This is a genomic window from Enterococcus sp. 5H (assembly GCF_028128615.1).
Taxonomy (GTDB): Bacteria; Bacillota; Bacilli; order Lactobacillales; family Enterococcaceae; genus Enterococcus_L.
In genome coordinates, this window is record NZ_AMDP01000014.1 from 57,672 (window position 1) to 173,014 (window position 115,343).

The window sequence follows — 115,343 nt, forward strand, 5'->3', positions numbered from 1 at the left end:
GAGAAACCACCGTTTGAAAGCGATCCATGGAAGTTAAATCTTTTTCAATCGTACCTAAGCGTGTATTTAACTCCTCTATTTTCGATAAAGTTTGCTGCATCACTTCTAACATCTGTTCATCCGTACTCATTTTCAGGTCCCCTTTCAATTATTGTTCTTCTAGAGTGTCTATATCAAGTGTTTCGTAAGTCTCAGCTTTGGAGCGATAAAATAATGCATAAAGAACGGTACACACAATAGGAATCAAGCTAGCGACTAAATACAAGCCTTGGAACGAAAGCAATTCACGTAATTCACCTAAAATATAAGGTCCTACTCCTAATCCAAGATCCAAGCCAATAAAATAAGTTGATAAAGCAATCCCAATTCGATGAGTATTAGGAACAGCCTTTAAACAAATTGCTTGTCCATTAGACATAAACGTCCCATAACCTAAGCCGATCAGTCCGCCTGAAACTAGTAACATCCAACTGGCAGAGGTAATACTTAATAAAAGTAAGCCTGCTGTTAAAAATAAATAACTAGGATACATCACCGCATTTTCCCCACGTGCATCAAAAATCCGCCCAGATAAAGGTCGTGTTGCAGTAATCACTAAGGCATAGACAACAAAGAAAAATGAGCTTGCACCAACTAAATCAATCACTTTAGCATAAGAGGAAAGAAATGACAAAACACTTGAATAAGAAAGACCCATCAAAAATGCGATAAAAGAAATAAATAAAACTTTTTTTTCAATGAAACTATCAACAGACCAGCGAGATAGACTAGCACGATGTTCTGCACTTAATTGAATATTTTTTACGGGGAAGATAAAACAAGCAATTGTAGTCAATAAAATTAAAATAATTGAAAACAGAATAATCATATAAAAACTAGTTGTATTCAGTAAAATCATCCCGATAAATGGCCCAATCGCTGCGGCTAGGCTTGTACTTAATCCATAATAGTTGATTCCTTCTCCATGTTTGGATTTGGGAATATAAGCTGTCACAATCGCATTTGTTGCAGTAGATACCGTTCCATAGCCAAAACCATTTAACAAACGAACCAGATAAAGCACGCCGATACTTGGAATATGCAAATAGGCGATTGTTGTAACTAAATAAAATAAGGCGCCATAGCGTAAAACAACTTTTCGACCAATTAATTCCAACGTTTTTCCCATAAACAAACGGGCAAATAAAGTACCAATAATATAAATTCCAGAAGCAAGACCTGCTTGGCTTAAAGAGGCATGTAACGTATCCTGAGCGATAACAGCGATAATTACCATTAATAAATAATAAACCAGATAAACAATAAAATTGATTATTGTAATACTGATAAACCCCTTGTTAAATAATTTTTCTTCCGAGTGTTGCGACATGGTTAAAATTCCTTCTTTCGTTTAAATAATAAATTAAATGAAATTACAAAACATTTTCTGAAATTTCTCTGTACGTGTAACTATACAAAAAAATGGCGACGAAAAAATGTGGATATGCTATAGAAAAAGGCTATTAACAAAAAAAAACAACAAAAAGCATTAACATTTGTTGTTGTTTTTCGATGTGTTATCATTTTAAATAAGATTAACGAACTATCGTTGGGATAAAAATAAAAAGTGTGTGGAGTGAACACGAATGGATAGCCAAGTATTACAAGACTATTTAGATAATCATTCTTTTTCAGTTGTAGTGAAGAAGAAAAAGACTTATTTAACCTATGAAGGACTGCAAGATCGGTATGCTTATGTGTTAAAAAGCGGCATCATTAAAACAAGTGTCATTTCTCGTGATGGTCGGGAATTTAATTTACGTTACATCAATAGTTTGGAAATTGTTTCTTTGCTGCGGGATGAATATTCTCAATTTATTGATGCGCCTTTTAATATTCGAATAGAGTCTGAAAAAGCGGAGTTGTACCAAATTGATCGCGTTCAATTTTGGCAGGATATTAATAAAAGTAAAAGCTTACAGATGTATGTAAAAAACTATTACCGCGTTCGTTTGCTACATTCAATGAAAAAGATGCAGCAAATGTTGATGAATGGTAAATTCGGTGCGGTTTGTACACAAATCTATGAGCTGTACGATACTTTTGGTGTTTCGACTAACGAGGGACTATTGATTGATTTTGTTGTAACAAATGAAGAAATTGCTCATTTTTGTGGAATTACTTCGGCTAGTAGTGTTAATCGGATGATGCAGCAATTGAAAGATTTAGGAGGGATTAAGATTCAGGATCGAAAAATTCTGATTACAGATTTGGCAATTTTGAAAGATAATATTATTGTTTAAGGGTTTAGTGTTGGTTTTATAGATATGAGTGAAGTTCGATAAATGTTTATCGAATTTTTTGTTTATATATAGTTAGAAATGCATATCTTTATGATTGGTTTTGTCGTATAATAATAGCCAAATAACTATAAATTATTTGGAGGTTTACATAAATGATAAGCAAAAGACAGTTTATTAATGAAGTTGCTGATAGCATAAAAATCGGCAAAGGATCTTTATTTGTAGGGGCCGGTGTTGACATGGATGCTGGTTATCCATCTTGGAAAGAGCTGTTAAGTGATGCAGCAAAAAAACTAGATTTACAAGTAAATGAGGATACTAATCTCTTCCAACTTGCCCAATATTATGAGAACCTTTATACGCGTAATAAACTTTTAGAATTATTGGATGATAAATTAGAAGGAACTCAATTCAAAAGTCCCTTAGTCAATTCTATGCTATCTCTTCCAGTTAATTCTATATGGACTACAAACTTTGATAAAGTTATTGAGAAAAACATAGATAGGCAAAACAAGTTGTATAATTTAGTCTATACCGAAAAGCATTTACCCAAATTATCAAATAATAAAATGAATATTTTTAAAATTAACGGTGATATACATGACAGAGAAAGTATCATCATAACAACTGGAGATATAGAAAAACATATTTCTGAACGTGAGATGATGTTTTCATTGCTTAAGAAAGAACTTATTTCAAATACATTCCTTTTCGTAGGTTATAGCTTTTCAGATAGTTTAATTTTGAATTGTATGCACAATATAAAAATGTGCCTAGAAGATTTTACTCCTTGTCATTATAGTGTGATGAAGAGAGATAGAACAAATCCTATTCATCAAGATTATTTTATAAATGATTTAGATAAACGTTATAATATCAAAGTTTATTTAGTAGAAGAAAATAAGGATATTCCTGAACTTATTCAAGAAATCAAGCGAAAAGTTATCGAAAAAAATGTGTTAATTTCAGGAAGCCTAGAATACGCAACAGCAGATGAATTAAGCTATTGTTACGATTTGTGTTCAAATATTGGACGTTTATTAATAGATAAACATTTTAACGTTCACACAGGATTTGGGAGAAATATTGGTCATTATATCGCTGGAGAAACCCTTCAATATTTAAATGAAAAAGGAATAGGAGATGACCCATTACGATTAAAAATTAAACCTTTTGCTTTACAAAATAATGATAGTCAAAAAAATAGATTTAGAGAGCAGTTAATAGATGATGCAAATATCGTCATTTTCTTATATGGACAATGTATTCATCCTGAAACTGGTGCTATAGTTAATTCAGCTGGGACATTAAAAGAGTTTGAAATAGCCAATCACATGAATAAGTATATCATCCCTATAGGGAGCACAAACTATGCTTCTAGAGAAATATTTACCCAAATAAAAGCTAATATAAATAAATATCCATACTTGGAACAATATTTGACTATATTAGAAAATGAATCGGATATTAGTAAAATAATGGATGCGATTTGGGCAATTTTAAACACTATCACATAAATTCAAATTTAGTAACAAAAGTACTGTGTTTTCCATAATCTCTAACTCGTAAAAGTCTTTATGTAAGTTCAATTGATGGATAGTATACATCTGAGTAATAATTTTTTTGTATTGTAGAATTTCAAATTTCTTATCTATTTCATAAAAAAAATACTGTGATAATGAGTGTAATAATGTCATCCTAGCACATAAATTATTCTTGTCTAGCTTGGTATATTGCTCAATGATGTCTCTAAAAAAACAGGGTTCTGAATATGCTTTTAAAAAATTTTCAAAAGAAGAAAACTTTAGTGATTTTCTTCTGTCATTTAAAATTCTAGCAGTAATGACTTTGCTGAGCATTAGTGTTCCTTCATTGTTCTTAAGCTCATAGTAAATAAGATTATTCATCCAAGAATACTTGTCTGATAAGTTTTTCACTGGAAAATTTAGAAAAACTGGTATGACCACTAATTTATTTTTGTCGTATAAAACTGTAATTCGATCTAATTCATCTACAGCGCAAGGACTGTTAAAAAGGTTATCTGATACGATAACAACGGCATATTGGCATTGATCAAAAGGAAGTGTGAAATTTAAAAGTAGTTTATCATCTCCAGAGTGAAGTTGCTGATAATCGTACCAAACGTTGAGACCAAAATTTTGAAGATGAAAGCTAATAGATTGAGCTGTATAGTATCTGTCTTTACTTGAAAAGCACATAAATATCATAATTAAAACCTCCAAATAATTTATAGTTATTTGGAGGTTTTAACATCCATCTCATTCCGATAGTTAAAACTATTCAAAACATATTTCTTCCGCTCAATTGAAACTTCAGTATAAATTTGTGTCGTCACAATACTAGAATGACCAAGCAATTCCTGAACTTCTCGAATATTCGCTCCATTATTCAGCAATTCAGTCGCAAATGTATGGCGTAAATAATGCGGTGTCGCTTTTGTATCGATCTGTGCCAATTGAAGATACTTCGTAAAAATATTTTCAATCCCATAAATAGACAACCGTTCGCCGTACTTGTTTAAGAAAAAACTTTGATCTTTGGGCTGAAATTGTTCGCGAATCGCTAAGTAGGCTAATAACGCTTGACGAGCTTCTTCGCTAGAAAGGTAAATCATTCGTTCTTTGCGGTTTTTCCCATAAATCAACAAAGAATTTTCGACTAAATCATAATCCGATAGATTAATTAAACTAGCCTCGCTAATCCGAATTCCTGTAGAAATCAACAATTCCAGTAATGCAATATCACGGACGCCGTTTCTTTTTTGATAAACGCTGGTAGCTGGTTGAGTTAAACGTTGGTACATACAGTTAAGAAGTTGATGAATGTCTCTGACCTTTAAGGTTCTTGGCATTTTCTTTGGAATAATGTAATTTGCTCGATACTGTTCAAATTCACTGTCACGTTCAATTATTTTTTTAGTTACAAGAAATTTGTAAAACATTCGGTAAGTAATCATTTTTCGTTTTAAGCTTGTAGGTTTTAATCGTGTAGCTTGGTGTAAGTTTTCCATAAGGGCTAGAATACCTTGAGTTATCGTTACTTCATGTTGACTGCAATAATGATCTAAAGCGACTAAATCAGATTGATATGCTTTAATCGTTCGATTAGATAAATTATGGTAATTTTTTTTGTATGCTAAAAATTGTTGCATGTTTTTATTCATTTTTTTCTCCTTTTCCCAGTTGTTAAAAGTATAACTTGTTTTATAAATAAAATTATAAAAAAAAAGCGAATTGTATTGTAAAGGTTTTGATCTTATAATAAAACCAACAGCAATTGACAAAAAATAAGTTGTAGAAAATTAGTCAGTGAATTACTTTTTACAATGAAAAGGAGAAAATATGAAAATTGATCGTTTATTAAGTCTTATTAATTTGTTGTCGGTAAATGATCGAATGACAGCTAACGATTTAGCAGAACGACTAGAGGTTTCCAAACGAACGATTTATCGCGATATTGATACCTTGAATGTAGCTGGGATTCCAATTATTTCCTATTCAGGAATTAGTGGTGGATTTGGTATGGTAGAAGGGTACAAAGTCAGCAAGCATATATTTTCAACTGCAGATATCGCAAATCTTTTAACCGGACTTTCGGCTATTCAAAGTATTTCTGAATCAGCGGAAATAAGTCCATTAATCGCAAAAATTAGCCCCAAAGAGAACATTCAACAACCACAAAGTGAATTATTAATTGATCTATCCTCGTGGTTTAAAGGAAGCGGTAGGCAAAATAAACTAAATGATCTTCGTCAGGGAATCGCCAATCAGCAAGTTATTGCTATCTATTATCACTCGACTAAATATTTTACTGAGCGAAAAATAGAACCATACAAATTGATTTTTAAAGCATCAGATTGGTATCTTTATGGTTTTTGCCTAAAAAGACAAGCGTTTCGTTTATTCAAATTAAACCGTATCCAATCATATGAAGTGCTGGAGGAAACTTTTAAATTAAGGACTTTAGAACCTGCGACGCTACAAATGGCTTCTAGAAATGAGTATCAGGATGTTTCAACGGATTCAAAGATACAACAAGCTGTGTTAGTCTACGCGTTAAAAGATAAATTATGGTTAATCGATAAATTAGGAGCAGAATTTTTTGTCGAGCATAAAGAAGAAGCAATCACCGGAAAAATTGTTTTCCCATTGGTGAATATAGAGAAAACAGTTGATTTTATTTTACGCTTAAAAGCGAAAGTTCAGGTAGTCGAGCCGCCAGAATTGGTGGAAGCAGTTAAAGCAAAAATTGAAGAGATGTATTTGTTATATAAAAGCTGACAATCAGTTGTCACACCTCTGCGGTAAGATGAATAGACAACAGAGGAGGCAGAAAAATGAAAGATGTATTTATTGTTATTTTAGATCAGTATGCAGACTGGGAAGCTGCATCAATTGCTTCGTGGCTAAATCAACTTGAGGATTTTACGATAAAAACTGTTTCAATTAATACAAAACCAATTCACTCTATCGGCGGATTTACCACAATTCCCGATTATTCGATAGAAGATGCGTGTCAGAAAGAATTCGCGGCACTAATTTTAATCGGTGGGAATTCGTGGCGAACGGATGCTGCAGCAAAAGTTTCTGTGTTAGTTAAACAAGCACAGAAACAAAAGGCGGTAATCAGTGCTATTTGTGATGCCACTGTTTATCTTGGAACGTTGGGACTGTTGAATAATGCGAAGCATACAAGTAATCAATTACAAGACCTGCAAACGTACGCAGGTTCTCGCTATACTGGTGCAAATCATTACGTCGAAATTCAGGCAATACGAGATGAGTTACTAGTTACCGCAAATGGTACGGCTAATGTCGAATTTGCTCGTGAAATATCACTGGCACTGAAATCAATGCCGGAAGCAGAAATTACGCGATGGTACAATTTTTATAAGCTCGGGTACTATGATACATTAAAACAAGAGCTGAGAAACGGTGATGAACAGTAGTATTCAAAAGAGCGCTATTTATTCAATATGATAACTAGTCAAAGTTTGTTGTTGAACGAGGATCTCCAGACTTTGTGTAGCTTCTGCTAGTAAATCATTATAAGTTAAGTTAAAAGTCTGAAATAGCTGAGAACAAGCATAATATTGTCGGACAACTTGCTTTTTATTGATCGGCGCAGTTGGGTTGGTAAAATAGCTTTCCAGTACTTTCAGAGGTTCTTGCCAGGATTCCAAACGTTCGAGCAAATCACGTAGGTTAAGAATTTCTTGATAAGGAATGGCTTTGATACATTTTGCAGAATTTTTCATAATAGGTTTCTCCTTTTTTTATAGAGAAAAAGGAAAACGACAGAGAAAGCTTCTCTATCGTTGAAGTTTTGTCAGTTTGACCACTACTTTTTGATTCCTATGTAAAAATTTAAAAAGTGTCTAGAAATTCTTACAAAAATTAGGTACAATAAAGAAGCTGGTACTACGGTACTGGCAAAGGGCAACTTGGATAGGAAAGTGCTACTTTCTATTCAGGGCTTCATTGAACGGTTGGCGCCGATCAGTGAAGTGCCTTTTTTCTTTTTCTCAATATATTATAGGCAGGAAATAAAAAAGACAATCGCTAGTATATCTGCAATCGTCCACAAATAGGTAAATAAAAGATATTTTATTCCTAATTGGCAACGTTGTTTGACAGAGTCAGTTGTTTAAACAAAGACTTCAAAGATTTGGTTGGCGCCAAATCAGGAAGAGCCAATTTTTTTATTTGAATGTTAATTATTTCTGTCCCAATTATTTCAATCCATACACTTAGTTTAGCTCTGCCTAGAACTAGACGAAAAATTCACAAATGACTCTCCAAAAATTTCAGTTTCCTAACTTCTATAAAACGTTCTTCCCACTAAATGAAGATTTTTTCATCATAAATTGATTGACCAATACTCAAATAGTCGGTACTCTAATAAAAAAGGCGGGTGAAGCAATGGACAAGATTGTCATTTTATTAGTGGAAGATGAAGCGAGTTTAGCTAATTTTATTTCAGAAGAACTTCGATTTGAAGAGTATGAAGTGATCTATGCCGCAGATGGTGAGCAGGCATTAAAACTATTTGAAGAAAATCATGATGATATTACATTGATCTTGCTTGATTGGATGTTGCCAAAATATGATGGAATTACCGTTGCTAGAAGGATTCGTCGGAAAAGCCAAGTACCGATTATTATGATGACTGCTCGAGATCAGTTGACGGATAAAGTAACAGGGTTAGATGCTGGAACCGATGATTATATTACAAAACCTTTCGATATTGAGGAATTATTAGCTAGAATTAGAGTAGTTGTTCGCCGTGAAGAACAATTAAAACAACTTCAGCAGCAACCTTTAATTTATCAATATGAAGACTTGATACTAGATTTAACAAAACGAGTTGTGGAACGCTTTGGAGAAGTTATTCAATTAACACAAAAGGAATTTGACTTATTAAGTGAGCTGATTAAGCGAGCGGAAGAAGTTTTAACGCGTGACGAATTATTGAATGCGGTTTGGGGCTATGATTATTTTGGGCAAACGAACGTTGTAGATGTTTACATACGATCTTTGAGAAATAAAATGGATTATGAGCCAACCCAGCGGTTGATTCAAACTGTTCGAGGAGTAGGCTACGTTTTGAGGGCATCAGATGAAAAAAAATAAAAATAACTTTCAGCAAAGAAAAAATACGACCCAATTTCAACTGACCATTCGTTTTATCAGTTTACTTGTTGCAACAGTTTTAATTTTAAGTATTACTTTTATAACAATTACGATTTCTGAAATTTATGAATCGACAGAAGAACAGGCCGCAGTGTTAGAAAATTCGTTAAAGAATCGTGAAGCCAAGAGTGTTTCTGAATGGCAAAGAATCCTGTCTGGTTATGTTTCGCGAGACAATTCACCTTATTTTATTCATGTCGGATTGGCTTCGGGGGAAGTGGCATATTCTTCTGAGGATGCTAAGGAACTATATAATGAATTTTCTGAATTTAAACAGTTAGCGCTTTTCGACCAATTGCTATGGTCTCGTGAGTTTGAGCCTTACTTTTATACGAGTATTCAAAATGAAGAGGCGAAAATCACCATTTTAGTTGATATGGAAGATCAATTTGAAGTTGTTAGCCGAATTTTTTCTCTAACACTTTTTATCACTGGAGTAGTAATTGTTGCGGGCTCGCTTGTGACCTATCGTTTTTCTAAAAAATTAAGTGGCTCACTTGTGAGAATGAATGAGGAGATCAGTGATATGGAAGATTTTTCTAATGAACGTTTATTAACAGTGCCGGAAACACCTCAAGAAGTTCAGAATGTTTCTAAATCGTTTAACCAGCTACTGGAGAAACAACGACAATCACTAAAAAGAGAGCAGCAATTTGTCACTGATGCTTCTCATGAGTTACGAACGCCGCTTGCTGCGATTCGCGGTCATGTTAATTTGATTAAACGTCGTGGTGAAAAGCATCCGGAAGTTATTCCAACATCGCTGGCTTATATCGATAAAGAATCAAAACGGATGGAAATTTTAGCTGAACAACTTTTAACTTTAGGCAGATTGGAAAATCAATCAAGAGAAGAAACGGTTGATTTATCAGCTTTAGTTCGTCAAACGCTTAATGATTTAACCGTAATGATTAAGCAAAAAGTAACAGTTCAAATTGATGATGGGATTACTATTCAAGGGCATCAAGAACATTTTTACCAGATTATTCGGAATTTAATTGAAAATGCGGTGAAATATACACCTAATTCTGGTTCAATCGTAATTAAGCTATTAGCTCAAGAGAAAAGCTGTGCATTGATTGTTGAAGATTCCGGGATTGGTATTGCAGATAAAGAGAAAAAACATATTTTTGAACGATTTTACCGTGTGGATCAATCACGATCCAGTGAAGTTCCTGGTTCTGGGATTGGACTTTCTATTGTTAATGAGCTAGTAAATTTATATGGAGGGACAATTGAAGTGACCGATGTGTTGCCTATAGGTAGCCGTTTTACGATAAATTTTAGAACAAACTAAGAATTGAATATTTTTGAATAGGAAAAGATGAGTCCGAGAAAAAAGAGTTTAGCCTTTAGAAATTGATGTGACTGGAACGAAGTGGAGTAGTTGTTTTTTTCTTGCCGTTTATTCGGATTTAAAGAGGTGGAGCAGAAGCAAATCCTTCGGAAATAAGCTGAAATTCACAAAAATTTCAAGAGTAATTTCCGTGAATACTTTCTTATTTCTCGGAGTTAAACACTTCTGTCCCAACCTCTTTTTTCAATTAAGTTTATTTGCGTATTGTTAAAAAGATTCGTTTTTGTCTAGTTACTCAATTTCAGCAGTAGTAATTTTTTTCCGATAACCTGAAATTTTTTGATTTACAAAGGCGATTGTCTGAGTAAGATTGTTTTGTTGTTCGTGGAGTTTTTCAATATGATTTTCTAAAGCAACGATTCGTTCAGGCAATGAATCTACGCCTTGGACCTGTAATTCAGCAAATTTTTTGATGTTCTCAATCGTCATACCAGTTTGTTTCATTTTTAATAAAAGCTGTACCCAACAAAAATCTTCTTCAGTATATATTCGGTAGTTATTCGCATTTCTTTTGGGAAATAATAAAGCTTCTTGTTCGTAAAATCTAAGGGTATCTATGGATAGTCCGGTTTTTTGTGAAAATTCTTTGATATACATGTTAATTCTCCTTGCTATAGAGTATACTCGATAGTTTAATCTTAACATATTCAAGAGAGGAGAAGTTAAGATGAAAGAAAAAAATACTTTTTTATATTGTACAGCTGTAGTTCAAACGACAGGAAAAGTTACTTACGAAGCACTGGCAGATAAGCTAAACGAATTACAAGAATTGACTGTTTTAGAAGAAGGATGTGTACTTTTTAAAGTTGTGCCACTAAACAAAAAACAAGGACGTTTTGCCTTGTGGGAGATTTGGAAAGGTCAAGCAGCGTTTTACGAGCACCATAGTAAAGAGTATACCAAGAATTTTTTTGCTGAAGAGTTAGATACAGTTGAATTCTTTGAAAGTTCAGAGGAAGTTCAACTGTGAGTTGGATAAAAAAGCATTATTCAATAGTTCATTCGATAATCACTACTTTGCTAACCACGGGTCTGTTGACGGTGAGTTTGAATATTATAGCTAATGGTACAATACAATGGGAAGCTTGGTTTAAAACGTGGGTATTGGTATTTATAGCAATTATGCTCTTATCTTGCTTCCTTCCCAATGTTGTCCACTATGTTTTAAAAAAGATAATGAATTCATTGGAAAGAGATGACCCGAGCGACTAAAAATGAAGAAATCTTCATTTAGCTTTCACGTTGATTTATTTTTCTGTTGACCGTTAGTTGATATGATATGTGTGTAAAGCAAAACGGAAATAGAGAAAGGAATGGATACAATGAATAAAAAATTAATCGTAGGTTTAGGGATCGCTTGTTTTGGACTTATTTTAGCAGGCTGCACAGACAATAGTAATACATTGGACAACGGAGGAAATAGTCAATCAAGCTCAGCTGCTGACCAATCAACAGATAAAAGTTCTGATAAAAACGCAAGTTCTTCTAGTCAATCAGGAAATATTAAACTTACTTTAGAAGAAGCGATCAAAGCATATGAAGAAGCTTATCCGAATACTTCGATTACATCAATCGATTTAGATGATTCATTTGGCACCTATTACTTTGAAATAACAGGTGTTGATGATGATAAAGAGTATGAAGTTAGAATCAATGCTGAAACTGGCGAGTTAAAGAAAGAACGTGAAGAAGCTTTAGACCGTGACGAGCAAAATGGTGTGGAAAGAGAAAATAACGCACTAGATTTAACTGATTTGAAAACATTAGATGAGATTTCAAAAATTGCTGTAGATAGTGTTGGTCAAGGAGAAGCGATTGAATGGTCATTAGATCGTGAATTGTCAACTACGCACTGGGAAGTAAAAGTACGTTCAGGCAATTCAGAAACAACTGTTAAAATCAATGCCCAAACAGGTGATGTGCTAGAAAAAGAGTTAGATGACTAGTATATAAAATCATTATAAAAGAACCAAAATTGCACAATAATAATAGAAATACTATATAAGTCTGAAATTCCTGATTTTGTTATAAAATATCAGGAATTTCAGGTCTTTTTATTCGTGTTATTTAGATAAATTCTATACAATAAAAGAGAACTAAGTAAAGAATTGACGGAGGAAATAATTATGAATAATGTAATGGAGCAATTAAAAAAATATGCAGTATTACGTGGGATTGTTTATATTATTTTTGGGTTATTGATTTTATTTAATCCAAGAAGTGTTTTTCAATTAGCTGTTTATTTCATTTCAGCTTATATTGCTATTATGGGTATACTTAATCTTTATGATGGTATCAAGGTGAAAAAATCAACGGGAACTTATGGAATGAGTTTTCTTGGTGGGATTGTACTCATCGTGGTTGCAGCGATTGTTTTGGTTTTTGCTAAGGGAATTGTCAGTATTTTACCGATTTTCTTGGGATTAGCTATTATCATTGTTGGTGTATCACGAGGAATGCAGGCAGTTAATTTACGTAGCTATGTAAATGTGAATTGGGTTCCAATGATGATTTATAGCGTTATTTTAGTAATTGCTGGTTTAGTTTTAACCTTTAATCCATTTAGTAGTGTTTTAGTACTATTCCAATTGTTTGGTGGAATTCTTGTCTTTATGGGTATTGGTGAATTTGCTGCATTTTTCCAATTACGTAAAATTAAATAAAGTTTGATTAAATTAGAAAAGTAAAAAAAACTGTAGCTAAAATCAAGTTTAATGATTTTAGCTACAGTTTTTTATGCGCTTTGGAAAGGGGAAGATTAAGGATATGATAAATCATATAAAGTATAGTTGATCGTGATATCAGAACTACCAATAGTTCCTTCTGTTAATTCAGGTGTCTCTGTTCGAAGTTCATAATCACCCCAGTAAAGTCGATCGTTGTTTTCAACTGAGTAACATTCAAAGTAAACCCGCGAGTAAACCCGATAATAATCGCCGGCATTGTATTGTAAAACTTCATCAGTTAATGTTGTGTCATAGTGGATTTGATCGATTCTTTGTGTGAAACCATAGATATCATAATAGTATACGCGATAGTATGTTGGAGAAATATAGCCTCTTGTTTGGGTATTGATGGTTGGCAAAAGTTCAGAATTTGTATTTTGAATTTTCAAGGTTATATTCAAGGCATTTTTTCTGTAAATAAAGACGATTTCTGAACCTTCTTTAACGTAAGTACCTGATTGTGGTCCAATTGGTGTGATTAGTGTGTAGTCATCGAAAAACATAGGCGCAACTTCATAAGGTGATCCGACTGGTCCAGAGAAAACGGCATCTGGTGAAAGTGGGTTTCCTTCTTCGTCAACACTTTTCGCAGTCACAGTGCCCACTTCTGCTTCACGTGTTTTTACTTTGTAGATAAAGATGATTTCTGTTCCTGATTTAATAAAGAAACCAATTCTAGGATCAGAAGATGAGACGAGGTCATAGCCTTCAAGTAATTTCGGAATAATTTCATAAGGGTCGCCAATATCGTCGGTGAGTGTTTCGCTTGAAATTAGTGTTCCGTTGTCAGTCATATATTTAACAGTGACAAATCCTGTTTCTTCTCTATAGATAAAGGTGATTTCTGAACCAGCTTTGACATAAGTACCTGTTTGAGCGTCTGTTGGTGAGACAAGGATATAGCCTTCGATTTCTTTAGGTGTGATTGAATAAGCTTCGCCGACGATGCCAGTAAAAGTTTCTGTTGAGATAAGTGTTCCGTCTTCTTCTGTGTAATTCACAGTCAAAGTTCCTTTTTCTTCAGGTTTATTTTCTCTTTGAACTAAATATCCAACATAAGTATAACCACTAATGGTTTCTGGTTGATGAGTATAGGCAGTTCCTTGAGTGAGCGTTTCAGAAGTTGCTGGTTGGATTGTAGTTTTTTCAGCTGCGGAAACTGACTTGGCTGCACCAAGTGCTGTAGTTCCTAAAAGGATGAAAATCAGTAATGACTGTCTAATTTTTCTTTTCCAAGCAGCTAAACCGATAACTAAAATAATTAAAGAGAAACCAAATAGATTGTTGATAGTAGAGGTGGAATTTTCACCTGCTTTTGGTAAATCTTGGGTTTTTGATTGTGCAGCAACGGTGTTCGCTGTTGTTGTTTTAGAGGTTGTATTGTTCGCCAATTGGCTGGTAGTAGCAGTATTTTTCTGATAAATTAAGAGAATATCTTCCTGATCAGCGGTTGCCGTCTCATTGGGAGTTGATTGAACAATCTCATTTTTTTCAGTTTGTGTTAATGAAGTGAAATCAATATATTGATAAGTGACAGTACTGGTTTTCTCGGCAGCAAATGAACTGGTTGGTAAAAGGAACGTGAATAAACCTGCGGCTAGAACAAACAAAGCAAATTTCCTAACGAAACTACTTTTCATGATGGCACATCCTTTCTTTATATTCTGTAAAAATAATAAAATCATTAGAATTAAATATTATTTATTAAATGTATATTAACATCGGCTTGTGGGCTGGTAAAGTTGTTAGCTTAGGTTTTTATAGAGTTAGATATTTTTGAACAACTGATTGAGCGAATGTTAAACTTATTTTATTTTAATTTAATTATAAAAAAATGATAAAAATATGATTTAAGGAGCTGGTTTTAAATGAAGCACGAAATGATTTCACCCAACAAAGATTATCCGTTTAAAGTCTTTGCTTTTACATCAAGGAATCCGGATCGTTTAATTTCAACTCATTGGCATGAAAGTGCAGAGTTATTGTACTGTCTAAAGGGAAAATTAGAAGTTCGTTTTCCTCAAGTGACATACATATTGGAACCGGGAGATATGTTGTTTATAAATTCAAATATTGTCCATTCTTCTAGAAGTCCATTGCCAAATGAAGTTTTTGTGATGCAATTTCCGTTACGGTTTTTACACGAAATGACACAAAATCAGTATAATGAACGTTTTTTATTCAATTTAGCGCCAACTAAAGAAAAAAATGAAGTTTTACAACGAGTTTTAAATCGGATTTATCACACTTATCGTGAGGATGATTTGGCTGCAAATTTATTAGTTAAAAGTCGAACGTTGGAATTTTTATCGATTTTGATAAAAAGTTACAGTATTCCGATCGCTACAAAGCAGTCAATCAAGAGTTTAAAGCATTTAGAACGTCTTAAAAAGATCAATGAATTCGTTCAAGAAAACTATAGTCAATCACTAAAGTTAGAGCAGGTGGCGGAAGTTTTTAATTATGATCCAGCCTATTTTTCTCGTTTCTTTAAAAAGTATATGGGCATTCCGTTTTCTGAATACGTTAATACTGTTCGTTTGGAAAAAGCCTATTATCAATTAAGAGACACCGATATGACTGTATTGGACATTGCAATGGCGAATGGTTTTTTCTCGGTAAAGTCGTTTTACAACGTGTTTAAAAAGAATTACACGCTGTCACCACAACAATATCGTAAAAAATATTTCAAGTGAAAAAGTCATTATTTTTCCGATTTGAGGACGAATTAAGCGCAGAAAGGTTCGGAAATAGTTCGTATACTAAATGCAAGTAAAGCGCTTACTGAATTTGAGAGGAGCAGTTAAAAATGAAGAAAAAGTTAGTCGATTTTTTTGATAAAGTGAATCCGTTTTTTGATAAACTAGGCACGAATCCTTATCTCCAAGCTATTTCTGGAGCAATGATGTCTACTCTAGGACCTGTCTTTATAGGTTCAATTGCGGTTTTATTAGTTGTATTTATGAATATGTCAGAAACGCTGCAAGGTTTTACAAATGTGATTGAGTTATTAGGAAAAGTAAATACGTTTACGATTGGATCTTTGGCATTATATATTTCGGTTTTAATGGCAGTAAACTTAGTACGAAAATTAGACGAAAAAGAAGATTTTGTAGCAGCGGGTGTTATTTCTTTAATGTGTTTTTTATTAATTACACCACTGGATAAAACCGCGGATGAAGTTTCCGCGCTGCCAACAACTTGGTTAAGTGCTCAAGGTGTATTTTCTGCGATGATTGTTGGGTTAGTAGTTGGACGTTTATTTTTAGCAATTAAGCATAAAGGCTGGACGATTAAAATGCCGGAAAGTGTGCCGCCAATGGTAACGCGGATGTTTGAATCATTGATTCCTACAGTGTTGATTGGTATTTTATTCATCTTTGTTGATTTTGGATTTGGTCTTACATCATTTGGAAACATGCATCAGTTTGTCTATACTATCATTCAAGAACCCTTAAAAGGAATTGGCGGGTCCATTGGTGCAATGATTATTTTAAGTATTTTACAGCAAGTTCTTTGGTTTTTCGGGATTCATGGAACCAATGTAATTTTACCGATTGTTACACCGTTATGGATGGCGATGGATGTTGAAAATATGAATGCGGTAACAGCAGGGCAAACACCACCAAATATCGTAGGTTTAGCATTCTTTAATATTATTACCTTTGGTGGAATGGCGTTAGGTCTAGTTTTGTTAATGCTTCGTGCCAAAAGTAAACAGTATCGGGAAGTCGGGAAAATTTCGATTGTACCAGCGCTTTTTGGGATTACCGAACCAGTAATTTTTGGTTCGCCATTGGTTTTAAATTTTGATTTAGCTGTGCCATTTATTTTTAATAACAGTATTGGTTTGATTCTAGCTTATTTGCTTACCAAGATCGGTTTAGTATCAAAATTTGTCGGTGTCCAAGCGATCTTTGGGTTGCCAGTAGGATTTCATGCAGCAGTACAGGGAAGTATCTCTGTGATTATTTTACAGTTAGTCATTCAATTAGTTTTATCACCGATTCTTTGGTATCCGTGGTTTAAACGATTAGATAAGAAAACTTACTTGCAAGAACAAGCGGCATATAGCGAAGAGGTGTAGAGAATGGAAGAACAAGCATTAAAAGCATTACTTAAGTCTTTAACTTGGGAAGAAAAAATTGGACAGTTGGTTCAATTATCAGGAGATTTTTTTCACGCAAATGAATTAGCGGTAGGGCCTCAAAAAAAATTAGGGATTGACCAGCAGACGGTTGATTTAGTCGGTTCTGTTTTAAATGTGACAGGTGCAAGTCAGACACGAGAGATTCAAGATCGTTATCTGAAGAAAAGTCGGCATAAGATTCCACTACTGTTTATGGCGGATATTATTTATGGTTATCGCACGATTTATCCAATTCCGTTAGGCTTAGGTGCTACTTGGAATCCTGAGTTGGTTGAACAAGCATATGAAAAAACAGCAGAGGAATCAAAAGCTGCAGGTGCTCATGTGACTTTTGCGCCAATGGTTGATTTAGTTCGTGACGCGCGTTGGGGAAGAACCTTAGAATCTACAGGAGAAGATCCCGTTTTAAATGCAGCCTTTGCAAAAGCGATGGTGACAGGGCTGCAAAAAGATTTAATAAATGGTGGTGGAATTGCTTCGTGCGTGAAGCATTTTGCAGCATATGGAGCAGCTGAAGGCGGTCGTGAATATAATACTGTGGATCTTTCTGAACGTCGTTTGCGGCAAGACCATTTACCATCTTATAAAGCAGCAGTTGACGCGGGGTGTCAATTGGTGATGACTTCTTTTAATACGTATGATGGGATGCCGGTAACCGGTAATGAATTTTTATTGAAAGATATTTTGCGGAAAGAATGGGGATTTGATGGCGTAATTATTTCTGATTATGCGGCAATTCAAGAACTAATCGCTCATGGTGTAGCAACCAACGATCGTGAAGCAGCTAAATTAGCGATTGAAGCAACGACTGATATTGATATGAAAACCGCTTGTTATGCAAAAGAACTTGAGCCGCTGCTTAAAGCTGGTGAAATTAGTGAGGACTTGGTAAATCAGTCAGTTTATCGCGTATTAAAATTAAAAAATGATTTAGGTTTATTTGAAGATCCTTATCGTGGCGCCAGTCAAGAACAAGAAGATCTTGTTTTTGTAACAGAAGAAAACCGCGAACTAGCGAAGAAAGTTTCTTCTGAAGCAGTGGTTTTACTGCAAAATAAAAACAATGTGTTACCTTTAACGGCAAATTCAGAAAAAGTTTTATTAGTAGGTCCCTATGGTAATAATCAAGATTTAATTGGATTATGGGCTGTTCACGGTGACCGCAACGACGTAGTGACAATCAAAAAAGGCTTGGAAAACTATTTAGACTCGGATCATTTATTATTTACGCAAGGCTGCGATATGCTTGCTGATTATCAATTTTTAGGCGAGTTCGGAGCAACCAAAGATCAAATTGAACAATCTGGTCTATCTGCACAAGCAAAAGCAGCGGAGTTAAAAAAGGCTTTAACTTTAGCCAATGAAGCAGATACCATTATTTTTGCATTAGGTGAACATACAATGCAAAGTGGTGAGGCAGGTAGTCGTACAGATATCACGTTACCAAAAATTCAAAAAGATTTTTTAGCTGAACTTAGTGTATTAAATAAGAAAACAATCTTAGTCGTTATCAGTGGCAGACCACTTGTTTTGACCAAAGAAACGGAGCAAGTAGATGGGATTATTCAAGCATGGTTTCCAGGGACAGAAGGTGGGAATGCAATAGCTGATATTATTTTCGGAAAAACGAATCCTTCCGGACGATTAAGTATGAGCTTCCCTTATACAGTTGGGCAATTACCGCTTTATTATAGTGAGTTTAAAACGGGTCGTCCTTTAACTAGTACAACGCATAAAGGCCGATTTGTTTCTAAATATTTAGATAGCCCAAATGAGCCGCTATTTCCGTTTGGCTTTGGTTTATCATACAGTGAAGTGATTTATTCAGATTTGAAACTTAGTACCGAAAAAATGACCGACGAATTGACGGTTTCAGTCAAAATCAAAAATATTTCAGGCAAACCTTGTATGGAAACTGTTCAATTGTATACACAAGATGTGACAGGCTCTGTTGTAAGACCTGTAAAAGAATTAAAAGCTTTCCAAAAGGTAGCATTAGCTGCTGGAGAAGAAAAAACGGTTTGTTTTTCACTAACACGAGAAGCATTGAAATTCTATACCAAAGATATGACATTTACAGCGGAACTAGGAGACTTTATCGTTTTCGTTGGAGCAAACGTTCACGATACGTTGGAGCAGCACTTTGAATTGATCTAATGTAAATAGAATTACTAAAAAAAAACCATATCTGCTGAAAATTTCAGCAGGATGGTTTTTTAACATCAAAAAATTAAAGTTAAACTTGCAAAAAAAATAGTGAAATGGTACTCTTAATTTCTAATTGAGAATGATTTTCATTTTCATTTTTAAAAGCGATTACTTGTTGAGAAATCAACAACCAAGTATAGAGAATAGGAGAAAGGCAATGGAAAATCAGACAATAGCACAAACCATTAGAGAACGTCGTACCGTCCGAACACTTTCGGATCAGCCACTTTCTATAGATAAAATATATCAGCTGTTGGAAACCGCTAGTTATGCCCCTTTTCATTCGAAAAATGAACCATGGCAAGTTAGTATTGTCAGCAGCAAACAAGAACGCAATCTGTTCGTTGAGAAAATCATGGCTAGCTATGATCGTTTAGACATATGGGCAAACTATGACCCGCAATATTTAGCGAAGGCCAAAACAAGAACGCATGATTATTTTCTTGATGTTCCAGTGACTTTAATTGTTACCGCACCCATTTGTGAAGATGAAATAGAAAACTTAGAAGCCGTGAGTGCTGTTTCAGCGTTTATCCAAAATTTTCAATTGGCTGCATGGACTGAAAACATTGGTGTGACATGGCGTACAATTCCGGTTATTTCTGATAAGGTATTCAAAGAGGAAATAGGCGTTTCAGAACAGGAACAAATTATTGGGCTACTGGACATAACAGTAGTTGACCAATCTGTGAAACTTCCTAGGGCTAAGCGTGTACCAGTAGAAAAGTGGACAAACCAATTATCTGATAGACTATCAGAAATTGAGTAAAGAAAAGTTATTATTTTAAGTTTTAAGATTTTTTAGGAGGCGTATTTTTTTGCAGGCAATCAAAGCAAGTAATGTGAAATCTAAAACAAAAGCCAAGCATTACTATCCGATGATTCTTTTATTGTTAGTTCTTTTAATTTTAGTTTCAATTGTTTATTCGCTGATTAACGGGCAAGCGTCTGTTTCAGTTGAGGATATTTTTCAAATTTTATTAACGAAAATCTCTGGTGGTAGGCTTGGCTCATTAGATAAGGTTTCAAGTAATGCAGCTGTTAACATTATTTGGTTTGTGCGTACGCCTCGTGTGATTTTAGCTGTTTTTGTAGGCATGGGCTTAGCGACAACAGGAGCTGTGATGCAGGCCATTGTTCAAAACCCGCTGGCCGATCCTTATATTTTAGGGATATCGTCTGGCGCATCTCTTGGCGCAACTTTTGCAATTTTAGTTGGTTTTGGTTCAGCCTCTGTTTTTGCTCAATTTGGGATGGCCTTTGGTGCATTTGTTGGTGCGATGATTGCAGCATTTGCGGTATTAGTTTTATCAGGGATTGGCGGGCGGATGACTTCTGTGAAACTGGTTTTGTCTGGTTCGGTGATTAGTGCCTTGTTTAGTTCGGTATCTAGTTTTATTGTTTACTTAGCGAATAATGCTGAAGGAATGAAGACTGTTACTTTTTGGTCTATGGGAAGTTTAGCTTCAGCTAGTTGGAATAAGTTAGCTGTTTTATCTGTAACAGTTGTGATTATCACTGGGTTCTTTTTATTTCAGCATCGAATTTTGAACGTAATGTTATTAGGTGATGAAGCAGCTGTAACGTTAGGGGTACCCTTAAGTAAATATCGACAGTTTTATTTATTACTTGCGGCATTACTAACAGGTGTAATTGTGGCTTATTCCGGTATGATCGGCTTTGTGGGGTTGATTATTCCTCATATTGTCCGTGGCTTTATTGGCTCAGATCATAAACGTCTGCTTCCTGTTGTAGCGTTGTCAGGCTCATTATTCATGATTTGGGCAGATGTTTTATCTCGAACGCTTATTTCAAGTGTTGAGCTACCAATAGGAATTATTACAGCGGTGATTGGTGCACCAATGTTCATCTATATTATTGTTAAAAAAGGCTACAATTTCGGAGGCTAAACAATGGAACTCAGTGTAAAAGATTTAGAAATCATGATTGGACAAGAATCGATTGTGAAAAGTATCTCTTTTCAAACGCAAAAAAAGCAATTTGTCGGAATTATCGGGGCAAATGGCTGTGGAAAATCAACGATGCTTAAGGGGATCTATAAAGGAATCAAGCCACAAGCAGGTCGAGTCTTTTTAGACGATTTGGATCTTTTGGCAGTTTCTGAAAAAAAAGTAGCACAAAAATTAGGTGTAGTTAATCAGTTTAACGAGCTGAATTTTGATTTAAGTGTGTTTCAAATGGTGTTACTTGGGCGAACTCCTCATAAGAAATTGTTAGAATCAGACACCCAAGAAGACATCGCTATTGTGACCGATGCATTGGCTAAAACAAATTTACTTTGCTATGCCGATCGAAGCTTTTTATCGTTATCTGGTGGAGAAAAACAACGGGTAATTTTAGCACGAACCCTTGCTCAACAGCCGAGTTATATGATTTTGGATGAACCAACCAATCATTTGGATATTCGCTATCAATTAGAAATTTTGAATTGTGTTAAAAAATTGGGAATAGGTGTTCTAGCTGCTCTTCACGATTTGGAGCTAGCGGCTCATTATTGTGATTACATTTATGCAATGAAAGCAGGCAAAATTATTGCGGAAGGTAAACCAGAAGAGCTATTTACAGAAGAGCTGATTGAAGAAATTTACGGTGTGAGATGTGTCATTTATAAGAATCCAGTGACACAGCGTTTAGCATTTGCATATTCGATAGATTAATGAATAAAGTTTGGTATAAAAATTAACTGAAGAGGAAGCGAAACAATGAAAAAAGTACTTATTTTTAGTTTGTTAAGTTTAACTATTTTAACAGGATGCACTCCTAAAGCAGAAGAAAAGGTGGAGCAAGAACAAAGTACGGGTTATCCTGTAACAGTTTCTAATTTCACCAAAGCAGAAGGGGCTGAAAGTTGGCAAGAAAAAGACCAAACGTTTGATAAAGCACCGGAAAAAGTCTTAGCAAATACCCGACCTGCAGCAGAATTACTACTTCACTTAGGTTTAAAAGATAAAATCGCTGGTGTTGGTGCAGTATTTGGCGCTCCAGATAAATCAGTAGAAAAAGAATTTGATGAATTGAATCAATTGTCAACTGACTATATTGGTAAAGAAATGGCACTAAGTGTTGATCCGGATCTGGTTTATGGCCGCGGAGGTTTATTTGATAATCAGGATTGGGGTGTTGGAACAGTTGATTCATTGAACGATATGGGCATTAAAACATTTGTGCTAAATTCTTCTGTAACTGGCGGAACATTTGCTTCTGTTTACGATGATATCGATAATTTAGGCAAAGTATTTAATGTAAAAGACAAAGCAGATGCCTTTAAAAAAGAACTACAAGATCGTCAAGCAACAGTTGATGAAAAACTAGCTCAAATCAAAGAGGACCAAACATTTGCCTATATTCATACGACTGACCCGCAAGAATTATATGTTTATCCAGCTCATAATGAAACATTCTTTAACGATATTTTCAGCATGGTAAAATTAGATAATGTATTTAAAGACGAACAAGGTGAAGTTAGTATCGAAAAATTAATTGAAACAGATCCTGATGTTCTGATTGTTGCTGATTGGGAATCATATCAAAATGGTATTTCTGGTCAAACAATGGTCGATGCTATCTTGAATAATCAAAAGCTTTCAAGTATGAAAGCAGTGAAAAACAAGCAAGTATATGCTATGGATTACAATTACATGTTCGGTTACGGTTATCAAGCGTTAGATGGTGTGGAAAAATTAGCGGATGAAATGTATCCTGCAAAATAAAGAATAGCTAAAGATAGTAGCAAAAAAACAGAACCGCAGTCGTTTTTAGACAGAGGTTCTGTTTTTTGGTTATCATTTGGATAAAATTATGTAGGGGAAAATAGTTGCTTACTGTAATGACAATACTTGACCAATATACACTGTTGAATCGGTTAAATTATTTTTTGTCATCAAATCTTGAAGCGACAATTTATTTTTTTCAGCAATCACAGAAAGAGTATCCCCAGCTTGAACGGTGTACGTAGTTGCTGTAGGTTCTGCCGTTTGATGTTGAGCAACCTCTGATGACGAGTGTGTATCTTCTGTTTGATTGGAACTTTCTACAGTATTCGTACTTGAACTAGATTCTGTGGTTGTACTTGTGCTAACCGAACTTTCTTTTTCAGGTACATTCTTTTCAGCTTCACCGTAAGATTCCGCTTGAACACTTGTCCGTTGGTCTAGCTGTTTTACTTGCTGCTCGATACTATTTAACTTTTCATCTTGTTTAGATTCTGCTTGAACATTTAAAAACAATAATAAGCACAAGACAAGTGTATTTATTACCAATAATAAAATAACGGTTGCGATAGACGTTTTTGATGCTGAAGCTGGACGTTGTTGTTTACGTCTAGTATATTCTTCTTCCAAAATATTTCCACTCCTTTCATTATAAATTTACAAGAGTAATACTTTAAAATAAAGCATTTTAAGTATAGCACAATGTGAGCAGACACTCAAAGAGGAATTTGGTGAGCAATAATAGCGACTGTTATCAAACGGATATAGATGAAATATAAAAAAACAAATTAAACTTATTTAAGCAGATGTTTTTATTGGAAAAAAGGGCTTTTTTTATTTTTTATTTAAATAAAAAAGTATATTATTTAGTTTTTTTAATATTTTTTTCGTAGGAAAAATAACGTTCTGGATAAACAACAATTTTTTTGTAAAGAAAAATCAATGAAATAATTTGTCTATTTTGGACAATTTTAAGTATACGTAGGGGTAAGAAAAATAATAATTCACTAAGTTGTTCGAACAAGTGATGGTAAATAGTAGAAGAAATTGATTAGTTATGTTTATAATAGAGGGGGATAATAAAAATTTAATACTTCTGGCTGAAGTTTTAGCTAAAAGTGATTACGTTTACATCCACGAAAATGAGCGCATTTTTGATTGTCGGTTGGAGAGATCTAAGTAGATGATTTCAAGAAGCGTACAATAAATGGAGGCAATATTATGGAACATAAACAACTAGATCAGTTTCCAAATGATTTTTTATGGGGATCAGCTTCAGCAGCTTATCAGGTAGAAGGAGCTTGGGAAGCAGACGGCAAAGGCGTTTCCGTTTGGGATGAGTTCGTTCGAATTCCAGGAAAAACGTTTAAAGGGACTAATGGTGATGTGGCTGTAGATCATTATCATCGATATAAAGAAGACATTGCATTGATGAAAGAGCAAGGGCTGAAAGCATATCGCTTCTCTGTTGCATGGACACGAATTTTTCCAAATGGAAGAGGGGAAATCAACCAAGCGGGGTTGCAGTTTTATATTGATTTAGTCGATGAATTAATTGCTAACCAAATTGAACCGGTAGTAACGTTGTACCATTGGGATTTACCCCAAGCACTGCAAGATGAGTATCAAGGTTGGGAATCTAGAAAAATCATCGCTGACTTTACGAATTATGCAACTGTTTTATTTGAAGCTTTACGCGGAAAAGTAAATTACTGGGTGAGTCTAAATGAACAAAATATCTTTATTACTCATGGCTATTTAATGGCATCACATCCACCGGCAGTTAGTGATCCAAAAAGAATGTATCAAGCAAATCACCATGCTAATCTAGCGAATGCAGCAGTTATTAAAAAATTCCATGAGTTGGAAATGCCAGGGAAAATTGGACCAAGTTTTGCCTATGGACCTAACTATTCGTTGAATAGTGATCCGAAAAACATTTTAGCAGCTGAAGATTCCGAAGATTTAAATGCTCATTTTTGGATGGATGTTTATTTGTTTGGGAAGTATCCGATTGTTGCTTTGAAGATGTTGAAAGAACAAGGACTAGCACCAGAAATGGAAGCTGGAGATGAAGAACTTTTAATTGCTGGAAAACCAGACTTTTTAGGTATTAATTACTATCAAACGAATACGGTTGTCTTTAATCCAATTGATGGAGTTGGACTAGGCAAAATGAATACGACAGGTGAAAAAGGTTCTTCTGAAGAATCTGGTGTTCCAGGAGTATTTAAGCGTGTGGAGAATCCGTTTGTTGAACGAACAAATTGGGATTGGGAAATTGATCCGGAAGGACTTAGAATTGGATTACGCCGCATTACCAGCCGCTATCGAATTCCTGTTTTAATCACTGAGAATGGTTTAGGTGAATACGATAAATTAACGGAAGAAAAAGAAATTCATGATGATTATCGGATTAATTATTTAAACAGCCACATCCATGCTATTCGAGAAGCAATGACTGATGGAGTAGAAGTTTTAGGTTACTGTACTTGGTCATACACAGATTTACTTAGCTGGCTTAACGGTTATCAAAAACGCTATGGTTTTGTTTATGTCGATCAAGACGAAAATCAAAACGGCAGTTTAAAACGCTACAAAAAGGATAGTTTCTATTGGTATAAAAAAGTAATTCAAGAAAACGGCAACAATATTTAATCATTCAGCGTATTTAGTTAGTAGAAAAAAGCTGACATCAATAAGTTTATTCGTTCAGTCATTGATGAAAGTCAGTGAACTGAACGTTTTTTATTTTCCAATGGTTTATCATGGGCGCTTTTTTTGTTCCTTGTTATAATTAAATTGTATTGTACAGAGAATTTCCATTATTAAAAAGCTTGAAAGCATTGAAAATAAAGGAGGATGTCACAATGAAACAATTTGACGTAATGATTATTGGAAGTGGACCTGGCGGTATGGCCGCAGCCTATGAACTAGCTGGGACTTATGAAAAAGTTGCAATAGTGGAAGCTGATCTTTGGGGCGGAACGTGTCCAAACCGTGGCTGTGATCCTAAAAAAGTGTTATACGGGGCTGTAGAAGCAAAAGACGGAGTAGATCAATTAGTAAAAAAAGGCTTTGAAAAGCACCCTGAAATTAACTGGCGAGAATTAATGGCATTTAAAGAAACGTTTACCCAGCCAGTACCAGTCGAACAAAAAGCTGGTTTAGCAGATTCAGGTATTCAGACAATCACAGGGAAAGCGGTATTTAAAGATGAGCATACAATAGTGGTTGGAGCAGAGGAGTATTATTCAGATATTTTTATTTTAGCAACTGGACAACATTCGGCAATTTTAGATATCTCAGGAAAAGAGCATTTTAGTACAAGTACTGATTTTTTATCTATGAAAGAATTACCTAGAAAAATAGCTTTTGTCGGCGGAGGGTATATCTCACTTGAGCTAGCCAATATCGCTAATAGCTGTGGCAGCGAAGTGCATATACTTCATCATAATGAACGACCACTGAAAGAATTTGATAAATCGTTGACCCAAGATTTAATTGAAAATCTAAAAGCCAGAGGGATTCAATTTCATTTTAACGAGTCTGTTCAAGAAATCAACAAGCAGAAGGAACAGTTTCAGTTAACGCTGACTAGTCAAGATACTTTGTTAGTTGATCGAGTTTTTTGTGCAACAGGTCGGATTCCCAATGTAGAAGGAATGGGTCTTGAAAAAATTGGTGTTGAATATACTCATAAAGGAATTGTAGTAAATGATTATTTACAGACAACAGTTGAAAATATTTATGCTCTGGGTGATTGCTTAGCAAAAACAAATCCTAAGCTAACGCCAATAGCTAGTTTTGAAGGCAGTTATCTTGCTAAATTACTTACCAAAACAGGCCAAGAAGCGATTCATTATCCTGTATTGCCAACAATCGTTTTCAGTTCTCCTAAGTTAGCTCAAGTTGGTTTGACCGATGAAAAGTCGCTAGCTAATGACAACTATCAAGTCAAAGAGCTGGATTTGGCACAATGGTTTACGTATAAACGCTTAAATGAACCAGTAGTGAAGGCGAAAGTTATCATTGAAAAAGATACAGGTTTATTAGTCGGGGCAACAGTTTTGGGTAATGAAGCCGATCAATTAATTAACTTAGTTACATTAATGATTAATCAACAATTAAAAGCTGAAACGGTCAATGCTATGATTATGCTGTATCCAACTGTAGCTAGTGACTTGAGTTATCTTTATTAAGAAAATCTGCTGTGGGCGTTTTAATTTTGCGCCATTCACGGCTTTTTTTGTTGTGTCTGTTGACTTTCATGGTAGTCTAGTGAATAATAATATAATTACTTGATGGTTAATTGATAAATAGAATTTATCAATTGTATAAAAATAAAGCATTAGATATTATAGACGTTTCTTTTTAAACTATACATAGTGAATAACTGAGCAAAGTCAATTTTAAACAATTAGGAGAATCCCGATGGAAGCAACGAAAAAAAACTATATTCCTTTAATTAGCTCTCTGTACACAAATTTTATCTTTCAAGGTATGGCAGCAATTATTTTATCGCAAAATCTACAAGCCTTGATGAGTAATTGGCAAGCCTCTGTTCAACAAGTAACCTTGGTGATTAGCGGCATTGGTTTAGGACGAGTGATTATTTTATATTTTGCTGGCTATTTTTCAGATAATTATGGACGTAAGAAAACAGTCCAATTGGGAATTCTTAGCTATTTAATTTTTTTCATAGGAATTATTCTTAGTCAAAACTATTTACAGGGGCTCTTTTTCGCGCTATTTGCCGGATTTAGTAACGCTTTTTTGGATACAAGTACCTATCCGACTTTAATGGAAGCTTATCCAAATGAAAAAGATAATAGTTCTTTAAGTGTGCTGAATAAAGCCTTTATTTCCTTGGGACAGTTTATTTTACCACTGTTGACGCGATTTATGCTGAATCATCAATTGTATTTTGGTTTAGTGTTTATCGGTTGTGCATTGGGGTTGTTTTTGAATTTGTTGTATATTTCTAGGTTAGATTTTCCAGAAAAAAAAGAAGCGAAAGCTCAAAAATCAAACATAATTAATGAAGTAAACACACAGAAAAGTGCAAGACAACCCAAATTTAAAGTAGAAGGCATCGCTTTGTTGGTATTTAGTTTTACATGTGTGTCTACATTTAATATTTTTATTTTATGGATACCGTCTTTAGCAGAATCATTCAATTTGATGAGCCATTCAAATAGTTTGGTATTGGTCAGTGTGTATAGTGTAGGTTCTTTTGCCTCGGTCTTTTTAACGTCCTTGATTGTAAAACGTGGTGTTGCCCCAACGCTGTTACTAGTATGGTGTACAGGTGTTTCATTGCTGTTATTGATAGGGATGCTTGTGTTTCCCAGTGTGCCGATGTTTTTAGTGGGTTCAATTGGAATTGGCGTATTTGCGGCTGGTGGAATTTGGCAGTTGGGATTAGCGACTTTATTGGAACTGTTTTCTCAAGGGAAAGGTCGGATTACGAGTTACTATTCAATTTCTACTTCTGTTTCTGTGATGGTGATTCCTTATATTACGGGGCAACTGGAAAAAGTGAATATTTCATTGATTTTTTGGTTGAATATCGGATTAACAGCGATTGGACTTGGTGCGGCGGTAGTTATTCGTTATCGGTATAAAAAAATTACTAAGGGGAGTCAACAAACAATAGAAGAAGTATTAAGTCTTAAAGAAGTAGTTGATTAATGGTCATTAGGTTTTTAATTTCAGATTGAAGGCTATATACGAATCTAAACTACTTAGAATGAAAATAAGTTGAAAAAGTTGCACAATTTTTCATTTTTTGCTACTATTAGCAACATCATATTCATACTCTTAGGGGAGTAACTGACGGCTGATAGACAGCTGAGATAATATCAACAGTAAGTTAATTGAGAGATCAATTTTCTGGTATTATATTAAACGGTAAGACCTAAGATAATCATTTGGTTCACTAAAATGATTATCTTAGGTCTCTTTATTTGAAGATGAATAGAATTAAAAATGGGGGAATTGTATTGTCAGAAAAAACATATTATCAAGAATCAATCGAACAGCTTTTTCAATTATTTGATTCAAGTGAAAAAGGGTTGAGTGATGAGCAAGCAAAAAGAACACTAGAAGCAAATGGCTACAACGAATTAAAAGCAAAAGAGCAAACTCCGACTTGGAAACTGTTTTTAGAAACATTCAAAGATGTGATGGTTATTGTACTTTTGATTGTAGCGGTTATACAAATGATTTTGGGATCTACGATTGAGTCAATCGTTATTTTTGCTGTTTTGATTATCAATTCAATTGTGAGTGTGATCCAAACAAAAAAAGCAGAGGATTCTCTCGATGCATTGAAAAAGTTATCCTCACCATCTGCAAAAGTATTACGTAACAATCAAGCAACCATGATTCCGGCAAGAGAAGTAGTCGTTGGAGATATTGTTCTATTAGATGCGGGAGATTTTGTTCCGGCAGATGGTCGTTTATTGGAAGAAGGTAGCTTAAAAATAGATGAAGGAATGCTGACAGGTGAGTCTGTTCCAGCTGAAAAAAAAGTAACTGCATTACACCAAACGGCTCAAGTTGGTGATCGTATCAATATGGTTTTCAGTGGAACACTTGTCGTATATGGTCGCGGTAAATTTTTAGTTACTAATACAGGAACAACAACTGAAATTGGAAAAGTTGCTGATTTATTAAATAATGCCACTTCTAGTGGAACACCGTTACAACGCAACCTAGATCGTTTTTCAAAAAAATTAGGAATCGCAATTTTACTTCTGTCAGTGATGATTTTTGGCATTCAAACAGCTCGCATTTTCATTGAAGGATCAAGTGATATTTGGCCAAGTGTGATTAATGCATTTATGTTTGCCGTCGCTGTTGCCGTTGCTGCAATTCCAGAAGCATTGCAATCAATTGTAACGATCGTATTGTCCTTAGGAACTAGTCGGATGGCTAAAGAGCATGCGATTATCAGAAAACTTTCAGCAGTGGAAACTTTGGGTTCTACTAGTATTATTTGTACGGATAAAACAGGAACGTTGACTCAAAATAAAATGACAGTAGTGAAATCACATTTATTTAGTGAAGAAATTATGCCTGATAAAGAGTCCTTGACAGAGGATAAACGATTGTTGCTTAATGCAGCGATCCTTGCTAACGATGCTTCATTTAATGAAGCAGGTAAAAAAATAGGTGATCCTACAGAGATTGCTCTTATCGATTTTGCAGAGAAATTAGCGATTGATACAACTGATACTAGACAGGCGCATCCTCGATTGGCAGAATTGCCCTTCGATTCAGATCGCAAAATGATGTCTACAGTTCATGAAATTAACGGTCAAAAAATGTTATTAGTAAAAGGTGCACCGGATGTTATCATTTCGTTAAGCAAACGCTATTTGAAAAACAATCAGGAACATGCATTGGATGAGAATTCACTAGAAAAATTAAATGCAAAAATCGAAGAATTTTCCAAAGAAGCACTACGTGTTTTAGCTTTCGCATACAAACCAATCAATACAGATCAAGTTACATTAGATGACGAAACAGATTTTACATTTATTGGCTTGTTAGCAATGATTGATCCACCACGTGAAGAAGTCTTCGACGCAATTAAACAAGCGAAAAGTTCTGGAATTAAATCGATAATGATCACTGGAGACCACAAAACAACGGCTCGTGCAATTGCAGAAAACATTGGTTTGTATGAAAAAGGAGATCTGGCACTAACTGGAGCGGAATTAGATGATTTAAGTGAAGCAGAATTGAATGAACAATTGGAAAAGATTTCCGTTTATGCACGCGTATCACCAGAAAATAAAATTCGTATCGTTAGAGCTTGGCAAAATAAAGGGAATATTTCTGCTATGACAGGTGATGGTGTAAATGATGCGCCAGCACTTAAGCAAGCAGACATTGGTATCGCAATGGGAACAGGAACCGAAGTCGCTAAAGATGCTGCTGCTATGGTATTGACCGATGATAATTTTGCTTCGATTGTTCGGGCCATAGCAGTTGGGCGCCAAGTATTTGATAATATAAAAAAATCAGTCGCTTATCTTTTTGCGGGCAATTTAGGAGCAATCATCGCCATTATCTTTGCTCTGGTCATGGATTGGAATAATCCTTTCACAGCCCTGCAGTTGCTATTTATCAATTTAGTTAATGACTCAGTTCCCGCGATTGCTTTAGGAACTGAGAAAGCTGAAAAAAATATAATGGATCGTAAGCCAAGGGATCCAAACGAAGGGATTTTTTCTGGCGCCACACTAATCTCTGTTACTTATCGAGGAATTTTAATCGGTTTAGCTGTAATCATCGCACAGTTTATCGGGATGCAGCAATCAATTGAACTAGGTGTAGCAATGTCCTTTTCAACGCTTATTTTAGCTAGAACATTACAGATTTTCCCAGCAAGGTCAAACAGTCAAACCGCAATCAGTGCAGGAATATTTAGTAATAAAGCTGTTGTTTATGCAGTTTTATTCTGCAGCTTGTTGTATACATTCACACTGTTACCATTTGTACGGGATATTTTCTCTATACCAGCAATGTTTGGCATGAATGAGTTTTTAATTTCTTTTGGGCTAGCAATAGGTGCGATAATATTAATGGAACTTTCAAAATTAATCATTATTGCTGTTTTAAAGAAAAAATAATAATTTAGACAAAAGCGGTGGAACAGAAATGACAAACTTCTAAAAATAAGAAGGACGTGACTTCTATTCTGCCGTTTATTAAGATTTTTAGTCACATTTAGCGTTAGGATTGTTCTTATTAAGTTTACTTCATTTTTGAGTTCCTTAGTATAATTGCGCATTTTTAATAGTAATGCTAGTTTGAAAAACACATCATCCATCTTGACATATAACTATTTTCATTGTAGCATTTAACTACAAAAAAACTTGTTAGGTGAGGCTCCTAAAAGAACACAGGCTGCTGCCCTCAAACGTCGAGAGACGCCACAGGGTAGAACAGGCAACGTCGGCTTAAGGCGTGCTTAAAGCAGCTATCAAGGAAATCTTGTTCATTCCTTAGAATTACGTCTTTTAGTGCTAAAGCTCAGACGAGGAGTTCGTTAATATGAATCACAGTTTTTTCAGTGACTCTTTTTTATGACGGCTTCTTTTCGAAGACCGTTTTTTTTGTACATATAATTTTTTATTAGTTGTTCAAATAGACGCTTTTGTTTGACTAATAATTCTGTTACTTATCTTGATGAAGGAGTTGTCAAAAATGGAATCGCTAAATGAATACGGGTCACATAAAGTGAAAGCTCAAATTTTAAGTTATTTACAGGAAAAAGAATTAGGCGAATTGAAACAATTTTTAGTATCTATAGAAAAATTAGAATTTATACGTTCTTTTACGTCATTATCTCCGGATGAACAAGTGATTGTTTTTCGCTTACTGCCGAAAGAAAAGGCATTAGATATTTTTGAAACATTAGATACATCAGTTCAACAACATCTATTACGATCTTTTACAGATGAACGGGCAATTGAATTTGTAAATGAAATGGCGCCTGATGATCGGGTTCGTTTATTTGATGAACTGCCAGTTGTTGTAGCAAAAAAACTGCTGGGTTCTCTTTCTGTAGAAGAACGAGAATCAACAAACTTATTAATGGGCTATGAACAAGAGACAGCAGGACGGATTTTGACAACCGAATTTATTTCATTAAAAAAAGATATGACAGTTAAAGCAGCTTTGGAAAAAGTCCGTCAGCAAGCCGAAGAAAAAGAAACCATCTATCTTTTATATGTTACAACTGAGCAAAAAAAATTAATAGGTGTTCTTTCTTTAAAAGATCTGTTGATTGCTGATAGTGATCAGTATATTGAAGAAATTATGTCTAAACACATTATGTATGTAACGACAGATACCGATCAAGAAAAAACGGCACGTCTGCTACAGGAATTGGATCTTATTGCGATGCCAGTAGTGGATAAGGAACTAAGGTTAGTCGGTATTGTTACAGTAGATGATGCGATTGATGTCTTGGAACAAGAAACAACCGAAGATATGTTTAATGCAGCCGGTTTAGCAGATGTGTCATCGTTAGAGGCTGATCGAAGCAATGTATTGATCCACGGAAGCCTTTGGGAAATCTGGAAAGTTCGTTTACCTTTTTTGGTAATCACCTTAGTAGCAGGTATATTTGCTGGGGTTGTGATTGATGAGTTTGAACAAACATTAGAATCAGTTGCAGCAGTCGCTGTTTTTATCCCATTAATTATGGATATGGGAGGTAATGTGGGTACACAATCTTCAACTGTTTTTGTTCGAGGCATGTCTTTAGGGCACATCAATCTTGAACGCTTTATGAAGTATTTTCTTAAAGAGGTGGGGATCGGCTTTAGCTTAGGAGTTGTTGTCGGAATTGTTTCTGGAATTGTTGCAGCAGTTTGGCAAGGAATTCCTTTGTTAGGTGTTGCGGTGGGGATTTCCCTTGTTTTTGCGATGACGCTAGCTGCGGCATTAGGTTTCTTTATCCCGTTTATACTATTAAAAATGAATATAGATCAAGCCGCTGGTGCAGCACCAATTATTACGTCAATCAAAGATATTGCCGGTTTGTTAATCTATTTTGTTTCTGTGAATCTACTTTTAAGCCATCTATTATAAGTTAGAGTGGAGCAAAAATTTATGAACAGCTGACAATGAGGAATTAGTCACTTTTGGTTGAGAAAGATGAATAAATTTAGTGATGAACTATGTTGGGTATTTTTAATATTACTTTTGTAAAAGTAGCAAAGAAATGACTAAAATAGAACAGCAGCACAAATAAATTAACAGGGAGAGAGTTATGAAGAGAGTAAAAGTAGCAGTTAAGGTAGTCATCATTCATTTGATAATGTTTAGTTTTTATTTAGGATCGAAAGAAGCCTATGCAGAACAAGCAGGCACCCATTCGTCTGAAATTTGGAATGCAACAAGTACGGATATTTTTGGAAATCGTGCTTTGATCCCTCATTCTGAAAACGATCAATCTGCAAATTTACAGTATATTATTGAAGAGTCGGCTAAAAATGATAAGAGTGTCTTTATTCCAAATGGTGTGTATATTATTAATGCAGATGTAAAGTTGCAGAGTGGGATTAATATAGTTGGTGATACGGAAGCACCAACTATTTTAAAAAACACTACAGGGAACAACGTTGTATTAGAAGATGAAAACTATTCAGATAGTCATAACATAAAAATAGAACGACTTTTTTTTGATGGGGTTGGTATTTTTACGAGACTTTCTCACAATATTTCAATTAAGGATAATATTTTTTATAATCCTGTTTCATTATTTCCAGTTAATCTTCAAACCTCTAAAGGTGCAGTTTTGGAAAACAATATTTTTATGCGAGATAAAAACCATGCAACACCAGACACTGAAAATAGAGCTATTTTTATAGGAGGCTTTGCAACAGCTGGAAGATATGAGTATATGGAAGATGTTTCTATAGAAAACAATCTTTTTGGTGTTAAGCTGAATGAATTAGACGCTATCAAGAGTTTTTCTAATACATCCGTAATCAATACAATTAATCGACTTCAAGAAGCATTAGAAACTAATCAAATGAACTTAGAAGAAAATGAACAAAACTTTTTATCTACAGGTGTGAACTCTTATAATAATACAAAAAATGTTTTGATAAAAGATAACTTTTTTTATCAGATGTATGAGAATGAAGACCGTTACGGAGTAGTTGGTGATCATGCGATTTATTTGAGAGGATCACAGGATGTACAAGTTATTGGAAACCATGTGCGAGGTCTGCAAAATGGACCTTATGGAGGATTCAAGTTTAAATCGGGCAGAAATATTACTATTATGAACAACTATTTACGAAATACCGGTATTATCATGTATGAAACTCCAGAATTTGGCTTAGGTGATAGTTTTGCAGGAGGTACAGTAGCTGAACTTTCAGGTTGGCTGGTAGCGAACAACATTTTTGATTTTAAAGAATGGCAAGATAGATATGCAATCGGGATTGAATACAATAGGCATACTGGTGTTGATAATGTATATAATGGTGTTTTTATGGACAATCATTTTGTAAACTATCATAATATACCGCAAAATAGAAGAAGAGGGTTATTGATACAAAATGCACAGGGAGAAGGATTTAAAGGCGAAAGTACTTTTGTGTCCGGAAATACGCGAGATGATAGAGAAAATAACCAGTTAGATGTTGAGTATTGGGATGAAGAAGAGTATCAGGCGATGCCTAGTGATTGGCGAACATTAGTTGATAGTAACTTATATGAACAGTTTAAAGGTAGTGCCATACCAGTGAGGAATACTTTGCCTATAGGGAAAAGTATTTCTGTGAAATTAGGTGAAGTAATTGATCCTTACGAATTAGTCGACCAAATAAACGACCATGATGAAGCTAAACCAGAGATCACTATCCTTAATTCAGAAGTTTTTGAACAAATTGGCGAACATAAAGTATTCTTAAAATTAGTGTACGAAGATGCTACCGAAGTCAAGGTTACCGCGGTTGTTACAATACAGAACTAATTGTAATACCAGACTAAATAAATTTTTATTTTTCACCAATCTTGAACATACGATTATTCTGTGATTTAAGTTTAAATGTTAAAGGTATTAGAGGTTGTGGCAAAAGTCGCTCAGAAATAAGCTGAACACTTTTGTCTCGGCCTCCCTTTTTATTTTGCTAAATAGTACAAGTACTGTAATAGTTTTAAACATAAAGGAGTACGTCGTTACTGTGTATCTGAAAAAAAATACTATGCAATTCATTTTATTGATTGGCTGGTATGGGGTTGCTACTGACCTCATACCAGCCTGTTTTAATTCCTCGAACTAGAAAAATTACACTCATAACCCGCTTCTTATTTTATCAAGTCAAATAAATTTTCTATTGAAGTATTGTCTAAAGAATACCTGTGGAAAGTAAATATTTTTATTCATTCAGAAATCCTATAAGATATTCTAGTCACTATTTTGTTTCAAAAAGCGCGCACAAAAATTTCTCGAAAACTTGTTGTTTTTTTCACATACAATTTTATAAAGAATTCATTTTACATTATACTTTTTACTCTCTATATTGATAGAGTTGCGCTAATAATGTCTTTGTTTTATACGAAAGAAGGAAATTAGTTTCAATAATTAATTTAGGATTTCTGTAATTATTCTGTAGTGTTTAAAGCTGTCGAAATTTTGTATTTAGTATTGAGCCTAGGGTCAATGATTTTAATAAGCTCATTCCAATCATCAGGGGTTGGATGGTAGCTGAATAGTAAGTATTTCATCTCTTCAGGAAGTTCAAAAATATATTCACTAAAGTTTGTTACAACTAAATCAATTGAACATTTGGCAAATTCTTCTTCTAGTAGAGTGTTTGCACGAAAGAAATAGATAGAATGACCAGAAGGCATATATGTTCGAGTAATATCTTCAAGTAGTAAGGTCATTTCAGAAGAACCTTCAAATATAAAGGCTATATTATAACTCTTTTGATTTAATTTATACATTAGTCTGATTGTAAAAACAAGTAATGTTTGTTCGAATTCTGCTGAGTGGTCTATGAGTAAAATATCTGAGTACTTTTTTAGGAATTTTTTCAGCAGAGTCAATTCCTTTTTATAGTGGATATTATTGTAATAAATTAACGATGGTGGAAGAAATAAGCAAGTAACGGATGCTGCATTTTTCAAATAATTTAGCTGAAAAAAAGAGTGGATAAACTTTCTTGCTTGTTTATCGTCTAAAATTCCAAGTTCATTACAAAGAGAAACTGTTAGTTGAAGTGATGACGACATTATATCTTCTTCACAAGTTGGTGCTAGTTCTAAAGCACTATTATATGAATTTGAATTTGACATCATCAACATTAAATAAACTAAATCAGAGGAATTCAAGTGAAAACCAGTATGTTTTTCAAAGGAAAACTCCAGTTGTTTCAATGCATTAGACAAGTACGGCTTTATCATAACGTTGTCTATTTCTAGTGTATATCCATTGCTGATGCGTTGGAATGTAATAAACAATAGGTATGACATTTTATATTGAGGAAGATCCAACTGAAAATGATTAAATTCAACCTTAGATAAATCTGCCATAATAGTATTGATTAAAATTGGCGGAAAAATGTAATGAGGAATAGTGTCTTCTTCATAAAAAATAGCCAAAAAAAAGTTACGAATATCAATTTCTTTTCCTTCCAAGGATAACTGTGGATATGTCATTTTTAATTGATAATGCTCAAGAACGGGTGTTAGTTTTTTTAAATAACGAATCAAAGTACGGTCAGCTAAAAATAGTTGGTCAGCCCAATCAAAAATAGACATCAGGTTGCCATAGAATATCCCTGAGAGAATGGCTAGTAGCGGTTCGTGTTCCAATAATTTTTTCTTTAGGTCAGTATAAGCCACTTTATCATTAATTGTAAGTGTATAACCATTTGCAGATGCAGCGATGGTAATCGACTGATTGAAGTAAGGTTCTATTTCTTTTATATCGGCTAATATAGTTTTAGTTGATATATCAAGCGATTGGGCCAATTTTTTTTGTAAGCTTGAGCCTCTTTCTAGACTGTTTAAGATTTGGAACCATCTTTTAATTCGTTTATCAATCAGTAAGTTTAATTGTGTACTCTTCACGATGAAATCATTCCTTTTATATTTATTTTATACTTTAAAAAAAGAAAATACTTTTTTAACCTTTGAAAGAAAATCGTAGTGAGTATAGTTTGCTAACGTTATTTATAAAACGGTATAGTGAACTATAGATGGAATAGGAGAGCTGTAGAAGAGCATTTAATCACGAGGGTGTATTTTTGACTGAAGTTATCTTTAAAGGTAAGAAAAGAAAAATATGAATACTTAATAATTTTGTGAATGAAGATCGATTTTTTCGATCTTTTTTTTATTTTATATCAAAAAAATAATTAAGAGATAAGACAGCTTTTTCTTCTTATGGAGAAAAAGCTGTCATGAAGAAATGAATTTACTTTGTTAGAGTTGTATATGCAAATGCGAGACGATAAATTACATTGATAAATCGGAGGGAAATCATAAATGGGACGAATTGAAAAATATTGGAATGGTATCACAGTTTATAATATAGAGTTTGTAGCCAAAACAGAGGAAGGTACAAAACGTAAGCATAGAAAAACACTAGTATTTAATAATTTTGTGAGTAAAGAAGAAATTTTTAGTTTAGTTCCAATTTATTTAAATAATATTGATGAGGTTTTATATGTAGATGAAATGGGCGATGGTTTGTATTTAAAAGAATAATAAAGAAAATTATAGGATTGACTACCATGCTAAGTAAAGAGTAAGGAGAAAATAAACTATGTATAATTTAGCAACCGTTAATACAGAGGAATACTCTATACCAGATTCGCTTAACCTACGTGGTTTTAATTTTTCTGATGAAAAACATCTTTTTCATCAGTTAGACCATATTCACGGAGTAATTATTCGGCAAAAAAAAGGAAAAGATCCAAGTTCCAATTTTGAACTAATGTTATCAATCAAACGACATAGCTCATTACCGATCTGGATTATAGATGAGACTGAGAATAGGGTTAATCGGAAATTAACAATAGAATTAGGTGCAATTGGTGTTTTAGATCCTAAGTTCTCAGATGAAGAGATGTTTGTTCTAATTAAAAATACGATGGACTTGATTTATCCAAAAGCACTACAAAATAGTGTGAAAAAAACAACAACAAACAATTTACAGCTGAATGCACAAAATCAAAGTATCAAAGTACCGAATCAAACCGAAGTCAGTCTGACGAATTTAGAATATAAACTGTTGGCATTGCTGGATACCCGGGTGAATCAAGCATTTACATATGAAAATATTTATTCAAGTATCTGGAATTCTAAAAAAGAAACAGAACTTTCAGAAAAGAAATACCGTATTGCCAACATGATTTTTCATATCAGAAATAAATTGAAACAACATGATATAAACCCGAATGTTTTACGTACTGTTCGTTCAGTAGGGTACCTGCTAGATACGAATGTCAAAATAATACATAACGAAAGGGGGGGAGGGAACTGGGGTACTACCAATATGTGAAAGAAAGGAAATAATAATAAAAAATGAAAAAACTAAGAACCATAAGAAAAAAGAAGTTCCTTTATAGCAGTATTGCGATATTGACACTCATTTGCATGATCGGCTTGGGCCTATGGAGTCTTTCAGCTACACAGCTATTTGCTAAGACCCCTATTTCATTGAATGTAGTAGAAGAAGCAATTCGTGAAAACGAAACATTTCATCTGAAAATAGAGGATAATCGAACATTAGCGGATCTTGATGAGGAATCAGATACTAGAAAGAACGTTATCTTAAGTATTCCAGAAGGACTGAATTTTGTTAAAGCTATTCAGGATGACGCATTAAGTGATGAGAACCAAGCCTATTTTATGTGGGATGAAACAGGTCAGAACTTAACTATTTCAATGAATGTAGCTCAAACCTCATTAGAAGTATTGTTGAATGCGGAAAAAGGTGGGGATTATCTTGTTGAGCTAGTAGATGAAAAAAATAATCTAGATTCACAAGAAATTCAACTTTCTGTTTTGGAATCAAAAGAAGAGTCTGAAGAAGTTTCTGTACAAGATGTTGATTATTTACCATTAGACGATAGATTATCTCTGGGTGATTCAGAAATCACAACTCATAATAGCTTGATTAAAAATGTTTTTTCAGATGTTGAATTGAAAAATAATAGTAAGGTAGTAGTAGATGTTAATAATTTAGAAGACTATTTTACTTTTTCAGATTCGGCCAAGAACGAAGGCAGAGGTCTAGTGACGTTGACTCAAAACGAGACTTATTTAGCCGGTTCAATAAATTTGAAAGAAAAACTTTTAGCTGATTATCCAGTACTTTTAACGGGTCGTGTAAATTTAGGCGCGAGTAGCAGCGGAGCTGATGGTATGGGATTTGGTTTTCATACATCGACACTTACATCTGTAGGTCAAACAGGACAAGGTATGGGAATGGCTGGATTAAATGATGCTTTTGGTTTTAAGCTGGATACACACTATAATTCATCAGCAAACGGCAATACAGAAGCAGATCCATCAGCATTTAGAAGGTCAGATGCCTTTGGGAGTTTTGTTTATACTGATTCCACTCGTATATTAAGAAACTATATGGGAGGTGAAGCACCAGCTAGAGAGATACCGGCTGCTTCAAATAATCAATTTCGTGAGTTTTCATTGGTTTATAATCCAGGAGTTAGTAACAAAATTTTGAGCATAAACTACAATGGTCAAGTATGGCATACAGACATTACAAAGTGGCTGCCTAGCCATGTTGAAGAGTTATCATTCTTAATTTCAGCAGCTACTGGAAATAGAACCAATTTGCATCAAATTCAAATTGATCGAATGGAGTATGTAACAATTCCTGATGAATTTACTTTTATTGATGTTGATAAAGATAACTTTTTAGAGCATTTTGACTTACATGGAAGTGCAAACTACAATCAGTTAAATGGTGTTCTAAAGCTAACAGATAACCTTAGAGGTCAAGCTGGAAACGCCACACTTAAAGAGAAAATTAGTAATGATCATCCGATGGAATTCGTAGGAAAAGTCAACCTAGGATCGAACAGTAGTGGTGCTGATGGCTTTGCTATTGGTTTTCATCAAGCAGAAAATATGGATGTTGGTCAAAATGGACAAGGAATGGGACTCGCTGGTTTAGCATCAGCGTTTGGCTTTAAATTAGATACTCATTATAATTCGACCGCTAGTGGTAATGCAGATAGGGATCCTGGTGAATTTAGTAGAGCGAATGCTTTTGGAGCCTTCGTGTACACGGGATCAGATAGGATGCTGAAAAATCATATGGATTCAGATTCTCCAGGAAGGCAGATTACGGCGCCATCAAATAACATCTTTAGGGACTTTAAGGTTAGTTATAACCCTGGGGAACATACAAAAATTCTAACAGTAGAATATAATGGGGCTGTTTGGCATAGAGATGTAACTTCTTGGCAAGCAAATCGAGTGACTGCCTTCTCATATATCATGTCAGCAGCAACAGGAGATAGAACTAATTTACATGAAGTACAGATTGAAAGTTTTAGATATGTTGCAGGACTAGGGAAAACAGAAATTCAATATAAAGATGTTGACACAGATGAGGATATCATTGATCCACAAATCATTGAATCTGGAGTAGGTGAAACAGTATCATTAAATCCGATGAATACATCAAATGATTCACCATACAATCTTGGCTACGATTATGTAGAAGTTAGTAGTGAGAGTGAACACTTTAATCCAGAAAATAATACGATTGTTTTAACCGATGAGGTACAGACAGTAACGTACTATTTTAAACGTGTAGAGAGTTCTATCGATGTCGAATACATTGATGAAAAGGGAAATACTATTTTAGAGACTGAAAATATAAGTGGGTTAGTAAAAGATATTTATGAAATAACGCCACCTGAAATTGCAGATTTCGAGTTTTTAAGAGTTAATCCTTCTAATGGATTAAATGGTATTTTTGAAAGGGAGAAGAAAACAATATCGCTTGTTTATAGCTCTACTAAGGGAACTGTCGAAGTTAAATATGTTGATATTGATGGAAGTACACTTGCAGAATCTGATATTTTAACAGGATATATTGATACTGAGTATATCACTCACTCTAAAGAAATTGAAGGTTATACCTTAACAGAAGACCCTCATAATGCAAGAGGTATTTTTACAAAAGAAGATATTGTTGTCAGCTATGTTTATGAAAAAGAAGAAAGAGATGCTGTACTAATAGTCGAATTTGTGAATGAACTAGATCAAGTACTTCCTGGTTATACAATTACGATTGAAAATCATCTGATAGGGGATGAAGTTGATTTAACGAAAAATCAAGGAGTAGTAGAGCAATTGGCAGCATTAGAAAGTGCAGGTTATGAAATTGCTGAACGTCCTGTAAATGAAGCAGCTGTTTTGTTAGATCAAGCAGAAGTAACGGTTTGCTACAAAATTCAAGGCGTACTTAGTCTAGCATCAGCACCTAACTCCCTTGATTTCGGATCACTGACATACAATGCAACGACTCAAAGGGTGGAAGATCCAGATATTGATCAACCATTAATTGTTACGGATACACGAGCAGAATCAGCGAATGGCTGGACATTAACGGCCTCATTATCAACACCAATGATAAATGAGGATGGACAAGAGTTGATCAATGCCTTGCGTTATGTTTATAAAGGTCATGAAACTATTTTAGACAGCAATGCCCAAACCGTGTACTTGAACACAGACGGTTCAGCAGGAAGTTTTGATATAAGTAATAGTTGGGGCAACCAGACGGGAACAGATGGTGTGAAACTACAAATTGGGTCATCGGATATCGTGCATACAGGAAGTTATGTTGGTGTGATCACATGGAAAGTCATGGCTGGACAGCCGTAAAAGGAGAGGGAAAAATGAGAACGAACAAATTAATTATCATATTCTGCTCCTTGATTGTGCTGATGAGTGCCAGTTTATGGCCAGTCATTGTTTACGGAACGGAAGGCGCAGGTGGTCAGGTTAATACAGATGGGAAAATATCATTTTACGATGAGGAAGTCGAGTCTGATGAATCAACACCTATAGAAACGGATAAACCGGAATCATCTTTAGAAGATGATGATTCTGCGAAGAAACCGGCTGGAAATCTTCCGAGCACTGGTGAACGAATGGGAAATTTTGGATTTATCGGAATTGCTCTAGTTTTACTTGTTTTTCTTCTAGTTATGTTACGTAAATGGACAAACAAGGAGGAGAGGTAGATGAAACGACAAAATTTTAACGTTGTGACCAGTATTCTCACAGTAGTAACAGGAGTCACACTTTTTAGTCCAGTTGTCCAAGCGAATCCAGAGTCATTGGAGCAATCGGGAACTGTTACTGTTGAAGGTAGTGCCATCACAAATCCAATTGATCCTGAAAATCCTGGTGAGGTTGTTGATCCCGGTGAAGGTCCTTCAACAGAAGGGGCTCTGCGAATAGATTATGTATCAGTTCTTGATTTTGGGCGAGCGCAACTAACCGATACAAACCGCACCTTTCCAGCACTGGCCCAACAATTCTTAGGAGAAACTGGACCACGAGGAAGCTTTATCCAAATCACCGATCAACGGGCTGTCTCAACGGGCTGGACACTTCAAGTGAAACAGAACCATCAATTTAGAAACACGGTGATTCAAGAAACCAGTGAACAAGAACTAAGCGGTGCGGTCCTTTCCTTAGATAAAGGCTGGGCTAACAGCAGTGGCAACAGCGGTTCACCAACAGTAACCCGAGAAACGATTGCGCTAAATTCGATTGGCACCGCCTACGAATTAGCTACAGCGACGGCTGGAAATGGCCGCGGTGTTTGGACAATTGCCTTCGGTGCTTCTGAAACGAATAGCAACAACTTAGATAGTACCTTGTCACCAGCGATGGATGCAGTAGGGAATCCAGTGATGGATGAGTTTTCCGGCAAACAGGCGTATCATAACTCAGCGATCAGCTTAACGATTCCAACTGCCACAAAAATTCATCCAGTACAATATGCAACAGAACTAACTTGGATATTAGCCGAGTTACCTTAACTTTGTGATACTTCTGGATTCGTCCAGGTTATCAAATAAATAATATAGAACCATACACAGGAGGAAACACATTATGAAACTAACAACATTATCATCAGCAGCTATCGTCGCTGCACTAGCAATCGGTGCATTGGCGCCAACTGCAGCTTTTGCGGATGCAACATCATTGAACTCAACTGGAACAGTAACAGTTGAAGAAGGCGGAACTGATCCAGATGAAGAAGATTCAGGAACAATTGATCCTGAACCAGATGGCGATGGAGACGGTACTTTACCTGAGCCAAATCCAGATGGACCGGGTGAAGAGCCAAATCCAGATCGCGGCCCATTAATGATTGAAAAAGTAACAAACTTAGAATTTGGTACAATCAAAACATCTGCAAATGAAGTAACTGCTTTTGCAGCGCCGATGTTGTTTGGCGAAGGTGATGATGCAATGACACGTGGAGCGTATGTACAATGGCGTGATATCCGTGCCGGAGGTACATTTGGCTACACGGTAACAGCTGAAATGAGTCAACAATTTACAGGAAAAGATACAAACAAATTAGCTGGAGCAACGATTGATTTCAGTAATGGTTTTATGACTGCGCAGATTGACAATACCAATAAAGCGCCAAGTCTTACTGCGCCAGCATTCCAATTAACTGAAGATGGTGCGGCAACAACTGTAGTAACAGCTAATGCAGCAGCAGAAGAAGGTAAAGGTCGTTACATCATGGCTTTTGGTGATAGCAGAGAAGAAACAGATGCAAACTCAGTAAAACTAACAGTTCCTGCTTCAACTGCTTCAAATATGGCAGTAGATGAGTATGTAGCGAAAGTAACATGGAAAGTTGTAGCTGCTCAATAACTTTAGCTTTTCCTAAAGTAGAGGCTGAGACAGAAGTGCTAAACCTCGAGAAAGAAGAAGGAATTCACGAAAATTGTATTTCAAATTTTTGTGAATTTCAGCTTATTTCCAAAGAGATTGCTTCTGATCTCACCGTTTATTCGGGTGCAGTATGTGGAGCAAAACTGTTCTTTAGTTTTGTCCCGCACATTGCCTTTTAACTACAATCACATACATAGAAAACTAAAAAGACATGAGGTTATAGATGATGAAAAAAATACTAAAAACAATTGGAATTATTCCGTTAATGATCGTGTTACTTTTGCCAAGTTTCTTTCTGGCACCTCTAGCTCATGCGGAGGACGATATTGCTGGAGCGACTGGCTTTACGTACAGTTTAAATTTTCCGGATAATCAAATGGAAAACAATATCGGCTATTACAAGTTGAAAATGTCCCAAGGACAAGAACAAACGCTAAATATAACCGTGAGTAACCCCAGCACTGAAAAATTAACGATTGATGTCGGGTTAAACGGTGCAGTAACAAACCAAAACGGGGTCATTGAATATGGTGATTCAGACATTGAAAACGATGTATCCTTAAAATTTGATTTCGAAGATATTGTATCCGGACCAGAATCGATAGATTTAGAAGCAGGAGAAACTAAAAATCTTGAATTGAAAATCAAGATGCCGGAAACCAGTACCGAGGGTGTAATCGCTGGTGGCATTCAGTTAATGAAAGCCGATCAAGAAAACAATGTTTCAGAAGAAGGCGGTTCGCGAATCATTAACCAATATGCTTATGTGATTGGACTATTGCTTCAAGAATCCGAAGAAGAATTATCACCAGATTTAAACTTAAATAGCGTTTTCGCTGGACAAAACAATTATCGTAATACGATTTTCGTTGATTTCTCCAACGTCATCCCAGCATTTTTAAACGATATGACCGTAGAAACTCAAATCAATGCCAAAGGAAATGACGCTGTTTTATACGAACGAAAACAGACTGCCATGCGCATGGCGCCAAATTCATTCATCCAATTTCCGGTTAGTATGAACGGCGAGCGAATGGTATCAGGCACTTATGTAGCCAATATTTTAGTCACATCAGGCGATCAACGATGGGCATGGACAGAAGAATTTGAAATTACTCAAGACGATGCCGATAAATTCAATGAACGAGATGTCGGTTTAGTACAGGAAAAAGGCTTAAATTGGCAACTAATTGCACTGCTTGTAGGTACTGTGATCCTTCTAATCGGGATTGTTTTCGGTATTATGACGTATTTACGTAAAAAGAAACAACAAAAAGAACTAGAAGAGAAAAAGGCACGTAAAAAGAAAAAAGCAAGTCAAAACAACAGCAGTAACGAAAAAAAGCAAGCAATGGATGAATAGGGGCTGAAACACATGTCTATTTTAGAGAGTATCTTTGTAGCAAGCCTTGCAGCCGCTATTATAACTTTTTTAGGTATTTTTCTTTTTGGGTTTTTATATTTTATTCAACAAAAAGAATTAGGGAAATTACCCAAGAAAAAACTTAAGAATAAGAAGAAAAATAAAAAAATAGCAAAACAAAAAAAGGAACTTCAGCGAAAGAAAAAAAAGAGTCTTGTCTGGATTATGTGGCTGATAATTTTAACCGTATCATTTTCAGGTTCATCTACGTACATTTCCTATTATCAAGCGATGAATCTAACAACGGAAGATTCGGATTCAGTTGTACGTGGTTATTATCTCCTACGCGATTTTGAAGAGCAACTGATTTTAGCGCGCGATCAAGCTGATGATGAAGAAAAACTCCAACAAAACATCCGCTACTTGGCGACAGCAATGGCAAGTTACGGAACAAAAAAAGCGAGTACCTTAAATTCTCAAGAAGGTCAGCTAATCTTGAATCGCTATTATAATGCGACTAAACAACTTGGGATGAATGCCAGCACCCAAACCAAAAATTTCTATGGTAATCCAGATTTAGTCGAAGAATTTTTACGAGATATCATAAAAGCACAAGAACACGAACGAGCGGCATTTGACTATTACAAAGTGAACGAAGCCGCCTTTTCAGAAGCGAAATGAAGAAATAAATGTGAAAAAATGAGGGAAATAGGAGTTTGATGCATGTTGAAAGACCAGTTACTAACAAAAATTAAGAAAAAAAAAGCAAAAATCGGAGTTGTCGGCTTAGGCTATGTCGGGTTACCTTTAGCAATGGAATTCGTTAGTGCCGGTTTTGAAGTTATTGGAATTGATACAAATAAAAATACAGTAAAGGCGTTGAATGAAGGTCAATCACATGTATTAGATGTAAAAAATGAAATAGTTACTTCAGCGGTTAAATCCAACCGATTTAGCGCAACTACAAATTTTGAATCAATTGAAGAGTTGGATGTACTTAGTATTTGTGTGCCGACACCTTTAAATAAAAACCAGGAACCAGACATCAGCTATTTGGAATTTACAGCTGATAAAATTGAACGATATATGAAAAAAAGCTTATTGATTTTGCTGGAAAGTACGACATATCCAGGTTCTACACGTGAATTATTTCATCACAAATTGGAGTGGAAGAATAAACATATCAATCAGGATTACTTTTTATGTTTTTCACCTGAACGCATTGATCCAGGCAATGCAACCTTCCAAACTAAAAATATTCCAAAAGTAATTGGTGGGATAACAGAAGAAAGCTCTGAATTAGGCCAAGCGCTCTATGGTTCAATTTTAGATCAAATTGTGGTTGTGAGTTCTCCTGAAACAGCTGAAATGAGTAAATTACTTGAGAATACGTTTAGAAGCATCAATATTGCCTTTATCAATGAAATGGCCATGATGTGTGAACGAATGGATATTGATATTTGGGAATCAGTTGATGCTGCTGCGACAAAACCATTTGGATTTATGCCATTTTATCCCGGCTCAGGAGTTGGCGGACATTGTATTCCACTTGATCCGATGTATCTGTACTGGAAAGGCAAACAAAGTAAATTTTTTAACAAATTTATTGAACTTTCTCAGGAAATCAATATGAACATGCCGTTTAATGTCGTCGATAAAATTTACGAAGCCCTAAACATGCAAGAAAAATCAGTGAAAAATTCTAAAATTCTTTTAGTTGGTTTGTCTTATAAATCAGATATCAGTGATATTAGGGAGTCACCAACGCTAGATATTTATGAAACATTAAATGCTAAGCATGCAGATCTTGCGATTTTAGATCCTTTTGTCTCCTCATTTAAAGATAAACATGGAACAGAGATCCCCGTCATACAAGCAAATATATGTGATTTTGCTTCATATGATTGTGTTGTTATTCTAACAAAACATAGTACGATTGATTATCAAACCCTTTTAAAAGAAAGCCAAGCAATTGTTGATATGAGCCATACGTATAAAAAAACTGGAGATAAAATCTTCAGAATTGGCGGCGGCAAATTAGATCGTCAGGTATTTAAAAAAACGACAATCAAGGAGAAAGAACTTAGTGGAAAGTAAAAAGCAACGGAGAACTCATTTACTATTATCTTGTATCACTTTCGCTTTTTGTGCAATGCTAATTGGCTTGATTGGTTTTTGGCGAACTGGTCATATTTCAAAAGCCTTTAGTATGTATGGCTGGTTTATGATTACGTATTTGATTATCAAAACAGGACTTTCAATGTTTTATCAGGTCGATACCAGTAAACCGCCAAGGTTAGATGTAACGGTCGTAATTCCTGTTTACAATGAATCAAAAAAAGCAATTTTAACCCTTTTAACAGGCTTATCAAAACAAACTTACCCAATTAAAGAAGTTTTTGTTGTTGATGATGGTAGCCAAAAGTATGTCTTGGATCAAGTTATGGAAGAAGTAATCAAAACAATGCCTGAGTCGTTTGCCCGGAAAATTACGATTGCAAAATTACCTCACAATCAGGGAAAAAGATTTGCTCAAGCATATGCATTTGAACGAAGCACTGGGGATATTTTCTTCACTATGGATTCAGATGGCGAAATTTTTCCGACAACGTTGTATGAACTAATGAGACCCTTTAGAAATAAAAAAGTTCAAGCTGTTACGGGTCATATTAATGCAAGAAACAAAAGAAATTCATTGCTTTCGTATTTACTAGATATGCGTTATGATAATGCCTTTCGTGTAGAACGTGCCTCTCAATCAGTTACAGGAAATATTCTAGTGTGTTCTGGTCCGATTAGCTGCTATCGACGTGAAGTCGTTATGAAAAATTTAGATCGATATTTGAATCAAACAGTCTTTGGTGTACCAGCTCATGTTGGTGATGATCGTTGTTTAACCAACTATGCGAATGAACTTGGTAAAACAGTATATCAGGAAACGGCAAAATGTATTACAGATGTTCCGGAAAAAATCGGTGTATTTTTGAAACAGCAAACGCGTTGGAGTAAATCCTTTTTTAGAGAAAGTTTCATTTCAATGAAACTGATTCGAAAAAGACCTTTAGTCTTTATTTGGTCAATAACCGAAATTTTGCTGTGGATTGTCTTTTTAGGAGCAATTTCGTATAATATTTTTTGGCACTTTGGGGACCTTACTCTAAACGACTGGTTATTCTTTTTACTACTAGCTTGTTTATCTGCTTATGCGAGAAATGTTCATTATATTTTTAAAGATCCATTTTGTTATTTGCTTGCACCAGTATATGGAATCTTCCATTTTTTTACGATTCATATTGTTCGTATTTATGCACTTTTGACTTTGAAAGTGAATAAGTGGGGTACACGGGTAGAAAAATCAAAACAAGCATAAAATAAAAATATCATATTTATTTGGAATGGAAAAACTGTATGATAGAAAGATAATCTTAATAAACGCTACTAAGAAGCTATTATCTTGTTCTAAGGGATAATAGCTTTTAGATTGTGAATCACTGTTTATTCGTACATGTACAGATCTTAGACTAACTATAGTATGAGGATATTTATTGAAAAATCCGTAAATGGATGATATAAAAGAAACGCAACAAAAAATGAAGCATCTAGCTTTTAAGAAACTAAAGGAGAAAAAATGAGCAAACTGGAAATCCGTAAATTATTACAAGTACTCTTAGGTACAAGTTTTATCTCTTTGGCGGTTACATTACTTATAACTGCTCATAAAGGCGCTGATACAATTAGTATTTTTCTATTAGGCATCTTGAATATTTTTGATATTCCTTTCTGGGTTGCCAGTCTTCTATTTAATATCATTATTCTTTGTATTGTGGCTATTTTTAATCGGAAAGAACTAGGTATTGGAAGTTTTATTAATGGTCTTGGCTTAGGGTTGTTAATTGGGATATTTGAACCTGTTATGGACCAAGTATCAGTAAACATCTCGTGGTACCCGATTTTTTCAATTCTTGTTGCCCCAATTTTATTTGGAGTAGGTGCAGGTATTTATGTTTCATCTAATAAAGGGTCTGCCGCACTTGAAGCATTAACACAACTGATTTTTAAACATACTAATCTGAGTTTGAAAGTTATTCGTATGGGGTTAGATGCGACGATGGTTATTGTAGGAATGTCACTAGGAGCGCCAATTGGTATAGGGACGTTAATATGCGTCGTTACGATTGGGCCTATTTTTGAGAAAACAATGAAAGTTTTAAACCCAACAAACTGATATAGGGGTAAATACCCAATCTATTGTGTGAATGACTCATGATTAATGAATACGAAGCGTAGGCAAGAAGTGTAGGGCTTATCCTTTCTTCTTGTCTATTTTCTGTGTGCGTATTCAATTTTTTGTCTAAGATTATAAGTGTTTTCCCGAATGACATATAGTTAATTATTCCAGCAATAAAACAAAGTTATGCTAAAATGAAATTATCTAGACGAGAGAAAACAAAAAATAGAGTTTTAAGGAGAATGAGTATGAACCAGACTTTGCGTCAATTTGGGCTTGTTTTATTGGCGATAGTACTGACAATTGGGGTTCTTTTTGCATTTTATCCACGGTTTATTCTAATTGTTTTAACACTATTGGAACTGATTTCTATTTTATTAAGTATTTATATTTTATTAAAAAAAACGGCAGTAACAAGTGTGAAAATTGCATGGGTTTTAACGTTGTATTGTGTACCGTTTGTAGGGTTGTTTTTATATCTCTTTTTTGGTCGAAGTAAGTTAAAAAGCAATGCTGTTCAGCGAAAAGAGCAAGAAGAATTAGTTCAATATGTTCAAACACTGCACCAAGTAAAAGTCGACCCATTAAACAATTTACAGATGAAAAATGAACGTTTATCTGCAAAAGCTGTGACTGGAGGAAATCAGTTCGAGGTACTTACAGATGGGGAAGAGACATTTGAAATGATTTTCTCTGCATTAAATGATGCACATGACCATATTCACTTATTTTACTTTATCATCAAAGAAGATGAGGTAGCAGATCAGCTGCGCAAAATTCTAATTAGAAAAGCTTCGGAAGGTGTTCAGGTTCGTTTTGCTGTCGATGGCTTAGGTTCCTTGAAACTTTCGGATAGTTATCTTGACTCGTTGAAAGCAGCAGGCATTGAAGTTGCCGTTTTTAATCCAATTCGTTCGTTTTATCATATTTCTAGAGTAAATTGGCGCAATCATAGAAAAGTGATTGTAATCGATGGGAAAATTGGTTTTGCTGGCGGTTTGAATGTTGGAAATGAATACTTAGGCATTACTCCTAAATTTTCACATTGGCGGGATACGCATTTGAAAATTACAGGACCGTTGGTTAATCAACTGCAGGAAACATTTTTATATGATTGGCTTTACATGAAAAATACTTCAGGTAGTGCTAGTCAATTTATGTCTGAAACTTATTTTTCAGATGCAGCAGTCGGCAGTGATGAAGGGCAAGTAGTTTATGGCGGACCGTATGATTCAGAGCGGGTAGTTCGAGATGTTCTATTTAATATGATTGATTCAGCGAAAGAGAAAATTTCGATTGCCAGCCCTTATTTTGTACCTGACGATGAACTGCTCGCTTTGCTACGTCGGGCTGCGCGCAACGGGATTCAAGTAGAAATTATTATTCCAGGAAAAGGTGATCGTAAGCTTTCTTATTATGGGAATGATTATTATATCGAATCATTGCTTAGTGCAGGGATTCATGTATATAAATATGATGATACAGCATTTATTCACTGTAAAGTAATGATTGTTGATGACCAGATTGCTACGATTGGTTCAACAAATTTCGATATTCGCAGTTTTGATATTAATCATGAAATTTCGGTTATTTTATACAGCGGTCAAGCTATACAAACATTAGTTACTAATTTTAATACAGACCGTTCGAATGCAAAACAGATCACAGAACATGAATTGCTACAACGAACAACTTGGCAACGAATAAAAGCCAAATTGAGTGGACTTTTTGCACCGCTCTTATAAAAAACGGAAGTAAAATACTACTTTTTAACTATAACAAAAGCCATTTCCTTGACGAAAAATGAAGTACTGACTAGTATTTAAGAAAAGCGAGCAATAAGAAAGGAAGAAAAATTATGAGCATCTATGATTATCAAGTCAAAACAACAAAAAATGAAACTGTTTCATTAGAGGATTATCGTGGAAAAGTGCTTTTAATCGTTAATACAGCCACTGGATGCGGCTTTACTCCTCAGTATGAAGGTCTAGAAAATTTGTACAAAAAATACCAAGAACAAGGTTTGGAAATTTTAGATTTTCCTTGTAATCAATTTGGGCATCAAGCGCCAGGGACCAATGAAGAAATCAGTGATTTTTGTCAAATGACCTATCAAACAACTTTTCAAACATTCGGAAAAATCGATGTAAATGGTGAAAATGCTGATCCTTTATATGATTTTTTAAAAGGAGAAAAAGGTGGGCTTTTAGGTGGTGCGATCAAGTGGAACTTTACTAAGTTTTTAGTGGATCGAGATGGAAAAGTTGTTAAGCGCTTTGCTCCAACTGTGGAACCAGAAAAAATTGCTGGAGATATCAAAAAGTTACTTTAAAAGAGGCTAGTTTGCTAAGTGTGGAGTGAAGATACATTTTACTCTGCACTTTTAATTTATATTTTGGATGAGGAATTAGGTCTATTTGAAAAAATGATCTTTGATAAAATGTGTTATACTTTCCTAAAAGAAATAAAAACGTTTATGAAGGAGAGTTAAATGAAAAAGTTAGTTAGAGCAAGTATGTTTTATATGATTTTTGGTTTGTTGGCAGGTGTTTACTATCGTGAATTCACTAAGTTCCATGAATTTACTGATAAAACGCAGTTAAGTACGCTACATACACATGCACTTGTCTTAGGAATGATATTCTTAATTATTGTTTTACTGTTGGAAAAGAATTTTCAAATTATGAAACATAAGAATTATCAAAAGTTTTACATTCTTTATAATATCGGCTTGGGAATTACATTATTAATAATGCTGATTCACGGTACTATGACGGTGCTAGACTACTCCTATAGTGCCGCAATCTCAGGTGTTGCAGGCATTGGGCATATTATCATGACTATAGGTCTGGGCTTCTTTTTTAACGTGTTATTTGGTTCTATTAAAGAATAAATTTTTGTGTCATCTGTTTATCTGGTATAAATCAAAACTATGTTTTTGTTTTGATTTATACTTTTTTATTTATAATTTAGACTAGTCAATGAGCTCTTTTAGAAAGAAAATTTAAAAAAACTTAGTTGAAACAGGAAAAATAAATACGTTTTGTCATCCTTATCTTTGTTGATTTTATTGCTATTAGTAGAAAAAAAAGATAAAATACAAACCATATTGATGAAAAGGTGGTAAAGAAAATTGGACGCAAATATATTTAGTTTGGTCGGAGTACTGATCGTTATTGTTGGATTTGCTTTAAAATTAGATTCGATTCTAATTGTTGCGGCATCACTAATTGTAACGGCTTTAGTTAGCGGCATGGGTTTAACTGCGATGTTAGACATTCTTGGGACAAGTTTTGTATCAAATCGAGGTATGGCAATTTTTATTATTATTATGTTAGCTACAGGAACATTAGAGAGAAACGGTTTGAAAGAATCTGCTGCACGTATGATTAGAAAAACCAAAAAAGTTAATGCAAGTGTAATTTTAATGATTTATGGTGTTTTCAGAACCGTTTTTGCGGCATTCAATGTTAGCTTTGGCGGTGTTGCAGGATTCGTTAGTCCGATTGTTTATCCAATGATGGAAGGCTCTGTTGAATCTAAAAATTTACCGGATAATGAAGAGTATTTTGAAGAGTTAAAAGGAATGTCTTCTGCTATGGAAAATATCACATGGTTCTTCGGTCAAAACCTATTTATCGGTGGAGCTGGAGCGTTGTTAGTACAGTCAACATTGAAAAATTTGGGCTATGAAGTATCATTAGTGAACTTGATGCTGGTTGAAATTCCAGTGGCTCTTGTGGCATTAATTGTTGCATGTGTTTACTTCTATATTAAAGACAAGCGCTTGATGAAAAAATATTACGGCGAACAAAAAGGAGGAAACTAAAAAATGGACTTCTTTTTTAGCTCGGATGTTTTATTAGGTGAAAAGTTGTTAGAACTTATTTATATGATTATGGGTTTGATTGGGATTGGAACAGGGATCTACAACTTTATGGATCAGACGAACAAGCACCGTTATGGCTCAGGTTTTTTCTGGACGATTTTAGGTATTGTAATCGGATTTGGACGCTGGATTCCTAGTACTTTCACAGGTATTCTAATTTTAGCAATGACAGTTCCAGCGATTTTCCATAAAGTAACCAAAGGGAAAAGTCATGCTGCAAGCAAAGAATATATGGAAAAAATGGCAGATAAAATCGGTAATCGTATTTTTATTCCAGCTTTAAGTATTGGTTTTGTAGCGATTCTTGTCGCTTTGTTTACAAAATTAGGTGCTCTTGTTGGTGTGGGAATTGGGGTATTTCTAGCAATTATTTTATTAATGGTATTTTCAAAAGACAATAAACCTGCTGTTTTCTTTAAAGATACTGTTGATATGTTAGGTACGGTAGGTCCGTTATCTATGTTGCCGATGTTATTAGCTTCATTAGGTGCAGTCTTTACTCAAGCTGGCGTAGGTGAAGTTATTTCAAAAGGTGTTAGCAGTATTGTTCCAGCAGGTAACGTTACGGTTGGGATTATTATTTATGCAATCGGAATGGTTATCTTTACAATGATTATGGGAAATGCGTTTGCGGCGATTACTGTTATGACCGTGGGGATTGGTGCACCATTTGTACTGAACTATGGCGCTGATCCGGCTTTAATTGGTATGATTGCTCTTTCTTGTGGTTTCTGTGGTACCTTAATGACACCGATGGCAGCAAACTTCAATATTGTGCCGGTAGCGATTTTAGAGATGAAAGATAAATACGGCGTAATTAAAAATCAAATTTTCGTGGCGTTGTTTATGCTTGTTTTTCAAATTTTGTATATGATTATTTTTAACTAAGAAAGGATGAATAGAATATGAAAATAGTAGTAACTGGTTTTGATCCATTTGGCGGAGAAAAGATTAATCCTGCATATGAAGCGGTAAAATTGTTACCAGATACCATCAATGGTGCGACGATTGTTAAAGTTGAAGTACCGACTGTCTTTGGCGAAAGCGGGAAACGAGTAAAAGAAGCAATTGAACAGGAACAACCAGATGTGGTTTTATGTGTAGGTCAAGCAGGTGGACGTGGTGCTGTTTCGTTTGAACGTGTAGCAATCAATTTAGTCGAAGCTAGAATTCCGGATAATAAAGGCAATCAACCACTAGGCGAAAAAGTCAAAGAAGATGGCGATACAGCTTATTTTACGTCATTACCAATCAAAGCGATGTTAAAACATGTAAACGATCATGGATTACCTGCGTACATTTCTTATACAGCCGGAACGTTTGTCTGTAATGAAATTATGTATCAATTACTTTATATGATTGATAAAGAATTCCCAACAATTAAAGGCGGATTTATCCACGTACCCTTTGAACCTGGTCAAGTAATCGGGAAAGCAGTAGACACACCATCAATGCCGATTCCAACAATCGCTAAAACCTTAGAACTAGCAATCGAAGCGATCACATTGAATGATGAAGAAATTGAATTAAACGTTGGTACAACTCACTAAAGAAAGCAGATAAGCAAATGACTTTTTTTCTAAATCCTGAAATACCACTGAACGACAAATTGCTGGAAGGCCTATTTATGATTATGGGTTTCATGTGTTTTTATGTCGCTAGTAAACATTTAAAAAATTGGCAAAATCGTATTAGCCGTGAATCTTTTCTTTTTTGGGCCTTGTTAGGAACAGTACTGGCATTTGGACGTTTTATTCCAAGTGCAGTTGTTGGTGGTTTGATTTTAATTATGACAATCCCGGCAATTCGTAAACGAGTCGTTCCATTTAAGCAATTAACAAAACAAAAACCAGCAGAAGCCTTTAAAAATCAAGGAGCAAAGATCTTTATTCCTGCATTGGCGATTGGAATCGTCGCGATACTGTGTTCTTTTTTTACAACGATTAGTTCCTTAGTCGGTATTGGGCTGGGTGTTTTATTATCAATGCTGATTTTGCATCTATATTCGAGAAGAAATACTGCATTTGTTTTTTTAGAAGATGGTGCTACTATGCTAGAAAATGTTGGACCGTTATCCATTTTACCAATGTTACTTGCTTCGTTGGGAGTCATTTATACAGAAGCGGGTGTTGGTGACGTCGTGGCTAAAGGGATTCAATCTGTTGTTCCTAAAGGAAATATTTTTATTGGAATTGTATTATTAGCAGTGGGGATGGTTATTTTTACCATGATTATGGGTAACTCGTTTGCTTCGATTACGGTGATGTTAGTAGGAGTAGGATATCCATTTGTGTTAAGTTATGGAGTAGATCCAGTAATTGGAATGGTTGCTTTAACGTGTGGATCATGTGGTACTTTAATGACACCAATGGCAGCAAATTTCAATATTGTACCAGTAAATATCTTAGAAATGAAAGACAAATATGGTGTTATAAAAAATCAAATTGTGGTTTCGCTAATTTTATTAGTGTTCCAAATTGGCTATATGTATTTTTTAGTTCATTATGGTTCGATGTTCTTTTCTTAAGAAATTCGGTTACTAAGTGCTTGATATATAATAACTCAAAGAGTTATATATCAAGCACTTAGTTTTTTTGCGTAAAGCAGATTAATAGAAGAAAATGGAATTTTGTCTTAAAGTTAAGGTAGATTCAATTGGTGAAAAAGTTTGAAAGGAATGGTGTAAGATGGTTGAGTCGCTCTCATTGCTTGAAGGAAGTTGGATAATTAAAGGTACAGATTTTCCGATGTGGGCATCAAAAAAACGGAAAAATCCAATGATTACGTATAAAAAAATATCTAATAATCCCACTAAATTTTTAGATACAGTAAAGTATGAAACAAAAAGCAAATCCAAGCAAATTGATGGTATTGATACATATAGCACAACTAAATTTATTTGGCGGGGGAAAGGTATCTTGAAAGTATTGAAAAGTGAATGGTCTATCCTTGTGCTGACCGAGAGAATTTTAGTCATAAGATTTGAACGTTCGCTTGTAACTCCAGCAGGAATAGATATTTTAGTGCGAGATAACGTAGAAGTTGATGATCCAAAGCAATTTATTTTGGAGTCGCTAAAAGACGGTATATTAAAGAAGGAAGAGATAGAGTGTTTAATTTGGCTTTGAAGATCGAAAATACCTTTTAGAGAATTAACTTGAATAAACAATGAAGGTTATCTTCATTCAATCTTTTGTGATGAAACTTTTGATTTTGAAGATCTTTTCTGCTTATCCAATAATTGAAAAAATGTCCTTGAATAAGCTTTGGGTTTTTAGTCAGAAAGTTATTGAAGCGATTATACAGAGGGCACATTCAAAAATGCTTATTATTTAGTAAAGATTGAGACTGATTTTTAGTGCCTAGTTAGTCAAACTTAAGGCGGAATAGGCATGAGGTTGAAGTGAAGATTTATATTTAGCAGTCTGATTATCTTTGTGTTAAACTATCCTTATCAATTGATAAGGGGGAGAGGGAAATGGTTCAATTTTTCAAACTTTTTTTAATAAGTGCTGTTGTTTTCTTAATATTTGATCTCTTTTGGCTACTTGTTGTTTCAAAGAAGATGTATCAACAGTTTATTGGTCATCTAATGGGAGAGGTCCAAATTGCACCGGCTATCCTTTTTTACATCATTTATGTGATTGGTGTGACGATTTTTGTTTTGATTCCAGGTATTGATAAAAATAGTTTGAGTTATATAATTTTAGCAGGAGCATTTTTTGGATTTGTCTGCTACGCTACATATGATCTGACAAATTTGGCAACACTTAAAAATTGGCCAATTACGATGACAATTATTGACCTAATTTGGGGAGCATCTGTTACAGCAGTTACATCAATTATTGTTTATTTTATTAATTTAAAATTCTTTGGAGGCGCAGGATCATAATGGGAGATATAGATAGTCACCGTCTGTTAAAAAGTCTGTTTAATGGGGCATCAGAAGTCATTGGAAGAAAAGAAGAGTTGAATAGCATTAATGTCTTTCCTGTGGCTGATGGAGATACAGGCAGTAATCTTGCTTCATTAATGCAAGGGCTTCTTGACAACGTACCCCAAAAAGGAAACTCAATAAAAGAGTTGCTCGATGATGTTTCTTCAGCAGCATTGATAGGGGCAAGAGGCAATTCGGGAATTATTTTTGCGCAGTATTTAAGTGGTGTTGCTGAATGTTATCATCAGTCAGAAATATCCTCTAAAGCTTTGGTTCAAGCTTTCCAAGATTCAGTAAATAAAGCTTATGAAGCTGTTTTAGAGCCAAAAGAAGGAACCATTTTGTCAGTCATTAGTGCTTGGGCGCAAAAACTTGCCGCTTCATATGAGAAAGGTAATTCTCTTGAACAATCATTAATAGCTGCACAAAGTATTGCTGAAGAAGCGTTAATTCATACCCAGTTTCAAATGGTTATTTTAAAGAAAAATCGAGTAGTTGATTCTGGTGCTAAAGGTTTTTATTATTTTATCACAGGTTTCACAGATGCTTACTGTAATCAAGTCACAACTGTCGTTTCAACCTCAGAGATAAACAATCAAGTAATCAAATTTGAGAAACATGAAGTAACAACGGAACCTAGTTTTCGCTATTGCTCTGAATTTATTTTAAACCAACCTAGTATTTCACAAAATCAATTGAAAAATCTTCTAAAAAAAGAAGGAGATTCTATTGTTGTTGCTGGAAATCAAAAAAAACTAAAGATTCATGTCCATACGAATACCCCTGGTAAAATCTTAGCATTACTAGAAGCATATGGAAGCATAATGTACCAAAAAGTCGATGATATGCAATTGCAGTATCAGGTTACAAAAAAAAAACGTGCAAGAATTGCGATTGTTACTGACTCAATTGCAGATATTCCAGAAGCATTTATATTAAAACATCAAATTCATGTATTACCAATAAATATTTTAACAGACGAATCCAGTTATTTAGACAAGTTAACGATTAATCCAGAAATTATTAAAGAAAAACAAGCGAATGGAATAAAAATGAGTACGGCGCAACCAGATATCCGAACGATAGATTCATTACTATCATTTTTAGAAAATAAGTATAAACAAGTGTTGATTATTACAGTTTCTTCAAAATTAAGCGGGACATATCAACTAATTATGCAAAGGATTAAAGAGAAAAAATTATCTAAAGATTGGATACAAGTTGTTGATTCTAGAAATAATTCAGTTGCTCAAGGATTACTAGTAAAAAAAGCAGTTCAATTCATAGAAGATGGCCATGCATTTGAAAAAGTAGTAGAAGAAACAAATAAAACAATTGACCGTATTTTTATTTATGTGGCTGTTGCGGATTTATCTCCAATGATCCAATCTGGAAGAATTCCTTCTTTAATAGGCACGTTGGTGCAAAAATTAAGGATACTACCAACCGTTAGTTTGGATCATACTGGGCAGGGAAACTTAACTGGAATATCGTTTAGCCAACAACAAAATATAAAAAAAATAATGAAAAATATTTTTAAATTTGTGAAAGACGATAAACTTGACGAAATAGCCTTCGCTCATGTTTGTGCCAAAGAACAAGCAGAACATTTAGAAAAACGTATAAGAACTGAAATCGGTCAACCATCTAGTATTGTAGATAGCTCAGCTGCAATAGCAATTAGTGCAGGCGTAGGTAGCATTGCAATTGCCGGAATCAAAAAGGAGAGAAAGTTATGATTTATTGGACTATTGCAAGTACATTATTCGCTTATTTTATTGTTTGGTTTGTCATTTCTACTAGTAAAAATAATTATTCTTTAGTAGATATCGCTTGGGGGGGAGGTTTTGTTGTAGTTGCATGGGTTGGATTTTTGACTACCCTAAATATGACCGTGCAAGGTATTACTATTCTTACCTTAGTATCACTGTGGGGGATTCGCCTATTTTTACATCTAACACGACGTAACTGGAATAAGCCAGAAGATTATCGCTATGTGAATATGCGAAAGCGCTGGGGAACAAAATTTGTTAACTTAAAAGCTTTTTTTAATGTTTTCTTTTTACAAGGTATCTTACTATTTATTATTTCATTGCCAATCATGCATACTTTCTCTAAAGAAACAGTTAGTTTTAGCTGGTGGCAATGGTTTGGGATCATTTTGTGGATATTAGGTTTTATTTTTGAAGTTGGAGGAGACCGACAATTAGAAAAATTTAAAAAGAAGCCAGAAAATAAAGGGAAATTATTAACGACAGGTTTTTGGTCTGTGACAAGGCATCCAAATTATTTTGGTGAAGCAACGTGTTGGTGGGGAATATTTCTTATTGCTATTACGCAGTTATCAGAAATATGGTTGATTATTAGTCCGGTTCTAATTACATTATTGTTGTTATTTGTTTCAGGAGTTCCTTTGCTAGAAAATAAGTATAAAGACCGCTCTGATTTTCAAGAGTATGCAAAACGTACACCTAAGTTTTTTCCAAGCATAGGGAAAAAAGGTCTATAAGCTAATGCCATATTTAAAGCATGTTAATAATATAGTATGTAAGTCTGATTTTAATTGAGTGTCGACGGTATGGTAATTCATTCACTAAAATAAAAAACCAGTATTAGTTTAATGATATATGATGATAGGATAGAAGGGCTAAATCTCAAAAATAAGAAGGCTTTCACGATAAAGGGTACCTCCTTGGTACTTCCTAAATTTTGGATCCAAGTATGTGCTATTTTAAATTAGATCGTACCTCATATTGTTGCGTAACAATATGAGGTTTACTTATGGAGACTTCAATTTTTTAGTAAGCGTTTGCATATAATTCATATATATTATACAATGTTATAGAAACGTTTCGATAAAAAGTGAAAAGGAGATTTTTTGTGAAAAATATAGTCAAATTTATAACTTTTCTTTCTTTAATTACCATCTCACTATCGTTTACTGTGCCAACTTTTGCTCAAGAGGATGACAAAAATCAAACTTTAGAAGCACAAGCATCTCAAGATGATGTACTAAGCATGTTATTTAGCAATAGTTATGACGTTTTTAGAGATTTAAGAAATGATATCGGAGTTTACAGAGATAGTGTATTACTTGAACCAGGAGAGAATTATCATCCATCCTCTGTTGCAGCTACTGGTATCGGCTTAATGTCATTAACTATTGCAGATAAAAAGAATTGGGAATCAGATGCATTAGAAAAAGCGAAACAAACTGTAGCAACCATGACAGACCAAACAGCAGGGTTTCATGCTGATCGAACGTCAAATGGATTTTATCGGCATTTTATCAATATGGAAACAGGTGCACAAGAATGGAATTCGGAATACAGTACAGTTGATACAGCTATATTTTTAGTAGGTGCTTTGTTTGCTGAAAAGTATTTTAATGATCCGGAGTTAAGCGAATCTGTTGCTAAACTTTATCATTCAATTGATTTTGAAGCGACTATTGCGGATATTGACACTGGCGGTATTTACCTTACGATGAATGAAGATGGAACAGGCGTAGCAAATTCTATTACTTTACCTTATAACGAATATATTATCGTAGCGTGGTTAGCGTATAATCAAAATAGTAGTAATCCCGAAAGTAAAGCTGTTAAGTTGTGGCAAAACCATTATGAAACGCCAGAAAATCTTTTGAATAAGCAATTTGACGGTTTAAGTCTTTTAACAGATCATCCAGACCATTATTTATCATCTTTTACCCTACTTTTTCCGTATTACATGGTAAATATGTTCTCAAAATCAAGTGAGTATAATGTTTACATTGAAAATACTTATAAAGCTGACAAACTTTGGAGTGCAGGAACAAATAAAACAAATCCTTATGAATGGGGAAATGGCGCCGGAGCAGCACCAGCAGAATATGGCTATCATGCTGATTCAATTAACAACAATAAATTTATAGTGATTTCACCTCATATTATTTCAGGATTTTTACCTGTTAATCCGAGTGGAGCTCAAGATTTACTGGATATATATACGAATAAAAAAGGTATTTATCAGTTACAATCTGATACTTCTAAGGAAATTCTTTGGCGCTATAGTATTGAAGAACCAGATTGGAAAGCAAATTCAATCCAAGGTATTGATTATTCAACTTTTCTTTTTGGTCTTGCAACGTTAGATAATGATTTGGGTATGAGTTTTTTCCAAACTAACAATAACTTTTTTACGAATGTTACTTTTGATTTAAATGGCGGAACAGGTACAGTTCCTCCAGCACAACATTTAGCTGTTGGAGACGTTTTACAAGAGCCAACGTCTAAACCAACACGTTCTGGTTATACTTTTGTTGGATGGAGTCCAAAAGCAGATGGCTCAGAAGAAGTCTGGGATTTTACAGCAAGTTCAGTACCAGACGGTGACGTGACCTTTTATGCGCAATGGGCTGAAAACACATCAATTGTTACTTTCGACCTAAATGGGGGAACAAGCGAGATACCACTAGAACAATCTATAGCAGTTGGAAGCAAGATACAGGAGCCAACGCCTGAACCAACGCGTATGGGGGACACTTTTACTGGATGGAGTTCTAAGGTTGATGGTTCAACAGGGCTTTGGGATTTTGTAACTGATGTAATGCCGGATAGTGATTTGACTCTATATGCACAATGGCAGATCAACACCTATACTGTGACTTTTGATTTAAACGGGGGAACAAGTGAGGTGCCACCAGTACAAAATGTAGTGTTCGGAGCAAATGTGCAAGAGCCAACATCAAAACCAACTCGCACTGGCTATAATTTTAGTGGATGGTATGATGAAAATGATAACATCTGGGAATTTAACAAGATGACAATGCCAAATAATGATCTGAAATTGTATGCACATTGGGAAAAAAATAATGTAACAGAAGATCCAAGTAACTCAAAAGGCGGGAATACATCCCAAACGAAACCGACGAAGCTGCCATCAACTGGCGAAATATTTGATTTTTTAAGTATAATTGGGTTTTTGATGGTTAGTGGATTAGCTATTGTCTTTTATAAAAAATAATAAATGCTACTTGTAAACGGTATTAGGAAATTGTCCTGATATCGTTTTTTCTAATGTACTTTAAAAAGAAATTGTTAAGAAGGAAACTTCCACATATGTTAAACTAAATGACAACAAGTGTTTTACCGTAAAATAAAGGAGCGAAATACTATGACATTCCAAAACAGAACCCCAAAATTCATAGATCCCAAAGATGCAATTTCAATAACAAAAGAAAATGGCACAAAAGTTGGTTATTATCTATTTGATACATTTGAAATCCATACGAACGTAATTCCCGAAAAGTCTGTACAAGATTGGCACAGTCATCAAGAGATCGAGGAGATCATTGTTGTTAATAAAGGAAGCTTGTTATTAGAATGGATTGGAAATGAAATAAAACAAAGAAAAGTGAACTGTGGTGAAATTATTAGGATGAACAATAGCATTCATCGAATCTCCAATATAGAAAATTCCCTAGCAGAATGTACTATTTTTAGATTTGTAGCTCCTGAAAAAGACCAATCTGAAGTGATAAAGAATGATAAACGAATTTATACAGATGAAGAGATAGAAAACTTATTGCTATTCGAAACATAAAAATAAAATTGTAACAGAAGTCGTTTAAACTTGAGCAATTGGACTAAAACCCGCACAATGCGTTTTATTGCATTGTGCGGGTTTTAGAAAATTGTCGAAGCGAAACGCTTTTGTCTCAGCCTCCACATTTCCACTTAGAATATCAAGAGAGCAAGTAATAAGTGTTATAAAATTTTTTTAAAACTGATGATCGGTTTTTTCCCCAGAATAAAACTCGTTAGCCCAATGAACAGTGATGATATTTTCACCATTGCTTTGAAGGTTAGTTAATGAAACATCTTTAACACTTTCTCTAGCAAGTAGTCCTCTAGCAGGAATTGTAAATGAATCTGATTGTTCTCCATTTAGAGTGTAATAAACTGGCATTGCTACAGTGTTGGTATTAACAAACGTTACAACGGCTGAATTTGTTGTTGGACTAGTACTTTTCACTCTAAAACCAACATTATTGATAGAGGCAATACCAATATTTTGATTGATTGTTGTGATTCCTGAAACTTGTTCGAAGAAATAAGTACCAATGATTTTTTTATCAGCTAGAGCAGCAGGTTTTCCTTCGATTAATTCTTGTGAAACAGGACTATCTGTTGCAATACCTAAATAGATTTTTTGTCCATATGGTAATTTACTCAGTTCATAATCTCCAACAAGAGAAGGTGTCCGCACAGAGCCTAACACATTTCCAGCTTCGTCATAAGCAGTTAAATCAACTGCACGTAATGACTCTAACGTGTCTTTTCGCCCATTTAAATTTGTATCGTTAAAAACAGAACCAGTGATGCTGGCATATTGTTGGATTCCAAAGAAAAACTGATTTGTCTTTCTAATTTTTAATCCAGTCAGATCATAAGAATTACCAAATGTATCAACTTTTGCAAAACGCATTGCGGGAACATTATCAATTAAACTTCCTAGTGAGCGTAGTTGTGTAGTTGTTTTTGTAATCGTGGTTGAATTGTCTTCACCGATGATTTCAGCATAATTTATTTTATCAATTTCATCTGCAAGTTTAGGGAAGATAGATGCTAGTAGTTTGATATACGTATTATCTGAATTTGTATCGATATCTCCAGTAGCAATTAAATCAGGATTGTTCAAGATACTTGCTAGATCGCCGCCTTGGATAATCTCTAAAATGGCCGCAATTTTACTTGTATTTTCCGCAAGTCCAGACAAGGTTAAATCAAATGGTGAACGTAAAATGATATAAAGATCCGATGAAACATCAGGTAAATTAATTATTTTTCCGTCTTTAGTTGTTCTTAAATAGATAGCATCAGCGATATCAATATTTCCGCTTAATGAATTTAAAAGTAAACTCGTAATATCTAAATTCGAAAGTTCATCCGAATCTAAAACTTGTACAAGACGACGAAGATTGATGATAATCATAGTTTTATTGTTTAGAATAGACTCATCTGCATCCATCAGTCCATTCCAGTTCGTATCTTCAAAAGGTAAAATGTCTAATGAAGTCACTCTTTTTAACGGTAAATTCGCTGAGTATAAAAGTGTAGAACGATCATTTGCTTCAATCTGAACAATCCCGTTTAATTGCTCACCAGTTTCTGAAACAGCATTTCTATCAAATGCAATTGCTCGGTAATTTGAATCGAAATTGTATCTTACGTAATAGGTATTGCGTTTTAATTTTGTGAAAGCAAATGTTCCTAACGTACCAGTTGTAGTTGATTGAACTGCGTTTTGATTATTTACAGCATCAGTCAATGATTCATACAAGATCACTTGCTGACCGGAAACTGCTACTTCTAAATTTTTAAGCTCCATTACTCCATTCTCATTAAGATCTTGATAAACAGATCCTGAAATTGTATTAACGGGTAAATTTAATAAAGACGCCTCTGCTCTATGACTAAAACCAAATAGACCGACAAAACTTACTAACAAAACAAATAACTTCAATTTTTTTAAATCCATACTTTCTCCCTTTCATTTTTCCTCTGCTTGATATTCTAAAGTTAAAACTATTCGCACTTAAAATGACGAATCATTGTTTTCAGCAATTAAAAGTGCCTAGTTTATTTTAACAAACGATAAAAGTTATTTATTTCTTTTTTTTATCTGTAAAGATAAATTTTTGATAATAAATAAATTTGTGAAAAATCTAATTTATTGGTGTTGTTTTGTTTTTTGTGCCAGATAAAATTTGTTTACTCTGTTTTTTATTTTTAAATATTTGTTATTTATATTTACCTTAAAATGATTGGTGCATCCTAAAGTAGTAGTTGTAAAACTGTCCTTAAGATTGGTTATAGGGGAGTTTTTTTGTATAAAGATTGTATAAAGAAATGTTGCTAACTTTAACACTATCTTTATATAAAATTTGCTATTGTAAATGTATCAACCAAAGGAGAGAACATCGATGATTATTATTGCTGGTATTATCGCAGGGTTACTGCTTATCTACTTATTTTATGAATTATTTTGGGGGGATCAACGGTGAGTACTATCTTTATTCAACAAGTGATTTTTATAATTGTTTTAATTAGTTTAGCTATTCCACTAGGTATTTATATCTACAAGGTAATGACAGGGAAAAAGAATTTACTAACGAAAGTAATTCAGCCAGTCGAAACTAAAATATATCAATTTCTAGGAACACCAGCACAAAAGGAAATGACAGCAAAACAATATGCAACAAGTGTTCTGGTCTTTAGTTGCTTTTCGTTTTTTGTGTTGATGGCGATGCTTTTAAGCCAAGGTTTTTTACCATTAAATCCGGAAAAACTGCCAGGAACTAGTTTGTCTTTGGCTTTTAATACAGCCGCAAGTTTTGTGACAAATACAAACTGGCAAGCCTATGCAGGGGAAGATACGTTGTCGATTTTTACTCAGGCATTTGGACTGACTGTTCAAAATTTTGTTTCAGCAGGCGTCGGGATTGCAGTTCTTTTTGTATTACTTCGTGGGTTTACTAATCGAACAAGTAAACATCTTGGGAATTTTTGGCAAGATTTGACGAAGGTTATTTTATATATTCTGTTGCCGCTCTCTTTTATCGTATCTTTAATATTAATTTCGCAGGGAGTCGTTCAAACATTTGCAGGTTCAGTGGAAACAAGTAGTTTGGAGTTTGGCGAAAAAATCTTTTTACCATTGGGAACAGTTGCTAGTCAAGTGGCGATTAAACAATTAGGGACAAACGGCGGCGGCTATTTTGGGGTCAATTCTGCTCATCCTTTTGAAAATCCCAACTTAATTAGTAACTTTGTTGAGAATTTGTCAATCTTATTAATTCCAGTTGCTTTGATTGTGGCGTTTGGTTTATTCGTGAAAGAATGGAAGCAAGGAAGAACAATTATGATTGTTTCCTTTGGTTTTTTGATTGCGGCTTTAATTGGTGTAACATTAAGCGAATATTATGGACCGTCATTTAGCCACGTAATTGGGCAAATGAATATGGAAGGAAAAGAAACTCGTTTTGGCATTGGCTGGTCTAGTCTTTGGGCGGTCAGTACGACAGCTGCATCCAATGGGTCAGTTAATAGTATGTTAGATAGTTTCACTCCGTTAGGCGGTTTGATTCCGATGTTTCTGATGCAGTTAGGGGAAATTATTTTCGGTGGAGTCGGTAGTGGTTTGTACGGCATGCTGGTTTTTATTTTACTGGCAATCTTTATTGCAGGTTTGTTAGTGGGAAGAACTCCAGAGTATTTAGGGAAAAAAATCGAACCTTTCGATATGAAAATGGTATGCTTAGTCATTTTAACACCGCTATTTTTAACTTTAATTGGCACGATGCTGTTTATTCTCAATCCGCAGGCAACTAGCTGGTTAACGAATCAAGGACCGCATGCTTTTTCAGAGATTTTATATACATTTACATCTTTAGCTAATAATAATGGTAGTGCTTTTGCTGGACTTACAGCAGATACGACATTTTTAAATATTTTAGGTGGAATCATTATGATTCTCTCACGCTTTATACCTATGCTGGCAGTTATTTATCTAGCTTCAAATTTAGGGAAAAAGAAAATCGTCGCAACAGGTTCCGGTTCACTTTCAACAACGAACGCAACGTTTGTTACGATGTTAATTATCGTGATTTTAGTCGTTGGTGCACTAAGCTTTTTACCATCAATGGCACTTGGACCAATTGCTGAACACTTTTTGACAAAATAAGAAAAAGAAGGGGATTCCTTTGAAAAATACACAAGCGAAACGCAATGTTTACTTAGACGCGTTTAAATCATCGTTTCAAAAATTGGCACCTACAATTCAAATAAAAAATCCGGTTATGTTAGTTGTTTACACAGGTGCAATTTTAACAACAGTGCTTTATATACTTACTTTTTTTGGACATGTAGATGCTAACCCATTTTTTATTTTAGCGATTGCCATTATTTTATGGCTGACGATTTTGTTTGCTAACTTTGCTGAATCAATTGCGGAAGGTCGCGGGAAAGCTCAGGCTGAAAGTTTAAAACAAGCGAAAAAAGAAGTAACAGCGCATAAAGTCGTTTCAATTGAAGCAGCTCAAAATAAAGAATTTACACCAGTTCAATCATCTGAGTTGAAAAAAGGTGATTTAGTTTATGTAGCTGCGAATGAACAAATTCCGATGGATGGCGATGTCATTGATGGTGCGGCTTCAGTAGATGAAAGTGCGATTACAGGAGAATCTGCTCCGGTTATTCGTGAATCTGGCGGTGACCGTAGTGCGGTAACAGGAGGAACCACGGTTGTTTCAGATTATTTAGTCATTAAAGTAACAGCGGAAAACGGCGAATCATTTTTAGATAAAATGATTTCAATGGTAGAAGGTACCGAGCGTAAAAAAACACCGAATGAAATTGGCTTGCAAATTATTTTAATCATGTTAACGATTATTTTCTTAGTCGTTTCAGCAACACTATTACCGTTTACCAAGTTTTCCAGTGAATTAGTTGGAACAGGTTCCGCATTGTCATTAACAGTGATTATTGCTTTACTGGTTTGTTTAGCACCGACAACAATTGGTGCATTGGTTTCTTCTATTGGAATTGCTGGCATGAGTCGTTTGAATAAAGAAAACGTAATTGCGATGAGTGGTCGTGCGATTGAAGCGGCTGGTGACGTCGATATTTTATTATTGGATAAAACAGGAACCATTACTTTAGGAAATCGTCGAGCTAGTGAATTTATCCCTGTATCTGGAGTGAAAGAATATGAACTGGCAGATGCTGCTCAACTTTCTTCGTTAGCTGATGAAACAGCTGAAGGGCGCAGTATTGTGATTTTAGCAAAAGAAAAATTTGATATACGTGGTAGAGAGTTGAATCATACTGAAGTGACTTTTATTGAATTTACAGCTAAAACGCGAATGAGCGGCATTGATTACCAAGGTGCGGAAATCCGTAAAGGTGCAGCCGATACAATCAAAACACATGTCGAAAAAAATGGCAGCGTCTATCCAGAAGAGTGTGATACTATTGTCCAACGTGTGGCAAACGAAGGCGGAACCCCATTAGTTGTAGTAAAAGACAAACGAGTTCTCGGTGTGATTTATTTAAAAGATATTGTCAAAAATGGTGTAAAAGAAAAATTTGATGATCTTCGTAAAATGGGAATTAAAACCATTATGATTACTGGTGATAATCCGATGACGGCAGCCGCAATTGCTGCAGAAGCAGGAGTGGACGACTTTTTAGCTGAAGCAACCCCAGAAAATAAAATGAGCTTGATTCGTGATTATCAGGAAAAAGGACATTTGGTTGCTATGACAGGAGATGGCACTAATGATGCGCCGGCCTTGGCTCAAGCAGATGTTGCGGTTGCAATGAATACAGGGACACAAGCAGCTAAAGAAGCGGGAAATATGATCGATTTGGATTCGAGTCCAACGAAGTTAATAAGTATTGTAAAAATCGGTAAACAATTATTGATGACACGTGGCGCTTTAACCACCTTTAGTATTGCGAATGATATCGCTAAGTATTTTGCGATTATTCCAGTATTATTCTTTAGTATTTACCCTGCATTAGATGCGTTGAATGTTATGAAATTAACGAATCCCACGACGGCAATTCTTTCGGCGATTATCTATAATGCAGTGATTATTGTTGCGTTAATTCCATTAGCGTTAAAAGGTGTATCCTACAAAGAAAAACCAGCCAGCCAAATTTTACGACATAACTTATTAGTTTATGGGTTAGGCGGCGTTATTGCACCTTTTATCGCAATTAAATTGATCGATATGTTCTTGACACTTATTCTATTTTAGGAGCGAGGAACTGTGAAAAAAATTATGATTACCTCATTAAAAAGCATCGTACTTTTTACCTTGTTATGTGGTGTTGTCTATACCGTTACTGTAACCGCTGTGGGACAAATACTATTCTCTAAACAAGCCAACGGCAGTGTCGTTAAACAGGAAATAAATGGAAAAACAGAAGTGATTGGATCAAGTCTAATTGGACAAACATTTACTGGTGAAAATTATCTTCATGGACGTCCGACTAAAGTCAGTCAATTATCCCCAGTTTCCAAAATACAAGAAGAGTTGGTAAATGAACGAGTGAAACAAGCTGATGTAAAAGAATTGCCAATTGATTTAGTAACAGCTTCTGCCAGTGGACTTGATCCGGAAATATCTGTTGACGGAGCGATGAGTCAAGTGGAGCGGATTGCGGTAGCTAGAAACATGAAAAAAGCCGATGTCCGTGCTATAATCAAACAAAATATTGTCGGACTTAAAATGGGCTCAATTAGCTCACAACGTGTAAATGTTTTAGGTGTAAACCAACAGCTGGATGAGTCTGAATAAAGGATGGAATCAAAAGTGGAAGAGGAACGTTTAGATCCGGAACAACTTTTAGCCAAGTGGAAGAAGAACGAACAAAGCCTGAGGTCTGGTAGACTGAAGGTTTTCTTCGGTTATGCGGCTGGTGTGGGAAAAACATATGCCATGTTAAAAGAAGCCCACGAACAAAAAGCTGAGGGCAAAGATATCTTGATTGGCTATGTAGAACCTCATGCACGACCTGAAACGGCCGCTTTAGTAACAGGACTGCCAAATTTACCTACAAAAGCATATGAATATAAAGGTATCACAATCAATGAATTCGACGTTGATCTTGCGTTAGAAAAGAAACCAGAGATTATTTTAGTCGATGAATTGGCACATACAAATGCGATTGGTGCTAGAAATAAAAAAAGATATCAGGATATTGAGGAATTATTAAAAGCTGGAATCGATGTTTATACAACCGTCAATGTTCAACATATAGAAAGCCTAAATGACATCGTTGAGCAAATCACAGGTGTTCATATTTCTGAAACGGTACCAGATACATTTTTTGAAACAAGTTCCTTGAAAGTTGTCGATATTGAAACAGAAGAACTGCTGGAACGTTTAAGACAAGGAAAAATTTATCAATCAGATAACGCCAAAAAAGCCATGGCTAATTTCTTCAAAACAGATAACTTAACTTTATTGCGTGGAATGGCTATCCGTAAAGCTTCGGATCATATAAATACAACCAATCAGCAAGAAACGCAAAAAAACACTGGTATTCATTCGAAACTATTAACAATCATCGACGAAAAAAATCCGGAAATGACTAAAAAATGTCTACGCTGGACAGCTCGTTTAGCCCAAGCTCTCGGGACAGAATGGATCGCATTAGAAATTTTAGAAGACATGTCGGAACATACCGAATCAGATAACTCAAAATTAGCAGCGAAATTAGGTGGAGAAGTTGTCACTTTAGAAAGCGACAATCAAAGAGAAACTATCGTACAGTATGTGAAGATGCGCGGTGTTACAGACTTAGTAATGGGTAAAGCAATTAAGCGCTCACGTTTTATCCGTTTATATCGGCCTGATTTAGAAGATGAATTAGTGTCATTTATCCCAGATGTTGATATTCATTTGGTCCCTTATCAAGCGAAAAAATATTTGCTTAATAAGTATACTGTTAAGAAAAAAAATCTAAATAGTATTTTTACCTGGAAAGATTTTTACATGACAATCGGCTTATTGGCTATTGCGACAATTCTTTCCGAATTTGGGTCCTATTATCATATTGGCGATCAGAATTTAATTTTGATTTATATTCTTTTTGTGTTGCTGGTAGCTCGGGTGACTACGGGATATTTGTGGGCAGCACTTTCGTCAATTGTTAGTGTGCTGATGTTTAATTGGTTTTTTGTCGATCCGCTTTTCTCGCTGACGGTATATAAGCAAGGTTATCCTTTAACGTTAGTGTTTATGTTGCTGGTAGCTCTTTTAATCAGTAACTTAATGATGCAAATCAAAAAGCAAGCATTCTACGCAATGAAACGGGAGCACCAATTAGAAATTTTATATGAATTGAATAAAAAATACTTAGTTGCTCGTAACCAAAAAGAGATTCTTTTAACAACCGCCGAATATCTATCAAATATGCTGGATCGTCAAGTGGTCTTGTATGATGAAGAAGATGTTCGAAATCCGGTCGGAGCGCCAATCAAAGGGCCATTAAGAAGCTTAGAAGAACTAGCTGTCGCCAACTGGGTTTTTGTAAATCAAAAAGAAGCCGGTTTTGGAACGGATACTTTGATGGGAGCAAAAGCCTTGTATTTACCAGTTTTATCAAATGGAGTGACACTTGCGGTTATCGGTATTGAAAAAAATAAAGAAAACCCAATTACAGATGAGGTTATTACCTTTTTAGAATTGGTTGCGACACAACTTTCTTTAGCAATTGAGCAAAGTAATTTGACTTCTGAACGGCAACAAATTCTTTTTGAAAATGAAAAAGAACGTATGCGGGGGAACCTACTACGTGCTATTTCTCATGATTTGCGTACACCATTAACTGGAATTTCAGGCTCTGTTGAAACTATTTTAGGGGATCAAGATACAGTAGCATTATCAGCAGAAACGAAACGTAAATTACTAGTTGGGATTAAAGAAGATGCTGATTGGCTGATTCGAATGGTCGAAAATTTACTTTCTGTAACGCGAATTAATGAAGAGACAATGAAAGTAGCTAAAAGTAAAGAAGCCGCCGAAGAAGTGGTTTCATCTGCGATTCAGCGAATTAGAAAAAGTTATCCTGAAAGCCAAATTAAGGTTGCGCTTCCAGACGAATTTATTTTAGTACCGATGGATTCGATTTTGATTGAGCAAGTATTGTTTAATTTAATAGAAAATGCGATTCGTCATTCAAATAGCCAGTCCGAAATTTTAGTTGCTGTTTCATTTAATATCAAGGACATTACTTTTGAAGTAGCCGATCAAGGAAAAGGTCTGACTGATGAACAAATTAAAATGTTGAATAGTGGGATGTCTAAACAAAATATTCCAGTTGACTCAAAAACTGGGATGGGGATTGGCTTATCGATCGTTAAAACAATTATCATGGCTCACGATGGTTCGCTTCATGTAGAAAACAGACCACAAGGCGGCGCGGCTTTTGTATTTACGTTACCTTTAGAACGAAAGGAGCAAATGGAATGGCAGAAATTTTGATTATTGAAGATGATGATGTGATCGGAGAATTTATTGGTGCTATCTTACAAAAAGAAAAACACGAAATTCGTTTAGCGTACTCGGCTTTAGAGGGACTGTCTACTTTTCGGATGTGGAATTTTGATTTGATTTTACTGGATCTAGGCTTGCCAGATCAAGATGGAATGGAAGTGCTAAAAAAAATCCGTGAAACGTCGCAAGTTCCAATTATTATTATTTCCGCGCGAGATCATGAAGATAACAAAGTTGAAGCTTTGGATTTAGGTGCCGATGATTATATCACAAAACCCTTTGGGACTCCTGAGTTGCTAGCTAGAATTAGAACGGCATTAAGGCATGCGGCGAGTACACCTGAGGCACAAAATGAAGTCAAAAAAATCATTAATGGAGATTTATGTATTGATATTGAACATCATCGGGTTACCAAAAATGGTCAACTAATCCATTTAACACCTAACGAATATAAAATTATCCAAGTCCTTGGTGAAAATTTAGGTAAAGTCCTGACACATACTTACCTATCACAAAAAGTTTGGGGCCCTTATAGCAATGAAAGCCAAACACTACGGGTAAATATGTCCAATATTCGTAAAAAAATTGAAACTAATCCGGTTGAACCAGAATATATTTTAACTGAAATTGGCATTGGTTATCGGATGCTGGAAAAATAAAATTGAATTGTTAAAAAGCAGTAAAGAGAAAATTAAAACGTTTTTCTCTCTACTGCTTTTTAATATTAATCTACTTTTGTATAACCGCTATCTAATAATAGTTTTTCAGATTGAGACATGCTAACAAACTTAGCATTTTCTGAACCTTCATCTACTATCGAACCAGTCAATTTTGCTACTTCTTGTAAGTCAGCTTTTGAATAGTCTACTTCTGTATTCTCAATTAATTGATCTTCTTGATAATCGATAGTATGAGTAACTCCTTTAACATTACTGAATTGCTCTACCACGCTTGCAAGTGCTTCTTGCGCTTGTTCTTTAGAGTCAATTCCCATAGCTGCATAATTCCCGATAGATGTTGTTGTTTGTTTTAAAACTAAATCTCCCATGTAGCTGTAAACCATTTGAATGTTAACTCCATTTTGTTCAATCTCAAAAGTAGCAGTTTTTAGAGCAACTGGTTCATCATCGGATGATTCTGTGTTAATTATTGAACTTGATTCTTGAATGTCCGCTTTATTTTCAGTTTTCACACTATTTTTTGTTGCTGAAGTGTTGTTAGTTTTGACGTTAGAACAACCAATCATTAAAATCCCTAAACCTAATGTTGCAAGTGATAAAATCCCCTTTTTCATTTTTTCCTCCTAATTAAATATATTATTGTATCCATTTAACTCTACACTAGTTTGATTATCTTTGGAAGATTAAAATGACAGATGTTTTTAAATTAGGATAGAAAATATTGTTAGGTATGTAGAACTTGTGTCTGAAGTGTCAAATAGTGCTATCATCTAATTAAAGATAGGCGATTGAAAGGAGTGATATAAATGAAAGTTGTCATAGCTATTGATTCAATGAAAGGTTCAATTTCGAGTATTACAGCCAACAAAATAGTTGGAGAAGTTTTTTCTAAGTATGGGCATGAAATCACTCAGGTTGCAATTGCGGATGGTGGCGAAGGAACTGTTGATGCTGTGGTCAAAAATAACAATGGTAAGAAAATAGCTGCCGTTGTTCATGGACTGTATAACCAAAAGATTTCAACCGATTTTGGCTGGTTCGAAACGGAAAAATTAGCTGTTATTGAATCAGCCGCAGCATCTGGGATTCAATTTTTAGACGGAACTCAAAAAACACATCCGCTGAATACATCTTCCTATGGAACTGGGGAATTAATTTTAGCAGCTATAAAACAAGGCGCAAAGACAATTGTTGTCGGTTTAGGCGGCACCGGGACGGTTGATGGCGGCGTCGGTTTGCTTGCTGCATTAGGTGTAGAGTTTTTTGATAAACAGCATCACTTGCTGTCAACTACGGGAGGAGAATTGGGAGAAATTGAATATTTTTCAGTAAAAAATCTTAATCCACAATTAGCCGATGTTACTTTCATAATTGCCTCAGATGTGACTAGTCCGTTGTTAGGTGATAGTGGGGCAGTGTATATGTTTGGTCGTCAAAAAGGAATTCAAGAAGATCAATTAGCAGATTATGAAGAAAGTATGCGGCATTATCAAAAAGTTATTACGGGAGAAAATTTATCTGTTGAAGGTGATGGTGCTGCTGGTGGAATTGGTTTTGCTCTTCGGGTATTTTTAAAAGGCACTACTTATTCGGGATTTAATTTTATCTCAGAACAAACAAGTTTAGAAAAATTAATTCAGGAAGCGGATTTGGTTATCACAGGTGAAGGGAAAATGGATAAGCAGAGTTTACAAGGGAAAGTTCCAGTGGGAATCGGTCGCTTAGCTAAAAAACGCCAAGTGCCTGTTATTGCTTTTGTCGGTAGTTTTTCAGGCGACGAAACACTTTTCGCTAAAGAAGGTGTATCCGTAATTGTACCGATTATTGACGACCTGACCACCTTGGAACAAGCGATGATAAATGCAGAACAGAACCTCAAAAGGTGTGCAGAACGAACAATTCGCTTAGTAAGTTTAGTTAAATGAAAAAGGTTGGTTTTTTGTTATAAAATAGACAAGAACAGTTGTGGTTAGCTGAGTAAACGAGCCGCAGCTGTTTTTTTATAAAAATGAGTTTTTACATAAATAGATCGGACTTAAGTACCATGACAAGTGCTGAGACTTAGTTCAAAATAGGCTAGGTAAGTTTGAAATGGATTCACAAATAATGGAGGGGTAATATGTCTGTCATCGAAGCAAAAAATATCAAAAAAAGTTATGGACGAAATGAAACAAAATTTGATGCACTAAAAGGTGTTGATTTAAAAATTGAAGCAGGGGAGTCTGTCGCAATCGTTGGGAAAAGTGGTTCTGGGAAATCTACTTTTATGCATATTTTAGCACTATTGGATCAACCAACATCGGGTGAAATTTTACTAAACGATCAAAATGTTACTAGTATTAGTAAAAAAGCCTTAAACAAAACTAGAAATAAAGAATTTGGTTTTGTTTTCCAACAATTTTTTATGAATCCTAAAGATACTGTTTTAAACAATGTTATGCTACCGTTAAAAATTGGCGGTATCTCAAATAGCAAACGTAAAGAGATGGCACTTGAAGCTCTGAAAGCTGTTGAGTTAGACGATAAAATCAATAACAAAGCCAATAATTTATCTGGAGGACAAAAACAGCGAGTATGTATTGCTAGAGCGTTAGTTAATAACCCTCAAATCATTTTTGCAGATGAACCTACGGGTAATCTGGATTCTACAACAGGTGAAAAGATCGAACAGCTTTTATTCGATTTGAATAAGAAAAAAGGGATCACGTTAATAATTGTAACGCATGATCCGGAGTTAGCAGAGCGCTGTGATCGACAAATTCATGTTCGAGATGGACTTATTGTAGGAGGGGACAACTAAATGAAAATCAGTGATATTTTAAAATCAGCTAGTTCAAATTTAATGCGCAATAAAGGCCGTACCATTTTAACGATAGTCGCTATTTTTATCGGAGCCTTTACAATAGCTTTAACAACAGGAGTTAATATCGGTGTTAATGACTATATCGACAAACAAGTCGGCAGTGTCGGCGGTGAAAATCAAATCTTTGTTCAACCAAAAATGGAAGTCAGCATGGGAAACAGCGACGAACCGGCAAAATATGATCCCGATAAAAAAACAAGCTCTATGCAGCAACAACAAATGTTGGATGATAAAGATATAGAAAAAATTCAAGACGTTAAAGGAGTCAAAGATGTCAGCCCAGTCAGATCTGCTGCCATTGATTACATCGAAGGTAACAACGGTGAAAAATACGTATTTTCAGCAACAATGACCATGGATGACATGAATATTGATTTAGAAACAGGGAAAAAAGTTTCTCAAAAAAGTAGTGATTATGAAATCAATTTAGCACCAGAATATGTTAAATCACTAGGTTTCAAATCAAGCGAAGATGCCATCGGTAAAACAGTAAAATTAGGAGCGTCTTCTTCACTTGAAGGAAAAGAGGAAATAGTAGAAGCGAAAATTGTTGGTGTACGTAATACTAGCTTGATTCAAGGCGGTATGTCATTGATGAATAGTGCTTTGATTGATAAGTTAGTATCGATTAATGAACAAGGGTTACCAGACAATTTAAAAAATAAATACGGTATGGTTGTTGCTGAAGCGGATAAAAATAGCTCAAAAGAAGAAATCAACGCAATTAAAGAGCGTTTATCTGATGCTGGTTTCTCAAGCTCAACTGTTGAAGACGAGATTGGAATGATCCGAAATGTCATTAATGCTATTACAGGCGTTTTAACAATGTTTGGCGCAATTGCGTTATTAGCAGCAAGTTTCGGAATCATCAATACTTTGTATATGTCTGTTCAAGAACGGACGCGCGAAATTGGTTTAATGAAAGCAATGGGACTTGGTAGTGGGAAAGTCTTTATGATTTTCAGTGTTGAAGCTGCATTAATTGGTTTCTTAGGTTCAGTGTTAGGAATTTTAGGCGCGATGGGTGTAGGTGCGCTAGTTAACCAAGCAGCAGCTGATTCATTCTTAAAAGAACTGACAGGCTTTACATTAATTCAATTTTCGGCACCATATTCTGCGGTGATTATTTTAGTGATTATGTTGATTGCTTTCTTAGCAGGAACATTGCCAGCGAGAAGAGCCGCTAAGTTAGATCCGATTGAATCATTACGTTATGAGTAAAAGAAGTTAATTAGAAAGTGAGTAGTAAAAACGATAATAGTTTTTATTACCACTTTTTTTATCCTCATAAGCATATTTTTTACCTCAACATTGATTTAGGAGTATACTAAGTTCACATTTTATTAAACAACGGAGGAATCAAAAATATGAAAGCAGTCGTAATCAATCAATATGGAAGTAAAGATGAACTAACAGAACAAGATGTAACTCTACCAGAATTAAAAGCAAATCAAGTATTAATTAAAGAAAAAGCAACATCGATCAATCCGATTGACTGGAAATTACGAGAAGGTTATTTAAAACAAATGTTTGATTGGGAATTTCCAATTATTTTAGGCTGGGATGTGGCAGGAGTGATTACTGAAGTGGGCAGCCAAGTGACAGACTGGCAAGTTGGTGATCGTGTTTTCGCTCGTCCGGAAACAACTCGTTTTGGTACGTATGCAGAAGAAACAATTGTAGATGAAAATCTATTAGCAAAAATTCCAGAATCAGTTTCATTTGAAGAAGCTGCCGCAGTTCCTTTAGCTGGTTTAACAGCTTGGCAAGCACTTTTCGATCATGGTAAATTACAAAAAGGCGAAAAAGTTTTAATTCATGCTGGAGCTGGCGGTGTGGGAACGTATGCTATCCAATTTGCTAAAGAAGCAGGTGCGTATGTGATTACTACAGCGAGTGAAAAAAATCATGAGCTTTTGAAAAAATTAGGAGCAGATGAAGTGATTGATTATCATACCACTAATTTTGCAGATGTGTTAACTGACATTGATCTAGTTTTTGATACAATGGGCGGAGACGTTCAAAAATCAAGCTTTTCTGTACTTAAACCAAACACAGGTCGGTTGATTTCAATTGTCGGGATTGCTGATGAAACGTTAGCAAAAGAAAAAAATATTCAAGCTGAAAGTATTTGGCTACAAACAAATGGTAAACAATTACAAGAAATCGCCGATTTGATGGCATCTGGTAAAGTTGTTTCAGTGATTGGTGAAGTTTTTCCGTTTTCAAGGCAAGGCATTTATGATGCACATGCTTTAAGTGAAACCCATCATGCAGTTGGTAAAATTGTGATTAATATGGATAAGTAAATTGAGTTTTGAGAAAAAAGAAAAAATATTATGTGTAATGAGGATGGGACAGTATAAAGAGGCCAAGAAAAAAGTGTTTAGTTCAGAGAACCATTTAGGAACTGTGTAATATCAACTCGATTTTCTTTGTGTTTTACAGCAATAAGAAGGAATTCACGAAAATTGCTCTTCAAATTTGTGTGAAGGTCAACTTATTTCAGAAACCTTCAATGATCTTAGAGACTGATACGATTGTAACGAAGCACAGTGGTTGCTTCTGATTTCGCCGTTTATTCGGGTGTAGTGTGTGGAGTAAAACTGATTTTTAGTTTTACTCCACACACTTTTTTGTAAATTACAACTATAAAATCCATTAATGGAATACTGGGAATATCAAATAATGAGTTTAACAATAAAAAGGTTGTTAATGAGAAAGAAACAGTGGAAGTGGAAATATAGTTTTTTTAAATATTTATTCCGTAAATTTATATTTGATATTTGCTATAACAAAGGTTCACCACTCGAAATTGCTTTATTTGCACATAATAACAATTAAATTTACAAGTCTATTTCTTATCGATACACTTTCCCTTTATCTTTTTGGAAATTTAGATAGATATTTTTCTTGATAAATCTTCTACTCTAACGTAAATTGAAAAAGAAGTTATTTAGTATGAAAGAAGGCTGCTTATATTGAATCGAATTTGCTCTTTTTTTATGAACGATCTCCTATTCTTATGTTCTCTTTTGATTGCACTTATTAGTTGCTTTTTTGGTGAATTTTCACTTGAATCAGTTGATTTTAAAGTCATTATTTGTCTTTTTGGATTAATGCTATTGGTCGCTAACATTGAAAAATTAGGTATTTTGAATTATATTGCGATAAAGTTAATTGATATCTCCTCCAATAGTCGTGTGTTGATTAGAAATATAACATTGTTATCTCTTTTTAGTTCAATGCTATTAACAAATGATGTCGCCATTTTGAGTCTTATGCCGATTTATTTAACCATCACAAAAAAAATTCCAAACATGCATAATAAAATCACAGGTGCAGTTCTGTTGATTATCGCAGCAAATCTTGGGAGTAGTTTTTTTCCTTTTGGGAATCCACAAAATTTATTTTTATTTTCTTATTACTCATTAACAACAATTGAATTTTTCCGCTTGTCGTTTATCCTATTGTTTATATCTATTATTTTCTTAATCGTTTCATTCATGGGGCTTGAAAAGAAACTTCTTATAAATCAAGAAGAGACACTGCCACCACTTGATAAACGTAAAATTATTTATTTAATACTAATTAGTTTAATAGTTCTTGCAGGTGTTTTTGATGTGTTAGCCTATTATATAGCCATACCTATCGCAGTTTTTTTTCTTTTCATTTATGACTCAAGTAGCTTGAAGAAAGTCGATTATCGTATACTTGCTACATTTCTTTTTTTCTTTATAGCTGTTGGTAACTTTGCTCAGCTAGAAGTTGTTTCAGTTATACTAAAAAAACAATTTACCACAAATTCTACGACATTTGTTGGAAGCATTGTCCTCAGCCAAGTAATTAGTAACGTTCCCGCTGCTATTCTTATCGCTCCTTTTACTAATCAAGTACAGGCACTATTCTGGGGTGTAAATGTGGGCGGTTTGGGTACGATCATTGCTTCTTTAGCTAATCTGATTGGCTTTAGAATTTATAAGCAATATTACCCTAGTCAATCAAAGCAGTTTTTACTAAAGTTTAGTATACTCAACCTGATTTTTTTAATTGCTTTTCTTGTAATATTTTGTTTTATATTATAAAAAAATAGCTGATTCAGTTTTGACTAACTCATTAAAAACATTACTATACACACTAGAGCAGTAATATACTAAGTCTATGCTTGTTCTTTCAATGGTACATTATTACTTGAAATAACAATTTTAACAGTGTCGGGTTTAAAATTGTTTTTATATACTCGGTCACCATTATTAAATATTTGACCATATCTATCTCAGTACATTGTGAATAAGCCGCACATATATTCACACTGCTACTTTTGCTAACTTTACACCTAGAACTGAGCAATAAATTTTGTTCGGTTCTAGTTTTTTTGCAGTTACCTATTCAGAAAAATAGGTAAGAATGCTATCTAAAACAAAATTTTCGATGTTCAAATGATTTTTCTTTTTCTGTCTGCAGACAGTTACTTTCCATGAAAGTGGGTTGTGAATTCGAACCGCTTTATAATCTCTTTCCTGAATAAAATCTTTCACAGGAGCAGGTAGGATGGTTAAAAATGGTGTATCAAAGGTAGTTTTTAGTAACAGATCCCAAGCGCCTGATTGGATTTTAACTTTAGGTTTTAGATTACGTTTATCAAAATAGCTCATAACAAGGTGATGAATCATGAAGGTATCATTAAATAAGGCTAAAGGTTCTTTGGCAAGTTCTTCCCACGAAATAAAATCTTTAGCAGCATAGGGATTACTTGTACTCATAAAAGCATAAAGTTCATCTTCCACCAATGTATATTCTTCTGTTGCAGCAAGCTCTGTTGGCTGCAGTAAAATAGCTAAATCAATTTCATTGACCAACAACATTTTTTTCAACTCATAAGCACCTTCTTCTACAATGTTGATCCGAATTTCCGGATGCTCAAGAATAAAATTCGATAAAAAATTAGCGAAAACTAATGAAAGAATCAACGGCGGAATTCCAATGGTAATACTTCCTTTTAAAAAACCGTTCTTGTCTTCTAAGTGTTTCATCATTTCATCGTATGTAGTAATAACATCTAAAGCTTGTTCATAAAAAAGTTCTCCGACAGCAGTTAAAGACGATAATTTTCCTTGATTACGTTCAAAAAGGGCAACATTTTCTTCTTCTTCAAAGTTTTTAATCATTTTACTTAATGCAGGTTGGGATAAATGCATTCTTTTAGCAGCAGTAGATAAATTATTGTCAGAATCAACTATCGTAACAAAATATTTTAGCTGTTTAATATCCATAATCAGAACCTCCTGATTCTATAGTTGAATTTATACCTATAACTTTAACATATAGGTCGTATGAAAAAAAAGTCTTAGACAGAAGGGATTTACATTGTTATTATTGAATCACAAACAAATGCAAGCGTTTTATCCGGAGGTTTGGAGGAGTATTATGAAGCAAGTAAAAAAGGAAGAATTGATGAATTTTATTCATAGCGGTGACACAATCATGATTGGCGGCTTTGTGTCTGTTGGTATTCCTGAAACAATTATTGATCAAATTAGTCAAAGTCAAGTCGACCATTTAACGATTATCAGCAATGATACGGGTGTTTTTTCAGGGGAGGATCAAGCTTTACTTGGCACTGGAAAGTTAATAATACAGCGGAAAGTAGACAAGGTTATTGCTTCACACATAGGTACGAATAGTGAAACTGGAAGACAAATGATTCATAACGAACTTGAGGTTGAGCTAACACCGCAAGGAACTTTAGCAGAAAAGATCCATGCAGGAGGTTCTGGCCTTGGCGGATTTTTGACACCAACTGGGTTAGGAACTGTTGTAGCACAAGGCAAGCAAGTTGTAACGGTAGATGGACAAGATTTTCTCTTAGAAAAAGCATTAAGAGCCGATGTTGCTATTATTAAAGCACACAAAGCAGATGAGTTAGGCAATTTAATTTATAAACAAGCAGCTCGAAACTTTAATCCAGTAATGGCATTAGCTGCTAAAACGGTCATCGTTGAGGTAGATGAACTTGTGAAAGCAGGCGAACTTGACCCAGAAGAAATCATCACACCTTTTGTGGTTGTCGATAAAATTTTGGTGAAGGAGAGCGTATGATGCAGCAAAAACAATTATCAGCGAAAGAAAAAATTAGTCAACGTGTAGCCAAAGAGTTTAAAAATGGCGATGTTGTGAATCTAGGGATTGGGATGCCTACGCTGGTGGCAAATTACATTGATCCTGAGATTACGGTTTTTTTACAATCAGAAAATGGCGTTGTTGGAATTGATAAACCGACATCGGAGCAACAATCTCCAACCTTAGTTAATGCTGGCGGTGCACCGGCAGGTATTATCCAAGGCGGTGCGTTTATTGATAGCTTGACATCTTTTTCTTTAATTAGAGGCGGGCACATTGATATTACGGTATTAGGCGGATTACAAGTGGATCAAGAAGGAAATCTGGCTAATTGGATGATCCCGGGAAAATTGGTTCCTGGAATGGGTGGTGCCATGGATTTAGTTGTTGGTGCAAAAAAAGTTATCATTGCAATGGAGCATACTACAAAAAATAATGAGCCCAAGTTGTTGAAAACATGTGAATTGCCTTTAACAGCGAGTGGGGTTGTTTCGATGATTATTACTGAATTAGGGGTTTTTGAATTTGTCGATGGACAATTAACGCTTACTGAAATCGCTGAAGAAAGTAGTTTAGAAGAAATCAAAGCGAAAACTGAAGCGGAATTTGGAATATATCAAGCATTACTTGTTTAATGGGAAAAGGAGTTTAGCATATGAGAGAAGTTGTGGTTGTAACAGCAATGAGAACGCCAATTGGTACTTTTGGAGGAGCTTTGGCAGATTTTTCAGCTGTTGATTTAGGTGTGAAAGCTGTTGAAGGAGTATTAAAGAAATCAGGTATAAAAAAAGAATTAATTGAAGAAGTGATTATTGGCAATGTTTTATCAGCAGGAAAAGGGCAAAATGTAGCACGGCAAATTGCTGTAAAATCGGGGCTTCCATTTTCAGTCCCGGCTTCAACAGTGGGAAATGTTTGTGGTTCAGGTCTAAAAGCTGTGATTAGCGGCGCGCAAGCAATTCTTTCAGGTGATCGTGAGGTCGTTTTAGTTGGTGGCAGTGAAAGTATGAGTCAGGCAGGATATGTTTCTTCTGATAGTCGTTGGGGCTTGCGAATGGGACATGGACAATTAACGGATACAATTTTATCTGATGGTTTAACAGATGCCTTTTCTGGTATTCATATGGGGATTACTGCTGAGAATCTAGCTGAGAAGTTTGCGATTAGCCGAGAAGAGCAAGATATTTTTGCGTTAAACAGTCAAGCAAAAGCATTGGTGGCAATAGAAACACATGTTTTTGATGAACAAATTGTGCCTATTACGATTGAAAGAAAAAAACAAGAACCGTTAGTAATGACTACCGATGAAGGTCCACGCTCAGGTTTATCTATTGAAAAATTAGGGAAACTAAAAGCTGTGTTTAAAGAATCTGGCACGGTCACTGCTGGCAATGCTTCTGGTATTAATGACGGAGCAGCGATGATACTTTTGATGAGTAAGGAAAAAGCTGAAGCTCTAAATATTTCTTATATGGCAACGATTAAAGGGTATGCTTTTGAAGGCGTAGAGCCAGATATTATGGGATATGGTCCGGTAATTTCTACGAGAAAAGTATTGGAAAAAGTTGGGATGACGATTGATGAAATTGATTTGATTGAATCTAATGAAGCCTTTGCGGCGCAATCGATTACAGTAGCGAGAGAATTAGGCTTGGATTTAGAGAAAACAAATATTCATGGTGGAGCAATTGCTTTAGGACATCCAATCGGCGCTTCTGGAGCCAGAATTTTAACGACACTGCTTTATGGTTTGGAAGAGACAAAAGGGAAAGCTGGTTTAGCCACTTTATGTGTTGGTGGCGGTATGGGTGTGTCTGTGATTGTTGAGCGAAAGGGGTCTGAATGATGGCCATCTTAGCAATTATAGGTGTAATTTTTGCCACAGGCTTAATTATTTATCTATCCCTTAAAGGGTTTAACATCCTAGTCATTTCACCGTTATGTGCATTGTTGGTGATTGTAACCAATCAAATGCCGGTTTTGGACAGTTTGTTAAAAGGAACTAATTCTTATATGGGCGGTTTATCGGGATTTGTGGCATCATTTTTCATTATTTTCTTGTTGGGCTCAGTCTTGGCGAAATATATTGAAACAAGTGGTGCAGCCAATTCAATTGCAAATGGTATTTTAAAATTAACAGGAACTGAGAAACCATTTTCTGTTTTAGTTGCAATCTTTTTGATGAGCTTGTTGTTGACTTATGGCGGTGTTAGTCTATTCGTAGTGTTGTTTGCAGTTGTTCCTTTAGCGAGAAATTTATTTGAAAAACTTAATATTCCTTGGCGTTTAATTATTACGCCCTATTTTCTTGGTGTTGGCACAGTAACGATGACGATGATGCCGGGCACACCTTCAATTCAAAATGTAATTCCGACGATGACGTTAGGAACTACTTTAACTGCTGCTCCGATATTGGGAATTGTAGCCTCTGTTGTAGCAACAGTCTGGGGTATTTGGTGCATGAAACGCGAGCTGAAAATAGCCCTAGCTAACGGTGAAACATTCGATCCCAAATATTCTAAAAAAGAGGATCAAGATGAGCAGAAGAAAAATCCTAGTCTTGGAGTAAGTTTGCTGCCATTAGTAACGCTAATCGTGATTATTTTTGTTGGGAGTTTCCTAAAAATCAGTAATATTATTATCCCAGCTTTGGCAATCTCAATTATTGTCTCTGCTATTGGGTTTAATTCATATGTTGTTAGCCACAAAGAAGTGTTGAACTTAGGGGCAACTGGTGCCATTTCACCAACGATTTTCTCAGCTTCAGCAGTTGGTTTCGGTTCAGTAGTGGCTTCTGCGGCAGGTTTTCAAACAATCTTGGAAGGGATTCAAAATATTCCCGGCAATCCATTAATTAGTTTGTCCGTCTTAACAGGCGCAATGGCTGGTGTAACAGGTTCATCTTCAGGAGCGTTAGGTATTGTTATGAATAACTTTGTCCAACCTTATGTGGAGATGGGGATTGAACCAGCAGTAATTCATCGAATGTCAGCGATTGCATCAGGTGTGTTGACTTGCTTACCTCAATGTGGTGCACTGTTGTCGATGTACGCGTTAACTGGGTTAACTCATAAAGAAACCTATAAAAACTTATTTATTTCTGTCGTTGTCGGTAGTTTTATTGCGTTTATTGCAGCATTATTGATTGCTGTTATATTTTAAAAAATAGATCGTATAAATTAGGGGGAAGAATAAAATGAGATTTGTTGATTTGAGTATTGCGATTGAAAATGATTTACCATCTGATCCGGTTGAAATGATTCCAAAAATTAAGTATGAAAATCATAAGGACAGTATTGACTATATGCTGAGTTTTTTTGGAACTGCTACAGTGGATGATCTACCCGGAGGTTTGGCATGGGCGTTAGAATATGTCACATTGACTACTCATTCAGGCACGCATTTAGATGCTCCGTATCATTACCATCCAACGATGAATCAGGGAGAACGTGCTTGGACAATTGATGAAATTCCATTAGAGTGGTGCTATGGAGATGGGGTTGTCGTTGATTTTACGCATAAACCAGATGGTTCAGCTGCGACGATTGAAGATTTTAAAAATGAATTTAAACGTTTGGATTATACTTTAAAACCAGGCGATATTGTTTTGGTAAATACTGGAGCCTCTAAAAAATGGGGAACAGTAGAATACTTATCATCAGGTTGCGGAATGGGTAGAGAAGTTACTTTATGGTTAATCGACCAAGGAATTCATGTGATGGGAACTGATGCGTGGAGTTGGGATCGTCCGTTAGGTCTGGTTGCCAAAGAATTTGATGAATCTAAAGATAAAAGTATTATTTGGGAAGGTCACTTTGCTGGTATTGAGAAGGCTTACTGTCAAATTGAGAAGTTAACCAATTTAGATCAAGTGCCGGCAACAGGGTTTAAATTCAGTTGTTTCCCAGTAAAAATAAAAGGTGCTAGCGGCGGTTGGATTCGCGCAGTTGCCATGATTGATGAATAGAAAGGGATTGAATAGATTGAGTAACAAAGTAGTTATTACCGTAGCCACAACAGGTGGTTTTACAACAAGAGAAAATAATCCAAATGTTCCACTAACACCAGTAGAAATTGCTGATGAAGTTTACAAATGTTATCAAGCAGGTGCAGCAATTGCGCATATTCATGTGCGCGATGAGGCTGGTAACGCAACAATGGATTTTGAAAAATTTAAAGAAACAGTGACACTAATCAGAGCAAAATGCGATATTGTCATTAACATTACGACTTCCGGCGGCATTGGTTTTAATGATGATGAACGGATGAAACCTTTCGTAGAATTATTACCAGAAATCGCTAGTTACGATTGCGGTACCATGAATTGGCAGCATTCAACAGTCTTTGAAAATACACCTGCCTTCCTAGAAAAAGCAGGTAAAAAAATGCAAGAAGTCAACGTAAAACCTGAGATTGAGGTTTTTGATCCGGGAATGTTATATACAGCATTGTACTATGTTAAAAAAGGAATTTTAAAAGAACCTTTGCATTTTCAGTTTGTTTTAGGAGCGCCGGGAGGAATTGCTGCTACAGTTGAAAATCTAGTTTATTTAAAAAGTTTACTCCCAGAAAATGCGACATGGAGTGCATTTGGGATCGGAAAAGAAAGTACACCAATTTTAATGGCAACATTAGCACTTGGCGGAAATGTCCGTGTGGGGATGGAGGATAATAGTTATCTCTTTAGAGGTCAGCTTGCAGAGTCAAATGTTCAGTTTGTCGAACGAGCAAAAAACTTAATTGCGGAATTAGGTAAAGAAATAGCGACACCTGATGAGGCAAGACAGCTATTAGGATTAGTTAAAAAAGTTTAAACGAAAGTGAGTGGGACAAAACTAAAAATCCGTTTTGTTTCACTCACTAGATCCGAATAAACGGCGAGAAAAAAGCAGCTCCTTCGGAAATAAGCCGAAATTCACGAAAATTTGAAGAACAATTTTCGTGAATTTCGGCTTATTTCTCGGAGCTAAACACTTTTGTCTCAGCCTCTGTCGTTCTCTTGATCTTTGGCTCTAAAGCGAATCAACTCAAGTAATCCAGGTAATTCACGCTCAATATATTCTTGATTCAAGATATATTTCTTGGTCTTTCCAATTTTTATTTCTTGAATTAATTGGGCATCTTTTAGCATTTTTATATGATGAGAAAGAGTTGATTTTACTATATTGTAGGTTTCAGAAGTAATTCTTTTCTCGCTATTGAACACTAAACAAGTAAGAATATTTAAGCGGATCGGATCACTAGCAGCTTGAAGAGCTTGTAGAACGGGATCATTGCTGCAATCATTATTAGTTTTCATAAATGGATTATAACACAAACATTACGCTTTACATATGAATGAAGCCGTGATATATTCTTAATGTTCGAAAAACGTCGAACTATAAATAGAAATGAGGGATATTATGGAAAACACATATAAAGAAAATAACTTTGACACAATTATGAAAGGTAGAAGGTCAGTTCGCAATTATGATCCGGCAGTAAAAATCAGCCGTGAAGAAATGGAGCAGATCATTAACGATACCGTAAAAGCACCCTCTTCTGTTAACATGCAGCCATGGCGTTTTGTAGTCGTGGAGAGTAACGAAGGTAAAGAAAAAATCGAACCATTAGTCCGTTTTAATAAATTACAAAATGAAACATCGGCTGCAATGATCGTTATTTTTGGTGATCTAAATAGCTTTGAACATGCAGAAAAAATTTATGGCACGGCTGTGGAACAAAATTTAATGCCGCAAGAAGTGAAAGAACGTCAATTAGAAATGTTGAGTCCATTGTTTGAACAAATGACGACAGAAGATAAAAAAGAAATGGCGACGATTGACGGAGCTCTAGCAGCAATGAATTTAATGTTAGTTGCTCGTGCGTATGGTTATGATACAAATCCAATCGGCGGTTTTGAGCGTGAAAAAATAGCTGCTGCGTTAGATATGGATAGTGAACGTTATTATCCTGTGATGATTGTTTCTATTGGTAAAGCAAACGAAGAAGGTTATCCATCTTATCGTTTACCTGCTGCAGATATTACTACTTGGAAATAGGAGGAAAAACAATGCATATTATTCCATTAGTTTTGGCAGTTATTGTTGCAATCGAACATTTCTATATTTTGTATCTAGAAATGTTTCAAACAACATCAAAGGCTGCACAACGTTCATTTGGTGTAGATGAAGAATTTTTATCTGATCCGCGTGTCCAAACCTTGTTTAAAAATCAAGGACTATATAACGGATTTTTAGCTGTTGGGATTTTATGGGGTGCCTTTTTCGCTGCGAATAGCTGGGCAGTGGTGACCTTTTTTGTTTCCTGTGTGATTGTTGCAGCTGTCTATGGTGGTCTGACTTCATCAAAAACAATTTTATTAAAACAAGGTCTACCAGCAATTATTACTTTGATAGCATTGCTTATTTTTAAATAAAAGAGGTAAAAGTTTAAGGCCGCAAATAAGTGGCTTTAGGCTTTTTCTTTTGGCTTGAAAAAAACTTACAAAAAATAAGTCAAAACTCTTTACTTACTTTTTGTAAGTGTTATACTGTGTAAGTAATCAAAAAACAAATTAAAAAATGAAAAGGAGCAATACACATGACAGAATTTATTCAAGCATTAAAAAAACGCCGTTCAATTTACGCTTTAGGAGATAATCTTCCACAATCACATGATGAAATTTCAGCTTTAGTAAAAGAAGTTGTTAGAGAAAGTCCATCATCATTTAACTCACAAACACAACGTGCTGTATTTTTATTTGGCGATGCACATAAAAAATTATGGTCAATCACTGAAGAAGCGTTGAAACCATTAACACCTGCGGAAGCTTTCCCAAATACGCAAGCAAAACTACAAAGCTTTGCAGCTGGAACTGGAACAATTCTTTTCTTCGAAGATATGGATATCGTAAAAAATTTACAAGAGCAATTTGAATTATATGCTGACAATTTCCCAGTTTGGTCAGAACAAGCAAGTGGTTTAACGCAAGCCAACGTTTGGACTGCTCTAGCACAAGAAAATATTGGTGCAAATCTACAACATTACAATCCAGTGATTGATGAAGCCGTTGCTAAAGAATGGTCAATTCCAAGTCAATGGAAATTGAGAGCACAACTTGTATTTGGTTCAATTGAAGCCGAAGCTGGCGAAAAAGAATACATGGAAGATAGCAAACGCTTCTTAGAATTTAATTAATTAAAAGGTTGGAGGGAAGACGGATGAGCATGCAGTTACCAGCAGAAACCATCGTAAAACAAGTAAAATTAAAAGTAGCGAATTTAGAAGTAATGACCGAATTTTATACAGGAATGATTGGACTTGTTTTATTGAAGCAAGATGGAAACACAACCTTTCTTGGTACGCAAGACTCTTCCGAAGTTATTTTGATTTTAGAAGAACTTTCAGAACCAGCTGTTAAAATGGAAACAACTGGACTGTATCATACGGCTTTCCTTTTACCTTCGCGTAAAGATTTAGGTAATAGCTTATTATGGCTATTACAAAATCAAGTGGAAATTGGAGCAGCAGATCATGGTTATAGCGAAGCAATCTATTTATCTGATCCAGAAGGCAATGGTATTGAAATTTATCGTGATAAACCGATGTTTGAATGGGATATTCGTGAAGATGGTGAAATTGTCGGTGTGACAGAAGAATTAGATGGTGATGCTGTAGTTGGTGCGGCTGATGGCAACTGGCTTGGCTTAGCACCAGGTTCCAGAATTGGTCACGTCCATTTACAAGTAGCAGACTTAGATGAAACAGAAGCCTTTTTTGAAAAGCTTGGTTTTTCGTTGAAAAGCAATTTTGGCAGACGAGCTAAATTTTTTGCAGCTGGAAATTACCATCATCATATTGGCACCAATAATTGGGCGGGATTAAATTTACCATTAATGACTGAAAATCAACTAGGATTAGCTTGGTATAGTTTTCAATTACCGTCTAAAGAATCGTTTGATAACTTAGTAAAACATTTAGATAGTCAGTCAATTGACTATTTAGTGGAAAATCAAGAAGTAACACTTCAAGATCCAAATGGAATGCTTATTAAATTTCAATATTAATTAATAAAACAGGTATAACGAACCAAAAAGTAGAGCTTAGGAGAAATCTTAAGTTCTTTTTTAATGTGTTTATTTAAATGATTTCTCCATATATACTTAGTTGTGCTAAGATAAAATAGCAATAGAATGTAGAGATTGGAGCCGAAGATCATTGAGTAATTTGTTAAAAACTGAACAGCTTTCATATCAAGTAGCTGGACAACAAATATTAAAAAATATATCTCTAATTTTCAAAAAAAGCAGCCGCACCACCATAACTGGTCCATCAGGCAGCGGCAAAAGCACATTATTAAAACTCTTAGCATCACTATTATCTCCCACAACTGGAACAATTAAGTTTCAAGACCAAGATATTTCCACAATGGAGCCTGAAATGTATCGAAGAGAGGTCTCTTATTGTTTTCAACAGCCATCATTATTCGGTAAAACCGTTCGGGATAACCTGTCATTTCCATATGAAGTACGCAAAAAAGAGTTTGAGGAAAATCATATTTTAGATCTGTTACAAGAAGTTGAACTACCCAAAGCTTACCTCGATAAAAATATTACAGAACTTTCTGGCGGAGAAAAACAGCGGGTGGCTTTGATTCGAAATGTCGTATTTTTACCGAAAGTTTTACTTTTAGATGAAGTCACTTCGGGGCTGGATGAAGCAAGCAAACAAATCGTTAATCAATGGCTATTTCATTTGAATCAGGAAAAACAAGTAACATTAATCCGCGTAACTCATGATGCAGAAGAAATTGCTGAAGCAACCGTAGTCAAAAAAATTATAGCTGGTCAGTTGGAGGAAGATAAATGAATTTAGCAGTAAATGATCTTTCATTGTTCTTTGCAGGAATGTTGGTTGTGGTTGCACTTTTTATTAGTTATAAAGAAAAGTTAGGCTTTACAAAAGATATTATTATTAGTGTATGTCGTGCGATTATTCAGCTGATTTTAGTTGGGTATTTACTTAAGTATGTTTTTCAAGTAGACAATCAAATTTTGACAATTGTGATGGCAGGAATTATTATTCTTAACGCAGCGCTAAATGCGAGAAAAAGAAGCAATCATCTGCGTAATAGTTTTTTGATATCCTTAACAGCAATTGCCTGTAGTACAGGTGTAACCATTGGTGTTTTAGTTCTTTCAGGAGCTATTCGTTTTATTCCATCTCAAATTATTCCAATTAGCGGCATGATTGCCAGTAATTCGATGGTGGCAATTGGGCTATGCTACCGAAATATGGATAGTTTGTTTCACGATCAAAGACAAGCTGTTCTGGAGAAATTAGCACTGGGATCTGATATAAAATTAGCATCTAAGAACATCGTACGTGAAAGTATTCGAACAGGTATGGCACCAACGATTGATTCAGCAAAAACAGTGGGGATTGTTAGCCTGCCAGGGATGATGTCGGGGTTGATTTTTGCTGGAGTTGATCCAGTTCATGCGATTAAATATCAGATTATGGTGACTTTTATGTTGTTGTCTGCAACAAGTATAGGTTCGGTAATTGCAACTTATTTGGCATATAAGAGCTATTATAATGAACGAAAACAACTAACCATCTAAATTGAATAAAAGGTGAGTGAAACAAAACTAAAAATCAGTTTTGTTTCACTCACTAGATCCGAATAAACGGCGAGAAAAAAGTGGCTACTCCACTTCGTTCCGATCACATCAATTTCTAAGAGCTAAAGCTCTAAGAATTGAAGGCTTCGGAAGTAAGCTTTTGTCTCAGTTTTTATATACTTATTAGTTAAAAGTATAGACATTTAAAAGAAAGCGATTTATAATGTAAGTGTATACAATAATGAGTAATGAAAGTAGGGACATTTATGCAAAAAGTATTTAAAGAAGATTTTTGGTGGGGAGCTGCGACTTCTGGACCGCAAAGTGAAGGACGATTTAATAAAAAACATGCGAATATGTTTGATTATTGGTATGAAATTGAACCCACTGATTTTTACGATCAAGTTGGACCTGACGTAACATCAAATTTTTATAATAGTTTTAAAGAAGATATTGCGTTGATGAAAGAAGTTGGTTTAAATAGTGTGCGAACATCAATTCAATGGACACGTTTAATTGATGATTTAGAAACTGGGACTGTTAATGATGATGCTGTTCGTTTTTACAACGAAGTGATTGATGCTTTTATTGCAGCAGGCATTCGCCCAGTAATGAACTTACATCATTTTGATCTACCTGTAGAACTTTACCATCAATATGGCGGCTGGGAGTCGAAAAAAGTCGTTGATTTATACGTGTTGTTTGCTGAAAAATGTTTTGAATTATTCGGAGACCGTGTGAAAGATTGGTTTACTCATAACGAGCCAATCGTCGTTGTAGAAGGAGAATATTTACATCAATTCCACTATCCTAAAATTGTTGATGGCAAAAAAGCTGTACAAGTGGCGTATAATTTAAATCTAGCTTCTGCAAAAGCGATTCAAGCATTCAGAAAATTAGGGTTGCAAAACGATGGTGGTAGAATCGGGATTATTTTAAACTTAACTCCAACTTATCCAGCGTCTGATAGTGCAGAAGATGTTGCAGCAGCTAATATTGCAGAGTTATTTAATAATCGGATGTTTTTAGATACCGCAGTTCATGGGACATTTCCTGAAGAGTTAGTAGAATTATTTATTAAAGATGGTGTTTTATGGGAAAGTACCCCAGAAGAATTAGCCATTATCAAAGAAAATACGATTGATGTTTTAGGTGTGAATTTCTATCATCCAAATCGTGTGAAAGCACCGGATGTTGCGCCAAATAGTGTGGGTGAATGGTTGCCAAATCGCTATTTTGATGAATATAATATGCCGGGACGTCGCATGAACATTGATCGTGGCTGGGAAATTTATCCAAAAGCGCTGTATGATATTGCGATTAATATTCGTGATAACTATAAAAATATTCCATGGTTTGTATCTGAAAATGGTATGGGCATTTCTGGAGAAGAACGTTTTATGGATGAAAATGGTGTTGTTATAGACGATTATCGGATCGATTTTATTCGTGAACATCTTGAGTGGGTTCATCAAGGGATTGAAGAAGGGTCAAATTGTTTTGGTTATCATTTATGGACACCAATTGATTGTTGGTCTTGGGCGAATGCTTATAAAAACCGCTATGGATTTATTTCAACAAACATTCATACACAAATTAAAACAATCAAAAAATCTGGACACTGGTTTAAACAAGTAGCAGCAACAAATACACTGACAGATAACTAATTTTAAGCAAAAATATAGTGAGTAAGAGAAGACGACTATCGTTTTTTCCTACTCACTTTTTCGTTTTTTTATTAAACATATTCCACATTTAAAATAGAATACCCACGTTGATCATACCGATTTCGACTGCAAGAATACTCCAGTGGCCGTCCGTTTTTTAAATACACAACTTGCTGAACTTCCAGTACGGGATCATCTTTTTTACAGCTTAAATATTTTTGATCGTAAGCATCTGATTTTGCTGCTTGAATATTTCGATAGGCACCACCGAAGGTTAAGTTCAACTGCTCTTTGACATAAGAGTAAATAGAACCTTTTAAAACATCTGTTGTAAGTCCTGGAATTAAATCACAAGGCATATATGTATGCTCTAAAATAAAGGGCTCATCTTCAAGAATCCGTAGTCGGATAATTTTATAAACCGGCTGTTCTGGACTGATTGCTAAGCGTTCTTGGACTTGTTCAGAAGGAAATTCTACTTCAAATAAAATGACTTCACTGGTTAAATGTTTATGGCGATCGTGCATTTGTTTGCTTAAACCATCATATTCATTTACTGGCGAGGTATCTTTATCCCAAAATGAGCGGTTTAATATTTTGGTTCCAGATCCGCGTTGAGAATAAAGCAGACCTTCCATCGCTAAAATCCCAATTGCTTTTTTTACAGTCATGCGGCTCACATTAAATTCTTTCACTAAATCGGTTTGATTCGGCAAAAACGTATCCGCTTGATAAATATTTTCTTTAATACGCTCTCTCAGAGTATCAGCGATTTCTTCATATTTTGGCTTCATTTTGTGAACACCCCCTAACTAGTATTGTAACTGAAAATGAATGTCTAGACAATTCTAGAAAAAAGAAAGTGCGATTAAATCGCACTTTCTTTTTCTTTGTCCAATAAACGTAAGAACGGATACCAAATCACACCAACTAAAAGTAAATCAACAAGTTGTAAAATACCGCCTAAAAGTGAATTAGTCGCTAACATCCCACTAAAGAAAATCGGCACGGTCCATGGAACAGATACCCCGGTTGGCGCTGGAACAATCCCAACAGCCATAACAAAGTAGTTAAGTCCTGTCACAATTAATGGTGCTAACACCCAAGGAATTAGAATTGTCGCATTTAATACAATTGGCAACCCAAAGATCACAGGTTCATTTACGTTAAAAATACCAGGAGCCAAACTTAAACGTCCAATATCACGGTATTGTTTTTTCTTCATAACAAAAGCCATAATCAAAATAACTGCTAATGTCATTCCTGAACCGCCAAGTCCAACTGTAAAGGTTTCCATAAATGGTTTTGTGATAATATGAGGTAATTTTTCGCCTGCTTTGTAAGCATCTAAGTTTTCTAACATTAATGTGTTCCAGATAGGATCCATTACTGAGTTAACAATAATTTGCCCATGTAATCCGAAGAACCACAGAAATTGAACGAAGAACAACGCAATCAAAGTTGCTGGTAAGCTGCTGCCTAGACCGACTAATGGTTTTTGAATAATTTCATAGACAACATCATGCAGATTAGTATGGAATAAACCTGTAACAGCTGCATTGATCAGTAGAAAAACAGATAACGTTAAAATAGCAGGAATTAATGCCGCAAAAGATTTTGAAACAGCAGGTGGAACGCCATCGGGCATTTTAATTTGCCAACCTTTTTTGGTAACTCTACAATAAATTTCCCCTGCAAGAAAAGCAGCGATCATACCGATAAACATACCTTTAGCACCTAAACGATCTAAAGATAAAACACCAGTAACTTCGGTACCGTTTTCAAGAGTCATGACAAATGGAGTCAAAAGTAAGAAACTAGCAAAAGAAACGGCTCCGCCAAAAATGCCTTCAACATCATAAGATTTTGATAAATAATAGCCAATACCAAACGTAACAAAAACCGACATAATACTCATTGTAGCATTTTGACCGTTCCCAAATAGTGTTGACAGAGTTCCCTTGGTTGCGTCACTAAAGAAGGGAAGGTTGTTGATAACAACGATGATTGATCCAAACATTGTTAAGGGAAAAGCCAACATAAAGGCATCTCTAAGCACAGATAAATATCTGTTTTGCCCAAGCTTGTTCGCTAAAGGCATAATCTTTTCTCCAAGAGAATCCATAAAGCCATTCATACATCATCAGTCCTTTTCTTGATAGTTGTAATCGATTACAAAAGTAATATACCATCTTATTTTATAAATGTCTATACTTTTATTTTTTAATGGTCGTTTTTATTTTTAAGCAAAAGCCTACGCGTTGATATAAAGATTGATTTACGGGATAAACTACCTGAAGGAATCTTGTTTAATTTAGGAACTAAGAGGTACTTTTACTTTGAATTATTTAAAAAAATGTGAGTCGTATCATTAAAAAAAATACCTCAATTTACTTATACATAGATAGAAAGCTGTAAGGAAAAATAGTTATATTTTGCTATAATATGCACGTTTTACTACAATGATAGTAACAAAAAGATATCAAAAGGAGGCTTTATCATGAAACATATAAAAAAAGAGTTTCTACTTAATTGTAGTCCAGCTGATGCTTGGCAACTCATTATGGATCGGAGCAAGTATGAAAAATGGGCAGATGCTTTTCAAGGTGGGTCAACATATACAGGGAATATGGGATTGAATGAAACAGTTTCATTTGTTGATGATTCAGGGAATGGTTTGGTTTCTAAAGTAGTTGTTTTTGAACCTGAAAAAGAAATCAAATTCTCATTCTTAGGTGAAGTCAATGATGAAAAATATGTTGAAGTTCCTGAATTTGCCAATATGTTGGAACATTACATTTTTGAACCGATAGATAATCAAACAAAAATGTTTGTAGATGTTGCTATGGAAGATGAATATTATGATATGATGAACGACTTATGGGACAAAGCTGGAGTTGAACTTATAAAACTAAGCAACTAATCTAAGATATATTTTAATTGCTATTAGATAAAGACAATCATTAGTTGGTTGTCTTTATTTGTGTTCCTAATTCCTGCTCTGTAAGCAATTGTTACAAATTCTATCCAGCTAACAATGCTAATATTTTTTGCAAATTTCTCGCCCTGTATGATATTTATAAAATGACGATACAATTTTGATGAAAAATAGAAAAAAGCAGGAAACAAAACTAAAACAGTTTTATCTCCTACTCAATAAAGTTAAATTTCTAAAAATTAAATACTAGCACCGCCACCGCCAGAAGAACCTCCTCCGCCAGAGAAACCGCCACCGCCGCCAAATCCTCCGCTGCTACCAGAAGATCCGCCACCGTAGCCACCGCCATAACCGCCGCCCCAATACCAAGGACCACCGCGGCCACCACGACCACCACGGCTACTAAAGATAGCAACTAAGACGATGATTCCAATAAATATAACACCTAAAAAGTCTTCGAAACCAGAGCTGTCTTCAGAGGTTGCTTCATCCATATCATCATCTGACAACGTATTTTCATCTGCTGGATAATCGTAATGTCTATCAATTAAGGTTGTTACGGCGTTGAATGTATATTGAAGTCCTTTATTGATCGAAGCATCGTTATCCGATTTTAAATCCTCTTTTGCATGTTGTAAGATATTACCAGCGGTACTATCAGTAATAACATCTTCTAATCCATAGCCTACTTCTATGCGAACATTACGTTCCCCGTCATTTACTGCATATAGAATTAAAACACCATTATCTTCTTTCTGATTCCCAATTTGCCACTTTTTGAAAAGGTCAGGAGCGTAGCTGTCAATGCTATCCCCATCAGTTGAGTTGATGACAGCTAGAACAACTTGAGGTGCTTCTGGTTTTTCTTTATAAACTTCCCCTTTTTTATCCACTAAATTCTTTGTAGCATTGTTAAGAATACCCGGTTGATCTAAATAGAAATGATCTGGAGCGTTTGGTAGTACTTCTGCTGCTACAGGTAATTGAAAGCCAATTAGAAAACTTACAAGTAAAAATAAAATACTAGGTAAAAAACCTCGTTTAATGAGTTTCATTTTTCATCACTTCCCACTGGAAGAACTAGTGGATGAATCATCAAAATTAACAGAAGGCACAGAGCTTGCTGTAGGGTCAGCTTTAAAGTACTCTTTCTTGCCTAGTCCCATCATATTTGCAAAAATATTTTTTGGGAAAGAAACGACTTGTTCGTTATATTCTTGAACAACTTCATTGTAACGTTTACGCTCTACTGAAATTCGATTTTCAGTGCCTTCTAATTGAGTCATTAAGGTTTGAACGTTATCGTTTGATTTTAATTCCGGATAGTTTTCATTAATAACATTGATTAATGTTCCTACTGATTGATCTAATTCTTGACTGGCTTGAATTTTTTCTGAATCGGAGTTCGCTGATCCGTAAGCTTCACGAGCTTTTGCGATATCACCAAAGACTTTTTGCTCTTGTGTCATGCTACCTTTGACACTGTTGACTAGGTTAGGAATTAAATCAGCCCGTCTTTGCATCACGTTTTCCACTTGGCTCCATTGCGACTCGACAGATTGTTCCTTCTTCGCTAGGCCGTTATACTGACTGATCCCAAATATAACTAACAAAACAACGACGATCAGTGCGATCAACCCAACTTTTGATTTGCTGTTTTTCATATCCTTATTCCTCCTTAAATTTAAACGCTGAACAAGTTTGTGAGTAGAGCTGGTAAAGGCTAAACGATCCTTGATTTATTTATTCAGCTAGCTCACGAAACTAGTTAGTAATGATATTGTAATATTGCTGCAATGTTTTGACATCCAACTTAAGACCTATTTTAATACAGAAACGTTTGAATATTAGTTTTAGATAGTTTTATTATAAAGATTTTTTTATTATTAGCCAAAAAAGTCGATTATAGACCTTATTAACTACAGGACATGAGAAAGAATTATTGTCTGTTTTTGATATAAAATATAGCCGTTGTGAAAGTTAGAAAACAAGAAGATCAAAGGGCAGTTTAGCAACTGAGTCCAATTTTTTTTTAAAAGTAAAAGTAGATTAGACCCAACCTTTCTTTAATTTGTAGCGTTTACATAATATAGTGGATACAGGAGGAATAAAATGATTGATTATCGAATGAGTTATCTTAGTGACATACCGGCCGGAGTGGGTTACTCCATTCAAGAAATCAATGAAAGAACAGGTTTAACATCGGAATTAGTCATCGATCAACTAGGGAAAATAAACCAACTTTTAGAACAGTTTTCTTATGAGTTGATCTATTGGAAAGCTGATAAAATCTATTTTCCAAAGCAATTTACGGATAAATGGTTAGAACTTCAATTTGGAATTTTAGAATCAGAAATCTATTATTCGGAATCTGAGAGGCAAGCATTACTTTATTTGTTAACGTTGATTGAAAGAGATGATTTATCTGTTTACTATTATCAAGATTTTTTCCAAGTAAGCAAAAACACAATATTATCGGATATAAAAAAACTGCGTGAAGATTTGACTGAATATCAAATTACTTTAGAGTATTCGCGTAAAACCGGATTTTATTTGGTAGGAGATGAAGCGCAGATTCGTTTGCAAGCACATAGGATGATTGTAAAGGCAGCTTTATCACAAGCAGGGAAATTCGGATTAAAAAAAGGATTAATGAAGCAGTCAAAAACGCTGGAAGCTGATGTACGCCACTTTCTATTTGAAGCAATTAATTCTAGTGATTTAGTGATTGTTCCAAGTCGAATTGAAGAAACAATTTATTTTAGCTCTTATATTTTGTGTCGTGCTAACAAATACTCAGTTAGATTGGATAGACAGACCAAAACTATCCTGAAAAAACTGAATGCTTATCGCGGAAGTCAATTGTTTTTAAAAAAATTTTCTGATGTAGTTGATAGAGAAGATGAACAATTGTATTTTACCTTAATCTTTATGACGATTACTCAAGGAGAAGTTCGAGATACGGCGTTAGAATTTTTATTGGAGTGCGCCAGTCAGATTATTCATGAGATGGAACGTTTAGCCGCAATAGAATTTAAAGCCTATCGAAAATTATTGTTGGATCTTTTTTATCATCTAGTACCAGCGTATTTTAGAATCAACTATCATTTTTCTTTAGCCAATGTACTCATAGCAGAAATTAAAGAACAATACGGAGAGATTTTTGCGTTGACGAAAATTGCATTACAGCCCTTAGAAAAATTGGTTGGAAAGCAAATACCAGATGAAGAGATTGGTTACTTTACAATATTGTTTGGTGGAGAAATTGGTAACCAGAGAGAATTAAATCGTATCATTCGTTATAAAGCGCTTGTGTTATGTCCAAGTGGAATTAGTTCATCATTAATTATGCAATCGGAATTGAAAGAGTTATTTCCGACGATTGATTTTAGTTTGGCAACTACAGTGGGGCAATTTGAGAGCATCTCCGAATCAGATTATGATGTCATTTTTTCCAGTGTTTCATTAGATACGGCGAAAAAATGTTATGTAATTAATCCGATTATGACACAATTAGAGAAAAACAACTTAATTCGCTGTGTGCAAGAAGATCTACTGATTCCAGGCATTGTGGTACCTTCTGTTGATGAAATTATTGAAACTTTATTACCTTATATCGAGTTGAAACAAGGTGTTACAAAAGAAAAAATCTATCGTATTTTAAATCGAAAAATGATTAAAAAATTGAAAGTGAAAGAAGATGAGAAACCAATGTTATCTGAGTTGTTGACCTACGATATGATTCAATTTACAGATGAAAAATTGAATTGGGAAGAGGCGATTACCTACACCGCACAACCATTAAAAAAACAAGAAAAAATTACAGATAGTTATATTGAGGCGATGATTCAAAAAGTTAAGGATTATGGTGCATTTATTCATATTGGGAAAGGAATTGCCTTGCCACACGCTAGGCCAGAAGATGGTGTTAAGGACTTAGGAATGTCGCTGTTAAAGGTCAAAGCGCCTGTCTTGCTTTTAGATGATCCTAAGCATGAAATTAGAATATTTATTTGTTTAGCTGCAGTTGATAATGAAATGCATTTGAAGGCTTTGGCAAGTTTAACCAAAATTCTTTCAAACAAAGAAAAGTTGAAAAAATTATTAGCCGCATCGGACAAGGAAACAATTATTCAGTTACTAAAGGAAGGAGAATCATTATGAAAATGGCAGCAGTTTGTGGATCGGGATTAGGATCTAGTTTTATGGTGGAAATGAATATTGAAAATGTATTAAACGAGTTAGGGGTAACAGGGATAGAAGTGTCTCACTATGACATGGGAAGTGCAACACCAGACTTAGCAGATGTCTTTTTTGTTGGTGGAGATTTAGCAAGTAGTGCGCAGCATTTAGGAAATGTAGTCGTTTTAGACAGTATTATCGATATGGATGAATTACGTGAAAAAGTCAAAGTGGTTTGTGAAAAAGCAGGATTATTGTAAAGATAGTTAGTTTAATCAAATTTCTAAAAGTAAATGAAAGTGGGGAAGAGTAAATGAACGGTGTATTAAATATTTTGATTGATATTGCCAGCACTCCGGCAATTTTAGTAGCGTTGATTGCAGTACTTGGATTAGGTTTGCAAAAAAAGCCGGTTTCTGATGTTGTTCGTGGTGGAATTAAGACCTTTGTTGGTTTTCTAGTGGTAACAGCAGGTGCCGGTGTCATTGAAGGATCATTAGCGCCATTTGGTGATATGTTTCAGCATGCTTTTAACATGCAGGGAGTTGTTCCAAATAATGAAGCAATTGTTGCGTTGGCACTCACTAAGTATGGTACGTATACAGCTTTAATTATGTTGGCTGGAATGGCATTTAATATTTTGATTGCCCGTATTACTAGGTTTAAATATATTTATTTAACAGGTCATGCAACACTGTATATGGCCTGTATGATCGCTGTCATTATGAGTGTTACGAATATGAGCGCTGTACCTTTAGTTTTAGTCGGCGGCTTAGCTTTAGGATTGGCGAATACAATTTTTCCGGCAATTGCTCAACCGTTTACCAAACAAATTACCAAAAATGATTCCGTGGCTTTAGGACATACAGGAAACTTTGGTTATGCACTGAGTGGGTTTATCGGAAAATATGTTGGAAATAAAGAGAAATCAACAGAAGATATTAATTTTCCTAAAGGTCTCTCATTTTTGCGCGATTCAACTGTTAGTATTACGTTAACTATGGGAATTGTGTATACGATTGTAGCGTTATTTGCAGGAAATAGCTATATTACGGAAAATCTTAGCAATGGAACGAATTACATTATTTACGCGCTACAACAGGCAGGGATGTTTGCGGCAGGTGTATTTGTTATTTTAGCAGGAGTTCGTTTGATTTTAGCTGAAATTGTACCAGCATTTAAGGGGATTTCAGAAAAATTAGTTCCCAATTCAATTCCAGCGCTGGATTGTCCAATTGTTTTTCCGTATGCACCGAATGCAGTTTTGATTGGCTTTTTAACAAGTTTTGTTGGCGGAATTGTGAGTTTGTTTATTATGATCGCAACAGGGACGACTGTGATTATTCCCGGAGTGGTACCGCATTTCTTTTGTGGAGCAACAGCTGGTGTTTTTGGAAACGCAACTGGCGGAGTAAGAGGTGCTGTGGTGGGTTCATTTATTCATGGAGTGATTATTAGTTTTATGCCGATTTTATTAATGCCTGTTATGGGAGATTTAGGCTTCCAAGGTTCGACTTTCTCTGATACAGATTATGGTGTAACTGGAATCTTTCTTGGTAAATTAGCTGATATGGGCGGTCAAATTGCAGTGGTCGTTGGCGTTCTAGCAGTACTAGCATTGCTGATTGCATTAACAGTTTTCGGCAAAAAAACAGCAACAAAAACGAAGGAGGCTGCATAATGGATATTCAAAAATTTGCGGATCAAATTCGTTACTATACGATGAAAGAATTGGCTAATTTAGGATTTGGACACTTTGGCGGTAGTTTATCTATTGTGGAAACTTTAGCTGTTTTATATGGAAAGGTGCTAAATGTTTCGCCAGAAAGAAAAGATGATCCAGATCGTGACTATTTTGTTCTTTCTAAAGGTCATGCAGGTCCAGCACTTTATGCAACTTTATTTTTGAAGGGCTATTTTGATGAAAAAATTCTTTTTAGTTTAAACCAAAATGGTACCAATTTACCCTCTCATCCAGATCGTATCAAAACGCCTGGAATAGATATGACGACAGGTTCCCTCGGACAAGGTATTTCAGCTGCAACGGGCATTGCTAAAGGAAATCAATTATTAGGAAAAGAGAATTTCACGTATGCAATTGTTGGTGATGGTGAATTAAATGAAGGGCAGTGTTGGGAGGCTTTCCAGTTTGCAGCACATCAAAAGCTGGATCATCTCATTGTAATGATTGATGATAACAAGAAACAACTGGATGGTTATACTACTGATATTTGTGATCCGTTTGATTTTGTTGAAAAAATGCAGGCTTTTGGTTTTAACAGTTGGCGAGTGAACGGGGCAGATGTCAAAGCGATTGAGGCTGCGATTATACAAGCAAAACAAACGAATGGCAAACCGACAGCAATTGTTTTAGATACAGTTAAAGGACAAGGAGTTTCTTATTTTGAAAGGTTAGCAGACAATCATCATGTGCGGCCTGATGAAGCTGGAAAAGCAGCAATTAGCGAAGCTATCAACACGTTGGCGCAAAAAATTGAGGTGGAAAATCAATGAAAGAACTAGAAATGCGACAAGTCTATACTAAAACAATCCAAGCATTAGCTGCACAAGATCAAAAGGTAGTTGCGCTAGAAGCAGATCTAGCCAGCTCGATGGGAACAAGCAAATTAAAAGCGGCGTTAGGCAATCGTTATATTAACGTTGGGATTATGGAAGCAGAAGAAATGGGTGCGGCTGCTGGATTAGCGGTAACGGGTTTTATTCCCTTTATTCACACGTTTGCTCCTTTTGCAACAAGGCGTTCATTTGATCAGGTATTTCTTTCGTTGGGCTATGCTAAAAACCATGCGGTGATTGTGGGAACCGATCCAGGAGTCACAGCAGAAATGAATGGTGGAACCCATATGCCGTTTGAAGATATTGCATTGATGCGGGTTATTCCAAAGAATAATATTTATGAAGTATCGGATCCTTATCAGTTTAAAGCTATTTTAGAATACGCTCATAAGGCAAAGGGCTTGTTTTATATTCGAACGATTAGAAAACAAGCATGGTCAATCTATGATGCAGATACTGATTTCTCTAAAGGTTATTGTAAGTTAAAAGATGGAACGGATGGAACTATTTTTGCCAGCGGGATTATGGTGGAAGAGGCGCTTCTAGCAGCTGAAAAATTAGCAAAAAAAGATGTTTCTGTGCAAGTTATTGATCTTTTTAGAATTAAGCCAATGAATGAAAATATCGTGATTGAAGCTGCTAAATTAGGACCGATTGTCACAGCAGAAAACCATAATGTGGTTGGTGGATTAGGCAGTGCAGTAGCTGAAATAATTGCTGAACACTATCCAGTAAAAACGAAACGGATAGGGGTTAAAGAACAATTTGGACAAGTAGGGAAAATAGCGTATTTGAAAGAAGTGTATGGTTTACAAGCAAAAGACATAGTTGAAGCTATTTTTGAAGTTTTAAAATAGTCATTTTAAAAAGAGGTTTGAGTGAACTTGTGTTTATTTCAGGCTTCTTTTTTATGGTATGATAAATAAAACAGTTAACGTGAGGAGTAGATATGCAAAAAAAATCACAACCAAACTATCAATGGTATCATGAACAATGGGGCAAACCCACTCATGATGATCGTTTACTTTTCATCTTACTAACTGTAGGAACGTTTCAAGCTGGTCTAAGTTGGAAAGCAGCAGCCGGTAAATTGTCTGTTTTTTTAAAAAACTTTCATAATATGGAGATTCAAAAAGTTGCTGGAATGATGCCGGACGATGTTGAAAGGGTTATGCAAGATCCAGAGATGATCCGTAATCCAAGGAAAATCCAAGCCACAATCCAAAATGCTCAAGCAATTTTAGCTGTGCAACAAGAATATGGCAGTTTTGCCGAGTATATGTGGGATTTTGTTGGCGGAGTTCCGCGGTTGAATGTGTATGAAGAAGTCTATGAAGTCCCCAATGTGACACCTTTATCTAAAACTGTTGCCAAAGATCTGAAAAAGCATGGCTTTACTTTTGTTGGTCCAGTGGTGACCTATATGTTTATGAAGGCAAGCGGAATGATTCAAGATGAGGTATTAAACCGAGAAACAAAATAGAGCATCTGAAAAAGCGTAGTCTAATCATCGGACTGCGCTTTTTTAGGTTTAGTAAAAATCAGAACTAGGAAAATCTTCAAAAAAATCAGACTGTAAATATTGAAGCAGTTCATAAATATATTTTGTCGAAATCATTTGCCGTTTAAGTAGTTCATTCAATGTACGTAATGATTGTTCGGCAAGATCAATCATCCTTTTGGGAGAATCTGCTTGAAATTGGCTAAGTATTTCTCTGACTTCATTCAATGACCATGTAGATGCACGAATCATTCTGATAAACAATAGTTGTTGGATTGCGTGTTCATCAAACATACGATAGTTACTTTCTGGATCACGGGGAACTTCAAGAAGATGTTCTTTGGTCCAATGACGTATCGCCGTTTCGGTAATCGCCAAACGCTCAGCTGTTTCTCCAATCGTTAACCAGCCTCGTTTTGGCATTTGGGTAATTTCTTGCCATTCTTCCTCATGTAAAAGTGCTAACGTTTGATCTGAAATTTTTTTTCGTTGATTGAGTTTCACTTGCTCGGTATTGATTAACCAAAATGTAGCGGTGTAGTCATTTGTTTGGATTGTATTCATGATCTTTTCTGCAGCGTGATAGCCATATGCAATTGTAGTTGCTCTAATCGCACGGAAATAATGAAGACTTTCTTGGGTGTAAAGGCGGTAGCCGCTGCTGCTTCGCTCAGGTAATGGAAGGAGTTGTTTTTTCTCATAGTGTCGCAATAAACTGGTGCTGATGTTTAACTCTCTGGCAATCTCAATTGGTCGAATCATTTGAACTATTCCTCCGGATAACAAGCTTTTTCATTATTATAGTCTATATAAAAATATTTGTAATTAAAAACCTTAGAATTTGCATTAATGTGATACTATAAGGTTAGTCTGGTTTTATCTAGCTGATTAAATTATTTTTCCGAAAATAGATAAATTGTCAGTGAGCCAAAAAGCGTCTCAAAGCCAATTTCCTAATTTTCTACAGGATTAAACGAATTGTTCCGCTTTTAAATTTAAGGAGGATTTTTATGACAGAATATGTAACGATTACTGGGGCACGAGAAAATAATTTGAAGAATGTTTCTGTTAAAATACCCAAACGACAAATAACCGTTTTTACAGGTGTTTCAGGATCAGGTAAGTCTTCCATTGTATTTGAAACCATTGCCAATGAATCCCAACGACAATTAAATGAAACATTCAGTGCTTTCGTTCAAAACTTCTTGCCAAAATATCAACATCCAGATGTGGACAGTATCGAAAATTTAGCGACTTCAGTCGTCATCAATCAAAAACGTCTTGGTGGAAATTCTCGTTCAACGTTAGGAACGATCACGGATATCAATCCTTTATTAAGGGTACTTTATTCAAGATTTGGAACCCCTAGTATTGGAACAGCCAACTATTTTTCATTTAACGACCAAGCTGGTATGTGTCCAGAATGTCAAGGGATTGGAAAAACTGTTCGAATTGATGAAGATAAATTCTTAGATCGAACACAATCTTTAAACAGTGGTGCTATTCAATTTTCAGCATTTAAAAACACCGAATGGTATATGAAAGGCTATTTGGATTCAGGACTTTTTGACAATGATAAGAAAATTGAAGACTATACGGAAAAAGAGTTAGACACATTGCTTTATGGGAAAGATTTTAAAGTGAAAATTGATGGTGTTAATTTAAGCTATGAAGGGTTATTCACGAAGTTTAACCGTCTGTATTTACAAAAAGAAGGCGAAATATCGCCGCGAACGCAAAAATTAATCAATGAATATACGATTGAAGACAACTGTCCATTGTGTGAAGGGAAGCGATTAACTCAAGCTTCATTGGCTGTTAAAGTTGGAGCGTATTCGATTACTGATTTTACCTCAATGGAACTTGGGAAAATGTTGGAAGTGTTAAAAACAATTGAGATTCCTAACGCTTTACCCGTTATTAGAAATCTTCGAGAAAAAATTAGCCATTTGGTTGAAATTGGGTTAGGTTACCTTAGTTTAGATCGTGAAACTGCAACGTTATCTGGCGGCGAATCGCAGCGAGTAAAAATGGTGAAACATTTAAATAATAGCCTTGTAGACCTTATTTATATTTTTGATGAACCTAGTATTGGGCTGCATCCTAGAGACGTTCACCGTTTAAACGAGCTATTAGTAAAATTAAGGGATAAAGGCAATACGGTGATTGTGATTGAGCATGATCCAGATGTCATAAAAATTGCCGATCACGTGATTGAAGTTGGCCCTCATGCTGGAAAACATGGTGGAGAAATTATGTTTGAAGGAAGTTACAAAGCATTGCTTGAGTCCGATACATTAACAGGACGCTTCTTAAAAAATCAAACAGAATTAAAAACACAAATTAGACCAGCCTTAGATTTTTATCAAGGTCGCTCGTCAAGTAAACATAATTTGAAAAACACTGCATTACGAGTGCCGAAGAAAACGCTGACGATGATTACAGGTGTAGCAGGTTCAGGGAAAAGTACCTTAGTAAAAGATTCATTTTTAGCAGAATTTCCTGAAACAATCGTGATCGATCAAGCGGCAGCTCAAACCAATTCACGCTCGAATCCGGCAACGTATATTGGCATTATGGATAATATTAGGAAATTATTTGGTAAAGCCAACGACGTTTCGCCATCATTGTTCAGCTATAACTCCAAAGGTGGTTGTGAAAACTGTAAAGGGCAAGGCTATATTGAGACGAATCTAGCCTTTATGGAAACAATAAAAAGTGAGTGCGATGTGTGTCACGGAAAACGGTATAAACAAGAAGTATTAGCCTACCAATTCCAAGGGAAAAACATTACTGAAGTTTTAGCGTTGACGGTGGAAGATGCATTGGCATTTTTCAAAGAAGCAGCAATTTTGAAAAAAGTTCAAGCGATGGATCAAGTTGGGTTAGGCTATTTGACTTTAGGCCAATCAATGAATACCTTATCTGGCGGAGAATGTCAACGAATGAAATTAGCCAGTGAGTTTTATAAAAAAGGCAGTATTTACGTGTTGGATGAACCGTCAACAGGATTGCATTTGTCTGATATTGAACATTTACTGCAAATTATGAATCACATTGTGGATCAAGGAAATACGGTGGTTGTGATTGAGCACCATGTTGATTTGATTAAGCAAGGAGACTGGATCGTAGATATCGGTCCTGATGGCGGTAATCAAGGAGGAGAGATCGTGTTTGAAGGGAAACCAGAAGCAATCAAACAGAGTCACTCGATTACTGGACAGTTTATTTAGCGATAATTAGAAAAAAAGTCGAAGAACTCTGAATCTTCGACTTTTTCTATTACTATGAACACTCATTATTTAGCTTTAGTATATGTATCCAAGTTTGCTTCAGTTTCAGCAAGTAAAGTACCAAAATGTTGATAAACGACCTCAAACATTTCAGAACAAGCCTTTATAACTTGCGGCGTTCTCTGTACATTTGGATCAAGGAAGTGCTGCATAAAATGAAGTGCTTCATGCCATGATTTTAGCTCATGCAAAGAAGCTCTTGCGGCCAAAATATCTTGGTAAGCGATTGTTTTCGATTCTTGTGATTTTTCCATGTCTACATTCTCCTAGTCTAAATTTGATAAAAAATCCAACTAGATAGACAAATAAAAAACGATCAGACCCACGCCTCATAGTTTTCAATAGACAAAAACCACAGCAAACATCTTGCCACAATCCAAAAGAATTTCTCACATAAGGTAGAAATTCACGCTGAAATTGGGTACAATAAAACATGCTGGTACTTCGGTATCGGCTATCGGCAACTTGTATTGGCAGTTACTGCTGTCTTTACAGGGCCTCATTATTTTGGTTCCCGCCAAAGTAATGAGGTGCCGTTTTTTATTTTCTATCAGGTCGTTGTTACACAGTAGGATAGCAACAAAAAAAGATATCGGGAAGATTTCCCAATACCTGTTCATCAATAGTATGAGCCAACCTTACTATTTAACTTCTCATCAAATAAAACACGACAAAAAAGAAGCAGTCAAAGACACTTGATTTTTGTACAATGAAAAAAGCTAGTTGTAATGTTAGCGACTATTGGCGACTTGTTTGGGCAGTTACTGCTGACTTTACAAGGACTTCCAGTATAAGGTTCCCGCCAAATACTTGAAGTGCCAATGATTATTTAAATGTGATGGAGCTTTATGAACTTTTACTAGTTCGTAAAGCTTTTTTCGTTACTATCCTATATCAATAAGTATAAAGAACTTAACATGAATGGTCAATACGAACAAAGGAGAAAAATAATTGATTTTTAAATATAAGTTAATTGTATATAATGTGATGTACTTAATTATTTTTATAAGATATAATTTACATGAAAGGTTGTAAATAAAAAAGGAGTCTTAATGAAATGATTGATGTTAATGGTGCAGAAGCACAAAATCAGGCAACTAAGATTGGTCAAGCCAATGATAAATTAACGATTTCGCAAACTGTTACATTTTCCTCTGGTACAACTGTGCCAGGAAATACTACAGCAACTAGTACTTTTGAAGAATTTAAAACCTCTTCCACAACAATCCAGCAACTATTAAATCGTGATGTAGCAAATATTTACAGCTTTGTTGCGGCGTTTGAACGAGCAGATTCTCAGACAAAAAAGTTATTTGACATGCCATTTACAGGTTTGACGAAATAGCTATTGAAGCTTTTAGCTTAAGGAGTGGATTATATGGAAGAGGATGACATTAGAAAGAAACGAATGGAAAACGAAGAAAAGCAAGAAGAGAATGTTCAGCTTAGCCTGTTACTAGAACGTCAAATGGATGAATATGAACAGCTGGCTACCAGGGAACGGATACAAAATGAACGGATAGTAGCCTATTTTTATGGACAAGTAGAATTTTCTTTTTTTGAAGATATTGTTGAAGAAGCTCGCATAGAAGAATGTCGTTTTTTTGATGAAATGAATGAAGGTCAGGAAATACTAACGAGAAATAAAAGACAATTGGATGATCGCTCTGAAGCACTTTATGAACAAGAATTACAAGCTATCAGAGAGGAGGAAAATGCTGATGGTAAAAATGGTGATTGGTGAAGTTCAAACTCAAACAGAGCAAATTAAAATATTTGGAAAAAGCTATAGTGACGCATTGGAGTCTGTTTCAACTGTAACGCAAGGGATTCTACTTGCGGTCGGTATGAGCGGAGAAGGAATGGACGCAATAAAAGGCTATATTTCAAGTGCGTACCCAGCATTATGTAAAGCTGCTATTTTACATGGTGAAGCAGTTGTACAAGCCAACGAAAACTATCTGAAAGGCTATAAATCAAAGTGTGGAAGTAAAGATTTAGATTCGGAAGAATTAGAAGAACAAATTCGAGAAGCGGATAATTTGATTCAAAATTTTCAGTCTTCAAAAGATAGTTTCACCCAAGCTAAACGAAATTTGTCAGAAGAGAACTCTAAATTGATGGGAATGATTTTTCAAGCAGCAATTAATAGTATGGATGCAGGAATCGCTCGAAATCAAGCAAAAAAGACTAAGTTAGAAGAAAAACTTCAAAAGTTTCTTGAATTTTGTGACCAGTCTACCAGTTATTTTGACGGTTTGAGTGATACAGGAATTTTACTTACAAAAGGGATGCAGGCTTTAGGTGTTAATGGCGACGGCAGTATTGGTGCAGGAAGTTGGAATGGCAAAGGATTTTCTTTGAAGGATACAGCTTGGATGAAAGATGTGAATAAACGTTGGAATGATAGTCATCAAAAAAGTGAGCAGAAATTTGTGAGAAACTTGAAAGAACAGTATGGATTTGATGATGAGACAGCGCAAATTATTTTGAAAATGAAAGAAAATATTGAGAAAAATTATCCTAATCTTTCACAGAAAGAACGAGACTATATTCTGAATCGTTTACTAGGTGGTTTAGTATATGGTGAAGGAAGCTTAAAACAAGCTGCTATGTGGGCCAATACAGCAGGTGTAGGGATTACTGATGGCGGTGGTGATGCTATGTCGATTGAGGATCAGTTAAAGAAATTACTTGGCTTAAGTGATACAGACTATGATTTATTACGTTATAAAGTAAGAATACAAAACATGATTTCATCATCTTGTAATATATCTTTTAGTGATCTAAACAAAGATCAACGACAAAAATTCAAAAATACTATGGGGCAAGCTTTGGGATATGATTTATCAACGGAAGATTTTGAAAAATTATGGAATGACCAATATAATCAAATGAGGGGGAGAGGAGACTTTGCACACCAGTCTATTACACAAGCTACCATTTTAAATCCAGGTATTCCAGCAGCTGCTGGAAATGGCGGTCGTGAAAATGCTAATCGTTTATCTGGTTGGAAAGGTGATTCAACGAAAGCGGCTGAAGCAGTACCAAGCTTAGGTCCAGATGATTATAAAGCAGATTTGGATTCAGAAAATATAACGTATTTAATGAACAAAAATCAATGGTCTTACATGGATGCAATGAATTATTATCATGCTCGTTTGCAATTAGGACAAAGTCGAGCAGAAATTTTTACTGAACATACATCGTATAACGAAGTGAAAAAAACTATATTTGATAATCTAAAAGTTAACTCTATGAAAGAATTAAAAGAAAAATACTATGATTCGTATCGATTTTTATGTAACTTAAAGGATAAAAATAATGAATTGAAGGATTATTAGAATGAAAAAAAAAATCTTTTTTATTATATTACTGATACTGATTGCCTTTGGTGGTTATAAAGGTTGGGAATATCTAAAAGTTAAAAATATTTTTGATGAAATATATTACTCAGAATATGATGATCTTGGTTATGTTTTAAATCAAAAAGGCTTTCCAAAGATGAAACAAATTGAACGGTGGGATAGAAAAACAGCAGATACCAAGAATGTTGCAGGACCAGTAATTGAGAGTTATAAAGAAGAATATTTGGAGAATGGTGAGTCTTTGTCATTTAGTTTTATGTTTTCGAAAAAAGAGTTTTATATAGGATATACTAAAAAAATAGATTCCAGTATCTCTTATGATATTGGATATAGGTATAATATTAAAACAAAAAATCTAAATGAAGACATCAGCATTATAGATGACAACATAGAAAAATGGGATATAGAAAACGCTGATCAAATCCAAAAATATTTTGATAAATACAATATTTCAAAGGAAGAAGTACGAATAGTAGCGGATAAAGTCCTATACAATAAAGTTATCAAGGATTGGATCAATACTTATCCTAGTCGTTTCTCTACAAAGGATATTGGGAAAGTGGTAATCAAGAAAGATACATTTTTAGAATAAATTGAAATAAGTAAAAAATGAAGAAAAAAATCAAGATTGTTGTATTATGTATATTTATAGCTTTTATCGAATATAAGAGCAGAGAATACTTGAAAGTAAAAATATTTTTGATGAAGCTAAGAAAGATAATACCCTAATCGAAGATAATGAACAGTTAGAGAAATATCTTAGTCAGTATAATATGACAAAAGAGCAATTAAATAGAAAAACTGATGAAGTATTATATGATAGATATTGTGTTAAAAGATTAGGTTACTAATTATAAAAAGTCGCTTTTCTCTTAAATTTACTGGGAAGTTGATCATTTGGAAAGATATTTTTTTAATAAGGGAGTAAACATATGATTTCTAAAGAGGTAAGAAAAGAAATAGGATTACCAATAACTAAAGATATAATTTATTACAGACATGTCGTTGGTAGTGAATATGAAAAATACGATGTATCAGATATTCATATTGTAAACAGATATCCATCAGGAAGTTTTTCATTAAGAATCACTTTGCCGGAATCTTTGCTAAATGAATTGAGGGAAGTAAATATATTATCTGATTTTTTGATTCATATGCAAAAACCGAGCTTTATTCGAGATATGACAGAAGTTGAGTATGAATAATTTAATATAATCATCTATTTTAAGTCGATAACGTAGAATTTAAAAGAGAATATTCCACTCACTTGACTAGGCAATATTCTCAATAAAAATTGTTGGTTTTATTCTTGTAAGATTATCTTGTGTATTTAAATAGATAATAAAACTAGCTAAAAGTGAGCAGATAAAACAATTTTTCATTGTTTTGTCTGCTCACTTTTTATATCAAAACCTTTTACAACTTTTCACCATTACTCTTAATCACTTGCTGATACCAATCAAATGATTTTTTCTTAGAACGTGCCAGTGTCCCTTGACCTTCATTATCCTTATCCACATAGATAAAGCCGTAGCGTTTTTTCATCTCACCAGTCCCCGCAGAAACTAAATCAATAAAGCCCCAAGGTGTGTAACCAATCAATGGAATACCATCGTATTCAACAGCTTCTTTCATCATTTCGATATGAGCTTTTAAATACTCAATTCGATATTGGTCATTAACAGTACCATCTGGTTCAATTTCATCAATGGCACCAAAACCATTTTCAACGATGAATAACGGTAATTCATAACGTTCGTTAAACCAGTTCATGGCATAACGTAAGCCTAACGGATCAATTTGCCAGCCCCAATCGGATGCTTCTACATAAGGGTTTTTCACTAAATCTTTCGACTCATCGTAATCAAAAGCCGGACCTTTATCATGATCTTTGATCGCAAACGACATATAATAACTAAAACCGATATAATCCACACAACCATGTCTTAAATCAGTTAAATCCTGTTCGGTAATGTCTAAATCAAAGCTTTTACGAGTTAGATAATTTTCCATAAAACTTGGATAATGACCTCTTACATGAACATCCGTAAACCAGTAACGTTTTTGCATCGCACTAACCGACATCATCATATCTTTTGGATCACAGGAATATGGGTAAATTGGACACATTGCAATCATACAGCCAATTTGGAAATCCGGATTGATTTCATGTCCAATTTTAACAGCTTGGGCACTGGCTACTAATTCGTAGTGAGCTGCTTGATACATGATTTTTTCACGATCTTCGCCTTCCTGATACTTAATACCAGAGTTGGTAAATGGTGCAAAATCTTCAGCAAAATTCGCTTGATTGTTGATCTCATTGAACGTCATCCAATACGTCACTTTATCTTTATATCGTTCGAAACAAACACGGGCAAACTTAGCGAAGAAATCAATCATTTTACGATTGCGCCAACCACCATATTCAGTGACTAAGTGATAAGGCATTTCAAAGTGAGACAATGTAATAACAGGTTCAATCCCATATTTCAAACATTCATCAAACAAATCATCGTAAAATTGTAATCCTTCTTCATTTGGTTCGGTTTCATCACCATTGGGGAAAATCCTTGTCCAGGCAATGGATGTTCTGAAACAGTTTAGTCCAAGATCAGCAAATAATTTTACATCCTCTTTATAATGATGATAAAAATCAATCGCTTCATGGTTCGGGTAATTTTCTCCTTGTAAAACGCCATCAGTGATTCTTCGGGGTACTCCATGAGCGCCAACGGTCATAACATCAGCCACACTCACTCCTTTACCACCTTGGTCCCAACCACCTTCTAATTGATGAGCAGCAACTGCGCCGCCCCAAAGAAAATCTTCTCTTAAAATTGACATGAAATCTACTCCTTTAACGTACTAAGTTCTTTTATAACGATTTATTTTACTTGTAATGATCCACTGCACACGATAGGAAGAATAAGTTGAACGGATTTAGTCAATGTGCAATGGATCTTTGTAACAATCTTGGGGAATCTTTTTTTAGGCTTGTGCTTCGATTTCTTCTAATGTTTCTTCAGTAATTGGTTGATTTGTTTCTTGTGCATAGTTGATAGCATCCATTTTTCTAGCGAAAGGTAGGTAAATGAAGAAGCCAAGTGTTAAAACGAAAATTTGTAATAATGCTGCTTGCCATCCGCCTACAAGTAAACCAGAAATAATTGGCGGTGTTGTCCAAGGAACTTGAACCGCTGTAAACAATGGAACCAAGCCCGTGTATAGTGCAAAATACGTGATAACTGAAGAAACGACAGGTGTTAAAATAAATGGAATTGCCATAATTGGGTTCATAACAATCGGTGTTGCAAATGTAATCGGTTCATTGATATTAAATACCGCAGGACCAATAGACAAACGACCCAATTGTTTAAATTGTGCAGATTTTGCAAAGAAAACCATGTAGACAACTAAACCAATTGTCATTCCAGCACCAGTTACAGTTAAG

103 protein-coding genes and 1 riboswitch (2 of these 104 cut by a window edge) are annotated in these 115,343 nt (G+C 35.1%); of the genes, 82 read left to right on the forward strand and 21 right to left on the reverse strand.

From position 1 onward, the window contains the following. Positions 1 to 130 carry the 5' portion of a hypothetical protein gene (locus tag C240_RS03965; RefSeq protein WP_271491280.1) on the reverse strand. 53 nt of this gene lie to the left of the window's left edge, so 130 of the gene's 183 nt are visible here — the first part of the coding sequence; its start codon is at positions 128 to 130; its stop codon lies off the left edge, out of view. 18 nt (positions 131 to 148) lie between these two features. Further along, the gene (locus C240_RS03970; RefSeq protein ID WP_271491282.1) at positions 149 to 1,369 is read right to left on the reverse strand and encodes an MFS transporter; all 1,221 of its coding nucleotides are present in this window, start codon (positions 1,367 to 1,369) and stop codon (positions 149 to 151) included. Positions 1,370 to 1,625: 256 nt separating this feature from the next. Between C240_RS03970 and C240_RS03975 the strand changes: the two genes are divergently transcribed. Together C240_RS03975 and C240_RS03980 are read left to right on the forward strand one after the other, a co-directional pair. Further along, positions 1,626 to 2,282, forward strand: a complete 657-nt coding sequence (locus tag C240_RS03975; RefSeq protein ID WP_271491285.1) for a Crp/Fnr family transcriptional regulator — start codon at positions 1,626 to 1,628, stop codon at positions 2,280 to 2,282. 152 nt (positions 2,283 to 2,434) lie between these two features. Next, complete coding sequence (locus tag C240_RS03980) at positions 2,435 to 3,799, forward strand: SIR2 family protein (RefSeq protein ID WP_271491287.1); 1,365 nt, start codon at positions 2,435 to 2,437, stop codon at positions 3,797 to 3,799. On the opposite strand, the gene C240_RS03985 is transcribed toward C240_RS03980, so the two are convergent. Beyond that, a complete protein-coding gene (locus C240_RS03985) occupies positions 3,782 to 4,510 on the reverse strand; it encodes a toll/interleukin-1 receptor domain-containing protein (RefSeq protein ID WP_271491289.1) in 729 nt (242 codons plus the stop codon). The two genes, C240_RS03980 and C240_RS03985, sit on opposite strands and share 18 nt — an antisense overlap. 26 nt (positions 4,511 to 4,536) lie before the next feature. Then, positions 4,537 to 5,466, reverse strand: a complete 930-nt coding sequence (locus C240_RS03990; RefSeq protein WP_271491291.1) for a tyrosine-type recombinase/integrase — start codon at positions 5,464 to 5,466, stop codon at positions 4,537 to 4,539. A 178-nt stretch (positions 5,467 to 5,644) separates the two neighbouring features. Between C240_RS03990 and C240_RS03995 the strand changes: the two genes are divergently transcribed. Beyond that, positions 5,645 to 6,583, forward strand: a complete 939-nt coding sequence (locus C240_RS03995) for a helix-turn-helix transcriptional regulator (protein WP_271491293.1) — start codon at positions 5,645 to 5,647, stop codon at positions 6,581 to 6,583. A gap of 56 nt (positions 6,584 to 6,639) precedes the next feature. Further along, positions 6,640 to 7,251, forward strand: a complete 612-nt coding sequence (locus C240_RS04000; protein WP_271491295.1) for a DJ-1/PfpI family protein — start codon at positions 6,640 to 6,642, stop codon at positions 7,249 to 7,251. A gap of 18 nt (positions 7,252 to 7,269) precedes the next feature. Here C240_RS04000 and C240_RS04005 read toward each other — a convergent pair whose 3' ends face one another. After that, a complete protein-coding gene (locus C240_RS04005) occupies positions 7,270 to 7,560 on the reverse strand; it encodes a hypothetical protein (protein ID WP_271491297.1) in 291 nt (96 codons plus the stop codon). 664 nt (positions 7,561 to 8,224) lie between these two features. On the opposite strand from C240_RS04005, the gene C240_RS04010 reads away from it, so the two are divergent. Both C240_RS04010 and C240_RS04015 read left to right on the forward strand, forming a co-directional pair. Continuing rightward, positions 8,225 to 8,935, forward strand: a complete 711-nt coding sequence (locus tag C240_RS04010; protein WP_271491299.1) for a response regulator transcription factor — start codon at positions 8,225 to 8,227, stop codon at positions 8,933 to 8,935. Next, positions 8,922 to 10,292, forward strand: a complete 1,371-nt coding sequence (locus tag C240_RS04015) for a sensor histidine kinase (RefSeq protein ID WP_271491300.1) — start codon at positions 8,922 to 8,924, stop codon at positions 10,290 to 10,292. The genes C240_RS04010 and C240_RS04015 overlap by 14 nt, the downstream gene beginning before the upstream one ends. A gap of 291 nt (positions 10,293 to 10,583) precedes the next feature. Here the strand turns inward: C240_RS04015 and C240_RS04020 are convergent, their stop codons facing one another. After that, positions 10,584 to 10,949 carry a MerR family transcriptional regulator gene (locus C240_RS04020; protein ID WP_271491302.1) on the reverse strand — a complete coding sequence of 122 codons (366 nt, stop codon included), beginning with the start codon at positions 10,947 to 10,949 and terminating at the stop codon, positions 10,584 to 10,586. Between the two features lie 70 nt (positions 10,950 to 11,019). Here C240_RS04020 and C240_RS04025 point away from each other — a divergent pair, with 70 nt between their 5' ends. From C240_RS04025 to C240_RS04035, 3 genes are all read left to right on the forward strand, one after another. After that, positions 11,020 to 11,322 carry a putative quinol monooxygenase gene (locus C240_RS04025; protein WP_271491303.1) on the forward strand — a complete coding sequence of 101 codons (303 nt, stop codon included), beginning with the start codon at positions 11,020 to 11,022 and terminating at the stop codon, positions 11,320 to 11,322. A gap of 352 nt (positions 11,323 to 11,674) precedes the next feature. Continuing rightward, positions 11,675 to 12,298: a PepSY domain-containing protein gene (locus C240_RS04030; RefSeq protein ID WP_271491305.1), complete on the forward strand. Its 624-nt coding sequence runs from the start codon at positions 11,675 to 11,677 to the stop codon at positions 12,296 to 12,298. A 180-nt stretch (positions 12,299 to 12,478) separates the two neighbouring features. Then, on the forward strand, positions 12,479 to 13,015 hold the full coding sequence (locus C240_RS04035) for an HdeD family acid-resistance protein (RefSeq protein ID WP_271491308.1): 537 nt from the start codon (positions 12,479 to 12,481) through the stop codon (positions 13,013 to 13,015). A gap of 95 nt (positions 13,016 to 13,110) precedes the next feature. Here C240_RS04035 and C240_RS04040 read toward each other — a convergent pair whose 3' ends face one another. Then, positions 13,111 to 14,718: a MucBP domain-containing protein gene (locus tag C240_RS04040; protein WP_271491311.1), complete on the reverse strand. Its 1,608-nt coding sequence runs from the start codon at positions 14,716 to 14,718 to the stop codon at positions 13,111 to 13,113. Positions 14,719 to 14,946: 228 nt separating this feature from the next. Here C240_RS04040 and C240_RS04045 point away from each other — a divergent pair, with 228 nt between their 5' ends. The 7 genes from C240_RS04045 (at position 14,947) to C240_RS04075 (ending at position 23,167) form a co-directional block, all read left to right on the forward strand. Next, a complete protein-coding gene (locus C240_RS04045) occupies positions 14,947 to 15,774 on the forward strand; it encodes an AraC family transcriptional regulator (protein ID WP_271491313.1) in 828 nt (275 codons plus the stop codon). A gap of 113 nt (positions 15,775 to 15,887) precedes the next feature. Next, the gene (locus C240_RS04050; RefSeq protein WP_271491314.1) at positions 15,888 to 17,165 is read left to right on the forward strand and encodes a PTS sugar transporter subunit IIC; all 1,278 of its coding nucleotides are present in this window, start codon (positions 15,888 to 15,890) and stop codon (positions 17,163 to 17,165) included. 3 nt (positions 17,166 to 17,168) lie between these two features. Then, on the forward strand, positions 17,169 to 19,385 hold the full coding sequence (bglX, locus tag C240_RS04055; RefSeq protein WP_271491316.1) for a beta-glucosidase BglX: 2,217 nt from the start codon (positions 17,169 to 17,171) through the stop codon (positions 19,383 to 19,385). Positions 19,386 to 19,593: 208 nt separating this feature from the next. Further along, positions 19,594 to 20,205, forward strand: a complete 612-nt coding sequence (locus tag C240_RS04060) for a nitroreductase family protein (protein WP_271491319.1) — start codon at positions 19,594 to 19,596, stop codon at positions 20,203 to 20,205. A 109-nt stretch (positions 20,206 to 20,314) separates the two neighbouring features. Next, a complete protein-coding gene (locus C240_RS04065; protein ID WP_271491624.1) occupies positions 20,315 to 21,346 on the forward strand; it encodes a FecCD family ABC transporter permease in 1,032 nt (343 codons plus the stop codon). Positions 21,347 to 21,349: 3 nt separating this feature from the next. Next, a complete protein-coding gene (locus C240_RS04070) occupies positions 21,350 to 22,114 on the forward strand; it encodes an ABC transporter ATP-binding protein (protein WP_271491322.1) in 765 nt (254 codons plus the stop codon). Between the two features lie 45 nt (positions 22,115 to 22,159). After that, the gene (locus tag C240_RS04075) at positions 22,160 to 23,167 is read left to right on the forward strand and encodes an ABC transporter substrate-binding protein (RefSeq protein WP_271491325.1); all 1,008 of its coding nucleotides are present in this window, start codon (positions 22,160 to 22,162) and stop codon (positions 23,165 to 23,167) included. 108 nt (positions 23,168 to 23,275) lie between these two features. Here the strand turns inward: C240_RS04075 and C240_RS04080 are convergent, their stop codons facing one another. Further along, entirely contained in the window at positions 23,276 to 23,797 is a 522-nt protein-coding gene (locus C240_RS04080) for a LysM peptidoglycan-binding domain-containing protein (RefSeq protein ID WP_271491328.1), read from the reverse strand. 591 nt (positions 23,798 to 24,388) lie between these two features. On the opposite strand from C240_RS04080, the gene C240_RS04085 reads away from it, so the two are divergent. The 6 genes from C240_RS04085 to C240_RS04110 all read left to right on the forward strand — a co-directional run bounded on the left by C240_RS04085 (position 24,389) and on the right by C240_RS04110 (position 35,678). Next, positions 24,389 to 25,825 (forward strand): glycoside hydrolase family 1 protein, encoded by a 1,437-nt coding sequence (locus C240_RS04085; RefSeq protein WP_271491331.1) that lies wholly within the window; start codon positions 24,389 to 24,391, stop codon positions 25,823 to 25,825. A 212-nt stretch (positions 25,826 to 26,037) separates the two neighbouring features. After that, positions 26,038 to 27,369: a dihydrolipoyl dehydrogenase family protein gene (locus C240_RS04090; protein WP_271491335.1), complete on the forward strand. Its 1,332-nt coding sequence runs from the start codon at positions 26,038 to 26,040 to the stop codon at positions 27,367 to 27,369. A 232-nt stretch (positions 27,370 to 27,601) separates the two neighbouring features. Further along, positions 27,602 to 28,861, forward strand: coding sequence for an MFS transporter (locus C240_RS04095; RefSeq protein WP_271491338.1), 1,260 nt, complete (start codon positions 27,602 to 27,604; stop codon positions 28,859 to 28,861). Positions 28,862 to 29,142: 281 nt separating this feature from the next. Next, positions 29,143 to 31,812 carry a cation-translocating P-type ATPase gene (locus tag C240_RS04100; RefSeq protein WP_271491341.1) on the forward strand — a complete coding sequence of 890 codons (2,670 nt, stop codon included), beginning with the start codon at positions 29,143 to 29,145 and terminating at the stop codon, positions 31,810 to 31,812. Between the two features lie 238 nt (positions 31,813 to 32,050). Next, a riboswitch (M-box (ykoK) riboswitch) is annotated at positions 32,051 to 32,234 on the forward strand. 155 nt (positions 32,235 to 32,389) lie between these two features. After that, entirely contained in the window at positions 32,390 to 33,781 is a 1,392-nt protein-coding gene (mgtE, locus tag C240_RS04105; RefSeq protein ID WP_271491343.1) for a magnesium transporter, read from the forward strand. Between the two features lie 181 nt (positions 33,782 to 33,962). Beyond that, positions 33,963 to 35,678: a glycosyl hydrolase family 28-related protein gene (locus C240_RS04110; RefSeq protein WP_271491345.1), complete on the forward strand. Its 1,716-nt coding sequence runs from the start codon at positions 33,963 to 33,965 to the stop codon at positions 35,676 to 35,678. A gap of 632 nt (positions 35,679 to 36,310) precedes the next feature. Here C240_RS04110 and C240_RS04115 read toward each other — a convergent pair. Further along, positions 36,311 to 37,783 carry a helix-turn-helix domain-containing protein gene (locus C240_RS04115; RefSeq protein ID WP_271491347.1) on the reverse strand — a complete coding sequence of 491 codons (1,473 nt, stop codon included), beginning with the start codon at positions 37,781 to 37,783 and terminating at the stop codon, positions 36,311 to 36,313. A gap of 417 nt (positions 37,784 to 38,200) precedes the next feature. Between C240_RS04115 and C240_RS04120 the strand changes: the two genes are divergently transcribed. The 24 genes from C240_RS04120 to C240_RS04235 all read left to right on the forward strand — a co-directional run bounded on the left by C240_RS04120 (position 38,201) and on the right by C240_RS04235 (position 63,626). Then, the gene (locus C240_RS04120) at positions 38,201 to 38,422 is read left to right on the forward strand and encodes a hypothetical protein (RefSeq protein ID WP_271491350.1); all 222 of its coding nucleotides are present in this window, start codon (positions 38,201 to 38,203) and stop codon (positions 38,420 to 38,422) included. A gap of 58 nt (positions 38,423 to 38,480) precedes the next feature. Continuing rightward, on the forward strand, positions 38,481 to 39,218 hold the full coding sequence (locus C240_RS04125; protein ID WP_271491353.1) for a winged helix-turn-helix domain-containing protein: 738 nt from the start codon (positions 38,481 to 38,483) through the stop codon (positions 39,216 to 39,218). Between the two features lie 80 nt (positions 39,219 to 39,298). Continuing rightward, positions 39,299 to 42,583: a lectin-like domain-containing protein gene (locus C240_RS04130; protein WP_271491355.1), complete on the forward strand. Its 3,285-nt coding sequence runs from the start codon at positions 39,299 to 39,301 to the stop codon at positions 42,581 to 42,583. A gap of 14 nt (positions 42,584 to 42,597) precedes the next feature. Continuing rightward, entirely contained in the window at positions 42,598 to 42,945 is a 348-nt protein-coding gene (locus C240_RS04135) for an LPXTG cell wall anchor domain-containing protein (protein WP_271491357.1), read from the forward strand. Then, positions 42,946 to 43,752 (forward strand): WxL domain-containing protein, encoded by an 807-nt coding sequence (locus C240_RS04140; protein WP_271491359.1) that lies wholly within the window; start codon positions 42,946 to 42,948, stop codon positions 43,750 to 43,752. A 73-nt stretch (positions 43,753 to 43,825) separates the two neighbouring features. After that, positions 43,826 to 44,605, forward strand: coding sequence for a WxL domain-containing protein (locus tag C240_RS04145; protein ID WP_271491362.1), 780 nt, complete (start codon positions 43,826 to 43,828; stop codon positions 44,603 to 44,605). Between the two features lie 244 nt (positions 44,606 to 44,849). Continuing rightward, a complete protein-coding gene (locus C240_RS04150; RefSeq protein WP_271491365.1) occupies positions 44,850 to 45,989 on the forward strand; it encodes a DUF916 and DUF3324 domain-containing protein in 1,140 nt (379 codons plus the stop codon). 12 nt (positions 45,990 to 46,001) lie between these two features. Next, positions 46,002 to 46,670: a hypothetical protein gene (locus C240_RS04155; RefSeq protein WP_271491369.1), complete on the forward strand. Its 669-nt coding sequence runs from the start codon at positions 46,002 to 46,004 to the stop codon at positions 46,668 to 46,670. 42 nt (positions 46,671 to 46,712) lie between these two features. Continuing rightward, positions 46,713 to 48,086 (forward strand): nucleotide sugar dehydrogenase, encoded by a 1,374-nt coding sequence (locus tag C240_RS04160; protein WP_271491372.1) that lies wholly within the window; start codon positions 46,713 to 46,715, stop codon positions 48,084 to 48,086. Beyond that, positions 48,076 to 49,359, forward strand: coding sequence for a glycosyltransferase (locus C240_RS04165; RefSeq protein WP_271491376.1), 1,284 nt, complete (start codon positions 48,076 to 48,078; stop codon positions 49,357 to 49,359). Before C240_RS04160 ends, C240_RS04165 begins: the two co-directional genes overlap by 11 nt. A 258-nt stretch (positions 49,360 to 49,617) precedes the next feature. Next, positions 49,618 to 50,214, forward strand: coding sequence for a YczE/YyaS/YitT family protein (locus C240_RS04170; protein WP_271491378.1), 597 nt, complete (start codon positions 49,618 to 49,620; stop codon positions 50,212 to 50,214). Between the two features lie 251 nt (positions 50,215 to 50,465). Continuing rightward, positions 50,466 to 51,962 carry a cardiolipin synthase gene (gene cls / locus C240_RS04175; RefSeq protein ID WP_271491381.1) on the forward strand — a complete coding sequence of 499 codons (1,497 nt, stop codon included), beginning with the start codon at positions 50,466 to 50,468 and terminating at the stop codon, positions 51,960 to 51,962. Between the two features lie 113 nt (positions 51,963 to 52,075). Then, positions 52,076 to 52,549 (forward strand): glutathione peroxidase, encoded by a 474-nt coding sequence (locus C240_RS04180; RefSeq protein WP_271491384.1) that lies wholly within the window; start codon positions 52,076 to 52,078, stop codon positions 52,547 to 52,549. A gap of 159 nt (positions 52,550 to 52,708) precedes the next feature. After that, a complete protein-coding gene (locus C240_RS04185; RefSeq protein ID WP_271491387.1) occupies positions 52,709 to 53,110 on the forward strand; it encodes a DUF2871 domain-containing protein in 402 nt (133 codons plus the stop codon). Positions 53,111 to 53,350: 240 nt separating this feature from the next. Then, positions 53,351 to 54,046 (forward strand): DUF969 domain-containing protein, encoded by a 696-nt coding sequence (locus C240_RS04190; RefSeq protein ID WP_271491389.1) that lies wholly within the window; start codon positions 53,351 to 53,353, stop codon positions 54,044 to 54,046. A 3-nt stretch (positions 54,047 to 54,049) separates the two neighbouring features. Further along, entirely contained in the window at positions 54,050 to 54,994 is a 945-nt protein-coding gene (locus tag C240_RS04195) for a DUF979 domain-containing protein (RefSeq protein ID WP_271491390.1), read from the forward strand. 17 nt (positions 54,995 to 55,011) lie between these two features. After that, positions 55,012 to 55,656: a pyroglutamyl-peptidase I gene (pcp, locus tag C240_RS04200; protein WP_271491393.1), complete on the forward strand. Its 645-nt coding sequence runs from the start codon at positions 55,012 to 55,014 to the stop codon at positions 55,654 to 55,656. 17 nt (positions 55,657 to 55,673) lie between these two features. Then, a complete protein-coding gene (locus C240_RS04205) occupies positions 55,674 to 56,633 on the forward strand; it encodes a 5-oxoproline transporter, DUF979 family subunit (RefSeq protein WP_271491396.1) in 960 nt (319 codons plus the stop codon). A gap of 160 nt (positions 56,634 to 56,793) precedes the next feature. Next, complete coding sequence (locus C240_RS04210; protein ID WP_271491399.1) at positions 56,794 to 57,234, forward strand: hypothetical protein; 441 nt, start codon at positions 56,794 to 56,796, stop codon at positions 57,232 to 57,234. A gap of 350 nt (positions 57,235 to 57,584) precedes the next feature. Next, positions 57,585 to 57,998 (forward strand): DUF2177 family protein, encoded by a 414-nt coding sequence (locus C240_RS04215; RefSeq protein WP_271491402.1) that lies wholly within the window; start codon positions 57,585 to 57,587, stop codon positions 57,996 to 57,998. After that, a complete protein-coding gene (locus tag C240_RS04220; RefSeq protein ID WP_271491406.1) occupies positions 57,998 to 59,782 on the forward strand; it encodes a DAK2 domain-containing protein in 1,785 nt (594 codons plus the stop codon). The genes C240_RS04215 and C240_RS04220 overlap by 1 nt, the downstream gene beginning before the upstream one ends. Next, positions 59,779 to 60,552: a DUF1295 domain-containing protein gene (locus C240_RS04225; RefSeq protein ID WP_271491408.1), complete on the forward strand. Its 774-nt coding sequence runs from the start codon at positions 59,779 to 59,781 to the stop codon at positions 60,550 to 60,552. The genes C240_RS04220 and C240_RS04225 overlap by 4 nt, the downstream gene beginning before the upstream one ends. A 371-nt stretch (positions 60,553 to 60,923) precedes the next feature. Next, on the forward strand, positions 60,924 to 63,047 hold the full coding sequence (locus C240_RS04230) for an InlB B-repeat-containing protein (RefSeq protein ID WP_271491411.1): 2,124 nt from the start codon (positions 60,924 to 60,926) through the stop codon (positions 63,045 to 63,047). Between the two features lie 150 nt (positions 63,048 to 63,197). Then, positions 63,198 to 63,626, forward strand: a complete 429-nt coding sequence (locus C240_RS04235) for a cupin domain-containing protein (protein WP_271491414.1) — start codon at positions 63,198 to 63,200, stop codon at positions 63,624 to 63,626. Positions 63,627 to 63,803: 177 nt separating this feature from the next. On the opposite strand, the gene C240_RS04240 is transcribed toward C240_RS04235, so the two are convergent. Then, a complete protein-coding gene (locus C240_RS04240) occupies positions 63,804 to 65,564 on the reverse strand; it encodes an SdrD B-like domain-containing protein (protein ID WP_271491416.1) in 1,761 nt (586 codons plus the stop codon). Positions 65,565 to 66,086: 522 nt separating this feature from the next. Here C240_RS04240 and kdpA point away from each other — a divergent pair. Genes kdpA through C240_RS04265 form a run of 5 tightly spaced genes read left to right on the forward strand, consistent with a single transcriptional unit; the run spans position 66,087 to position 73,754 of the window. Continuing rightward, positions 66,087 to 67,769 carry a potassium-transporting ATPase subunit KdpA gene (gene kdpA / locus C240_RS04245; protein ID WP_271491418.1) on the forward strand — a complete coding sequence of 561 codons (1,683 nt, stop codon included), beginning with the start codon at positions 66,087 to 66,089 and terminating at the stop codon, positions 67,767 to 67,769. Positions 67,770 to 67,788: 19 nt separating this feature from the next. Continuing rightward, complete coding sequence (kdpB, locus tag C240_RS04250; protein WP_271491420.1) at positions 67,789 to 69,849, forward strand: potassium-transporting ATPase subunit KdpB; 2,061 nt, start codon at positions 67,789 to 67,791, stop codon at positions 69,847 to 69,849. A 12-nt stretch (positions 69,850 to 69,861) separates the two neighbouring features. After that, positions 69,862 to 70,392: a potassium-transporting ATPase subunit C gene (locus tag C240_RS04255; protein ID WP_271491421.1), complete on the forward strand. Its 531-nt coding sequence runs from the start codon at positions 69,862 to 69,864 to the stop codon at positions 70,390 to 70,392. 3 nt (positions 70,393 to 70,395) lie between these two features. Beyond that, complete coding sequence (locus C240_RS04260; protein WP_271491423.1) at positions 70,396 to 73,083, forward strand: sensor histidine kinase; 2,688 nt, start codon at positions 70,396 to 70,398, stop codon at positions 73,081 to 73,083. Continuing rightward, the gene (locus tag C240_RS04265) at positions 73,068 to 73,754 is read left to right on the forward strand and encodes a response regulator transcription factor (RefSeq protein WP_271491426.1); all 687 of its coding nucleotides are present in this window, start codon (positions 73,068 to 73,070) and stop codon (positions 73,752 to 73,754) included. Before C240_RS04260 ends, C240_RS04265 begins: the two co-directional genes overlap by 16 nt. A gap of 65 nt (positions 73,755 to 73,819) precedes the next feature. Here C240_RS04265 and C240_RS04270 read toward each other — a convergent pair whose 3' ends face one another. Next, positions 73,820 to 74,389, reverse strand: a complete 570-nt coding sequence (locus C240_RS04270; protein ID WP_271491428.1) for a YehR family lipoprotein — start codon at positions 74,387 to 74,389, stop codon at positions 73,820 to 73,822. 192 nt (positions 74,390 to 74,581) lie between these two features. Between C240_RS04270 and C240_RS04275 the strand changes: the two genes are divergently transcribed. The 5 genes from C240_RS04275 to C240_RS04295 all read left to right on the forward strand — a co-directional run bounded on the left by C240_RS04275 (position 74,582) and on the right by C240_RS04295 (position 80,723). Then, complete coding sequence (locus C240_RS04275; RefSeq protein WP_271491431.1) at positions 74,582 to 75,700, forward strand: glycerate kinase; 1,119 nt, start codon at positions 74,582 to 74,584, stop codon at positions 75,698 to 75,700. 194 nt (positions 75,701 to 75,894) lie between these two features. Then, on the forward strand, positions 75,895 to 76,575 hold the full coding sequence (locus C240_RS04280; RefSeq protein ID WP_271491433.1) for an ABC transporter ATP-binding protein: 681 nt from the start codon (positions 75,895 to 75,897) through the stop codon (positions 76,573 to 76,575). After that, a complete protein-coding gene (locus C240_RS04285) occupies positions 76,576 to 77,859 on the forward strand; it encodes an ABC transporter permease (RefSeq protein WP_271491434.1) in 1,284 nt (427 codons plus the stop codon). It begins immediately after the preceding gene. Between the two features lie 146 nt (positions 77,860 to 78,005). Beyond that, positions 78,006 to 78,947 carry an NADP-dependent oxidoreductase gene (locus C240_RS04290; protein ID WP_271491436.1) on the forward strand — a complete coding sequence of 314 codons (942 nt, stop codon included), beginning with the start codon at positions 78,006 to 78,008 and terminating at the stop codon, positions 78,945 to 78,947. A gap of 672 nt (positions 78,948 to 79,619) precedes the next feature. Next, complete coding sequence (locus C240_RS04295) at positions 79,620 to 80,723, forward strand: SLC13 family permease (protein WP_271491439.1); 1,104 nt, start codon at positions 79,620 to 79,622, stop codon at positions 80,721 to 80,723. A gap of 300 nt (positions 80,724 to 81,023) precedes the next feature. On the opposite strand, the gene C240_RS04300 is transcribed toward C240_RS04295, so the two are convergent. Beyond that, complete coding sequence (locus C240_RS04300; protein ID WP_271491442.1) at positions 81,024 to 81,911, reverse strand: LysR family transcriptional regulator; 888 nt, start codon at positions 81,909 to 81,911, stop codon at positions 81,024 to 81,026. A gap of 154 nt (positions 81,912 to 82,065) precedes the next feature. Here C240_RS04300 and C240_RS04305 point away from each other — a divergent pair, with 154 nt between their 5' ends. Genes C240_RS04305 through C240_RS04330 form a run of 6 tightly spaced genes read left to right on the forward strand, consistent with a single transcriptional unit; the run spans position 82,066 to position 87,572 of the window. After that, positions 82,066 to 82,737, forward strand: a complete 672-nt coding sequence (locus C240_RS04305) for a CoA transferase subunit A (protein WP_333908791.1) — start codon at positions 82,066 to 82,068, stop codon at positions 82,735 to 82,737. Beyond that, entirely contained in the window at positions 82,734 to 83,393 is a 660-nt protein-coding gene (locus C240_RS04310) for a 3-oxoacid CoA-transferase subunit B (protein WP_271491445.1), read from the forward strand. The genes C240_RS04305 and C240_RS04310 overlap by 4 nt, the downstream gene beginning before the upstream one ends. Before the next feature lie 20 nt (positions 83,394 to 83,413). Next, entirely contained in the window at positions 83,414 to 84,604 is a 1,191-nt protein-coding gene (locus tag C240_RS04315) for an acetyl-CoA C-acetyltransferase (protein ID WP_271491448.1), read from the forward strand. Beyond that, positions 84,601 to 85,920 carry a GntP family permease gene (locus C240_RS04320; protein WP_271491451.1) on the forward strand — a complete coding sequence of 440 codons (1,320 nt, stop codon included), beginning with the start codon at positions 84,601 to 84,603 and terminating at the stop codon, positions 85,918 to 85,920. Before C240_RS04315 ends, C240_RS04320 begins: the two co-directional genes overlap by 4 nt. 34 nt (positions 85,921 to 85,954) lie before the next feature. Beyond that, complete coding sequence (locus C240_RS04325) at positions 85,955 to 86,725, forward strand: cyclase family protein (protein ID WP_271491453.1); 771 nt, start codon at positions 85,955 to 85,957, stop codon at positions 86,723 to 86,725. Positions 86,726 to 86,741: 16 nt separating this feature from the next. Further along, the gene (locus C240_RS04330; RefSeq protein ID WP_271491455.1) at positions 86,742 to 87,572 is read left to right on the forward strand and encodes a 3-keto-5-aminohexanoate cleavage protein; all 831 of its coding nucleotides are present in this window, start codon (positions 86,742 to 86,744) and stop codon (positions 87,570 to 87,572) included. 167 nt (positions 87,573 to 87,739) lie between these two features. Here C240_RS04330 and C240_RS04335 read toward each other — a convergent pair whose 3' ends face one another. Continuing rightward, on the reverse strand, positions 87,740 to 88,075 hold the full coding sequence (locus tag C240_RS04335; protein ID WP_271491458.1) for an ArsR/SmtB family transcription factor: 336 nt from the start codon (positions 88,073 to 88,075) through the stop codon (positions 87,740 to 87,742). Between the two features lie 85 nt (positions 88,076 to 88,160). Here C240_RS04335 and C240_RS04340 point away from each other — a divergent pair, with 85 nt between their 5' ends. From C240_RS04340 to C240_RS04370, 7 genes are all read left to right on the forward strand, one after another. Continuing rightward, positions 88,161 to 88,799: a nitroreductase family protein gene (locus C240_RS04340; RefSeq protein WP_271491460.1), complete on the forward strand. Its 639-nt coding sequence runs from the start codon at positions 88,161 to 88,163 to the stop codon at positions 88,797 to 88,799. Positions 88,800 to 88,810: 11 nt separating this feature from the next. Beyond that, positions 88,811 to 89,176: a DUF1304 domain-containing protein gene (locus tag C240_RS04345; RefSeq protein ID WP_271491462.1), complete on the forward strand. Its 366-nt coding sequence runs from the start codon at positions 88,811 to 88,813 to the stop codon at positions 89,174 to 89,176. 164 nt (positions 89,177 to 89,340) lie between these two features. Beyond that, entirely contained in the window at positions 89,341 to 89,937 is a 597-nt protein-coding gene (locus C240_RS04350; RefSeq protein ID WP_271491464.1) for a nitroreductase family protein, read from the forward strand. A 23-nt stretch (positions 89,938 to 89,960) separates the two neighbouring features. Next, a complete protein-coding gene (locus tag C240_RS04355) occupies positions 89,961 to 90,806 on the forward strand; it encodes a VOC family protein (RefSeq protein WP_271491467.1) in 846 nt (281 codons plus the stop codon). A 151-nt stretch (positions 90,807 to 90,957) separates the two neighbouring features. Next, a complete protein-coding gene (locus tag C240_RS04360; protein WP_271491470.1) occupies positions 90,958 to 91,608 on the forward strand; it encodes an ABC transporter ATP-binding protein in 651 nt (216 codons plus the stop codon). After that, positions 91,605 to 92,363 carry an ABC transporter permease gene (locus tag C240_RS04365; RefSeq protein ID WP_271491473.1) on the forward strand — a complete coding sequence of 253 codons (759 nt, stop codon included), beginning with the start codon at positions 91,605 to 91,607 and terminating at the stop codon, positions 92,361 to 92,363. Before C240_RS04360 ends, C240_RS04365 begins: the two co-directional genes overlap by 4 nt. Before the next feature lie 266 nt (positions 92,364 to 92,629). Continuing rightward, positions 92,630 to 94,030, forward strand: coding sequence for a glycoside hydrolase family 1 protein (locus C240_RS04370; RefSeq protein ID WP_271491476.1), 1,401 nt, complete (start codon positions 92,630 to 92,632; stop codon positions 94,028 to 94,030). A 71-nt stretch (positions 94,031 to 94,101) separates the two neighbouring features. On the opposite strand, the gene C240_RS04375 is transcribed toward C240_RS04370, so the two are convergent. Both C240_RS04375 and celB read right to left on the reverse strand, forming a co-directional pair. Then, positions 94,102 to 94,824, reverse strand: a complete 723-nt coding sequence (locus C240_RS04375) for a GntR family transcriptional regulator (protein WP_271491479.1) — start codon at positions 94,822 to 94,824, stop codon at positions 94,102 to 94,104. A 74-nt stretch (positions 94,825 to 94,898) separates the two neighbouring features. Further along, on the reverse strand, positions 94,899 to 96,167 hold the full coding sequence (gene celB, locus C240_RS04380; RefSeq protein ID WP_271491483.1) for a PTS cellobiose transporter subunit IIC: 1,269 nt from the start codon (positions 96,165 to 96,167) through the stop codon (positions 94,899 to 94,901). A gap of 363 nt (positions 96,168 to 96,530) precedes the next feature. On the opposite strand from celB, the gene C240_RS04385 reads away from it, so the two are divergent. Further along, a complete protein-coding gene (locus C240_RS04385) occupies positions 96,531 to 96,953 on the forward strand; it encodes an activator of HSP90 ATPase (protein WP_271491486.1) in 423 nt (140 codons plus the stop codon). A gap of 254 nt (positions 96,954 to 97,207) precedes the next feature. Here C240_RS04385 and C240_RS04390 read toward each other — a convergent pair whose 3' ends face one another. Together C240_RS04390 and C240_RS04395 are read right to left on the reverse strand one after the other, a co-directional pair. After that, entirely contained in the window at positions 97,208 to 98,023 is an 816-nt protein-coding gene (locus C240_RS04390; RefSeq protein WP_271491488.1) for a TPM domain-containing protein, read from the reverse strand. 6 nt (positions 98,024 to 98,029) lie between these two features. Continuing rightward, a complete protein-coding gene (locus C240_RS04395) occupies positions 98,030 to 98,632 on the reverse strand; it encodes a LemA family protein (protein ID WP_271491491.1) in 603 nt (200 codons plus the stop codon). Between the two features lie 448 nt (positions 98,633 to 99,080). Here C240_RS04395 and C240_RS04400 point away from each other — a divergent pair, with 448 nt between their 5' ends. The 6 genes from C240_RS04400 to C240_RS04425 all read left to right on the forward strand — a co-directional run bounded on the left by C240_RS04400 (position 99,081) and on the right by C240_RS04425 (position 105,210). Further along, on the forward strand, positions 99,081 to 101,132 hold the full coding sequence (locus C240_RS04400; RefSeq protein WP_271491494.1) for a BglG family transcription antiterminator: 2,052 nt from the start codon (positions 99,081 to 99,083) through the stop codon (positions 101,130 to 101,132). Next, positions 101,129 to 101,410, forward strand: coding sequence for a PTS sugar transporter subunit IIB (locus tag C240_RS04405; protein ID WP_271491497.1), 282 nt, complete (start codon positions 101,129 to 101,131; stop codon positions 101,408 to 101,410). Before C240_RS04400 ends, C240_RS04405 begins: the two co-directional genes overlap by 4 nt. 53 nt (positions 101,411 to 101,463) lie before the next feature. Next, positions 101,464 to 102,831, forward strand: coding sequence for a PTS ascorbate transporter subunit IIC (locus C240_RS04410; RefSeq protein ID WP_271491500.1), 1,368 nt, complete (start codon positions 101,464 to 101,466; stop codon positions 102,829 to 102,831). Then, positions 102,831 to 103,664 carry a transketolase gene (locus tag C240_RS04415; protein WP_271491503.1) on the forward strand — a complete coding sequence of 278 codons (834 nt, stop codon included), beginning with the start codon at positions 102,831 to 102,833 and terminating at the stop codon, positions 103,662 to 103,664. Before C240_RS04410 ends, C240_RS04415 begins: the two co-directional genes overlap by 1 nt. Continuing rightward, a complete protein-coding gene (locus C240_RS04420) occupies positions 103,661 to 104,584 on the forward strand; it encodes a transketolase family protein (protein ID WP_271491506.1) in 924 nt (307 codons plus the stop codon). Before C240_RS04415 ends, C240_RS04420 begins: the two co-directional genes overlap by 4 nt. A gap of 92 nt (positions 104,585 to 104,676) precedes the next feature. Then, entirely contained in the window at positions 104,677 to 105,210 is a 534-nt protein-coding gene (locus C240_RS04425) for a DNA-3-methyladenine glycosylase I (RefSeq protein ID WP_271491509.1), read from the forward strand. Between the two features lie 48 nt (positions 105,211 to 105,258). On the opposite strand, the gene C240_RS04430 is transcribed toward C240_RS04425, so the two are convergent. Further along, positions 105,259 to 105,990, reverse strand: a complete 732-nt coding sequence (locus tag C240_RS04430; protein ID WP_271491512.1) for a MerR family transcriptional regulator — start codon at positions 105,988 to 105,990, stop codon at positions 105,259 to 105,261. Positions 105,991 to 106,238: 248 nt separating this feature from the next. Here C240_RS04430 and C240_RS04435 point away from each other — a divergent pair, with 248 nt between their 5' ends. Next, positions 106,239 to 108,461, forward strand: coding sequence for an excinuclease ABC subunit UvrA (locus C240_RS04435; RefSeq protein ID WP_271491515.1), 2,223 nt, complete (start codon positions 106,239 to 106,241; stop codon positions 108,459 to 108,461). A 65-nt stretch (positions 108,462 to 108,526) separates the two neighbouring features. On the opposite strand, the gene C240_RS04440 is transcribed toward C240_RS04435, so the two are convergent. Next, entirely contained in the window at positions 108,527 to 108,775 is a 249-nt protein-coding gene (locus C240_RS04440) for a hypothetical protein (RefSeq protein WP_271491517.1), read from the reverse strand. Positions 108,776 to 109,578: 803 nt separating this feature from the next. Here C240_RS04440 and C240_RS04445 point away from each other — a divergent pair. From C240_RS04445 to C240_RS04465, 5 genes are all read left to right on the forward strand, one after another. Then, positions 109,579 to 109,866: a TIGR04197 family type VII secretion effector gene (locus tag C240_RS04445; protein WP_271491520.1), complete on the forward strand. Its 288-nt coding sequence runs from the start codon at positions 109,579 to 109,581 to the stop codon at positions 109,864 to 109,866. 33 nt (positions 109,867 to 109,899) lie between these two features. Beyond that, positions 109,900 to 110,265 carry a hypothetical protein gene (locus C240_RS04450; RefSeq protein ID WP_271491523.1) on the forward strand — a complete coding sequence of 122 codons (366 nt, stop codon included), beginning with the start codon at positions 109,900 to 109,902 and terminating at the stop codon, positions 110,263 to 110,265. After that, positions 110,243 to 111,865: a hypothetical protein gene (locus C240_RS04455; protein WP_271491526.1), complete on the forward strand. Its 1,623-nt coding sequence runs from the start codon at positions 110,243 to 110,245 to the stop codon at positions 111,863 to 111,865. Before C240_RS04450 ends, C240_RS04455 begins: the two co-directional genes overlap by 23 nt. A gap of 1 nt (position 111,866) precedes the next feature. Then, positions 111,867 to 112,481, forward strand: a complete 615-nt coding sequence (locus tag C240_RS04460; RefSeq protein WP_271491529.1) for a TipC family immunity protein — start codon at positions 111,867 to 111,869, stop codon at positions 112,479 to 112,481. 340 nt (positions 112,482 to 112,821) lie between these two features. Then, the gene (locus tag C240_RS04465) at positions 112,822 to 113,094 is read left to right on the forward strand and encodes a hypothetical protein (protein ID WP_271491532.1); all 273 of its coding nucleotides are present in this window, start codon (positions 112,822 to 112,824) and stop codon (positions 113,092 to 113,094) included. Positions 113,095 to 113,305: 211 nt separating this feature from the next. Here C240_RS04465 and C240_RS04470 read toward each other — a convergent pair whose 3' ends face one another. Together C240_RS04470 and C240_RS04475 are read right to left on the reverse strand one after the other, a co-directional pair. Continuing rightward, positions 113,306 to 114,736 (reverse strand): 6-phospho-beta-glucosidase, encoded by a 1,431-nt coding sequence (locus tag C240_RS04470; protein WP_271491535.1) that lies wholly within the window; start codon positions 114,734 to 114,736, stop codon positions 113,306 to 113,308. Between the two features lie 144 nt (positions 114,737 to 114,880). Then, positions 114,881 to 115,343 carry the final stretch of a PTS sugar transporter subunit IIC gene (locus C240_RS04475; RefSeq protein ID WP_271491538.1) on the reverse strand. 869 nt of this gene lie beyond the right edge of the window, so only the last 463 of its 1,332 coding nucleotides appear in the window; its start codon lies off the right edge, out of view; its stop codon occupies positions 114,881 to 114,883.

Excerpts from the sequence above, each read along its gene's own strand:
- C240_RS03970 (WP_271491282.1), bottom strand. The coding sequence starts at position 1,369 with ATGTCGCAACACTCGGAAGAAAAATTATTTAACAAGGGGTTTATCAGT.
- C240_RS03975 (WP_271491285.1), top strand. The coding sequence starts at position 1,626 with ATGGATAGCCAAGTATTACAAGACTATTTAGATAATCATTCTTTTTCA.
- C240_RS03980 (WP_271491287.1), top strand. The coding sequence starts at position 2,435 with ATGATAAGCAAAAGACAGTTTATTAATGAAGTTGCTGATAGCATAAAA.
- C240_RS03985 (WP_271491289.1), bottom strand. The coding sequence starts at position 4,510 with ATGATATTTATGTGCTTTTCAAGTAAAGACAGATACTATACAGCTCAA.
- C240_RS03990 (WP_271491291.1), bottom strand. The coding sequence starts at position 5,466 with ATGAATAAAAACATGCAACAATTTTTAGCATACAAAAAAAATTACCAT.
- C240_RS03995 (WP_271491293.1), top strand. The coding sequence starts at position 5,645 with ATGAAAATTGATCGTTTATTAAGTCTTATTAATTTGTTGTCGGTAAAT.
- C240_RS04000 (WP_271491295.1), top strand. The coding sequence starts at position 6,640 with ATGAAAGATGTATTTATTGTTATTTTAGATCAGTATGCAGACTGGGAA.
- C240_RS04005 (WP_271491297.1), bottom strand. The coding sequence starts at position 7,560 with ATGAAAAATTCTGCAAAATGTATCAAAGCCATTCCTTATCAAGAAATT.
- C240_RS04010 (WP_271491299.1), top strand. The coding sequence starts at position 8,225 with ATGGACAAGATTGTCATTTTATTAGTGGAAGATGAAGCGAGTTTAGCT.
- C240_RS04015 (WP_271491300.1), top strand. The coding sequence starts at position 8,922 with ATGAAAAAAAATAAAAATAACTTTCAGCAAAGAAAAAATACGACCCAA.
- C240_RS04020 (WP_271491302.1), bottom strand. The coding sequence starts at position 10,949 with ATGTATATCAAAGAATTTTCACAAAAAACCGGACTATCCATAGATACC.
- C240_RS04025 (WP_271491303.1), top strand. The coding sequence starts at position 11,020 with ATGAAAGAAAAAAATACTTTTTTATATTGTACAGCTGTAGTTCAAACG.
- C240_RS04030 (WP_271491305.1), top strand. The coding sequence starts at position 11,675 with ATGAATAAAAAATTAATCGTAGGTTTAGGGATCGCTTGTTTTGGACTT.
- C240_RS04035 (WP_271491308.1), top strand. The coding sequence starts at position 12,479 with ATGAATAATGTAATGGAGCAATTAAAAAAATATGCAGTATTACGTGGG.
- C240_RS04040 (WP_271491311.1), bottom strand. The coding sequence starts at position 14,718 with ATGAAAAGTAGTTTCGTTAGGAAATTTGCTTTGTTTGTTCTAGCCGCA.
- C240_RS04045 (WP_271491313.1), top strand. The coding sequence starts at position 14,947 with ATGAAGCACGAAATGATTTCACCCAACAAAGATTATCCGTTTAAAGTC.
- C240_RS04050 (WP_271491314.1), top strand. The coding sequence starts at position 15,888 with ATGAAGAAAAAGTTAGTCGATTTTTTTGATAAAGTGAATCCGTTTTTT.
- bglX (WP_271491316.1), top strand. The coding sequence starts at position 17,169 with ATGGAAGAACAAGCATTAAAAGCATTACTTAAGTCTTTAACTTGGGAA.
- C240_RS04060 (WP_271491319.1), top strand. The coding sequence starts at position 19,594 with ATGGAAAATCAGACAATAGCACAAACCATTAGAGAACGTCGTACCGTC.
- C240_RS04065 (WP_271491624.1), top strand. The coding sequence starts at position 20,315 with ATGATTCTTTTATTGTTAGTTCTTTTAATTTTAGTTTCAATTGTTTAT.
- C240_RS04070 (WP_271491322.1), top strand. The coding sequence starts at position 21,350 with ATGGAACTCAGTGTAAAAGATTTAGAAATCATGATTGGACAAGAATCG.
- C240_RS04075 (WP_271491325.1), top strand. The coding sequence starts at position 22,160 with ATGAAAAAAGTACTTATTTTTAGTTTGTTAAGTTTAACTATTTTAACA.
- C240_RS04085 (WP_271491331.1), top strand. The coding sequence starts at position 24,389 with ATGGAACATAAACAACTAGATCAGTTTCCAAATGATTTTTTATGGGGA.
- C240_RS04090 (WP_271491335.1), top strand. The coding sequence starts at position 26,038 with ATGAAACAATTTGACGTAATGATTATTGGAAGTGGACCTGGCGGTATG.
- C240_RS04095 (WP_271491338.1), top strand. The coding sequence starts at position 27,602 with ATGGAAGCAACGAAAAAAAACTATATTCCTTTAATTAGCTCTCTGTAC.
- C240_RS04100 (WP_271491341.1), top strand. The coding sequence starts at position 29,143 with ATGAATAGAATTAAAAATGGGGGAATTGTATTGTCAGAAAAAACATAT.
- mgtE (WP_271491343.1), top strand. The coding sequence starts at position 32,390 with ATGGAATCGCTAAATGAATACGGGTCACATAAAGTGAAAGCTCAAATT.
- C240_RS04110 (WP_271491345.1), top strand. The coding sequence starts at position 33,963 with ATGAAGAGAGTAAAAGTAGCAGTTAAGGTAGTCATCATTCATTTGATA.
- C240_RS04120 (WP_271491350.1), top strand. The coding sequence starts at position 38,201 with ATGGGACGAATTGAAAAATATTGGAATGGTATCACAGTTTATAATATA.
- C240_RS04125 (WP_271491353.1), top strand. The coding sequence starts at position 38,481 with ATGTATAATTTAGCAACCGTTAATACAGAGGAATACTCTATACCAGAT.
- C240_RS04135 (WP_271491357.1), top strand. The coding sequence starts at position 42,598 with ATGAGAACGAACAAATTAATTATCATATTCTGCTCCTTGATTGTGCTG.
- C240_RS04140 (WP_271491359.1), top strand. The coding sequence starts at position 42,946 with ATGAAACGACAAAATTTTAACGTTGTGACCAGTATTCTCACAGTAGTA.
- C240_RS04145 (WP_271491362.1), top strand. The coding sequence starts at position 43,826 with ATGAAACTAACAACATTATCATCAGCAGCTATCGTCGCTGCACTAGCA.
- C240_RS04150 (WP_271491365.1), top strand. The coding sequence starts at position 44,850 with ATGATGAAAAAAATACTAAAAACAATTGGAATTATTCCGTTAATGATC.
- C240_RS04155 (WP_271491369.1), top strand. The coding sequence starts at position 46,002 with ATGTCTATTTTAGAGAGTATCTTTGTAGCAAGCCTTGCAGCCGCTATT.
- C240_RS04160 (WP_271491372.1), top strand. The coding sequence starts at position 46,713 with ATGTTGAAAGACCAGTTACTAACAAAAATTAAGAAAAAAAAAGCAAAA.
- C240_RS04170 (WP_271491378.1), top strand. The coding sequence starts at position 49,618 with ATGAGCAAACTGGAAATCCGTAAATTATTACAAGTACTCTTAGGTACA.
- cls (WP_271491381.1), top strand. The coding sequence starts at position 50,466 with ATGAACCAGACTTTGCGTCAATTTGGGCTTGTTTTATTGGCGATAGTA.
- C240_RS04180 (WP_271491384.1), top strand. The coding sequence starts at position 52,076 with ATGAGCATCTATGATTATCAAGTCAAAACAACAAAAAATGAAACTGTT.
- C240_RS04185 (WP_271491387.1), top strand. The coding sequence starts at position 52,709 with ATGAAAAAGTTAGTTAGAGCAAGTATGTTTTATATGATTTTTGGTTTG.
- C240_RS04195 (WP_271491390.1), top strand. The coding sequence starts at position 54,050 with ATGGACTTCTTTTTTAGCTCGGATGTTTTATTAGGTGAAAAGTTGTTA.
- pcp (WP_271491393.1), top strand. The coding sequence starts at position 55,012 with ATGAAAATAGTAGTAACTGGTTTTGATCCATTTGGCGGAGAAAAGATT.
- C240_RS04205 (WP_271491396.1), top strand. The coding sequence starts at position 55,674 with ATGACTTTTTTTCTAAATCCTGAAATACCACTGAACGACAAATTGCTG.
- C240_RS04210 (WP_271491399.1), top strand. The coding sequence starts at position 56,794 with ATGGTTGAGTCGCTCTCATTGCTTGAAGGAAGTTGGATAATTAAAGGT.
- C240_RS04215 (WP_271491402.1), top strand. The coding sequence starts at position 57,585 with ATGGTTCAATTTTTCAAACTTTTTTTAATAAGTGCTGTTGTTTTCTTA.
- C240_RS04220 (WP_271491406.1), top strand. The coding sequence starts at position 57,998 with ATGGGAGATATAGATAGTCACCGTCTGTTAAAAAGTCTGTTTAATGGG.
- C240_RS04225 (WP_271491408.1), top strand. The coding sequence starts at position 59,779 with ATGATTTATTGGACTATTGCAAGTACATTATTCGCTTATTTTATTGTT.
- C240_RS04235 (WP_271491414.1), top strand. The coding sequence starts at position 63,198 with ATGACATTCCAAAACAGAACCCCAAAATTCATAGATCCCAAAGATGCA.
- C240_RS04240 (WP_271491416.1), bottom strand. The coding sequence starts at position 65,564 with ATGGATTTAAAAAAATTGAAGTTATTTGTTTTGTTAGTAAGTTTTGTC.
- C240_RS04260 (WP_271491423.1), top strand. The coding sequence starts at position 70,396 with ATGGAATCAAAAGTGGAAGAGGAACGTTTAGATCCGGAACAACTTTTA.
- C240_RS04265 (WP_271491426.1), top strand. The coding sequence starts at position 73,068 with ATGGCAGAAATTTTGATTATTGAAGATGATGATGTGATCGGAGAATTT.
- C240_RS04270 (WP_271491428.1), bottom strand. The coding sequence starts at position 74,389 with ATGAAAAAGGGGATTTTATCACTTGCAACATTAGGTTTAGGGATTTTA.
- C240_RS04275 (WP_271491431.1), top strand. The coding sequence starts at position 74,582 with ATGAAAGTTGTCATAGCTATTGATTCAATGAAAGGTTCAATTTCGAGT.
- C240_RS04280 (WP_271491433.1), top strand. The coding sequence starts at position 75,895 with ATGTCTGTCATCGAAGCAAAAAATATCAAAAAAAGTTATGGACGAAAT.
- C240_RS04285 (WP_271491434.1), top strand. The coding sequence starts at position 76,576 with ATGAAAATCAGTGATATTTTAAAATCAGCTAGTTCAAATTTAATGCGC.
- C240_RS04290 (WP_271491436.1), top strand. The coding sequence starts at position 78,006 with ATGAAAGCAGTCGTAATCAATCAATATGGAAGTAAAGATGAACTAACA.
- C240_RS04300 (WP_271491442.1), bottom strand. The coding sequence starts at position 81,911 with ATGGATATTAAACAGCTAAAATATTTTGTTACGATAGTTGATTCTGAC.
- C240_RS04305 (WP_333908791.1), top strand. The coding sequence starts at position 82,066 with ATGAAGCAAGTAAAAAAGGAAGAATTGATGAATTTTATTCATAGCGGT.
- C240_RS04310 (WP_271491445.1), top strand. The coding sequence starts at position 82,734 with ATGATGCAGCAAAAACAATTATCAGCGAAAGAAAAAATTAGTCAACGT.
- C240_RS04315 (WP_271491448.1), top strand. The coding sequence starts at position 83,414 with ATGAGAGAAGTTGTGGTTGTAACAGCAATGAGAACGCCAATTGGTACT.
- C240_RS04320 (WP_271491451.1), top strand. The coding sequence starts at position 84,601 with ATGATGGCCATCTTAGCAATTATAGGTGTAATTTTTGCCACAGGCTTA.
- C240_RS04325 (WP_271491453.1), top strand. The coding sequence starts at position 85,955 with ATGAGATTTGTTGATTTGAGTATTGCGATTGAAAATGATTTACCATCT.
- C240_RS04340 (WP_271491460.1), top strand. The coding sequence starts at position 88,161 with ATGGAAAACACATATAAAGAAAATAACTTTGACACAATTATGAAAGGT.
- C240_RS04345 (WP_271491462.1), top strand. The coding sequence starts at position 88,811 with ATGCATATTATTCCATTAGTTTTGGCAGTTATTGTTGCAATCGAACAT.
- C240_RS04350 (WP_271491464.1), top strand. The coding sequence starts at position 89,341 with ATGACAGAATTTATTCAAGCATTAAAAAAACGCCGTTCAATTTACGCT.
- C240_RS04355 (WP_271491467.1), top strand. The coding sequence starts at position 89,961 with ATGAGCATGCAGTTACCAGCAGAAACCATCGTAAAACAAGTAAAATTA.
- C240_RS04365 (WP_271491473.1), top strand. The coding sequence starts at position 91,605 with ATGAATTTAGCAGTAAATGATCTTTCATTGTTCTTTGCAGGAATGTTG.
- C240_RS04370 (WP_271491476.1), top strand. The coding sequence starts at position 92,630 with ATGCAAAAAGTATTTAAAGAAGATTTTTGGTGGGGAGCTGCGACTTCT.
- C240_RS04375 (WP_271491479.1), bottom strand. The coding sequence starts at position 94,824 with ATGAAGCCAAAATATGAAGAAATCGCTGATACTCTGAGAGAGCGTATT.
- celB (WP_271491483.1), bottom strand. The coding sequence starts at position 96,167 with ATGAATGGCTTTATGGATTCTCTTGGAGAAAAGATTATGCCTTTAGCG.
- C240_RS04385 (WP_271491486.1), top strand. The coding sequence starts at position 96,531 with ATGAAACATATAAAAAAAGAGTTTCTACTTAATTGTAGTCCAGCTGAT.
- C240_RS04390 (WP_271491488.1), bottom strand. The coding sequence starts at position 98,023 with ATGAAACTCATTAAACGAGGTTTTTTACCTAGTATTTTATTTTTACTT.
- C240_RS04395 (WP_271491491.1), bottom strand. The coding sequence starts at position 98,632 with ATGAAAAACAGCAAATCAAAAGTTGGGTTGATCGCACTGATCGTCGTT.
- C240_RS04400 (WP_271491494.1), top strand. The coding sequence starts at position 99,081 with ATGATTGATTATCGAATGAGTTATCTTAGTGACATACCGGCCGGAGTG.
- C240_RS04405 (WP_271491497.1), top strand. The coding sequence starts at position 101,129 with ATGAAAATGGCAGCAGTTTGTGGATCGGGATTAGGATCTAGTTTTATG.
- C240_RS04410 (WP_271491500.1), top strand. The coding sequence starts at position 101,464 with ATGAACGGTGTATTAAATATTTTGATTGATATTGCCAGCACTCCGGCA.
- C240_RS04415 (WP_271491503.1), top strand. The coding sequence starts at position 102,831 with ATGGATATTCAAAAATTTGCGGATCAAATTCGTTACTATACGATGAAA.
- C240_RS04420 (WP_271491506.1), top strand. The coding sequence starts at position 103,661 with ATGAAAGAACTAGAAATGCGACAAGTCTATACTAAAACAATCCAAGCA.
- C240_RS04425 (WP_271491509.1), top strand. The coding sequence starts at position 104,677 with ATGCAAAAAAAATCACAACCAAACTATCAATGGTATCATGAACAATGG.
- C240_RS04430 (WP_271491512.1), bottom strand. The coding sequence starts at position 105,990 with ATGATTCGACCAATTGAGATTGCCAGAGAGTTAAACATCAGCACCAGT.
- C240_RS04435 (WP_271491515.1), top strand. The coding sequence starts at position 106,239 with ATGACAGAATATGTAACGATTACTGGGGCACGAGAAAATAATTTGAAG.
- C240_RS04440 (WP_271491517.1), bottom strand. The coding sequence starts at position 108,775 with ATGGAAAAATCACAAGAATCGAAAACAATCGCTTACCAAGATATTTTG.
- C240_RS04445 (WP_271491520.1), top strand. The coding sequence starts at position 109,579 with ATGATTGATGTTAATGGTGCAGAAGCACAAAATCAGGCAACTAAGATT.
- C240_RS04450 (WP_271491523.1), top strand. The coding sequence starts at position 109,900 with ATGGAAGAGGATGACATTAGAAAGAAACGAATGGAAAACGAAGAAAAG.
- C240_RS04455 (WP_271491526.1), top strand. The coding sequence starts at position 110,243 with ATGGTAAAAATGGTGATTGGTGAAGTTCAAACTCAAACAGAGCAAATT.
- C240_RS04460 (WP_271491529.1), top strand. The coding sequence starts at position 111,867 with ATGAAAAAAAAAATCTTTTTTATTATATTACTGATACTGATTGCCTTT.
- C240_RS04465 (WP_271491532.1), top strand. The coding sequence starts at position 112,822 with ATGATTTCTAAAGAGGTAAGAAAAGAAATAGGATTACCAATAACTAAA.
- C240_RS04470 (WP_271491535.1), bottom strand. The coding sequence starts at position 114,736 with ATGTCAATTTTAAGAGAAGATTTTCTTTGGGGCGGCGCAGTTGCTGCT.